The sequence below is a fragment of the Sphingobium phenoxybenzoativorans genome (genome assembly GCF_001757355.1).
Classification (GTDB): Bacteria; Pseudomonadota; Alphaproteobacteria; order Sphingomonadales; family Sphingomonadaceae; genus Sphingobium; species Sphingobium phenoxybenzoativorans.
In genome coordinates this window covers 1-108,657 of sequence record NZ_MINO01000009.1, presented here as the reverse complement: position 1 = coordinate 108,657, position 108,657 = coordinate 1, and the positions used below count along the sequence as shown (strand labels likewise).

126 protein-coding genes and 1 tRNA gene (1 of these 127 only partly in view) are annotated in these 108,657 nt (G+C 63.2%); 50 read left to right on the top strand and 77 right to left on the bottom strand.

Annotated features, from left to right (window positions below; genetic code table 11):
• Positions 1–907: the 5' portion of a PHA/PHB synthase family protein gene (locus tag BHQ40_RS07445; protein WP_070154423.1), read on the bottom strand. Its footprint begins 857 nt before the window's first position; only the first 907 of its 1,764 coding nucleotides appear in the window; it begins with the start codon at positions 905–907; the stop codon falls past the left edge of the window.
• Positions 908–1,030: 123 nt separating this feature from the next.
• On the opposite strand from BHQ40_RS07445, the gene BHQ40_RS07440 reads away from it, so the two are divergent.
• From BHQ40_RS07440 to BHQ40_RS07430, 3 genes are read left to right on the top strand one after another with little or no spacing between them, the layout of a single operon-like run.
• Positions 1,031–2,245, top strand: coding sequence for an LL-diaminopimelate aminotransferase (locus BHQ40_RS07440; RefSeq protein ID WP_070154421.1), 1,215 nt, complete (start codon positions 1,031–1,033; stop codon positions 2,243–2,245).
• 8 nt (positions 2,246–2,253) lie between these two features.
• Positions 2,254–2,733 carry a DUF2721 domain-containing protein gene (locus tag BHQ40_RS07435; protein ID WP_070154417.1) on the top strand — a complete coding sequence of 160 codons (480 nt, stop codon included), beginning with the start codon at positions 2,254–2,256 and terminating at the stop codon, positions 2,731–2,733.
• Positions 2,717–3,178 (top strand): DUF4345 domain-containing protein, encoded by a 462-nt coding sequence (locus BHQ40_RS07430; RefSeq protein WP_070154415.1) that lies wholly within the window; start codon positions 2,717–2,719, stop codon positions 3,176–3,178. The genes BHQ40_RS07435 and BHQ40_RS07430 overlap by 17 nt, the downstream gene beginning before the upstream one ends.
• Here the strand turns inward: BHQ40_RS07430 and BHQ40_RS07425 are convergent.
• The 8 genes from BHQ40_RS07425 to ptsP form a co-directional block, all read right to left on the bottom strand.
• Positions 3,114–4,712, bottom strand: a complete 1,599-nt coding sequence (locus BHQ40_RS07425) for an amidase (protein WP_070154413.1) — start codon at positions 4,710–4,712, stop codon at positions 3,114–3,116. The two genes, BHQ40_RS07430 and BHQ40_RS07425, sit on opposite strands and share 65 nt — an antisense overlap.
• 415 nt (positions 4,713–5,127) lie before the next feature.
• Positions 5,128–5,403, bottom strand: coding sequence for a DUF3175 domain-containing protein (locus tag BHQ40_RS07420; RefSeq protein WP_070154411.1), 276 nt, complete (start codon positions 5,401–5,403; stop codon positions 5,128–5,130).
• Between the two features lie 18 nt (positions 5,404–5,421).
• Positions 5,422–5,571, bottom strand: coding sequence for a hypothetical protein (locus BHQ40_RS25610; protein WP_139139218.1), 150 nt, complete (start codon positions 5,569–5,571; stop codon positions 5,422–5,424).
• Between the two features lie 47 nt (positions 5,572–5,618).
• Complete coding sequence (locus BHQ40_RS07415) at positions 5,619–6,149, bottom strand: hypothetical protein (RefSeq protein ID WP_070154409.1); 531 nt, start codon at positions 6,147–6,149, stop codon at positions 5,619–5,621.
• A gap of 38 nt (positions 6,150–6,187) precedes the next feature.
• Positions 6,188–7,162 carry a tRNA lysidine(34) synthetase TilS gene (gene tilS / locus BHQ40_RS07410; RefSeq protein WP_070154407.1) on the bottom strand — a complete coding sequence of 325 codons (975 nt, stop codon included), beginning with the start codon at positions 7,160–7,162 and terminating at the stop codon, positions 6,188–6,190.
• On the bottom strand, positions 7,143–8,033 hold the full coding sequence (locus BHQ40_RS07405; protein WP_070154405.1) for a tol-pal system YbgF family protein: 891 nt from the start codon (positions 8,031–8,033) through the stop codon (positions 7,143–7,145). The genes tilS and BHQ40_RS07405 overlap by 20 nt, the downstream gene beginning before the upstream one ends.
• 67 nt (positions 8,034–8,100) lie before the next feature.
• A complete protein-coding gene (locus BHQ40_RS07400; protein ID WP_070154403.1) occupies positions 8,101–8,910 on the bottom strand; it encodes a helix-turn-helix domain-containing protein in 810 nt (269 codons plus the stop codon).
• Positions 8,911–9,018: 108 nt separating this feature from the next.
• On the bottom strand, positions 9,019–11,292 hold the full coding sequence (gene ptsP, locus BHQ40_RS07395; RefSeq protein ID WP_070154400.1) for a phosphoenolpyruvate--protein phosphotransferase: 2,274 nt from the start codon (positions 11,290–11,292) through the stop codon (positions 9,019–9,021).
• 126 nt (positions 11,293–11,418) lie between these two features.
• Between ptsP and BHQ40_RS07390 the strand changes: the two genes are divergently transcribed.
• The gene (locus BHQ40_RS07390) at positions 11,419–12,594 is read left to right on the top strand and encodes a pyridoxal phosphate-dependent aminotransferase (protein ID WP_070154398.1); all 1,176 of its coding nucleotides are present in this window, start codon (positions 11,419–11,421) and stop codon (positions 12,592–12,594) included.
• A gap of 46 nt (positions 12,595–12,640) precedes the next feature.
• Here the strand turns inward: BHQ40_RS07390 and BHQ40_RS07385 are convergent, their stop codons facing one another.
• Genes BHQ40_RS07385 through BHQ40_RS07375 form a run of 3 tightly spaced genes read right to left on the bottom strand, consistent with a single transcriptional unit; the run spans position 12,641 to position 15,931 of the window.
• On the bottom strand, positions 12,641–13,648 hold the full coding sequence (locus BHQ40_RS07385; protein WP_070154396.1) for an NAD(P)H-dependent flavin oxidoreductase: 1,008 nt from the start codon (positions 13,646–13,648) through the stop codon (positions 12,641–12,643).
• A gap of 13 nt (positions 13,649–13,661) precedes the next feature.
• Positions 13,662–14,621, bottom strand: a complete 960-nt coding sequence (locus tag BHQ40_RS07380) for a hypothetical protein (RefSeq protein ID WP_070154394.1) — start codon at positions 14,619–14,621, stop codon at positions 13,662–13,664.
• Positions 14,622–14,677: 56 nt separating this feature from the next.
• The gene (locus tag BHQ40_RS07375; RefSeq protein ID WP_070154392.1) at positions 14,678–15,931 is read right to left on the bottom strand and encodes an aspartate kinase; all 1,254 of its coding nucleotides are present in this window, start codon (positions 15,929–15,931) and stop codon (positions 14,678–14,680) included.
• Between the two features lie 94 nt (positions 15,932–16,025).
• On the opposite strand from BHQ40_RS07375, the gene ubiG reads away from it, so the two are divergent.
• The gene (ubiG, locus tag BHQ40_RS07370; RefSeq protein ID WP_070154459.1) at positions 16,026–16,766 is read left to right on the top strand and encodes a bifunctional 2-polyprenyl-6-hydroxyphenol methylase/3-demethylubiquinol 3-O-methyltransferase UbiG; all 741 of its coding nucleotides are present in this window, start codon (positions 16,026–16,028) and stop codon (positions 16,764–16,766) included.
• A gap of 3 nt (positions 16,767–16,769) precedes the next feature.
• Positions 16,770–17,366 carry a YdeI/OmpD-associated family protein gene (locus BHQ40_RS07365; RefSeq protein WP_070154390.1) on the top strand — a complete coding sequence of 199 codons (597 nt, stop codon included), beginning with the start codon at positions 16,770–16,772 and terminating at the stop codon, positions 17,364–17,366.
• A gap of 210 nt (positions 17,367–17,576) precedes the next feature.
• On the opposite strand, the gene ggt is transcribed toward BHQ40_RS07365, so the two are convergent.
• Positions 17,577–19,280, bottom strand: a complete 1,704-nt coding sequence (ggt, locus tag BHQ40_RS07360) for a gamma-glutamyltransferase (protein WP_070154388.1) — start codon at positions 19,278–19,280, stop codon at positions 17,577–17,579.
• 51 nt (positions 19,281–19,331) lie between these two features.
• The gene (locus BHQ40_RS07355) at positions 19,332–20,366 is read right to left on the bottom strand and encodes a quinone-dependent dihydroorotate dehydrogenase (protein WP_070154386.1); all 1,035 of its coding nucleotides are present in this window, start codon (positions 20,364–20,366) and stop codon (positions 19,332–19,334) included.
• A 440-nt stretch (positions 20,367–20,806) separates the two neighbouring features.
• Between BHQ40_RS07355 and BHQ40_RS07350 the strand changes: the two genes are divergently transcribed.
• From BHQ40_RS07350 to sufB, 3 genes are all read left to right on the top strand, one after another.
• Positions 20,807–21,685, top strand: coding sequence for a helix-turn-helix domain-containing protein (locus BHQ40_RS07350; protein WP_070154384.1), 879 nt, complete (start codon positions 20,807–20,809; stop codon positions 21,683–21,685).
• A gap of 112 nt (positions 21,686–21,797) precedes the next feature.
• Complete coding sequence (locus BHQ40_RS07345) at positions 21,798–22,274, top strand: RrF2 family transcriptional regulator (RefSeq protein ID WP_070154382.1); 477 nt, start codon at positions 21,798–21,800, stop codon at positions 22,272–22,274.
• Complete coding sequence (sufB, locus tag BHQ40_RS07340; protein WP_070154380.1) at positions 22,271–23,755, top strand: Fe-S cluster assembly protein SufB; 1,485 nt, start codon at positions 22,271–22,273, stop codon at positions 23,753–23,755. Before BHQ40_RS07345 ends, sufB begins: the two co-directional genes overlap by 4 nt.
• 26 nt (positions 23,756–23,781) lie before the next feature.
• Here sufB and BHQ40_RS07335 read toward each other — a convergent pair whose 3' ends face one another.
• A complete protein-coding gene (locus tag BHQ40_RS07335; protein WP_070154374.1) occupies positions 23,782–24,114 on the bottom strand; it encodes an SMR family transporter in 333 nt (110 codons plus the stop codon).
• 209 nt (positions 24,115–24,323) lie between these two features.
• Here BHQ40_RS07335 and BHQ40_RS07330 point away from each other — a divergent pair, with 209 nt between their 5' ends.
• From BHQ40_RS07330 to BHQ40_RS07305, 6 genes are all read left to right on the top strand, one after another.
• Complete coding sequence (locus BHQ40_RS07330; RefSeq protein ID WP_354320951.1) at positions 24,324–24,710, top strand: endonuclease domain-containing protein; 387 nt, start codon at positions 24,324–24,326, stop codon at positions 24,708–24,710.
• 5 nt (positions 24,711–24,715) lie between these two features.
• The gene (sufC, locus tag BHQ40_RS07325) at positions 24,716–25,462 is read left to right on the top strand and encodes a Fe-S cluster assembly ATPase SufC (protein ID WP_070154455.1); all 747 of its coding nucleotides are present in this window, start codon (positions 24,716–24,718) and stop codon (positions 25,460–25,462) included.
• A 133-nt stretch (positions 25,463–25,595) separates the two neighbouring features.
• Positions 25,596–26,348 carry a SufD family Fe-S cluster assembly protein gene (locus BHQ40_RS07320; protein ID WP_070154372.1) on the top strand — a complete coding sequence of 251 codons (753 nt, stop codon included), beginning with the start codon at positions 25,596–25,598 and terminating at the stop codon, positions 26,346–26,348.
• Positions 26,349–26,478: 130 nt separating this feature from the next.
• Entirely contained in the window at positions 26,479–27,765 is a 1,287-nt protein-coding gene (locus BHQ40_RS07315) for a cysteine desulfurase (protein ID WP_083276755.1), read from the top strand.
• Positions 27,762–28,247 (top strand): SUF system Fe-S cluster assembly protein, encoded by a 486-nt coding sequence (locus tag BHQ40_RS07310; protein WP_070154370.1) that lies wholly within the window; start codon positions 27,762–27,764, stop codon positions 28,245–28,247. The genes BHQ40_RS07315 and BHQ40_RS07310 overlap by 4 nt, the downstream gene beginning before the upstream one ends.
• Positions 28,248–28,374: 127 nt before the next feature.
• Complete coding sequence (locus BHQ40_RS07305) at positions 28,375–28,737, top strand: HesB/IscA family protein (protein ID WP_070154367.1); 363 nt, start codon at positions 28,375–28,377, stop codon at positions 28,735–28,737.
• A gap of 64 nt (positions 28,738–28,801) precedes the next feature.
• Here the strand turns inward: BHQ40_RS07305 and BHQ40_RS07300 are convergent, their stop codons facing one another.
• On the bottom strand, positions 28,802–31,093 hold the full coding sequence (locus tag BHQ40_RS07300) for a S8 family peptidase (protein WP_171905793.1): 2,292 nt from the start codon (positions 31,091–31,093) through the stop codon (positions 28,802–28,804).
• Positions 31,094–31,201: 108 nt separating this feature from the next.
• On the opposite strand from BHQ40_RS07300, the gene BHQ40_RS07295 reads away from it, so the two are divergent.
• The 8 genes from BHQ40_RS07295 to BHQ40_RS07265 all read left to right on the top strand — a co-directional run bounded on the left by BHQ40_RS07295 (position 31,202) and on the right by BHQ40_RS07265 (position 40,891).
• Positions 31,202–31,867 (top strand): pyrimidine 5'-nucleotidase, encoded by a 666-nt coding sequence (locus tag BHQ40_RS07295; RefSeq protein WP_070154448.1) that lies wholly within the window; start codon positions 31,202–31,204, stop codon positions 31,865–31,867.
• 1 nt (position 31,868) lies between these two features.
• Positions 31,869–32,708 (top strand): 2,3,4,5-tetrahydropyridine-2,6-dicarboxylate N-succinyltransferase, encoded by an 840-nt coding sequence (dapD, locus tag BHQ40_RS07290; protein WP_070154365.1) that lies wholly within the window; start codon positions 31,869–31,871, stop codon positions 32,706–32,708.
• A 172-nt stretch (positions 32,709–32,880) separates the two neighbouring features.
• A complete protein-coding gene (locus tag BHQ40_RS07285; RefSeq protein ID WP_070154363.1) occupies positions 32,881–34,710 on the top strand; it encodes an ABCB family ABC transporter ATP-binding protein/permease in 1,830 nt (609 codons plus the stop codon).
• A 274-nt stretch (positions 34,711–34,984) separates the two neighbouring features.
• Positions 34,985–37,366: an HAD family hydrolase gene (locus BHQ40_RS07280; RefSeq protein WP_083276753.1), complete on the top strand. Its 2,382-nt coding sequence runs from the start codon at positions 34,985–34,987 to the stop codon at positions 37,364–37,366.
• A gap of 1 nt (position 37,367) precedes the next feature.
• Complete coding sequence (locus BHQ40_RS07275; protein WP_070154360.1) at positions 37,368–38,183, top strand: class I SAM-dependent methyltransferase; 816 nt, start codon at positions 37,368–37,370, stop codon at positions 38,181–38,183.
• Between the two features lie 44 nt (positions 38,184–38,227).
• Positions 38,228–38,398, top strand: a complete 171-nt coding sequence (locus BHQ40_RS26130) for a hypothetical protein (protein WP_171905792.1) — start codon at positions 38,228–38,230, stop codon at positions 38,396–38,398.
• A 10-nt stretch (positions 38,399–38,408) separates the two neighbouring features.
• Positions 38,409–40,175 (top strand): DNA helicase RecQ, encoded by a 1,767-nt coding sequence (gene recQ, locus BHQ40_RS07270; protein WP_070154358.1) that lies wholly within the window; start codon positions 38,409–38,411, stop codon positions 40,173–40,175.
• A 404-nt stretch (positions 40,176–40,579) separates the two neighbouring features.
• Positions 40,580–40,891, top strand: a complete 312-nt coding sequence (locus BHQ40_RS07265) for a YdeI/OmpD-associated family protein (RefSeq protein WP_070154356.1) — start codon at positions 40,580–40,582, stop codon at positions 40,889–40,891.
• Between the two features lie 168 nt (positions 40,892–41,059).
• Here the strand turns inward: BHQ40_RS07265 and BHQ40_RS07260 are convergent, their stop codons facing one another.
• From BHQ40_RS07260 to BHQ40_RS07250, 3 genes are all read right to left on the bottom strand, one after another.
• Positions 41,060–41,599 carry a hypothetical protein gene (locus BHQ40_RS07260; RefSeq protein WP_070154354.1) on the bottom strand — a complete coding sequence of 180 codons (540 nt, stop codon included), beginning with the start codon at positions 41,597–41,599 and terminating at the stop codon, positions 41,060–41,062.
• Between the two features lie 238 nt (positions 41,600–41,837).
• Positions 41,838–42,554 (bottom strand): hypothetical protein, encoded by a 717-nt coding sequence (locus BHQ40_RS07255; RefSeq protein ID WP_070154352.1) that lies wholly within the window; start codon positions 42,552–42,554, stop codon positions 41,838–41,840.
• Positions 42,551–44,155 (bottom strand): hypothetical protein, encoded by a 1,605-nt coding sequence (locus BHQ40_RS07250; RefSeq protein WP_070154350.1) that lies wholly within the window; start codon positions 44,153–44,155, stop codon positions 42,551–42,553. Before BHQ40_RS07250 ends, BHQ40_RS07255 begins: the two co-directional genes overlap by 4 nt.
• A 271-nt stretch (positions 44,156–44,426) precedes the next feature.
• On the opposite strand from BHQ40_RS07250, the gene BHQ40_RS07245 reads away from it, so the two are divergent.
• From BHQ40_RS07245 to BHQ40_RS07200, 10 genes are all read left to right on the top strand, one after another.
• Complete coding sequence (locus tag BHQ40_RS07245; RefSeq protein WP_070154346.1) at positions 44,427–44,654, top strand: zinc-finger domain-containing protein; 228 nt, start codon at positions 44,427–44,429, stop codon at positions 44,652–44,654.
• Positions 44,655–44,840: 186 nt separating this feature from the next.
• A complete protein-coding gene (gene tldD, locus BHQ40_RS07240; RefSeq protein WP_070154444.1) occupies positions 44,841–46,283 on the top strand; it encodes a metalloprotease TldD in 1,443 nt (480 codons plus the stop codon).
• A gap of 187 nt (positions 46,284–46,470) precedes the next feature.
• Positions 46,471–47,043, top strand: a complete 573-nt coding sequence (locus BHQ40_RS07235) for a DUF924 family protein (RefSeq protein ID WP_070154344.1) — start codon at positions 46,471–46,473, stop codon at positions 47,041–47,043.
• Positions 47,044–47,242: 199 nt separating this feature from the next.
• Entirely contained in the window at positions 47,243–47,581 is a 339-nt protein-coding gene (locus BHQ40_RS07230) for a P-II family nitrogen regulator (protein ID WP_070154342.1), read from the top strand.
• Between the two features lie 13 nt (positions 47,582–47,594).
• Complete coding sequence (locus BHQ40_RS07225; protein WP_070154442.1) at positions 47,595–48,944, top strand: ammonium transporter; 1,350 nt, start codon at positions 47,595–47,597, stop codon at positions 48,942–48,944.
• A 195-nt stretch (positions 48,945–49,139) separates the two neighbouring features.
• Positions 49,140–49,934, top strand: a complete 795-nt coding sequence (gene dapB, locus BHQ40_RS07220; RefSeq protein WP_070154340.1) for a 4-hydroxy-tetrahydrodipicolinate reductase — start codon at positions 49,140–49,142, stop codon at positions 49,932–49,934.
• Between the two features lie 4 nt (positions 49,935–49,938).
• Entirely contained in the window at positions 49,939–50,580 is a 642-nt protein-coding gene (gene nth, locus BHQ40_RS07215; protein ID WP_070154337.1) for an endonuclease III, read from the top strand.
• Positions 50,581–50,655: 75 nt separating this feature from the next.
• The gene (locus BHQ40_RS07210) at positions 50,656–51,069 is read left to right on the top strand and encodes a hypothetical protein (protein ID WP_253183285.1); all 414 of its coding nucleotides are present in this window, start codon (positions 50,656–50,658) and stop codon (positions 51,067–51,069) included.
• Between the two features lie 277 nt (positions 51,070–51,346).
• A tRNA-Arg gene (locus BHQ40_RS07205) sits at positions 51,347–51,423 on the top strand.
• Between the two features lie 226 nt (positions 51,424–51,649).
• Positions 51,650–52,222 (top strand): DUF3601 domain-containing protein, encoded by a 573-nt coding sequence (locus BHQ40_RS07200; RefSeq protein ID WP_161632267.1) that lies wholly within the window; start codon positions 51,650–51,652, stop codon positions 52,220–52,222.
• A gap of 144 nt (positions 52,223–52,366) precedes the next feature.
• On the opposite strand, the gene BHQ40_RS07195 is transcribed toward BHQ40_RS07200, so the two are convergent.
• The 16 genes from BHQ40_RS07195 to BHQ40_RS07125 all read right to left on the bottom strand — a co-directional run bounded on the left by BHQ40_RS07195 (position 52,367) and on the right by BHQ40_RS07125 (position 63,841).
• Positions 52,367–52,852 (bottom strand): peptide-methionine (S)-S-oxide reductase, encoded by a 486-nt coding sequence (locus BHQ40_RS07195; RefSeq protein WP_024350780.1) that lies wholly within the window; start codon positions 52,850–52,852, stop codon positions 52,367–52,369.
• 2 nt (positions 52,853–52,854) lie between these two features.
• Positions 52,855–53,709, bottom strand: a complete 855-nt coding sequence (locus BHQ40_RS07190) for an alpha/beta fold hydrolase (protein WP_024350781.1) — start codon at positions 53,707–53,709, stop codon at positions 52,855–52,857.
• A 29-nt stretch (positions 53,710–53,738) separates the two neighbouring features.
• Complete coding sequence (locus BHQ40_RS07185) at positions 53,739–54,233, bottom strand: Dps family protein (protein WP_024350782.1); 495 nt, start codon at positions 54,231–54,233, stop codon at positions 53,739–53,741.
• A gap of 192 nt (positions 54,234–54,425) precedes the next feature.
• Complete coding sequence (locus tag BHQ40_RS07180) at positions 54,426–54,692, bottom strand: hypothetical protein (RefSeq protein WP_024588016.1); 267 nt, start codon at positions 54,690–54,692, stop codon at positions 54,426–54,428.
• A gap of 62 nt (positions 54,693–54,754) precedes the next feature.
• On the bottom strand, positions 54,755–55,201 hold the full coding sequence (locus tag BHQ40_RS07175) for a nuclear transport factor 2 family protein (protein WP_201767728.1): 447 nt from the start codon (positions 55,199–55,201) through the stop codon (positions 54,755–54,757).
• Between the two features lie 160 nt (positions 55,202–55,361).
• Positions 55,362–56,117, bottom strand: a complete 756-nt coding sequence (locus tag BHQ40_RS07170; protein ID WP_024350784.1) for an SDR family NAD(P)-dependent oxidoreductase — start codon at positions 56,115–56,117, stop codon at positions 55,362–55,364.
• 38 nt (positions 56,118–56,155) lie between these two features.
• Positions 56,156–56,437 (bottom strand): DUF427 domain-containing protein, encoded by a 282-nt coding sequence (locus tag BHQ40_RS07165; RefSeq protein ID WP_024350785.1) that lies wholly within the window; start codon positions 56,435–56,437, stop codon positions 56,156–56,158.
• A 64-nt stretch (positions 56,438–56,501) separates the two neighbouring features.
• A complete protein-coding gene (gene grxC, locus BHQ40_RS07160; RefSeq protein ID WP_024350786.1) occupies positions 56,502–56,774 on the bottom strand; it encodes a glutaredoxin 3 in 273 nt (90 codons plus the stop codon).
• 50 nt (positions 56,775–56,824) lie between these two features.
• Complete coding sequence (locus tag BHQ40_RS26480) at positions 56,825–57,004, bottom strand: hypothetical protein (RefSeq protein WP_081651911.1); 180 nt, start codon at positions 57,002–57,004, stop codon at positions 56,825–56,827.
• The gene (locus BHQ40_RS07155; protein ID WP_035449975.1) at positions 56,937–57,296 is read right to left on the bottom strand and encodes a response regulator; all 360 of its coding nucleotides are present in this window, start codon (positions 57,294–57,296) and stop codon (positions 56,937–56,939) included. The genes BHQ40_RS26480 and BHQ40_RS07155 overlap by 68 nt, the downstream gene beginning before the upstream one ends.
• 16 nt (positions 57,297–57,312) lie before the next feature.
• The gene (locus tag BHQ40_RS07150) at positions 57,313–58,917 is read right to left on the bottom strand and encodes a sensor histidine kinase (protein WP_051375908.1); all 1,605 of its coding nucleotides are present in this window, start codon (positions 58,915–58,917) and stop codon (positions 57,313–57,315) included.
• Positions 58,918–58,983: 66 nt separating this feature from the next.
• Positions 58,984–60,054 carry an NADP-dependent oxidoreductase gene (locus BHQ40_RS07145; RefSeq protein ID WP_024350788.1) on the bottom strand — a complete coding sequence of 357 codons (1,071 nt, stop codon included), beginning with the start codon at positions 60,052–60,054 and terminating at the stop codon, positions 58,984–58,986.
• Between the two features lie 15 nt (positions 60,055–60,069).
• Entirely contained in the window at positions 60,070–61,335 is a 1,266-nt protein-coding gene (locus tag BHQ40_RS07140) for a thiolase family protein (RefSeq protein ID WP_024350789.1), read from the bottom strand.
• Between the two features lie 75 nt (positions 61,336–61,410).
• A complete protein-coding gene (locus tag BHQ40_RS07135; protein ID WP_024350790.1) occupies positions 61,411–62,424 on the bottom strand; it encodes an NADP-dependent oxidoreductase in 1,014 nt (337 codons plus the stop codon).
• A gap of 72 nt (positions 62,425–62,496) precedes the next feature.
• Positions 62,497–63,243, bottom strand: coding sequence for a ferredoxin reductase (locus BHQ40_RS07130; protein ID WP_024350791.1), 747 nt, complete (start codon positions 63,241–63,243; stop codon positions 62,497–62,499).
• Positions 63,236–63,841, bottom strand: a complete 606-nt coding sequence (locus BHQ40_RS07125; protein ID WP_024350792.1) for a sulfite oxidase-like oxidoreductase — start codon at positions 63,839–63,841, stop codon at positions 63,236–63,238. Before BHQ40_RS07125 ends, BHQ40_RS07130 begins: the two co-directional genes overlap by 8 nt.
• 302 nt (positions 63,842–64,143) lie before the next feature.
• On the opposite strand from BHQ40_RS07125, the gene nadE reads away from it, so the two are divergent.
• From nadE to BHQ40_RS07095, 6 genes are all read left to right on the top strand, one after another.
• Positions 64,144–65,025 carry an NAD(+) synthase gene (nadE, locus tag BHQ40_RS07120; RefSeq protein ID WP_051141593.1) on the top strand — a complete coding sequence of 294 codons (882 nt, stop codon included), beginning with the start codon at positions 64,144–64,146 and terminating at the stop codon, positions 65,023–65,025.
• A gap of 234 nt (positions 65,026–65,259) precedes the next feature.
• Positions 65,260–65,733, top strand: coding sequence for a peroxiredoxin family protein (locus BHQ40_RS07115; RefSeq protein ID WP_024350794.1), 474 nt, complete (start codon positions 65,260–65,262; stop codon positions 65,731–65,733).
• Positions 65,734–65,736: 3 nt separating this feature from the next.
• Positions 65,737–66,228, top strand: a complete 492-nt coding sequence (locus BHQ40_RS07110) for a DM13 domain-containing protein (protein ID WP_024350795.1) — start codon at positions 65,737–65,739, stop codon at positions 66,226–66,228.
• A gap of 8 nt (positions 66,229–66,236) precedes the next feature.
• Positions 66,237–67,496: an MFS transporter gene (locus tag BHQ40_RS07105; protein ID WP_024350796.1), complete on the top strand. Its 1,260-nt coding sequence runs from the start codon at positions 66,237–66,239 to the stop codon at positions 67,494–67,496.
• Between the two features lie 76 nt (positions 67,497–67,572).
• A complete protein-coding gene (locus tag BHQ40_RS07100; RefSeq protein WP_024350797.1) occupies positions 67,573–68,298 on the top strand; it encodes an AzlC family ABC transporter permease in 726 nt (241 codons plus the stop codon).
• Positions 68,295–68,591 carry an AzlD domain-containing protein gene (locus BHQ40_RS07095; protein ID WP_024350798.1) on the top strand — a complete coding sequence of 99 codons (297 nt, stop codon included), beginning with the start codon at positions 68,295–68,297 and terminating at the stop codon, positions 68,589–68,591. Before BHQ40_RS07100 ends, BHQ40_RS07095 begins: the two co-directional genes overlap by 4 nt.
• Positions 68,592–68,696: 105 nt before the next feature.
• Here the strand turns inward: BHQ40_RS07095 and BHQ40_RS07090 are convergent, their stop codons facing one another.
• The 7 genes from BHQ40_RS07090 to BHQ40_RS07060 all read right to left on the bottom strand — a co-directional run bounded on the left by BHQ40_RS07090 (position 68,697) and on the right by BHQ40_RS07060 (position 73,703).
• Positions 68,697–69,179, bottom strand: coding sequence for a hypothetical protein (locus BHQ40_RS07090; RefSeq protein ID WP_253183284.1), 483 nt, complete (start codon positions 69,177–69,179; stop codon positions 68,697–68,699).
• A gap of 44 nt (positions 69,180–69,223) precedes the next feature.
• Entirely contained in the window at positions 69,224–69,796 is a 573-nt protein-coding gene (locus tag BHQ40_RS07085) for a hypothetical protein (RefSeq protein ID WP_024350800.1), read from the bottom strand.
• Positions 69,797–69,890: 94 nt separating this feature from the next.
• Positions 69,891–70,859, bottom strand: a complete 969-nt coding sequence (locus BHQ40_RS07080) for a magnesium and cobalt transport protein CorA (RefSeq protein WP_024350801.1) — start codon at positions 70,857–70,859, stop codon at positions 69,891–69,893.
• Positions 70,856–71,560 (bottom strand): glutathione S-transferase N-terminal domain-containing protein, encoded by a 705-nt coding sequence (locus BHQ40_RS07075; RefSeq protein WP_024350802.1) that lies wholly within the window; start codon positions 71,558–71,560, stop codon positions 70,856–70,858. The genes BHQ40_RS07080 and BHQ40_RS07075 overlap by 4 nt, the downstream gene beginning before the upstream one ends.
• A 134-nt stretch (positions 71,561–71,694) precedes the next feature.
• Positions 71,695–72,234 carry a peptide-methionine (S)-S-oxide reductase MsrA gene (gene msrA, locus BHQ40_RS07070; RefSeq protein WP_024350803.1) on the bottom strand — a complete coding sequence of 180 codons (540 nt, stop codon included), beginning with the start codon at positions 72,232–72,234 and terminating at the stop codon, positions 71,695–71,697.
• A 1-nt stretch (position 72,235) separates the two neighbouring features.
• On the bottom strand, positions 72,236–72,679 hold the full coding sequence (msrB, locus tag BHQ40_RS07065) for a peptide-methionine (R)-S-oxide reductase MsrB (RefSeq protein ID WP_024350804.1): 444 nt from the start codon (positions 72,677–72,679) through the stop codon (positions 72,236–72,238).
• A 148-nt stretch (positions 72,680–72,827) separates the two neighbouring features.
• Positions 72,828–73,703 (bottom strand): LysR family transcriptional regulator, encoded by an 876-nt coding sequence (locus tag BHQ40_RS07060; RefSeq protein WP_171905791.1) that lies wholly within the window; start codon positions 73,701–73,703, stop codon positions 72,828–72,830.
• A 225-nt stretch (positions 73,704–73,928) separates the two neighbouring features.
• On the opposite strand from BHQ40_RS07060, the gene BHQ40_RS07055 reads away from it, so the two are divergent.
• The 3 genes from BHQ40_RS07055 to BHQ40_RS07045 all read left to right on the top strand — a co-directional run bounded on the left by BHQ40_RS07055 (position 73,929) and on the right by BHQ40_RS07045 (position 76,558).
• Positions 73,929–75,155 carry a bifunctional alpha/beta hydrolase/OsmC family protein gene (locus tag BHQ40_RS07055; protein WP_024350806.1) on the top strand — a complete coding sequence of 409 codons (1,227 nt, stop codon included), beginning with the start codon at positions 73,929–73,931 and terminating at the stop codon, positions 75,153–75,155.
• Positions 75,156–75,183: 28 nt separating this feature from the next.
• Positions 75,184–75,720 carry a peptide-methionine (S)-S-oxide reductase MsrA gene (gene msrA, locus BHQ40_RS07050; protein ID WP_029660570.1) on the top strand — a complete coding sequence of 179 codons (537 nt, stop codon included), beginning with the start codon at positions 75,184–75,186 and terminating at the stop codon, positions 75,718–75,720.
• A 76-nt stretch (positions 75,721–75,796) separates the two neighbouring features.
• Positions 75,797–76,558, top strand: coding sequence for a ZIP family metal transporter (locus BHQ40_RS07045; RefSeq protein ID WP_029660571.1), 762 nt, complete (start codon positions 75,797–75,799; stop codon positions 76,556–76,558).
• A 20-nt stretch (positions 76,559–76,578) separates the two neighbouring features.
• Here BHQ40_RS07045 and BHQ40_RS07040 read toward each other — a convergent pair whose 3' ends face one another.
• Complete coding sequence (locus BHQ40_RS07040) at positions 76,579–77,073, bottom strand: MarR family winged helix-turn-helix transcriptional regulator (protein WP_230450755.1); 495 nt, start codon at positions 77,071–77,073, stop codon at positions 76,579–76,581.
• A gap of 311 nt (positions 77,074–77,384) precedes the next feature.
• Positions 77,385–78,086 carry a ribose-5-phosphate isomerase RpiA gene (gene rpiA / locus BHQ40_RS07035; protein WP_024350810.1) on the bottom strand — a complete coding sequence of 234 codons (702 nt, stop codon included), beginning with the start codon at positions 78,084–78,086 and terminating at the stop codon, positions 77,385–77,387.
• Between the two features lie 257 nt (positions 78,087–78,343).
• Here rpiA and gap point away from each other — a divergent pair, with 257 nt between their 5' ends.
• The 5 genes from gap to BHQ40_RS26935 all read left to right on the top strand — a co-directional run bounded on the left by gap (position 78,344) and on the right by BHQ40_RS26935 (position 81,334).
• The gene (gene gap / locus BHQ40_RS07030) at positions 78,344–79,351 is read left to right on the top strand and encodes a type I glyceraldehyde-3-phosphate dehydrogenase (RefSeq protein WP_024350811.1); all 1,008 of its coding nucleotides are present in this window, start codon (positions 78,344–78,346) and stop codon (positions 79,349–79,351) included.
• Positions 79,352–79,492: 141 nt separating this feature from the next.
• Positions 79,493–79,714 (top strand): hypothetical protein, encoded by a 222-nt coding sequence (locus tag BHQ40_RS07025; RefSeq protein ID WP_024350812.1) that lies wholly within the window; start codon positions 79,493–79,495, stop codon positions 79,712–79,714.
• A gap of 92 nt (positions 79,715–79,806) precedes the next feature.
• Positions 79,807–80,316 carry a MarR family winged helix-turn-helix transcriptional regulator gene (locus BHQ40_RS07020; protein WP_024350813.1) on the top strand — a complete coding sequence of 170 codons (510 nt, stop codon included), beginning with the start codon at positions 79,807–79,809 and terminating at the stop codon, positions 80,314–80,316.
• Positions 80,317–80,351: 35 nt separating this feature from the next.
• A complete protein-coding gene (locus BHQ40_RS07015) occupies positions 80,352–80,858 on the top strand; it encodes a YkgB family protein (RefSeq protein WP_024350814.1) in 507 nt (168 codons plus the stop codon).
• An 11-nt stretch (positions 80,859–80,869) separates the two neighbouring features.
• On the top strand, positions 80,870–81,334 hold the full coding sequence (locus BHQ40_RS26935; RefSeq protein WP_070154329.1) for a DUF6314 family protein: 465 nt from the start codon (positions 80,870–80,872) through the stop codon (positions 81,332–81,334).
• Here BHQ40_RS26935 and BHQ40_RS07005 read toward each other — a convergent pair.
• Together BHQ40_RS07005 and BHQ40_RS07000 are read right to left on the bottom strand one after the other, a co-directional pair.
• Positions 81,314–82,282, bottom strand: a complete 969-nt coding sequence (locus tag BHQ40_RS07005) for a YeeE/YedE thiosulfate transporter family protein (RefSeq protein ID WP_024350815.1) — start codon at positions 82,280–82,282, stop codon at positions 81,314–81,316. The genes BHQ40_RS26935 and BHQ40_RS07005 overlap by 21 nt on opposite strands.
• Before the next feature lie 27 nt (positions 82,283–82,309).
• Positions 82,310–82,843 (bottom strand): MarR family winged helix-turn-helix transcriptional regulator, encoded by a 534-nt coding sequence (locus BHQ40_RS07000; protein WP_024588022.1) that lies wholly within the window; start codon positions 82,841–82,843, stop codon positions 82,310–82,312.
• A 213-nt stretch (positions 82,844–83,056) separates the two neighbouring features.
• On the opposite strand from BHQ40_RS07000, the gene BHQ40_RS06995 reads away from it, so the two are divergent.
• Positions 83,057–83,959 (top strand): LysR family transcriptional regulator, encoded by a 903-nt coding sequence (locus BHQ40_RS06995; protein WP_024350816.1) that lies wholly within the window; start codon positions 83,057–83,059, stop codon positions 83,957–83,959.
• Here the strand turns inward: BHQ40_RS06995 and BHQ40_RS06990 are convergent.
• From BHQ40_RS06990 to BHQ40_RS26120, 29 genes are all read right to left on the bottom strand, one after another.
• Positions 83,956–84,195: a DUF2274 domain-containing protein gene (locus tag BHQ40_RS06990; protein WP_081651912.1), complete on the bottom strand. Its 240-nt coding sequence runs from the start codon at positions 84,193–84,195 to the stop codon at positions 83,956–83,958. The genes BHQ40_RS06995 and BHQ40_RS06990 overlap by 4 nt on opposite strands.
• The gene (locus BHQ40_RS06985) at positions 84,195–85,331 is read right to left on the bottom strand and encodes a TraB/TrbI/VirB10 family type IV secretion system protein (protein ID WP_299173447.1); all 1,137 of its coding nucleotides are present in this window, start codon (positions 85,329–85,331) and stop codon (positions 84,195–84,197) included. Before BHQ40_RS06985 ends, BHQ40_RS06990 begins: the two co-directional genes overlap by 1 nt.
• A gap of 80 nt (positions 85,332–85,411) precedes the next feature.
• A complete protein-coding gene (gene trbG, locus BHQ40_RS06980; protein ID WP_024350820.1) occupies positions 85,412–86,461 on the bottom strand; it encodes a P-type conjugative transfer protein TrbG in 1,050 nt (349 codons plus the stop codon).
• Positions 86,458–87,141 (bottom strand): conjugal transfer protein TrbF, encoded by a 684-nt coding sequence (gene trbF, locus BHQ40_RS06975; RefSeq protein WP_024350821.1) that lies wholly within the window; start codon positions 87,139–87,141, stop codon positions 86,458–86,460. The genes trbG and trbF overlap by 4 nt, the downstream gene beginning before the upstream one ends.
• Positions 87,141–88,496 (bottom strand): P-type conjugative transfer protein TrbL, encoded by a 1,356-nt coding sequence (trbL, locus tag BHQ40_RS06970; protein WP_024350822.1) that lies wholly within the window; start codon positions 88,494–88,496, stop codon positions 87,141–87,143. Before trbL ends, trbF begins: the two co-directional genes overlap by 1 nt.
• 4 nt (positions 88,497–88,500) lie before the next feature.
• A complete protein-coding gene (gene trbK-alt, locus BHQ40_RS06965; protein WP_070154328.1) occupies positions 88,501–88,887 on the bottom strand; it encodes a putative entry exclusion protein TrbK-alt in 387 nt (128 codons plus the stop codon).
• An 11-nt stretch (positions 88,888–88,898) separates the two neighbouring features.
• A complete protein-coding gene (gene trbJ, locus BHQ40_RS06960; protein ID WP_029660577.1) occupies positions 88,899–89,669 on the bottom strand; it encodes a P-type conjugative transfer protein TrbJ in 771 nt (256 codons plus the stop codon).
• The gene (gene trbE / locus BHQ40_RS06955; protein ID WP_024350824.1) at positions 89,666–92,119 is read right to left on the bottom strand and encodes a conjugal transfer protein TrbE; all 2,454 of its coding nucleotides are present in this window, start codon (positions 92,117–92,119) and stop codon (positions 89,666–89,668) included. Before trbE ends, trbJ begins: the two co-directional genes overlap by 4 nt.
• A gap of 11 nt (positions 92,120–92,130) precedes the next feature.
• Complete coding sequence (locus tag BHQ40_RS06950) at positions 92,131–92,412, bottom strand: VirB3 family type IV secretion system protein (protein WP_024350825.1); 282 nt, start codon at positions 92,410–92,412, stop codon at positions 92,131–92,133.
• Complete coding sequence (locus BHQ40_RS06945; RefSeq protein ID WP_432215183.1) at positions 92,412–92,741, bottom strand: TrbC/VirB2 family type IV secretion system protein; 330 nt, start codon at positions 92,739–92,741, stop codon at positions 92,412–92,414. Before BHQ40_RS06945 ends, BHQ40_RS06950 begins: the two co-directional genes overlap by 1 nt.
• Before the next feature lie 2 nt (positions 92,742–92,743).
• Positions 92,744–93,724, bottom strand: coding sequence for a P-type conjugative transfer ATPase TrbB (gene trbB / locus BHQ40_RS06940; RefSeq protein WP_024350827.1), 981 nt, complete (start codon positions 93,722–93,724; stop codon positions 92,744–92,746).
• 169 nt (positions 93,725–93,893) lie between these two features.
• Complete coding sequence (locus tag BHQ40_RS06935) at positions 93,894–94,325, bottom strand: hypothetical protein (protein ID WP_024350828.1); 432 nt, start codon at positions 94,323–94,325, stop codon at positions 93,894–93,896.
• Between the two features lie 9 nt (positions 94,326–94,334).
• Positions 94,335–96,320 carry a conjugal transfer protein TraG gene (locus BHQ40_RS06930; RefSeq protein ID WP_024350829.1) on the bottom strand — a complete coding sequence of 662 codons (1,986 nt, stop codon included), beginning with the start codon at positions 96,318–96,320 and terminating at the stop codon, positions 94,335–94,337.
• Positions 96,321–96,345: 25 nt separating this feature from the next.
• On the bottom strand, positions 96,346–98,085 hold the full coding sequence (locus BHQ40_RS06925; protein ID WP_024350830.1) for a relaxase/mobilization nuclease domain-containing protein: 1,740 nt from the start codon (positions 98,083–98,085) through the stop codon (positions 96,346–96,348).
• Between the two features lie 244 nt (positions 98,086–98,329).
• Positions 98,330–99,091, bottom strand: coding sequence for a lytic transglycosylase domain-containing protein (locus BHQ40_RS06920; RefSeq protein WP_024350831.1), 762 nt, complete (start codon positions 99,089–99,091; stop codon positions 98,330–98,332).
• 3 nt (positions 99,092–99,094) lie between these two features.
• Complete coding sequence (locus tag BHQ40_RS06915) at positions 99,095–99,442, bottom strand: DUF736 domain-containing protein (RefSeq protein WP_024350832.1); 348 nt, start codon at positions 99,440–99,442, stop codon at positions 99,095–99,097.
• A 46-nt stretch (positions 99,443–99,488) separates the two neighbouring features.
• Entirely contained in the window at positions 99,489–100,034 is a 546-nt protein-coding gene (locus BHQ40_RS06910) for a S26 family signal peptidase (protein ID WP_024350833.1), read from the bottom strand.
• Entirely contained in the window at positions 100,031–100,552 is a 522-nt protein-coding gene (locus tag BHQ40_RS06905; protein ID WP_024350834.1) for a DUF2840 domain-containing protein, read from the bottom strand. The genes BHQ40_RS06910 and BHQ40_RS06905 overlap by 4 nt, the downstream gene beginning before the upstream one ends.
• The gene (locus tag BHQ40_RS06900; protein ID WP_024350835.1) at positions 100,549–100,803 is read right to left on the bottom strand and encodes a hypothetical protein; all 255 of its coding nucleotides are present in this window, start codon (positions 100,801–100,803) and stop codon (positions 100,549–100,551) included. Before BHQ40_RS06900 ends, BHQ40_RS06905 begins: the two co-directional genes overlap by 4 nt.
• Positions 100,800–101,438: a ParA family partition ATPase gene (gene parA / locus BHQ40_RS06895; protein ID WP_024350836.1), complete on the bottom strand. Its 639-nt coding sequence runs from the start codon at positions 101,436–101,438 to the stop codon at positions 100,800–100,802. The genes BHQ40_RS06900 and parA overlap by 4 nt, the downstream gene beginning before the upstream one ends.
• A gap of 208 nt (positions 101,439–101,646) precedes the next feature.
• Entirely contained in the window at positions 101,647–102,534 is an 888-nt protein-coding gene (locus tag BHQ40_RS06890) for a replication initiator protein A (protein WP_024350837.1), read from the bottom strand.
• A gap of 13 nt (positions 102,535–102,547) precedes the next feature.
• Entirely contained in the window at positions 102,548–102,832 is a 285-nt protein-coding gene (locus tag BHQ40_RS06885) for a helix-turn-helix transcriptional regulator (RefSeq protein ID WP_024350838.1), read from the bottom strand.
• A 126-nt stretch (positions 102,833–102,958) separates the two neighbouring features.
• The gene (locus BHQ40_RS24960; RefSeq protein ID WP_234905396.1) at positions 102,959–103,291 is read right to left on the bottom strand and encodes a DUF2285 domain-containing protein; all 333 of its coding nucleotides are present in this window, start codon (positions 103,289–103,291) and stop codon (positions 102,959–102,961) included.
• A gap of 115 nt (positions 103,292–103,406) precedes the next feature.
• Positions 103,407–103,715 (bottom strand): transcriptional regulator domain-containing protein, encoded by a 309-nt coding sequence (locus BHQ40_RS26930; protein WP_354320922.1) that lies wholly within the window; start codon positions 103,713–103,715, stop codon positions 103,407–103,409.
• 115 nt (positions 103,716–103,830) lie between these two features.
• Complete coding sequence (locus BHQ40_RS06875; protein ID WP_024350840.1) at positions 103,831–104,094, bottom strand: DNA -binding domain-containing protein; 264 nt, start codon at positions 104,092–104,094, stop codon at positions 103,831–103,833.
• A gap of 117 nt (positions 104,095–104,211) precedes the next feature.
• Positions 104,212–104,454, bottom strand: a complete 243-nt coding sequence (locus BHQ40_RS06870; RefSeq protein WP_024350841.1) for a helix-turn-helix domain-containing protein — start codon at positions 104,452–104,454, stop codon at positions 104,212–104,214.
• Between the two features lie 167 nt (positions 104,455–104,621).
• Entirely contained in the window at positions 104,622–104,948 is a 327-nt protein-coding gene (locus BHQ40_RS06865; protein ID WP_024350842.1) for a DUF736 domain-containing protein, read from the bottom strand.
• Positions 104,949–105,644: 696 nt separating this feature from the next.
• The gene (locus BHQ40_RS06860; protein ID WP_354320919.1) at positions 105,645–105,947 is read right to left on the bottom strand and encodes a hypothetical protein; all 303 of its coding nucleotides are present in this window, start codon (positions 105,945–105,947) and stop codon (positions 105,645–105,647) included.
• Positions 105,948–106,090: 143 nt separating this feature from the next.
• Positions 106,091–106,258 carry a hypothetical protein gene (locus BHQ40_RS26120; RefSeq protein WP_167522629.1) on the bottom strand — a complete coding sequence of 56 codons (168 nt, stop codon included), beginning with the start codon at positions 106,256–106,258 and terminating at the stop codon, positions 106,091–106,093.
• 315 nt (positions 106,259–106,573) lie between these two features.
• On the opposite strand from BHQ40_RS26120, the gene BHQ40_RS06855 reads away from it, so the two are divergent.
• Together BHQ40_RS06855 and BHQ40_RS06850 are read left to right on the top strand one after the other, a co-directional pair.
• Entirely contained in the window at positions 106,574–106,783 is a 210-nt protein-coding gene (locus tag BHQ40_RS06855; protein ID WP_024350844.1) for a hypothetical protein, read from the top strand.
• A 14-nt stretch (positions 106,784–106,797) separates the two neighbouring features.
• A complete protein-coding gene (locus BHQ40_RS06850) occupies positions 106,798–107,016 on the top strand; it encodes a toxin-antitoxin system YwqK family antitoxin (protein WP_024350845.1) in 219 nt (72 codons plus the stop codon).
• Positions 107,017–107,040: 24 nt separating this feature from the next.
• On the opposite strand, the gene BHQ40_RS06845 is transcribed toward BHQ40_RS06850, so the two are convergent.
• Positions 107,041–107,964, bottom strand: coding sequence for a DUF2493 domain-containing protein (locus BHQ40_RS06845; protein WP_024350846.1), 924 nt, complete (start codon positions 107,962–107,964; stop codon positions 107,041–107,043).
• Between the two features lie 297 nt (positions 107,965–108,261).
• Positions 108,262–108,657, bottom strand: a 396-nt coding sequence (locus BHQ40_RS06840; protein WP_083276752.1) for a toprim domain-containing protein, incomplete at its 5' end; no start/stop codon positions are given.

Sequence of the window (108,657 nt, the reverse complement as noted above, 5' to 3'; positions counted from 1 at the left end):
TGGCGTCGATCTGGCCCTTCAGGATGTAATCGTCCCAGATGACATCCTTCATCGTCGCGTCCGCCGACTTCCACGACACGATGAACACGCTGATCCCCTGCTCCACCGCCCAGCGGACGAAGCTTTTTTCCGGCGAGAGATCGAGGATGTAGAAGCGGTTGATCCAGGGGGGGAAGATGACCAGCGGCGTTTCAAGCACCTTGTCGGTCGTCGGCGCATAATGGATGAGCTGGTAGAGCGGCGTTTCCTTGATGACCTTGCCCGGCGTGGACGCGACATTGCGGCCAAGTTCGAACAGGGAGCCGTCAGTGTGGGTAAGCTGGCCCTTTTCCATGTCGGCCAGCATATGCTTCAGGCCCTTGAGCAGATTTTCGCCGCCCGTCTCCAGCGTCTTGTCCAGCACCTTGGGATTGGTCAGCGGAAAATTGCTGGGCGACATGGCGTCGACCAACCCCTGCGTCGCGAAGCGCAGTTGCGCCTTCTGCTTGGGATCGACGCCATCCACGGCGTCCGACAGGCGCAGCAGATAATCCGACGCCAGCAGGTAGCTTTGGCGGATGAGGTCGAACAGCGGATGCTTCGCCCAGGCGGGATCGGAAAACCGCCTGTCCTTGCGCGCGGCGATGCTGTCCGCCGGGGCGGGCGCCGGCTCCTTCGCCATCAGGCCGCCGCTGTCCAGAAAGCGCTGCCACAGGGCCATGCCCTCATTGGCGAATTCCGATTGTATGGCCGCAACCGTCTGCGGATCGAAGGGCATGGGATAGCCGGGCACATGCGCCGGGGCGTCCGAAACCGCCTGGCTGGCGCGTTCCAGCATCATCTGCTGCGCCCGGCCGATCACCCTGGTCCAATGCTGCATCTGGTCGAGAGAGGGGAGTTCCAGGGTTTCGCCGTCACCTTGCGCCATAATCGTCTCCCCTGTTCTCCCGTCCCTCTGGCAAGGAGTCCTCCCCCGGTATATAGGCCGTTTGCCGTCACATAAAGCGGCGTCGCAACTTCCGTTCCATTCATGGAGAGATCGAGAGAGACAATGTCCGAAGAATTTTACCGCATGAAGCGCCTGCCCCCCTACGTCATCGCCGAAGTCAACGGCATGCGGGCGGCTGCGCGAGCGGCGGGCGAGGACATTATCGACCTCGGCATGGGCAATCCCGACCTGCCGCCGCCCGACCATGTGATCGACAAGCTGGTGGAAGTCGCGCGCAAGCCCAACGCCCATGGCTATTCCCAGTCGAAGGGCATTCCGGGGCTGCGCAAGGCGCAGGCCAATTATTATGGCCGCCGTTTCGGCGTGGATGTCGACCCGGAGACGGAGGTCGTCGTGACCATGGGGTCGAAGGAGGGGCTGGCCAGCCTCGCCACCGCGATCACCGCGCCCGGCGACGTCGTGCTGGCGCCCAACCCCAGCTACCCGATCCACATGTTCGGCTTCATCATCGCGGGCGCGACCATCCGGTCGGTGCCGACGACGCCGGACGAGAATTATTTCCGCGCGCTCGACCGGGCGATGGCCTTCACCGTGCCGCGCCCGTCGATCCTGGTCGTCAACTATCCGTCCAACCCGACGGCGGAGACGGTGGACCTGGCCTTTTACGAGCGGCTGGTCGCCTGGGCGAAGGAGAACAAGGTCTGGGTCCTGTCCGACCTTGCCTATTCCGAGCTCTATTATGACGGCAACCCAACGCCCTCCATCCTGCAGGTGCCGGGCGCGAAGGACATTGCGATCGAGTTCACCTCGCTCAGCAAGACCTATTCGATGGCGGGCTGGCGCATCGGCTTCGCGGTCGGCAACAAGCAGTTGATCGCGGCCATGAGCCGGGTGAAATCCTATCTCGATTATGGCGCGTTCACGCCGATCCAGGCGGCGGCCTGCGCGGCGCTCAACGGCCCGCAGGACATCGTGCAGAAGAACCGCGAACTGTATCACAAGCGCCGCGACGTGCTGGTGGAGAGCTTCGCCCGCGCCGGGTGGGACATTCCCGCGCCCAAAGCGTCGATGTTCGCATGGGCGCCCCTGCCGCCCGCGCTGAAGGATATGGGCAGCCTGGAATTTTCCAAGCAGCTCCTGACCCATGCCAAGGTCGCGGTCGCGCCCGGCGTCGGTTATGGCGAGGATGGCGAGGGCTATGTCCGCATCGCCATGGTGGAGAATGAGCAGCGGCTTCGCCAGGCGGCGCGCAATGTGAAGCGCTATCTGCAATCGATGGGCGTCAACACTTCGGACGGAAAGGCGTTGGCGGGCTGATCATCCCCATGATCCCGATACCACAAGTGGCACAGGTGGCGCAGGTCATTCAGCTTGCGCTGGCGCCGGTGTTCCTGCTTGCCGGTATCGGGGCGTTCCTGAACGTGTGCACCGGGCGGCTGGCGCGCGTCATCGACCGCGCGCGGGTGATCGAGGACCGCATCCTGCATACGCGCGGGCGGGAGCATGACAGGATGGTGAGCGAGATCCGGGTGCTCGACCGCCGGATATCCGTGGTGAACGCCGCCATTTTCCTGACCGTGGCCAGCGCCTGCGCCGTGTGCCTGGTCGTCATCCTGCTGTTCGCATCGGAATTGATGGGCGCGCATCTGGGCACCGCGATCGCCCTGCTGTTCATCACGGCGATGTTGCTTCTGGCGACGGCTTTCGGCACCTTCATCATAGAGATCGCGCTGGCGTCGCGGACAATCCACATCCGCAACGAAGTGCTGTTCCACGAGGCGGAGGCCGATGAAACCACACACTGAAAAGCGGCTGCTTCAGAGCGTGGTTGCGATCGCCTGCGTCGTGCCGGTCGCGGCGGGCATGGCCGGGCTGATCCTGGGGGCCGAGTGGTTCAGGGGCATTGAAGCGCCGCCGATCGACCTCGACAGCCACCTGCGCTACCTGAGCGGGATATTGATCGCCATCGGGATCAGCTTTGCCCGCTGTATCCCGGATATCGAGATCAAGACGGAGCGCTTTCGCCTGCTCTGTTTCCTGGTGATTTGCGGCGGGCTGGCGCGGCTGGTGTCGATGGTGATCGATGGCCTGCCGTCGGAGGGCCATATATTCGGCCTGATCATGGAACTGGGCGTCGTTCCCCTTCTGATGGTCTGGCAAGGGCGGCTTGACCGGCGCTTCCAGACTATCGTGCACCCTCCAAGGGAGACCCCGCATCCACTGTTGGGGAAAAAGAAGGTCTCACCCTGATCTTCGCCGCCTGTTCATAGGCGTAACCGGCATTCAGCACCGTCTGATCGGCATAGGCCGTGCCGACGAAACTCAGGCCCACCGGCAATCCGCGCACCAGCCCCATCGGGACGGTGAGGTGCGGATAGCCCGCAATGGCGGCTGACCCTGTGGAACCGCTCGGCCCTTCATATTGATCGCCCCACACCGTATCGGACGGCCATGCGGGGCCGTAGCTGATCATCGCCAGCAGGGTTAGCCGGTTGGCCGTCAGCATCGCGTCAATGCCTTCCTTGCCCGCCAGCCGCAGCGACTTTTCCCGCGCGGCGCGATAGGCCGGATCATCCAGCCCGCCCTTCGCCTGCGCCATTTCGAAAATGTCCTGGCCGAACAGCGGCATTTCTTTTTCCGCCTCCGCCGTGTTGAAGGCGATCAGGTCGGCGAGTGTCCGCACCTTCACCTTGCCGGGCGAAGTCGTGGCGAGATAGTCGGCCAGGTCCGCCTTCAACTCATATTTCAGCACGTCATAACTGGCGTCGCCCATCCCCTCCGCCTTGGGCGGCGTGATCTCCACCAGTTCCGCGCCCGCGGCCTTCAAAACGTCCAGAGCGGATTGGAAGCGGGCAAGCAGTTCCGGCTGCGCGCCCCTGCGGATCACGCCAATCCGCATGCCGCGCAGGGCGCTGGCGTCGAGCGCGGCGGCATAGTCATGCGCGTGGGCCATGGCGTCTTTCGTTGCGGGATCGGCGGGATCTCTCGCGATCATGGCGGACAGGAGGATGGCGGCGTCCCGCACCGTTTTCGCCATGGGGCCGGGCGTGTCCTGGCTATGGCTGATCGGGACGATATGGGTGCGGGGAATGAGGCCAAGCGTGGGCTTCAACCCGACAAGGCCGGTCATGGAGCTGGGGCAGATGACAGAGCCGTTCGTCTCCGTGCCGACCGCACCGGGCGCGAAGCCCGCCGCCACGGCCGCGCCGGAGCCGCTCGACGATCCGCAGGTCGTCCGGTCCAGCGCATAGGGATTGCGGGTCAGGCCGCCGACCGCGCTCCAGCCGCTCATCGAGCGTTCCGACCGGATATTCGCCCATTCCGACAGGTTGGTCTTGCCCAGGATCAACGCGCCCCGCGCGCGCAACGCGGCCACGACAGGCGCGTCGCGGCCATTGTCATTGGCGATCAGGGCCAGCGACCCCGCCGTCGTCGGCATGCCGAGCGTTTCGATATTATCCTTGATCAAAATCGGCACACCGTGGAGCGGCCCGCGCAATTTTCCGGCCTTGCGCTCCGCATCCATTTCCCGCGCCTGCGCAAGCGCATCCGGGTTCAGGGCAATGATGCTGTTGAGCCGTGGCCCCTTGCGGTCAAGGGCGGCGATACGCTTCAGATAGGCGCGGACGGCCTTTTCGCTGCTTGTCCGGCCCGCCGCCATATCGGCGGACAGGTCCGAGATCGGTTCATCGGCAATATCGGGCGGAGCCGCCTGCGCAGCCGCCGGGATGGCAGCCGGAACAGCGGAGGCCAGCATCAGGAAGATCGGCAGCGAAAGGCGCATGGTCGCGGTCTCCAGACATGAGAGGGGCCGCCGGAACATATGTTCCGACGGCCCGTCAATTGCATGGTCAGCGGCCGGAAGTGCCGCCCAGGGGAAACGTGTATCGCGCTATCTTCCAACGGATGACGGCGGGATCTGAGCGATCCGGGCCTGTCTCGATTTTTGGAAGGTTCGACGCTTCGGCGTCGCTCAGCGGCGCGTTTCCCGAATGGACTTGACCGACCCCATTGCTGAACCATGAGACATCGGATCACCTCCTTTCGCGTTGTTGAAACTGCGCGGACCGGTTTTTGGCCGTGGCCTTATCCGTCCACAGCCAATGTGTGAATCAAATATGGGGATGGATCAAGGCTTGTAATATTCTTTTTTCGAATCATAATCATGCGCTCGCGCCGGTCGATCCGTGTCCCGCGCCTCACTGTTTCCCGAACTGGATGCGCAATTCATCCTTGGCCTTTTCCAAGGTTTTCCGCTGCTTTTCGGACAACTGCTTTCCCGCGCGATTGATGTAGAAGGTCAGCATCGACATGGTGGACCGGAACGGCGATCCCTTGCGCCGCTTCGAATGTTCGGCGGACCGTTTCAACGATGCGGCGATTTCCCTGGGGTCATCGCCGGCGAACACATCCTTTTCCAGATCCAGCGCATCGCTATGTTCCGTGACGTGTTGCGACCATTTTCTGGCGGTCATGGAAACCTCCCGTACCGCTCAATGATGTTTGAAATATTGCACTTCCCGTTCGTGCTTCTCCGCCGCGGAGCGCGTGTCGAACGTACCGAGATTGCGGCGCTTCCCGGTACTCTCATCCTTCTTGCGAGAATAAAGCCGGTACTGGCCGGATGCGAGCTTTCGGATCATGGCGTTTCTCCGTCCATAGGAACGGCAGGAGCCAGGGGAGAGTTCCGTCAGCCGCGGCAATCCTCGATCACACGCGCCACCTCCGGCCAGGAAGGCAGCACCAGCGTCGGCAGGCCGGACGTTTCTATGGCGAAGCGGCCGCGGCTGAAGGCGATCTGGTCAAGCGCGGCGTCCCCGGCGGACCGCGCCGCAATGACATGCGGCACCGAAGCGCCGTCGTTCGACGCAGGCCATTGCACAGCGCCAAAGGTGGTGCGCACGGTCATGCCGCCGCCCGATGCCGGAACGGTTCCGGGGCGGGAGAACAGAATCCGGCGGCCGCCCAGATCGCACCGCACCGTCAGCGCCGCCTCGTTCGCCGGGGGACCGAACAGCGCCACGGACCCGCCCTGCTCAACGCGATAGCTCCAGTCGCCCGGCGTCAGCGGCCGCTCCTGCCAGTCGCCGGTGGGTTCCGGCGCGGGCGGCGGCGCCGGGGGCGCAGCGGGCGGAGGCGGCGGCGCTTCCACCGGTTTGGAGGCTGGAACGCATGCGGCAAGCGCAAGCGTGATGAGCGAAGCGGTAATCGGGAAACGCATCAGACGTTTATGCCCAAGGGGACTCCGGGTCTCAACCGCTATTCGTCATCCATAGCGACGGAGCCGCCCCGGCGCGGCGGCGCAGGGCGGAGAGACCAGCGGGAGCCACCTGAAAGCAGCCAGTCGCCAAGGCTTGCCTTGCCCCCCTGTTCCAGACGCGCCAGCGCATCGTCCAGCGTGTCGCCGCGCGGCGGCTGCGCCATGCCGCCAGCCTCCGCGACCATGCGAAGGACCAGCCTGCGCTGCACCTCTCGCGGGAAATCGGTGGATTGCAGGATGATGGCGTCGCCATCCTTCACGATATGGCGGGCGGCAAGTTCGCTGACCATCCAGTTCAGCGCCTCCTCCGATTCCGCAAGCGCGGCGGCGCTTTTCGCCGCGGCGACGGGATCGAGCCAATCGGCGCCGGCCAGGTGGCGGCGCATATTGGCGCGGTCGAACCGGGCGTCGCTATTGCTTGGGTCCTCGACAAAGGGGAGGCCAGCGTCATGCGCCAGGGCGATCAGTTCCGCCTTCCGCCAGCCGAGCAAGGGGCGCAGGACCGCGCCATTGCGCCGCCGCACCCCCGCCAGACCAGCGACGCCCGCGCCGCGATTAAGCCGCATCAGGATGGTTTCAAGCTGATCATCGGCATGGTGGGCGGTCATCAGCCAGTCGATGCGCCTGTCCACCCTCCATCGGTCCAGCAGGGCATAGCGGGCCGCGCGGGCGCTGGCCTGCAGGCTGCCCGTGATCGGAACATCAGGCGTCAGGATGCTGTGCGGAATGCCCTGCGCCCCGCACCAGTCCGCCACCATGGATGCTTCTTCACGGGACGCGGCGCGCAAGCCGTGATCCACGGTCGCCGCCTCCACCCGGCCGGGAAATGCCCGCGCCGCCAGAAGGAGCAGCGCCATGCTGTCCGGCCCGCCGGATACGGCAATGCCGTATCGCGCATCGGCAGCAGTGCTGGAAAGCCCCTCTACCTCGTCCCTGAAACGTCCGGCAGCGGCGTCAGGCGCCGCATTTCGCACGGGTCCTGCCCTTTTCCATCATGCCGCGAAGCGTGGCGGACAGGGTCGATCCATAATCCTGTTCAAGCTGGCTATAGACCTTGCAGGCATCGGCGGGTTTCTTGAGCTGGATCAGCGCCTCGCCAAGCCAGGTGAGGCTGTCGGCGGCGCGGTCGCCCTTCGGGCGCTTCTGATAATTCTCATAGAAAGCGACCGAGGCGAGCGCGGGCTTTCCATCGTCCAGATAGGCGCGGCCGAGCAGGTTCGAGATACGGCTGGCGAACCCCGACGAAGCATATTTGTCCAGCGCGGATTTCAACTGGGCCTGCGCCTCCGGGTAGAATTTGGCGTCCCACAAGCGGAAGCCATAGGTATAGGCGTCACCAGCCGCATCGCCGGTTTCCGGCCGTTCCACCACCGCGACGGCATTTCTGCGCGCATCGCTGGCGGCAGGCGTGGGAGTCACCTTCGGAGGAGCCGACGCATTGGCGGGCGTGGCGGCAAGCGGCGGCGGCGAAACCGTGGATGCCGTGGCGGCCGCCATATCCGCCTTATATTTCGCGAAGGCGTCCTCAAGCTGCTTGATCTTGTAGGCGTTCTGTTCGGTCTGGCCGGTGAGGGACGCGAGCTGCCCCTCCAGCGCATCGACGCGGGCCATCAGGTCGGACAAGGGCGTGGACGCAGGCGTGCCGATCTGCGCCGGCGCGGCCGGTTGCCGGGTGATCTCCGGCTCTATCGGCGCCCCGCCGGGGAACACCTTACGCTGTACCGCCCGCACTTCCTTCTCAAGCCTGTCCACGCGCGTTTCGATAGGCACGGACTGCGCGGTCGCGGCGGATGCGATCGGCAGCATCAGCGACAGGGTAGAAACGGCGAGAACGGCGTGGCGCATGGAAATCCTTCTGCTCGAAGATCGGCCGCTAACCATAATGGCTTTCGTCATCACGTAAAGCGCGCCTTTACGGAGCGGGCGAGGAAACGGCCGGTTTTGGCGGAACGGGCGGGCGCGCCAGCAGCGCGGCGGCGCTGATCGGGAAATCCGAAATCGTCTTTACCGCCGTGCCCAGAGGCGGCACCGGACGGCCGCCCACGGTCACGGCCAGTGCGTCCGGCCTGCCCGTCAGGATCATCGGATTATTGGCGTTGGGCGGAACGGTGAAGCTCTCACCCTTTTCCATCTGCTTTTCCAGCAACCGCTCGCCGGCCTGATCGTAGATGCGCAGCCAGATGGTGTCGGTGGCCGTCAGAACGACCGGACCGTCCGCCGGGGCCTGCCGCGCCGCCGCCGGCCGGACAGCGCCCGATGCGGCGGGAGGCGGAGCCTCCGCCGCCGCCTGCACATCAGCCTGAGGCGTGTAAAGCTGCGTCCGCCACACGCCATATCCAACCATCAGCAGCAGGGCGATGAGGCCAGCGGTCCAGGCCAGGGCGCGTGAGGGCACCCGTGCGGGGTCGGCGGGCTGAAACGCCTCATAGCGCGCCGCCTGCATGTCCGATCCAAGTTCGGCGCGGACGTCGGACGCTATCGCGACCTCATCCATATCGACCGCGCGGGCATAGGCGCGCGCAAAGCCGACGGCATAGGGAATGCCCGGCAAGGATGTAAATTCGTTGCGTTCAAGCACCTCAAGCTGCCTGATCGGCACGCGGGTCCGGGTCGCCACCTCCTGCAGCGAAAGCCCAAGCGCCTCGCGGCCCCGGCGCAACTTGTCGCCCGGCCTGTCCATGTCCAGCGTACCCTGATCTTTTGTTTCTTTTTTTTCAGCCATGCCCCGTACCCCAGGGAGCCGCCCGTGCGACCGACCGCCTTGTTTCACTCACAAGCACATCCTGTCAACGCCCCTGCCGGTGAAATCATGAGCATCAACAGCCCATCGCTAACTAAGGTCTATCTGTCGCTCATTCGCCCAATTTTCCAGCGCCTGCCGCGCATTGGCGGTGCCATCGGTCAGCAATCGCTGCATTTCCTTCTGCAGCGGTTCGAGTTCGAGAGTGCGGATCATCGCCTTCACAGGTCCCACCGAGGCGGGCGTGATCGACAGGCGGCGAATGCCCAGGCCGATAAGCGCCATCGCCTCCAGCGTGCGCCCGCCCATCTCCCCGCAAATGCCGACGGGCACTTCATATTGGACGCACGCCTTCTGAATCCGCGACAGGAAGCGCAAGATCGCGATCGACAGCCAGTCATAGCGTTCGGCGAGTTTGGGATGCGCCCGGTCCGCCGCGAACAGGAATTGCGTCAGGTCGTTCGTGCCCACGGACAGGAAATCGAGCTTGGGCAGCAGGATGTCCAGCACCTCGGCAAGCGCGGGCACCTCCAGCATCGCGCCGTAGCGGATGGCGTTGGGCAGTTTCTTGCGCTGACCGGCGAGCCATTCGCGCTGCCGTTCGATCAGCGCTTTAGCATCGTCAAATTCCCAAGGCTCCGAAATCAGCGGGAACATGACATAGAGGGTCTTGCCCGCCGCAGCCTCCAGCAAGGCGCGGGCCTGCGCCTTCATCAGGCCATCGCGATCCAGCGCCAGCCGCAGCGCGCGCCAGCCCATCGCCGGATTATCCTCTATGGCGTCCTCATCCTGCCGCATATAGGGCAGCGCCTTGTCGCCGCCGATATCGACCGTGCGGAAGATGACCGGATGATCGCCCGCCGCGTCCAGCACCTCTTTATACAGGCGCTGCTGCCTTTCCCGCTGCGGCAGGGTGGCGGACACAAGGAACTGGAACTCCGTACGGAACAGGCCGATGCCGTCCGCACCCACCAGGTCGAGCGCCGAGGCGTCGTCGCGCAGCCCGGCATTCACCATCAGCTCGATCCGGGTGCCGTCCTTCGTCACGGACGGCAGGTCCCGCATCGCGGCGAAGGCAGCGCGGCGTTTCTGCGTCAGAGCCAGCTTATTCTCGAACGCCTCCTCCATATCCGGGGTCGGGCGCACGAACAGGCGGTTTTCGGTGACGTCCATGAGGATCGGCTCGCCCTCATTCACCAGACGCCGGATATCGCGGATGCGGCCAAGCACCGGCACGCCCATCGCCCGCGCAACGATGGTGACATGCGCGGTCAGCGATCCTTCCTCCAGGATCACGCCCTTCAGCCGCCGCCGGTCATATTCCAGCAATTCGGCAGGCCCCAGGTTGCGCGCGATCAGAATGGCGTCCTGCCGCAAACCGAGTTGCGCCGCCGTGCCAAGCTGGCCCGACACGATGCGCAGGAGGCGGTTCGCCAGATCCTCAAGATCGTGCATGCGGTCCTGAAGCAAGGGATCGTCAATCTGGCGCATGCGCATGCGGGTGCGCTGCTGCACACGCTCGATCGCCGCTTCGGCTGTCAGACCGCTGTCGATCGCTTCGTTGATCCGGCGCGCCCAACCCTCGTCATAGGCGAACATCTTGTAGGTTTCGAGCACCTCCTGATGCTCGCCGTCGCCGCCAAATTCGGACGCGCCCGCCATGCGCTCAATCTGCTCGCGCATCTTGGCGAAGGCGGAATAGACGCGCTGCCGCTCCGCCTCCACATCCTCCGCCACTGTATGCTCGATGGTGATGCGCGGCTGGTGAAACACGGCATGGCCGCGCGCCATGCCCATGACGATGGGCAGGCCGGACAGGATATTCGACCCGGTTTCCAATACGCGGCCGTCGAGCGGATTTTCATCGGCCAGGCCCGCATTGGCGATCAGCTCCGCCAGAACCATGGCGACCGTCTGCAGCGCCTCTATCTCGATTTCTTCGTACCGGCGCGGCTCCACATGCTGCACGCACAGCACCCCGACCGACTGCTGCCGCCGGACGATCGGCACGCCGGCGAAGCTGTGGAACAGTTCCTCGCCCGTCTCCGGAATATAGGCGAAGTCAGGATGCGTCGCCGCTTCATCCAGGTTCAGCGTCTCGACATTGGCGGCGATGGTGCCGACCAGCCCCTGCCCCATGGCGAGCTTCGCGACATGCACGGCCTCCTGCTTCAGACCGCGCGTCGCGAACAGTTCCAGCACGCCCTCGCGCAGCAGATAGATGGAGCAAACCTCGCTCGACAATTCCTCGCCGATGATCTCGACCACCTTGTTGAGCTTCTGTTGTGCAGCGAACCGCGACGCCATAAGCTCGTGCAGACGATTCAATATCTTGCGGGCTGCGATGGCGGGAGAGGTGGACATAGCGCATCGCTAACAGAAAGGCGCTGCGCTTTCCAATGGGGATAACAGCCATATTGGTGGCGGGATCCGCCGCCCCGCTCGTTAAGACTATTCAGCCATATTGGTTATGACCGAGGGGACGTGGATATGAGTATTGCCGTATTGACCGAAGAAGCCCGCGACGATCTGCTCGCCCGTGGTTATTCCCGCCGCCAGTTGGGACGGATCGGGGCCTTGCTGGGCGCGGGCGCCGTGCTGAGCCAGTTTTCCAACCCTGCGCAGGCGCAGAGCCAGGCCGCAAAGGCGCTGATCGGCGGAACGCGCATCGGCGCGAACGAATGCTGGACCGGGCCGCTGGCTCCGGGCGCGCAGGCCGGCGCAGCCATCGTCGCCGAGGGCAACCGCTACAATACCGCCGAAGCCTACACCGCCCTGATGGACGCGGTGTCGAAGGTGGAGAATGTTCCGGTGGACCGCATTCTGGCATGGGCGGGTTCCGGCCCGCCGCTGGCCCGCACGGTGCTCGCCTTCTGTTCGCCTGAGCGCGGCGTCGTAACCGGCGATCCCACGTTCGAAACCGTGTGGGGCATGGCCGCCGCCACCAAGACCAAGCTGAGCAAGGTGCCGCTGACCGCCGATTATCGCCATGACGTAAAGGCGATGCTGGCCGCCGATCCGACCGCCAGCTTCTTCTACATCTGCACGCCGAACAACCCGACGGGCACGGTCACGCCGCTGGCCGACGTGGAATGGCTGGTCGCCAACAAGCCCGCCGGTTCGGTCGTCGTCGTCGACGAAGCCTATCTGCACTTCTCCGAAGCGCCGTCGGCAGTGAAGCTCGCCGTGACGCGCGACGACGTGCTGATCCTGCGCACCTTCTCCAAGCTGTTCGGCATGGCCGGCATGCGCCTCGGCCTCACCATCGGCCACCCGGACCTGCAGAAGAAGCTGATGATGTACGACCGGGCGCCCGACCTTTCGGTGACGGCCGTGGCTTGCGGCACCGCCAGCATAACGCAGGCGGACCTGATCAAGGCGCGCCGCGCGGAAATGATTGCGGTGCGCGAGGAAACGCTCGCCCATCTCAAGAAGCGCAAGATCGCCTACATCCCCGGCTCTGAAGCGAACATGTTCATGATCGACTGGAAGAAGCTGTCGCCCGACGAAAAGCACACCAAGAAGATGCAGAACGCCTTCCTGGCCGAAAACGTCCAGATCGGCCGCGCATGGGATATCTATCCGTCGGTGTCGCGCGTCAGCGTAGGGTCGAAGGAAGACATGCAGAAATTCTGCGCCGCGCTGGACAAGATCCTGACGGCATAAGCGTTTCGGGCGTCCCGGTTCATGCCGGGACGCCAGAGCGGAAAGATCAGGCCGCGCGCCGCTCCAGGGCGGCCGCGGCCTCTTTCATGAGGGTCGCGATGATTTCCGTGACCGGTTCTTCCTTCGTGACCATGCCGACGGACTGACCGGCCATCAGCGAGCCGCCGTCCACATCGCCATCAATAACGGCGCGGCGGAGCGCGCCCGCCCAATAATGTTCGATCTGAAGCTGCGCCTCGGTCATGTCGACAGCGCCGCTGTCCAGAAGGTTGGCGACCTCCCGCTGCTTGGCGGTGAAATTCTCCGTGCCGGCATTTTTCAATGCGCGCACCGGGATGACCGGCAGGCGTGGGTCGATCTGGACGCTGGCGACAGCATCACGGGCCGATGCGCGCAGAAACGCCTTCTTGAAATTGGGGTGCGCAATGGATTCATTGGCGCATACGAAGCGCGTGCCAAGCTGCACGCCCGACGCCCCCATTTCCAGATAGGCGGCGATCGCTTCGCCCCGGCCAATGCCGCCAGCGACGAACACCGGAAGCTGCTCCGCCATTTCGGGCAGGATTTCCTGGGCCAGCACGCTGGTCGCGACCGGGCCGATATGGCCGCCCGCCTCCATGCCCTCCACCACCAGCGCGTCGACGCCCGACCGCGCAAGCTTCTTCGCCAGCGCCAGCGCGGGCGCGAAGCAGATCAGCTTCGCGCCGCTCTGCTTGATCGCCTCAATGCTGCCCTTGGGCGGCAATCCGCCGGCGAGAACCACATGGCCGACATCATGACGCGCGCACACCTCTATCAGATCGAACAGCAACGGGTGCATGGTGATCAGGTTCACGCCGAACGGCTTATCCGTCAGCGCCTTGGTCGCGATGATCTCCGCATCCAGCAGGTCGGGCGTCATCGCACCGCAGGCGATGACGCCGAAACCGCCCGCATTGGAGATGGCGGAGACCAGATTGCGTTCGCTGACCCAGCTCATCGCCCCGCAGAGGATCGCCGTCTCGCAGCCGAGAAATTCGACGCCTCTGGCCATGAGGGACGTAAGCTTGGTCATGCGATTTCCTATTTTATTGGCCGCGGACGGCGGCCAGATTGGCGACAATGGCGGCGTTGTAGGCGCGATAGGCGCTTTGCACCAGCGCAGTCCAGCGTGGCAGGTCGACAGCAATGGCGCCGCTTTCGGACGGGTTCCACGCGCCATAATCGCCAGCGGTCGACATGGAGGATACGCCGCCGGACGCCGTGAAGGGCGCATCAATGACCACATCCTTGGCCAGCATCATCGTGCTGGGCGCGGCGATCCCCGCCGCCTGGCCGACCTGAATATTGACGGGAGACGGCAGGCGGATCGCGAACTGGGTGTCGATATCGACGCTTGCGCGCTTCGCCCCCGCCAGCGTCCGGCTGGTCTTTGCGTCAGCGTCGGCAAAGTCGATGGTGAGCGAAGGTGAGACGAAGGCCGCGTCCATCGCCAGCGCCGGTTTGCTGAGCTTGTTGCCCTTGCCGAAATTGGCGAGCATGCCGAAGCCGCTGACCTTGCCCGCCGCCTGATACAAGTCAGTGAGCGGCGCGGCGTCGGCGCCCACGCTGACATAGGCTTTCTTGACGCCCGACCCGATGACCATACCACCGTCGCGATTTTCCTCAATATTGCCAGGGATGAGGACAACCCCCGCCGTCCGCGCAGTGTCCGTCACGGTCGCGTCGTCGATCAGGGGGATGTTCGCAGCGGCGAGCTGCGCCTTCAAATCCGCATGCGCCTCATTGGCCAGACGCCGCATCACCGCCTCATCCACACCGCCCAGGCTTGCGCCCGCGCGCGCCTTCGTGCCGATGCTGGCATTGGCGGACGCCCGCTGCGCCGTGACGAAGTTGATCGAATAGGACAAGACAGCGATCTTGACGCCTTTCAAGCCATAGGAATTGGGCTTGGACAGTTTGACCGGCGGAACCGCCACGTCCTGCGCCTGAGCAAGAACAGGCAAAGTCGCCAGAAATAATGCAGACACAATCGATAGATTACGCATGATGAATCCTCCCCTCCACAAGAGGATTTCGGCAGTCTAGCGAAATAGCGTGCAGGTCAAGCCGCTGGCGCGTCGAGTCCATAGGCAGTGTGCAATACTCGGACAGCCAATTCCGTCTCATCCTCGTCGATGAGAACGCTGACTTTGATTTCGCTGGTCGAGATCGCTTCGATGTTGATGCCGCGATCGGCCAGCGTCTTGAACATCGTGGCCGCGACGCCCGCATGGCTGCGCATGCCGACGCCCACGACGCTGATCTTGGCGACCTCCGCATCAGTGATGATCCGGCGGAAGCCGATCGTTTCCTTGAGCGCCTCCAATATGTCGACACTGCGCGCGAGGTCGGCGCGCGGCACGGTGAAGGTGACGTCCGTCTCCTCCGAATCCTTGCTGTCATTCTGGATGATCATGTCGACGTTGATCGCAGCGTCCGCGAGCGGGCCGAAGATGCTGGCCACCGCGCCCGGCTTGTCGGGCACGCGGGTCACGATGATCTTCGCCTCATTCTTGTCATGGGCGATGCCGGTGATGAGCTGACGTTCCATCTTGCTGTCCTCAATTTCTTCTTCGCTGACGATCAGCGTGCCGGGCAGGTCTTCCTGGGTGGGGTCGTCGAAGGAGGAGAGCACCTGAACGCGCACGCCTTCCTTCATGGCGAGGCCGACGGATCGGGTCTGGAGCACCTTGGCGCCGACCGAGGCCAGCTCCAGCATTTCCTCATAGGTAACGAGATCAAGCTTGCGGGCGCGGGCGACGATGCGGGGATCGGTCGTGTAGACGCCATCGACATCGGTGTAGATGTCGCAGCGGTCCGCCTTGATCGCCGCCGCCACCGCGACCGCCGAAGTGTCGGACCCCCCACGGCCGAGCGTCGAGACGCGGCCATCGTCCATCATGCCCTGAAAGCCGGGGATGACCGCTACCTGCCCGCTCGCCATCGCGGCCAGCAGGTCGTCGGTCTCGATGGTCGATACGCGCGCCTTGGCATGCGCCTCCACCGTGCGAATGGGAAGCTGCCAGCCGAGCCAGCTCCGCGCTTCAACGCCCATGGCCTTCAGCGTCATGGCGAGGAGGCCGCTCGTCACTTGTTCGCCCGAAGCGACGACGACATCATATTCGGCGGCGTCGTAAAGCGGCGAGGCTTCCTTGCAGAAGCCGACCAGCCGGTCGGTCTCACCCGCCATGGCGGAGACGACGACGGCCACTTCATTGCCCTGCGACACGACATGTTTCACGCGCGCCGCGACGTTGCGAATCCGCTCCATGCCCGCCATGGAGGTGCCGCCAAACTTCATCACGATGCGCGCCATAATTGCTGTAAGCCCTGAATTTTCGTAACACTATGTCGGGAAAAGGCCCCGCCCTGTTCAAAGAGCGGCGTCCCTATAGTCAGCAAGGACCATGATGGCAAGCAACGCAAATACCACTATCGATCCGCGTGAAGCTGCGCATTTCGGGACGCTGGCGGCGGAATGGTGGGACCCGAAGGGCAGCAGCGCGATGCTGCACAAGCTGAACCCCGTCCGCCTGCGCCATGTCCGCGCGGCCATCGATGCGCATTGGGGAACCGGCAACCGGACGATGCGGCCGCTGGAAGGCAAGCGGGCGCTGGACGTCGGCTGCGGCGCGGGATTGCTGACCGAACCGCTGGCCCGCATGGGTGCGCAGGCCATGGGCATCGACGCTGCGCCGGAGAATATCGCCGCGGCGCAGGCCCATGCCGGGCAGATGGGCCTGACGATCGACTATCGCGCCACCGGGATCGAATCTCTCGACGCCGGCGCGTTCGATCTGGTGACCAGCATGGAGGTGATCGAGCATGTCACCGATCCCGCGCTGTTCGTTCGCGGGCTTGCAAAGGCGCTGGCGCCCGGCGGCCTCATGATCCTTTCAACGCCCAACAGGACAAACCTGTCCCGCTTTGCGATGATCACCATCGGCGAGGGGCTGGGCCAGATTCCGAAGGGCACGCATGACTGGAGCCGTTTCCTGAAGCCGGAGGAGCTGGAGGCGCTGCTGGCCGAGGCCGGACTGGTCGTGACGGAGACGGCCGGCCTGTCCTTCAGCCCGGCCAAGGGGTTTATCCTGTCGGAGAATCAGGCGCTCAACTATCTGATGACGGTCGTCCACGCGCCGAAGGAGTAAGCCATGCCGACCGCCGATCCGCGCATCGACGCCTATATCGCGCGGCAGGCGGCCTTTGCCCGGCCCATGCTCAGCCATCTGCGCGCGCTGGTGCATGCCGTGTGCCCGGATACGGTCGAGGCCGTCAAATGGGGCATGCCCTTCTTCACCTACAAGGGGAAGAATCTCTGCCAGATGGCGGCGTTCAAAGAGCATATGTCCTTTGGCCTGTGGCATGGCGGCGACCTTATGGGACCGAAGGCGGAAGGGTCCGGCATGGGGCAGTTCGGCAGGATCGCCGCGCCGGAGGATTTGCCGGACGACGCCATGCTGACCGGCCTGATCCTCAAGGCGATGGCGCTGATCGATGCAGGCACGGTAGCCACGCGGATGCAGCGCAAGGCCCCCCGCCCCGCATTGCCGGTGCCGCCTGAATTGCAGGCGGCGATTGACGCCAATCCGGCGGCGGCGAAGGTCTGGGCGGAGTTTTCACCGGGGAAGATACGCGACTATGCCGAATGGATCGGGGACGCCAAGCGCGCGGAGACGCGGGGAAAACGCATCGCCGAGGCGGTAGGATGGATCGCCGAGGGCAAGGACCGGAACTGGAAATACCGGTGAGGGTGCGGGTTTAGGGCTGCAGCGCCGTTCGATTGGAGCGTGGCGGAAGGAGTTGAGAGTAGCTTGCCGGGGACGCTCTCTCGCGAAAGTGGCGTGCTCCTGTGGAAGTAGTGTGCTCCGGCGAAAGCAGGAGCCCAGATCGGACGGTGGAACTGGGCTCCTGCTTTCGCAGGAGCACGCTGTATCGATGCGGGTTGCTCCTGCCGAAGCTCACTCCTGCAGCGACACGCCGGGGCTGCGCGGATCGGCAGCGCCGATCCATTTGCCATCGGGCAGGCGTTCCGCGGCATTGGCCTTCAAGCCCATCTTCGCCACGCTGACCGTATGGCCCAGCTTTTCCAGCGCCGGTTTCATCGGCTCCAGATTGGTGCCCTGTTCAAGCACCAGCCCATCCTTGTTGAAGAAGATCAGCCCCATCGCGATCGAATCCTGCGCCGATATCCCCCAGTCGAAATGGGCGATCAGCGCCTTGGCGACCTGCATGATGATTGTCTTTCCGCCCGCCGCGCCAACCGTGAAGATCGGCTTGCCCGCCGCGTCATAGACAATGACCGGGGACATGGACGACAGCGGACGCTTGCCCGCCTCCACACGGTTGGCGACCGGCGCGCCGTCCTTTTCCGGCGCGAAGGTGAAATCGGTCAGTTCATTGTTCAGGCTGAAGCCGTTGGCGACAAGCTGGCTGCCGAAGAAGCTTTCGATCGTGGAGGTCATCGACACGATGTCGCCATCATGATCGATCGCGACGAAATGGCTGGTCCCCGCCACTTCGGACGAGATCGCGGCGGTGCGCGGCTCCGCCCCCGGAGGCGTGCCCGCCTCATAGGAAGGCAGCGTTTTGGTCAGCGAGATGAGCCGTGAGCGCCGCGCCAGATAGGCCGGGTCGATCATGCCCGCGATCGGCATCTTCACGAAATCGGGGTCGCCCAGATATTTTTCGCGGTCGGCATAGGCGAGCTGCATCGCCTCCCCAATCACATGCCAGGACAGCGGATTGTCCTTGCCCCATTTTTTGAGGTCGAAACGCTCGACCATGCCAAGCACTTCCAGCACCGTCACGGCGCCAGACGATGGAGGCCCCATGCCGCAGATCGTATAAGCGCGGTAATGGCCGCAGATGGCGGGCCGCTCCTTCGCCCGGTAGGCGGCAAGGTCAGCCTCCGTCAGCGGCACGGGGTTTTTGGGCGCGTTGGTCACCGCCGCGCTGATCGCCCTGGCGTTTTCACCCAGATAGAAGGCATCCGGCCCCTCGGCCGCGATGCGCCTGAACAACGCGGCCAGCGGCGGATTGCGCAGGATCGTCCCGATGGGAACCGGCGCGCCATCCTTCCAATACATCTTCTGGATTTCGGGGAAGTCCTTCCAGATTGGCTCGACCGCCTTCAACGCAGTGTAGAGCCGCTGCCTGACTTCAAAACCGTCCTCCGCCAGACGGATGGCCGGACCGAACAGGTCGGCCCAGGGAAGCTTGCCCCATTTTTCATGCGCCATGGCCGCGAGGCGCAGATTGCCCGGCACCCCGACCGAATATCCGCCCGGCCATGCCTGAATGAAAGGGAGCGGCTTTCCATCCGGTCCCATGAAGCGGTCGGGCGTCGCCGCCGCAGGCGCGGCTTCCCGCCCGTCGATCGTGTCGAGCACGCCCGTCTTGCCGCCATGGTGGAGCAGGAAGCCGCCGCCGCCAATGCCGCTATTATGCGGTTCCACCACCGTCAACGCGATCATCATGGCCAGGGCCGCGTCGGTGGCGTTGCCGCCCTTGCGCAATATCTCCTGCCCGGCGGCGGCTGCGCGCGGATCAGCGGACGATACGACCCCGGCGGACGCGACGTCCGGCTCCCGCGCGGACACCGCCGGAGGAAGGAAGGATGCGGACAGGGCAAAGGCGACGAAAGCGAGGGTGCGGGATATCATCCCGCAAGACTATCGACCGGGTTTCCTCCCGCAACCTTTTTGTTGCAGATGCTAAGCATCCGCGCCGACAGCCTGCGCCACATTGGCGAAGCCATCCCGCGCCAGAAGGCGTTTCAGCCCCGCATTGACCCTGCGCGCCAGCCAGGGGCCTTCATAGACCATCGCGCTGTAGAATTGGACCAGCGCCGCCCCGGCCCTGATGCGGGCATAGGCATCCTCTGCATTGGCGATACCGCCCGCCGCGATCAGGGGGATGGCGCCGCCCGTGGCCGAACGGAAATCGCGCAGCCGCTGCTGCGCCAGATCGCGAAGCGGATCGCCCGACAGGCCGCCTGTCTCGCCCGCATGGGCGGAGCGCAGTGCGGGGCGGGATATGGTGGTGTTCGATATGATCAGCGCATCCAGCCTGTGCGCGATGCCAAGGGCGGCGATATCGTCCACATCGGCAGGCTCGAGATCCGGCGCGACCTTCAGGAAGATGGGCGTGCGATCATCCCCGCGCGCAGTCATCACGGCGGAAAGCAGATCATCCAGCGCGCCCTTGTCCTGCAGAGCGCGCAGGCCCGGCGTATTGGGCGAGGAAATGTTGATCGTCAGATAATCGGCAAAGGGCGACATGCGGCGCACGCCAGCGGCATAGTCCGCGATCCTGTCGCTGGAATCCTTGTTCGCGCCGATATTGACGCCGATGACGCCGCCATGCCGGCCAAGGCCGGACAGCCTGCGCGCCGCGCTTTCCTGCCCGCCATTGTTAAAGCCCATGCGGTTGATGACCGCCCTGTCCTCCACCAGCCGGAACAGCCGGGGCTTGGGATTGCCCGCCTGCGGAAGCGGGGTCAGCGTGCCAAGTTCCGCGAAGCCGAAGCCCAGCGCATGCATCTTGTGCGCGACCTCGCCATCCTTGTCGAACCCGGCGGCCAGACCCACCGGATTGGGGAAATCGATGCCCGCCACATGGCTCGCCAGAACAGGGTCCGCAGGCCCCGGATTACCCGCCGGCATGGCCCTAAGCGCGGCAATCGTCAGCCGGTGCGCCCGCTCGGCATCCAGCAGAAACAGCAGAGGGCGGAAAAAAGGGTAAACCATGCTGTCCCTTCAGACGGCTTGATGGGAAAAATTAGAACCAAAACCGTTGGATTCTGTCACAAAAGCGCCAACTCATGTGCCGAAGTGACACGTAAAAGCAACTATCCTTCGCTGCACTGCACATTTTCGGTTCGCATTGGCCGCAAATGTCGAATCCATCCAATAAAAGTGAGAATCACCTGCAGTAGAGCGCTGCTGCGACCCGAAGGGCTCTTGGTCACCCGACTAAAGAGACCTTTTACTTGGCCCGGATGGCTCCATGCCCTCCGGGCCATTTTTTTTCATGTGTTTTCGGATAATTACGCGGCCGAACCCGGCAAAGTGGCAGAACACCTTGCGAATCCTCATTACGCCGCGCAATGTTCCGCTTGGGAAACATGGTTAATTTTCAAGTCTTCACAGAGCAGCAACACGCCATTTCCTTTCGGAAATATTAGGCGATGCAGCATTATTTCCCTGATCCCAACCCTGCTGGTCTTACCGACCTTACCTATTTCCCTCCGCCAGCGGCGCTGAAAAGCCGCTTTGGGCCGTCCTATCTGTTCACGGCGGACCAGCCGCTGGTGTCGGACGTCACCCGCGCCGATTTTCCGCAGTTCCGGTTCATGATGGCCGGGATGGGCGATTATCATTTTCAGGACGGGACGAAGGCGCAAACGCCGGAATGCTGCCTGCTGGGCACCACGCTGGGCGCGACCCGGATGATCGTGAACGGTCCGCTGCAGGCATTCGGCGTATCGATCCTGCCGCTGGGCTGGATCGCCCTGGGGCTGAAGGACGCCAATCTGCTGGCGGACCGGGTTGCGGACATGGCGGATCTCTTTGGCGAGGAGCCGCAGAATCTGCTGCACGCATTCCGCGAGATGGACGACCCGGCGCAGGCGGCGGAAATGCTCTGGACCTTTCTGGCGGCGCAATTGAAGCCTCCGCCACCGTCCCATGTCGCCTTCGTCACCCAATGCGACGCCTGGCTGGCCGGTGATGCGTCACCGCGCGTGGAGGCGCTGTTCGAGGCCACCGGGCTGTCGTCGCGTCAGGCCGCGCGCCTCGCCAACCGGCTTTATGGCGCGCCGCCCAAATATCTGGCGCGCAAATTCCGCGCGCTGCGGTGCGCGGCGGAGCTGGGGCTGGACCATCAGGACTGGATGGAGATGGTGGAGGGCGCTTTTTACGACCAGTCCCACTTCATTCGCGAGATCAAGCATTTCATCGGCTTTACCCCGCATCAGCTCAAGACGGACCCCTCGCCCGTCGCCCGGTTGACCCTGCAGCGGCGCGCGATGATCGGCGCGGTGGCGGAAATCAACCGCATAAGCTGATAGCTCCGCTTGGCCCCGCGCCACCGTAAACAGTCTTGATTTTCCGTGCCTTCGAGACCAGATGCGTAATCGGATTGATTCGATCCGATTTGAGAATGGTTTGCAGTAAGGCATGAAGCTTTCCAGTTTCGCAGATTATGCCGTGGTGCTGATGTCCGCTGCCGCGCGCCATTGCGGCGGCGCCCGGATGAACGCGACCACGCTGGCCGCAGAAACCGGCATCCCCTTGCCGACGGCGCAGAAGCTGGTGAGCCGGCTGTCGGCGGCGGGCCTGTTCGAATCGAGCCGGGGCACGGGCGGCGGCGTGCGGCTTTCCCGTCCACCGGCGGCCATCACGCTGGCCGATGTCGTTGAAGCGGTCGAAGGGCCGATCGCCATGACCGCCTGCAGCGACCATGGCGCGCATGACTGCAATATGGAACAGGACTGCCGCGTACGCCCGCATATGAGCGCCGCAAACCATGCAGTCCGCGCCGCGCTGGCGAGTGTGACGATCGCCAGCCTTTCGCGGGACGTGCCCGCCGCGCCGACGCCATCCTTTACCGGCGCGGGCGAAATCGAAACGCCAGCAGAACAGATAGCGCTATGACCGACGACAGCACCACATTCCGCAACCGCGAGGCGCAGGAAGCCGCCGACCGCGCGTCGGTCTACGAACATGGCTGGTCGTCCGCGATCGAGCAGGATTTCGCGCCCAAGGGCCTGACCGAGGATACCGTCCGCTTCATCTCCGCCAAGAAGAAGGAGCCGCAATGGCTGCTCGACTGGCGGCTGAAGGCGTTCGCCATGTGGCAGAAGATGGAAGCGCCGGACTGGGCGAAGCTCAACGTCCCGGCCATCGATTATCAGGACGCCTATTATTACGCCGAGCCGAAGAAGAAGGCCGAGCTGAATTCGCTGGACGAGGTCGACCCGGAAATATTGGCGACCTATCAGAAGCTGGGCATTCCCATCGCCGAGCAGGAAGTGCTGGCCGGGGTCAAGGGCAGCCGCAAGATCGCCGTGGACGCGGTGTTCGACAGCGTGAGCGTCGCCACCACATTCCGCAAGGAACTGGAGGAGGCGGGCGTCATCTTCCGTTCGATCAGCGAGGCGGTGCGCGAATATCCCGAACTGGTGAAGAAGTGGCTGGGCAAGGTCGTGCCGATGCACGACAATTATTTCGCCACATTGAATTGCGCGGTCTTTTCCGACGGTACCTTCGTCTACATTCCGGAAGGCGTGCGCTGCCCGATGGAGCTTTCCACCTATTTCCGCATCAATGCCGAGAATACGGGACAGTTTGAGCGGACGCTGATCGTCGCGGACAAGGGCAGCTATGTCTCCTATCTGGAGGGCTGCACCGCGCCGATGCGCGACGAGAACCAGTTGCACGCCGCCGTGGTCGAGTTGGTCGCGCTGGACGATGCGGAGATCAAATATTCGACCGTCCAGAACTGGTATCCGGGCGATGCCGAGGGCAAGGGCGGCATCTATAATTTCGTGACCAAGCGCGGGCTGTGCCAGGGGAAGAACAGCAAAATAAGCTGGACCCAGGTGGAGACCGGCAGCGCGATCACCTGGAAATATCCCTCCTGCGTGCTGGCGGGCGAGAACAGCGTCGGCGAATTTTATTCGGTCGCGCTCACCAACAATATGCAGCAGGCCGACACCGGCACGAAGATGATCCATCTGGGCAAGGGATCGCGGTCGACCATCGTGTCGAAGGGGATCAGCGCGGGCCGCAGCAACAACACCTATCGCGGCCTTGTCCGCGTGGCCGCATCAGCGGAGGGCGTGCGCAACTTCACCCAGTGCGACAGCCTGCTGCTGGGCGACCGGTGCGGCGCGCATACCGTGCCCTATATCGAGGTGAAGAACCCCAGCGCGCAGATCGAGCATGAAGCGACGACATCGAAGATCAGCGATGATCAGTTGTTCTACGCGATGCAGCGCGGGCTGGATCAGGAGAGCGCGGTCAGCCTGATCGTCAACGGCTTCGCCAAGGAAGTGCTGCAGCAACTGCCGATGGAATTTGCCGTCGAGGCGCAGAAGCTGCTCGGCATTTCGCTGGAGGGATCCGTCGGATGATCCCCCAGACAGCCCTAAATGCGGGCCTAAATGCGGGAGGCGAGCGCAAGCATGACGCCCGACCCGGCAAGCAACGCCAGCTTGGTCGGCGGCACATTCTCCTTATAGAGCAATATGCTGACGGCGATCGACCCGATGGTGAGGACCAGCGTGTTGAGCGGGATCAGCATGCTGAGCGACATGCCGGATGCGATCAACCGCGCCAGGATCGCAAACCCGATGCCAAAGCACAGGAACATGATCACCGAGGGCACCGGCACGGTCAGCCCGCGCGACGCCGGCAGCAGGGTCGTGCCGATCATCTGCAACACCGTCGCGCCCAAAAACAACAGCACCCCATTTACGGTAATTCCGCCCATCGCTCTCTCCATTGTGATTTTGGCAGCAAGGGTGTGACACGCGCCCGCCCCAGCAACAAAGTGCCGATGCGCGGCAAGCTGCTTTGCATTTCGCAGGAAGGATGCGTGGGGTGATCGATGGTGTGATCGACAAGGGGCAATCCTTGAACTCCCCTCCCCTTCAGGGGAGGGGCCGGGGGTGGGGCGTGTCAGTCCGACAGCTCGCGACCATGCATGATCGCGCCCATATAATGCGGCGTAACCCTACAGAACCCGAAAAGCGCTTATGGCGGGCCTTGTCCGGGTCGAACCTGGGCGGACATAAGTTTCGGCGCCAGTCGGTCATTGGCGGGGCCATCGTCGATTTCCTGTGCCCGCAAAAGGCGCTGATCGTCGAAATCGACGGCGATACGCATTTTGAGGACTCGGATGCCGACCGCGACAGCCGGCTGGTTGCGCTTGGCTATCGGATTGTGCGGTTCGGCAATGCTGATGTCATGAATAATATCGAAGGCGTGTGCGCACATTTGCTTGCCATGCTGAATGAAGTGCCTGACCGCTGGAACGGCCCCCACCCCAACCCCTCCCCTGAAGGGGAGGGGCTCGAAGAAGAATGAATCCGATGCTCAAAATCACCAACCTCACCAACGCCATTGACGGCAAGGCCATCCTCAAGGGCCTGACGCTCAGCATCAATGCGGGCGAAATCCATGCGATCATGGGGCCGAACGGCGCGGGCAAATCGACGCTGGCCTATACGCTGGGCGGGCGGCCCGGTTATGAGGTGACCGGCGGAGCGGCGACGTTCGACGGGCAGGATCTGTTCGAACTCGACCCGCATGAACGCGCCGCTGCCGGCCTGTTCCTGGGTTTTCAGTATCCGGTCGAGATTCCCGGCGTTTCCAACCTGCAATTCCTGCGCGAGAGCCTGAACAGCCAGCGCAAGGCGCGGGGCGAGGCGGCGCTGTCCGGCGGCGAGTTCATCAAGATCGCCAAGGAGAAGGCAGGCCTGCTCGGCCTAGACATGGACATGCTGAAGCGTCCGGTGAATGTCGGCTTTTCGGGCGGCGAGAAGAAGCGGAACGAGATGGTGCAGATGGGCATCCTCGACCCGAAGCTCGCGATCCTCGACGAGACGGACAGCGGCCTCGACATCGACGCGCTCAAGACCGTGGGCGCGGGCATCAACGCGATCATGCGCAAGCCCGACAAGGCCGTGCTGCTGATCACCCATTATCAGCGCCTGCTCGATTATGTGCAGCCGGATTTCGTGCATGTGCTTGCCGGCGGGCGGATCGTGAAGTCCGGCGGGCCGGAACTGGCGCTGGAGCTGGAACGCGAAGGCTATGCCGAGGTGCTGGCGGCGTGAGCATTACCTCGCCCACAATCCACATCTTCATCCCGGACTTGATCCGGGATCTATTGGCTCGACGCTCTTCGAGCGGGCGACGCTTGCGCTCATGGATCCCGGATCAAGTCCGGGATGACGGGAGTAACGGGCAGTGAATAGCCTCGCCCTCCCTACCCGCCGCGACGAGGCGTGGCGCTATAGCGACCTGGACGCCGTAAAGAGCGTGTGGCCCATTGCGCCCGCGACGCAGATCGCCGTGGCGCCGGGTGAGACCGCGTATCATCACCTGCTGCAGGATGCGGCCGATACGGACGTCGCCATCCACGACTATGTGATTACGGTCGCCGATGGCGCATCGTGCCATTTCCATATCCTCAACAGCGGCGGACGGCTTGGCCGGGTCACGCTGGACGTCACGCTGGGCGACGGCGCGCATTTCGAGCTGGGCGGCGCGATCATCGGCGGGGGCAGCCAGACGCTGGAGATCGTCACCACCGTCACCCATGCCAAGCCCAATGCGACCAGCGTGCAGACCATCCGGTCGATCCTGGGCCAGACCGCCACGGGAAGCTATCTGGGCAAGATCGCCGTCGCGCGCGACGCGCAAAAGACCGACGCGGCGCAGTCCGTGAAGGCGATGCTGCTCGACCGCACGGCCACCGCCAATGCGAAGCCGGAACTGGAAATCTACGCCGACGATGTGAAATGCGCGCATGGCGCGACGGTCGGCGAACTGGACAAGGCCGCCCTGTTCTACATGGCCTCGCGCGGGATGGAGCCGGCCGTGGCGCAGACGTTGCTGCTGCGGTCGTTCATCGCGGGCGTGTTCGACACGGTGGCGGATGAGAGCGTGCGCGAGACGCTGGAAACGGCGGCGCTGGCGCGGCTGGAGAAGTTGGCGTGAAGAGACCCTTTTTTACAGCCGTCATCCCGGACTTGATTCGGGATCTATTGGCTCTGATCCGCATGGACATGAAATCTTTGCGCTCATGGATCACGGATCAAGTCCGGGATGACGGATTGGGGGCGGCGGCATGACCGTTCCGACAACATCCTCCGTTCGCTCTGAGCCTGTCGAAGGGCTGTCCTTTTCTTCAAAGGAAGGGCAGGGCTTCGACAAGCTCAGCCCGAACGGTATAAGCTACCGCGCCGACTTCCCTGGCATCGCCGACTGGCATTATCTCGACACCGCCGCCACCGCGCAGAAGCCGCAGGCCGTGATCGACGCGATCGCGCGGGCCTATGGCGCGGATTACGCCACCGTGCATCGGGGCGTCTATTCCCGGTCGGCGAACATGACACTGGCCTATGAGGCCGCGCGGCGGAAGGTTGCGCGCTTCATCAATGCGCAGTCGGATGGGGAGATCGTCTTTGTTCGCGGCGCGACCGAAGGCATCAACCTGGTCGCGCAGAGCTGGGGCGGCGCGAACCTGAAGGCCGGGGACCGCATCCTGCTCTCCGTGCTGGAGCATCACAGCAATATCGTGCCCTGGCAGTTGATCGCGGAAAAGACGGGCGCGCAGATCGATGTCGTGCCGCTGACCCAGGACGGCAAGATCGACCTAGACGCCATGTCGGCGATTATCACGCCAGCGCACAGACTGGTCGCACTGGCCCATGTGTCGAACGTGCTGGGGTCGCCGCTGGATGTCCGGCGCGCGGCGGAGATCGCGCAGGGCGTTGGCGCGAAAATCCTGATCGACGGGTGCCAGGCGGTTCCGCGCCTTGCCGTGGATGTGGCGGCGCTCGGCTGCGACTTTTACGTCTTTTCCGCGCACAAGCTTTATGGCCCCACCGGCATCGGCGTGCTGTGGGCGCGGCAGGACATCCTCGACGCCATGCCCCCCTATCAGGGCGGCGGGTCGATGATCGACAAGGTGACGTTCGAAAAGACGACCTACGCGCCGGCCCCGACCCGGTTCGAGGCAGGCACGCCGCATATCGTGGGCGTGGTCGGCCTTGCCGCCGCCATCGATTATGTCGAGGCGATCGGGCTGGATGCGATCCATGCCCATGAATGCGCGCTGGTCGGGCAAGCGCGCGATGCGTTGCACAAGCTCAACTCCGTGCGCGTGTTCGGGCCGGAGGATTCGTGCGGCATCCTGTCTTTCGAGATCGAGGGGGTGCATCCGCACGATGCAGGCACCATATTGGATGAGGAAGGCGTGGCGATCCGCGCCGGGCATCATTGCGCGCAACCGCTGATGCGGCATCTGGGCGTCGAGGCGACGGCGCGGGCGAGCTTTGGCATTTACAGTGATGAAAGCGATGTCGCGGCGCTGGTGCGCGGGATCGAGCGAGTGAGGAAGATCTTCGGATGAACGAAGAGAGCAAGATTATCGTCGAGGAAGTCGACGGCGTGGAAGCGCCGCCCAAGGCGCGCGTCGACGCCGTGGAAACGGCGCACGAAACACCAAGGGAAACGATGGAGCGCAAGCGCGATTATCTCGACGGCTTCCTGAACCAGAAGCCCGCGACCGCGGCCCAAGGCGAACCGGGCGGCGATGTGTATGAGGGCGTGATCGATGCGCTGAAGGAAATTTTCGACCCGGAAATCCCGGTGAACATATATGATCTGGGCCTGATCTACGGCGTGGACATCACCGAGGGCGGACATGCGGTCGTCACCATGACGCTGACGACGCCGCACTGCCCGGTGGCGGAATCCATGCCCGCCGAGGTGGAATTGCGCGTGGGCGCGGTCCCCGGCGTCGGCGATGTAGAGGTCAACCTCGTCTGGGACCCGCCATGGGATCCGGCGAAGATGAGCGACGAAGCCAAGCTTGAACTGGGGATGCTTTAGCATTTCGTTCAAAGTGGTACTTTGAACGAAGATTTGAACCGTTCGCCCTGAGCTTGTCGAAGGGCTGTACTTACTTCCGAAGAAGGGCAGGGCTTCGACAAGCTCAGCCTGAACGGTGGAGTTGAGAATGACCGAAGTGCAGACCAAGACCCGCGCCCGCCCTGCCGCCGTCATCCTGACGGCGAGCGCGGAGGAGCGCATCGCCAGCCTGATGGCGAAGGCCCCCGCCGATGCGATCGGCGTGAAGCTGTCCACGCCGCGCCGGGGCTGTTCCGGCCTTGCCTATTCGGTCGATTATGTGACCGAGGAAGCGAAGTTCGACGAGAAGATCGAGACGCCGGGCGGCACCTTCTACATTGACGGCGCGTCGGTGCTCTACTTGATCGGATCGACGATGGACTGGGTGGAGGATGATTTCACCGCCGGGTTCGTGTTCAACAATCCGAACGCCAAGGGAAGCTGCGGCTGCGGCGAGAGTTTTACGGTTTAGGCTTTACTCGTTTTATCGGGACTGGACTCCTGCTTTCGCAGGAGTGCGCAATTCCCAGACCCTCCTAAAAGTCCATCACGTACCGCACGGCGCCGCCAATCTCGTCCGGAAACCAGGCGAGGTTGCCGCTGTCCTTTCGCCAATAGGCGTTGGTGGTGATCCATCCCATGCCCAGCCGCCGGGCATAGACCGTCTCCGCATCGATCTGTCGCCCGCGCGGGGCGAGGCTGATCGTCTCCATCGTCCAGGTCGCGCTGTGCGTCGCATAATCATATGAGGTTGGCAGGCGCAGGCCGATGCCGCCCGATTCCACGCGCAGCGGCTGGGAGATGCGCACCGCCAGCCGGTCATCGCGGTCCAGAACCCCGCGCTTCTCGCCATCGATCGACCAGGCGTTGGTGCGCAGGTCAGCCCCGCCCCCGCTCGTGAAACCCTGCCGGAACATGGCGCCCAGCCGCCAGCCATTGCCGGGTTCCAGCGCGACGCCGCTGTCGAGGAACAGGCTTTTCCCGGCGGCGGCTCCGATCAGCGAGGAGAAGCGCGCGCCCAGCAGGGTGCCCTCCTCCCGCATATAGGTGGCTCCGAAGGACAGGCGCAGCGCCCCGGCGCGCTTTTCCGCGCTGGCCCCGAACGCGGCATAGCCGTCATTGCGGCGCTGGTCCCATGGCGTTTCGACGTCGCGATAGGCGGTGCGCCACGCATGCCCCTGCTCCGCCGTCATCGTCAGCGCCACGCCGCCGCCGACATCATGCCGGACCGCAAAGCCGCTGCCCGCGACACGGTCGAAACCCAATGATCCCCGCGTTCCGTTCGCCACCAGAAAGGCCGGAGCGCTGGCGCCGTCGACCCGCGCTGTCAGGCTACCCGCGCCTTCGGAGAATCCCAGGGATATGGTTGTCGCCTGCCCCATCCGCATCGTGATCGACCCGGACAGCGCCCGCGCCCTTTGCGTGTCCTCTGGCGAGAGCATCAGGCGGCTCATTTCCGCCATGCTGCCGCGGCCGGGGGCAATATTCATGGCGACGGACACGGGGCCGCTATCGGCGCTGAAGCTGCCCTGCCTGATCTGCAGCGCGGGGGCGAGGGTCAGGTCAGGCGTGTCGCTGCGGAGCGATGGCTTGAAATCGATCGTGTAAGCCCGGCCGAGACTGTCGAGCGCGACCGCATTCATGCTGCCGACCTCCGACGCATCGCCCATCGGCGCGGACAAGGATCCGTTGGCGCTGAGCGACACCGGCGTCGCCGATCCTGCAAGGCTGGTCGATCCGACGGGCGAAAAAGCTCTGGCGACATTCAATATGCCCGCGCCGAACACCGAGTCCGCGCCGGACGCGCCCGCATCGGTGGCGCTGGACATCAGGAGTTGCACGATCTGCGCGCCGGAGAGATTGGGAAATGCCTGCGCAAGCAGCGCCGCCGCGCCAGCGATCTGCGGCGCGGAGAAGGATGTGCCATCGAACAGATAGTTTACGCCATTCTGATCCTGCGACAGCACGCTCTTGCCAAGGGCCGACAGGGTTGCGGTCTCATATCCCTGTGCGCCGTTCGAAAAGCTGCTGTGCGCGCCATTGGCGTCCACCGACGCAGCGATAATCACCTGCCCGCGCGCGATGGCGGGGTTGACGAAGGACGCCGCAAAGGCGTCCGGCGCGGCGCGCCCGTCATTGCCCGCCGACACCACGATCACCATGCCCGCAGCCGTCGCGCGATCAATGGCTGCGGCCAGGGTCGGCGGCGCGCCGCTGTCGCCGCCCAGCGAAATATTGACGACCTTCGCGCCATTCACCCGCGCATGATCAAGCGCCTGCGCAATCGCCGTGGTGCTGTGGGAACAGCCCGAATCCTGCGAACCCGATCCGATGGAATTGCAGGTGTTTGGCGTATCGGTCCGCAGCGCCAGAACCGTTGCGCCCCATGCCATGCCCATGATCAACCGGTCGTTGCGCGCGCCCGCCAGGACCGTCGCGACGGCGGTGCCGTGGCCGCCCTGATCCTGGACCGTGCCGCTTCCCCCAAAGTCGCGGGAGGCGGAGCTGATCCTGCCGGTAAATTCCGCATTGGCCGTGGCGATGCCACTGTCGATGACGCCGACCGTGACGCCCGCCCCGCTCGCGCCAGCCTGATAGGCGGTGATGGCGCCATGTACGGAGGGGCCATCCGACCGCCGATATTCACTGGTGTCGTAGTTGGTGGCTGTCGGCGCCGGGGTTGGGGCGGGCGTGGGTGTGGGTGTCGGCGTTGGAGTGGGCGTCGAATTGACCGCCCCGCCCCCTCCACCACAGGCGGACAGCGCGCATGTCGCCAGCATCGCCGCGAGAACGGAATAACGCCTGGGGAAACGATGGCTGTTCGGCATGAATGTCAGTTCCGTTCGTGATGGATGGCGTTTCCCTAACGCCAAATGCTGAAGAATATTTTGCGCTTCTCGCTTGTCCTGCGCGGCATGCGCGGATACCGCGCCGCCATGCGCGCAGACCTCGCCCATATCGACGCCTGGGTCTTCGACCTGGACAACACGCTGTATCCGGCGAAGGCGGACCTGTTCGGCCTGATCGACGTGAAGATGGGCGAGTTCATCCAGGGCCTGCTCGGCTGCGACCCGGTTGAGGCGCGCGCCGTCCAGAAACGATATTTCATGGAGCATGGCACGACCCTGTCGGGGCTGATGGCGCATTACGGCACCGATCCGCGGGAATTCCTTGAATTCGTCCACGATATTTCGCTCGACCGGCTTGAAGTAGATCCCGCCCTGAATGCGGGTATCGCCGCCCTGCCCGGCCGCCGCCTGATCTTTACCAATGGCGATGAGCCTTATGCCCAGAGGGTGCTGGACAAGCTCGGTCTGTCCGGCGCGTTCGAGCTGATCCACGACATCCACGCCTGCCAATATATCCCCAAGCCCGATCCGTCCGGCTATGCCGCCCTCTGCGCGACCCACGGCCTTAACCCTTTCAGATCGGCGTTTTTCGAGGATATGGCCCGCAACCTGAAACCCGCCAAGGCGATCGGCATGACCACCATCTGGGTCAATAACGGGTCCGAGGCCGGCACCGTGGACGCGCATCCCGACTTCATCGATTTCGAAACCGACCATCTGACGCCGTTCATCGGCGATATCACCGGAGCATGACATGACCGATCCCCTTATCACCACCCTGGAAGCCGCTTGGGAAGACCGCGCCAATATCGGCCAGTCCACACAAGGCGCGGTACGTGAGGCCGTGGCGGAGGCGCTGAACCTGCTTGATGCAGGCAAGGCGCGCGTCGCCGAACAGATCGATGGCGGCTGGCAGGTAAACCAGTGGCTGAAGAAGGCCGTGCTGCTCTCCTTCCGGCTGAACGACAATGCGCTCATCCCCGGCGGACCCGGCGGCTCCTTCTGGTGGGACAAGGTCCCCTCCAAATTCTCCGGCTGGGGCGAGACCCAGTTCCGCGCCGCCGGTTTTCGTGCCGTGCCCGGCGCTTTCGCGCGTCACGGCGCCCATATCGCCCGCAATGTTATCCTGATGCCCAGCTTCGTCAACATCGGCGCCTTCGTCGATGAAGGCACGATGGTCGATACCTGGGTGACGGTGGGAAGCTGCGCACAGGTCGGCAAGAATGTCCATCTGTCGGGCGGCGTCGGCCTTGGCGGCGTGCTGGAGCCGCTGCAGGCGGACCCGGTGATCATCGAGGATGACTGCTTCATCGGCGCCCGGTCCGAAGTCGTGGAGGGCGTGCGCGTGGGCAAGGGATCAGTGCTCTCCATGGGCGTCTTTATCACCAGCACCACCAAGATCGTGGATCGCACCACCGGGGAAGTGTTTATCGGCGAAGTGCCCCCCTATTCGGTCGTTGTGCCGGGAAGCCTGCCCGGAAAGCCGCTGCCGGACGGCACGCCCGGCCCGAACCTCGCCTGCGCGGTCATCGTGAAGCGGGTGGATGCGCAAACGCGGTCCAAGACGGCGATCAACGATCTGCTGCGGGATTGAGAAAATCGCGCTCTTAAAATTGCCCCAATCTCGGCGTGCTCCTGCGAAAGCAGGAGCCTAGTCCCACGGTCCGAACTGGACTCCTGCTTTCGCAGGAGCACCTCAGTTAAACCTGTTGATAGGGCACATGACAGAGGTTGGATTTATTGCCCCGGTAACCTAAATCCCCCCAATGCCTCCCGATCAGCCAGATACCGATAAGGCCGCGCCGCCGGCATGGGCCACCCTGCGCCGGTTCATGGTCTATCTCTGGCCGAAGGACGCCCCGGCGCTGCGCCGCCGGGTGGTGTTTTCCATGCTGCTGGTGCTGGCGGCCAAGGCGACGAGCCTTGTCATGCCCTTCGCCTACAAGGCGGCGATCGACCGGATGGCGCCGGGCATGGAGCCGGGGGCGGCGCTGGCGATCGCGCTGGTCGCCGCCTATGCGGGCGCGCGCTTCGCCTCCGTCGCGTTCGACAATATCCGCAATGTGGTGTTCGAGCGGGTGGGGCAGGAAGCGACGCGCCGCCTGTCGGAACATGTGTTCGCCCACCTCCATCGCCTTTCCCTTCGCTTTCACCTCAATCGCAAGACCGGCGGCGTCACCAAGGTCGTGGAGCGCGGCACCAAAAGCATCGACACGATGCTCTATTTCCTGCTGTTCAACATCGCGCCGACGATTGTCGAACTTTTGGCGGTGTGCGCGATCTTTTTCGTGAAGTTCGGTCCAGGACTGGTCGTCGCGACGCTGGTCATGGTCGGCCTCTATATCTGGTTCACCCGCATGGTGACCGAATGGCGCAACCAGCTCCGCCGCGACATGGTGGACCTCGACACCGGCGCGGTGGCCCATGCCGTCGACAGCTTGCTCAATTTCGAGACCGTCAAATATTTCGGCGCGGAGGACAGGGAGGCGGCCCGTTACGGCAATTCCATGCGCCTCTACGCCAAGGCGGCGGTGAAGTCGGAGAACAGCCTGGCATGGCTGAATATCGGGCAGTCCCTGATCACCAACCTGATGATGGCGGGCGCGATGGGCTACACCGTCTGGGGCTGGAGCCGGGGCATGTTCAGCACTGGCGACGTGGTGCTGGTGAACACGCTGCTGTCGCAGCTTTTCCGGCCGTTGGACCTACTCGGCATGGTCTATCGCACGATCCGGCAGGGCCTGATCGACATGGAGGCGATGTTCAAGCTGGTCGATACGCCGCAGGAAGTGACCGACCGGCCCGGCGCGCCGCCGTTGCAGGTTGCGGCTGGGGAGGTGCGGTTCGACACTGTGCTGTTCGGCTATGATCCGGGGCGGACGATCCTGAAGGGCGTGGACCTCACCATAGCGGCCGGAAAGACGCTGGCGGTCGTCGGTCCTTCGGGCGCGGGCAAGTCCACCATCGCGCGGCTGCTGTTCCGTTTCTATGACGTAACCGGCGGCCGTATCCTGATCGACGGGCAGGATATAGCGGCGGTGACGCAGGACAGCGTGCGCGACGCCATCGGCATCGTGCCGCAGGATATGGTGCTGTTCAACGACACGATCGGCTATAATATCGGCTATGGCCGCGCGGGCGCAACACAGGCGGAGATTGAGGAGGCGGCGAAGGGCGCGTCGATCCACGATTTCATCCTGTCGCTGCCCGAAGGCTATGAAAGCCGGGTCGGCGAGCGCGGCCTGAAACTGTCCGGCGGCGAGAAACAGCGCGTCGCCATCGCCCGCACATTGCTGAAAGACCCGCCGATCCTGATCCTGGACGAAGCCACCAGCGCGCTGGACAGCCGCACCGAGGCGGCGATCCAGGAGGTGCTGGGCGAGATCAGCCGCCGCCGCACGACGATCGTCATTGCGCATCGGCTGTCCACCGTCGTCGAGGCGGACGAAATCGTCGTGCTGGACCAGGGCGTGGTGGTGGAGCGCGGCACGCATGCGCAGTTGCTGGCGGCGGACGGCCTGTATGCGACGATGTGGCGGCGGCAGGCGGCTGAGCGCAAGACCGAAGGTCTGGGCGTGGAGGATGTGCTGGCCTGAGTTATCAATTTCCATACACCGTTCGTCCTGAGTAGCCATTGAGCGAAGTCGAAATGGCATATCGAAGGACCGGAGCTTGGTGCTAGGGTGCTTCGATATGGTGCCTTCGACAAGCTTAGTCACCACTCAGCACGAACGGCCCTCAGTTTTTAACCCGCTTGAAGTCGCAAATCCGTTCCGCATTAACCATTTCATAACCCTGATCTTCAATACTCCCTGAACCATGCGCGATGCCGGGACGCCCGCATTTGCGCCTGCCAGGGGACTGAGATTGATGAAGACCGCCGTCCGTGCCGCCGCGCTGCCCACCCTGCTGGCTGACGCGCCGCAGAATATCCGTGTGCTGTCGCTCGACTGTTTCGACACGCTGATCTGGCGCAACGTCAACCTGCCCGTCGATGTGTTCGCCGACCTGCCCTTTCCCGGCGGCGGTATCGAGGCGCGCACCTGGGGCGAGATCAAGGCGCGCAAGAGCCTGCCCTTCATCAATGGCCGCGATGAAGTCACGATCGAGGAAATTTACGGCGCGCTGATGCCGGACGCCGACGACGCCGCGCGCACAGCCGCCATTGAGGCCGAACTGGCGGCCGAGGCACATCATTGCTTCGCCTTCGCGCCGACCCGCGACCTGATTGTCGACGCCAAGCGGCGCGGGCTTCAGGTCATCATCGTGTCCGACACCTATCTGTCCGAACCGCAGCTTCGCGCACTGATCGCGTCGGCGGCGGGCCAGGCTGTCGCAGACATGATCGATCGCATCTTCTGCTCCTGCGAATATGGCGTCAGCAAGGCCGGTGGGCTGTTCACTCATGTCCTCGCGGACCTTGGCATTTCCCCCTCCGCCATCCTGCATGTCGGCGACAACCATATGGCCGACCGCATTGCCCCGGCGAAGCTGGGCGTGAACACCGTCCATCTGGAACAGTTTGACGATGTGGCGGAACAGCGCCTGCGGCTTGAAGCCGTCGCGGCGACGATCCTGGACCCCGCCGTCCGGCACAAGCATCCCGCGCTGCAGCCGCATCGTGCGCAGATTTCCCTGCGTGAGGAATGCGACGCGGTGGAGACGCTGGGCCATGACGTACTCGGCCCGATCATGCACAGCTTCGCGCTGTGGCTGCGCGAGGAAGCCGACGCGATGGCGACCGCCACCGGCCGCCCGGTCAAGCTGCTGTTCCTGCTGCGCGATGGCCACCTGCCCGCACAAGCCTTCGCCGCCGCCTTCCCCGACTGGGCGGACCGCATCGCTTCCGTCGAACTCAGCCGCTTCACCGCCACCGCCGCAAGCTTCACCGACGCGGCGGCGATCGAGCGCTATCTGGCGCCGGAAATCGACACGGCGCAGTTCGCAACCTTCGCCAAGCAGATGCTGTTCAATCGCGACGAGTCCACCAAGCTGTGCCGCAACGCCAGCAAGCGCGGTTTCCTGAAAAGCGTGCTGGAGCCGTCCAACGTCCGCAAGATCGTCAACCGCTCCGGCGACTTCGCCAAGCGGCTGTTCGCGCACCTCGCCAGCCACGGCGTCGAGCGCGGCGATGCGGTCATGCTGGTCGACCTCGGCTATAACGGCTCGGTGCAGAATGCGGTCGAGGCCGTTCTGCGCAAAGGCATGGATCTGGAAGTGTCCGGCCGGTACCTGCTGCTGCGCGAGACCTTCCTGTCCGGCCTCGACAAGCGCGGCTACATGGACACCCGCAACCATGATTCCAAGGCGCTGCACGCCTTGTCCGAATCCATCGCCATCGTCGAGCAGCTCTGCACGCTCGCGCAGGGTTCGGTCGTCGATTACAAGCCGGACGGTTCGCCGATCCGCAGCGCTGCAGGCGTCAAGGGCGCGCAGAGCGAGAATCGCGACCGGGCGCAGCGCGCCTGCCTGGAGTTTGTGCGCGGCGTAGGGACCGGGCTGGTGAAAGCGCCGCTGTCCGATGACGCCGAATGCCGCCGCCGCATGGCCGGCGCGGCGCTCGCCCGCCTGCTGTTCCTGCCGATGGAGAGCGAAGTCGCGCTGCTGGAAACATTCCATCATGACGTGAATCTTGGCACCAAGGACATGGTGAGCTTCGTCGATACTGCCGCCGCCACCGAGGGTCTGCGCCGCCGCGGCATCTTCTATGTGAAGAATGCGATGCGCGCCTATCTGCCGGGCGAATTGCAGCGGCACGGCCTGCCGCTCAACCTCTCCATCTTCTCGACCCGCCGTTTCGGCCTCGACCTGCGCAAGGCGGATTTCGATGTCGGCGCGATGAAGCTGCCGGTGATCCTGATCGACCAGACCAGCCATGCGCAGATCGAGGTGGACGCCTATCCGACTAGCGAGGGCTATTATCAGGCGATGATCCCGGTCGGCGAAGGCCAATATAGCGCGGGCATCCAGCTCGGCCAGCATTTCGAATGGGTGCAGGTGGAGGAAGCGAGCTTCCATTATGTCGACGACTATATGAAGCCCAAAGCGGCCGAAGGGGCAATCGCCGCCCATCCGCTGTTCGACGCGATGGAGGAAGTGTCCGCCGGACTCTACCGCTGCCAGTCGGAAGCCGGGTTCATGCTGATCCAGCCGCCGATCAGCGCGCCGGGCCGCAACCTGCTGCTCAGCATTGTCTTCCGCCCGGTCGTCACGCGGCCGCAGGCTGTTCAGTCCGTACAAAAGGCCGCCTGAAATGCCCGATTTGCTGATCCATTCCATGTCGGAATTTTCCGACATCATCCTGGACGGTCTGGCCATCGCCAAGGCCGAACATGTGGTCGAGATCGGCGCGGAATATGGCGGCATGTCGACCATGCTGGCGAATTATGCGCTGGAACAGGGCGGGCGGCTGACCAGCATCGACCCCCTGCCCAAGCCGGAATTTCTCGATTGGGTCGGCGGCGCAGACCATGTGACCCATATCGGCAAGCCGAGCCTTGCCGCGTTCGACGAGATCGCGGATGCGGACGCCTGGCTGATCGACGGCGACCATAACTGGTTCACCGTCTATCATGAGTTGAAGGCTATCGATGCGCTCTGCGAACGGGATGGCAAGCCTTTGCTTGCCTTCCTGCATGACGTCGCCTGGCCGTCCGGCCGCCGCGACATGTATTATGCGCCGGACATGATCCCGGAAGCTGCGCGGCATCCGCATGATTTCGACGGCGGGGCGCTGCCGGGCCATGGCTCGCTGGTGCGCGGGCGCGGTTTCCGCGGCATGGGCCATTTCGCCTGGGCGCTGCATGAGGGCGGCCCGAAGAACGGCGTCAAGACGGCGGTGGAGGACTTCATCGCCGAGCGCAACGAAGCGGGGCGAGAACTCGCCTATGCGGAAGTGCCCGCGGTGTTCGGGCTGGGCGTATTGTTCGATCTCGACGCGCCGTGGAGCAATGCGCTCGCCGACCTGGTCATTCCCTATCACGAAAACCGGCTGATCGCTTCGCTGGAGGCCAACCGGCTCGCAAATTATCTGACCGTGCTGGATTTCCAGGACCGCAACGCCGCCTGAAGCTGCGGCGTCGGCATCCGCCGGATCTCCGGCCGGAGAGTCCTTTGCCGCGCATCGGCGCGCTTGGCCTGTCGCAGCAACAGCATGACGCCCATACCCGACATGCCGCCGATTACGTAACATGCAATGCAAATAAGGACAATCGCCAGATCGGTCATTGTCCTCGCCCTGTTTTGTTGATCGACCCCTTTCATCTTGCCGCCATCGCGGTCTAAAGCCCCGGCCATGAGCCCGGACATTGGAACAATACTCAAGGACAGCTTCGGGTTCCCCGGATTTCGCGGCGTTCAGGAACAGGTCGTCTCCCGCGTGATGGCGGGACAGCGGACGCTGGCGATCATGCCAACCGGTGCGGGCAAGTCGCTCTGCTATCAATTGCCCGCCATCGCGCTTCCCGGATGCTGCGTCGTCGTCTCGCCGCTGATCGCCCTGATGCACGACCAGTTGCGCGCGGCGAATGCGGTAGGCATCCGCGCCGCCAGCCTGACATCGGTGGATGCGGACTGGCGCGAGACGCAGGACCGGTTCCGCGCGGGCGACCTCGACCTGCTCTATGTCGCGCCGGAACGGGCGAGCGGAGAAGGCTTCCGCTCCTTCCTGCGCAGCGCGCCATTGTCCCTGTTCGCGATCGATGAGGCGCATTGCGTGTCCGAATGGGGCCATGACTTCCGGCCCGACTATCGCCTGCTCCGGCCCCTGCTGGACGAGTTTGCCGATGTGCCCCGGCTGGCGCTGACGGCGACGGCGGACGCGCACACGCGCGAGGATATTCTTGTCCAGCTCGGCATCCCGCATGAGGGGATGATCGTCGCCGGGTTCGACCGGCCCAATATCCGCTACACCGTCCAGCCGCGCGACAGCCTGTCCCGTCAGATCGCCGATCTGGTCGCGGCGCAGCCCGGTCCCGGCATCATCTACGCCCAGACGCGCGCGGCGACGGAGAAGATGGCGGCGTCCCTCGCCACCGGCCGCCGGGAAGCGCGCGCCTATCATGCCGGGCTGCCGCCGGAGACGCGCGCCGCCAACCAGGCCGCCTTCATCGCGTCGGAGGACATGATCATGGTCGCGACCGTGGCGTTCGGCATGGGGATCGACAAGCCGGACGTGCGGTTCGTGGCGCATGCGGGCCTGCCCAAATCCATCGAGGGCTATTATCAGGAGAGCGGCCGCGCCGGGCGCGACGGCGACCCGGCCGAAGCCTTCCTGTTCTGGGGCGCCGACGATTTCGCCCGCGCCCGCCAACGCATGTTCGAGGTGGAGGCGGCGCGCCAGCCGGGCGAGCGGGCGCGGATCACAGCGCTGGGCGCGCTGGTCGAAACCGGGACATGCCGCCGCGCGATATTGCTGCGGCATTTCGGCGAGAACCCGCCGCCAAACTGCGGCAATTGCGACAATTGCCTGAACCCGCCCGCCAGCATCGATGCAACGGAGACCGCGCGTAAATATCTGTCCGCTGTCTACCGCACCGGGCAGAGTTTTGGCACCGGTCATATCGAGGCGGTGCTGACCGGCGCGACCACCGACAAGGTGCGCCAGCGCGGGCATGACCGGATATCGGTGTTCGGCATTGTCGAGGGCGAGGAGACGGCGCTGCTGCGCCCCGTCTCCCGCGCGCTGCTCGTCCGCGATGCGCTGGTGCCGAACGAGCATGGCGGGCTGGAGCTTGGCCCCAATGCGCGCCCGATCCTGCGCGGGGAGGAGCAGGTCTCGCTCGTCCTGCCGCCCCGGCGCGAACGGCGGCGGCGCGGCGGCAAGGGCAGCGAGGCCAATCCGGTGGGCGATCCCCTGTTCGACGCGCTGCGCGCCTGCCGCCGGGAATTGGCGCAGGAGGCGGGCGTGCCGCCATATGTCATCTTCCACGACAGCACCCTGCGCGAGTTTGCGGAACGCAGACCGGCGACGCTGGGTGAGCTGGGAGAAATTACGGGCGTCGGCATGAAGAAACGGGACGCATTCGGGCAGGCGTTTCTGGACGTGATCCGCAACTACTGACTTCCCTCTTTTCCCGCAAAACACGACATTTTATTACGAAGGCGTGATCCTACCGGAATGCGCGCGACAATTGGGACAACGATGGGAAAGAGCCATCCACATCCTAAGACGACATCCGCCTGTAGGACAGGAGATGGGCTTGTTTCGACCATAAGCGGCCAGTCCGCAATCCGCACGTCCCGTCATCCCGCACGTGATGCGGGATCCATTGGCTCTCCGAAGCATGACTGCGCGAAAGCCTGCGCTCATGGATCCCGGATCAAGTCCGGGATGACGGCAGTGTATTGCGGTGAGCAATGGCAGCTAACCACCCGTCCTAGACATTTTCTCGCATTGCGATCACCTTGGCCATTGACGATCATTGCACATCAGATGCAGCGGGTACGGGACACGCAGGGCGCCTCATGACCGATTTTCTTCACGGGACTGTCCATGAAACGCCTGAGGATTTTCAGGCGGCGCTGCGTTCGGACCCGGCGGTCCTGACGCTATGGGAAAATCTGACGCCGCTCGGCCGGAACGAATTTATCTGCTGGGTCGAGGATGCGAAACAGCCTGCGACACGGCAGCGCCGCATCGCGCGGAGCCGCGAAGAAATGCTGGAGGGCAAAAAGCGGCCCTGCTGCTGGGCGGGCTGTATTCACCGGACGGACAAGGCCCCAAGCCGGTGGCAACAGGCGGTGCTGATCGACAAGAAGGCGAAGAAGGAAGCCTAGAAGCTGCCCTGAACGGATTGAGGGATAGCCGACCGTCCTTACACACCGCCTCCGTCATCCCGCACCTGATGCGGGATCTATTGGCTCTACGGCGATGCGACTGCATAAATGCTTGCGCTCATGGATCCCGGATCACGTCCGGGATGACGAAATAGGCCCCATCGAACCCTATCCCACCGGCGGCGCCGGGGGTGGAGCGAGGTCGCTCTGAAGGCTGGTGTCGGTGAGCTGGACAGGTTGATCGACATAGACGTCGACCTTCGTTCCGGCGGGGATTTTCGCCTCTTTGCCCTTCACGACGATGGCGAGCGGCAGGAACACGACGCCTGCACCGACCGCGCCGATCGTTCCCGCCTTGCCCTTGGCGTTCTGCTGGCCGCGCAGGGGAACGATGCGGCCATCGGCCGACACCTGCGTCACTTCTATCTCCAGCTTGCCCGACCGGCCGAGCAGGCCATTGTCCCGCGCGCGGGAAATTTCTCCAGTGGCGGGCGCGCCGGCCGGGATCACCGTCACGCCGTTCACGATGACCGGTTCCGCGACCGTCATTTCCACCTTGTCACCCTTGCGCGCGTTCTTCGACGACAGGTCGTCCCGCGTCTGCAGATGGACCGGCGTGCCTTCGGGCAGGGTCAGGCTTTGCGCGAATGCGGCCCCTGACATGGCGGCCATGGCCGCGGCGCTCATCATTCCGGTCAACAGCTTCATCGCGCTCTTCCTTCCCTATCCATGTGAAGGGAGAACGTGATCGCGCCATTTTGGTTTCAGTAAGGCAACGACAGACAGCGCTGTTTAGATAGGCCGGGCCGCTCAGATAGGCGGGGCCGTGCGGGTCATCGTGGGCGCACGGGCGAGCAATCCGATGCCCGGTCCTTCGGCCGGACAGGATTTGCAGCCGGATAGCGCAACCACACAGCACAGGGTGAGAATGGCGATACCGCGCAGGTCAGGGCGCATTGCAGCCCTGCCCCGCATAGGCGGCCGTCCAGACAATCTGCTGCCCATGATAATAGTCGATGACCTCCGCCTCCGGCGTGACGGTGCATGGGCCGCTGGTTACCGGGCCGAACTCGATTTCATGGCTGCCATCGCTCAGGGAAGCGGCGGTCGCGCCACTGTCGCGCCAGTTGCCCTCCCCTTTGACGCGCCACTTGCCGCCGCCGCTGACCGCGGCGGCCGGGGTGATGTTCACCGTCAGCCCCGGCGCGGAAAGCGCCTTGACGGCGGAGGCGTTCGCGGTCGCCGCGCCGTCGCATTTATAGGTCCCTACCCCCAGGATCGACAGGTTCGGCCGGACATAGATGCGCTGCGCGGCGGGGGGCTTGCAGGGCGATGCAGGCGCGGTCGCCTGCACGTCGAGAAATTCCACGACATGCAGCCCGTCCGGCACGGCATTCAGAGCCTCGGCGCTTTTATGCCATGCCTTTTCCACGACCGGATTGTCGATCTTGGTCAGATCGGGCGATCCAGGCGGCAGCACATCATCGGGCAGCGGCGGCGGGATCGGCAACCCGTCATTGATCCGCCAGCGCGCCTGGTCGAAATTCGCTTCCTCCGGTTCCAGCCGGAACCCAACCTTGCTGTTCTCATTCGCCTGCGCCTCCCTATGCGGGACGGGCAGCGGCAGCACGGTCAACAGAATGGCTAGGCGAAAAGCGGTCATAGCGCGGCTCCCAGCTTGGCGGTGGACGGTATGGTCACATCGGCCGTGACCTTGCAGGTCGAATCGTCGGTATCTGTCTTGAGCTGGAATTCGCCGCTGGGACCGCCCGTGACGGTGCGGTTGATTTCATTGGCTTCCAATATGTAGCTTTGCCCGCCCTCCGACACGATCACCCGGCTGTTATAGGTGCAGGACTTGATCGTCGCTTCGGCCGGGATGTTCGCGGCCTTATAATCGAAGCTATAGGATGTCTGCGGCACAGATGGCGCGTGCGTCACCGTGGGCAGCGGCGTGTCGATCCGGGTGCGGTAGCCTGTATAGAGGTCATACCCCAGGCAACCCCGTCCGCGGCAATTGCAGATGCCAAGGAAGCAATCCCGCCCCTTGCCGCCGATCATGGCCTCCACCAGCACACTGTAGGGGCCGGAGCCGACCGTGCGGATGATGTAGGAATTGCCGTTCTGATTATTGACCGAAACGCGCCAGTCGATCGCTTCCGCAGGCGGACCCAGGGAATAGATGCGGTCGGCGCGATAGCGGTCGTTACAACTGTCGCTGCCCTTCTCGTAGAAGGAAAAGACTTTCTCACCCGTGCTCGGCACTGATGCGATCGGCGTGATGCTGGTTGCGATCGCATAGGTCAGGGGCGGCAGCACCTCCACCTGCACCTCGCTCTGCGCGGTCAGCGCCTCCCCCTTCTTCACGGTGCAACGGGCAAGATCGGCGGTGATGAACAGCCGCGTCGGGCGGCTGATCGCCTGCAGTTCCTTCACCGTTGCCTCGGAAGGGATGACCGTAAATTCATTGTGGTTGAGGCCGCGGACCGTTGCCGGGCGGGAAACGCCGTCCCCGCCAACCCGCACCGTGACAGTGGGCATGCCGATCGCGAGGAAATTGCCGCGCACCGGCAGGAACAGGTCGCGGCTGCGGCCGCCCTGACCATTATCGGTTTCCGAGGAGGGGGCGCCTGGGTCCGCCCAGATGCGCATCTTGCGCGTGACCGGATACACCAGCCGCGCGGGCTTGTCGCGGCATGGAAGGGAGTAGCTGGTGTTCCAGGCGAGAATATCGGCTTCGTACAGGCTGCGCTGGGCGGAATCGAGCAGGCCGGCGTTGACGAGATCGGCCGAACTTTTGATCTGCGCGGTCAGCGCCTGCGTATCCTCAAAGATGCGGCGCTCCTGCTTGTCGAGCCTGTCGAACGTATATTGCAGCTTGTCCCCAAGCGCGTAGTTGGCTTCATTCAGAACCTGTGATGCGCTGGTCTGCAGATTCAGGATCGCCGTCCGGGTTTCGCCGCCCACCTGACCAACCATGTTGGAAAGCTGCGTCACCATATTGTTGAGTTCGCCCAGCACCGCCGCGACCGGAATGGCGGGCAGCGTCGCGACGTTCAGCTTCTCCGCACCCGGCGTCGTTCCGTCCTCCTTGCGGGGCACGGCATAGACGTCCTCCTTCGGCAGTCCGGCGGGCTTCTCCGCCTCCGGCACGGGTTTGTAGGGACTGTCGAGATCGCATGTCGTGCAGGTGCAGCCGGACAGCGCGAACAGGGCAAGGGCGGCGCTCCACAGGCGCAGCCGGTAAGGAACAGGCTTAAGCATCGGACCCCCAGACGACGCCCGCAACGGAGGGGCGCGTGGGGGCATGTCCTCATGGAATGGCCCGGGCGCTCAAACCCAAGCTTATCCGAATTGGAGCGTCCGGCGGGCGCGCATTGTTTTGATTGGGACGATCGAGAGCGAAATGAATGAAGTTTGTTAACCATGATATCGTTTCGCGCCGGATCAGCGGGCAAACGGCCATATTGCGGGGCGGCCTATATTGACGCGCGGCCATATTGCAGCGCGGTGGGGGCGCTGCTAGATCGGCGCAATGATTCAGCCGCCAGAAATCATCCGCACGCCCAAGTCCCGCGTTTCCTGCGACGGATCGGGCGACATTCCCGCCGCGCTCGGCCATCCGCGCGTGTTCCTGGAAATCGACGAGCATGGCTATGTCGATTGCGGCTATTGCGACCGACGCTTCGTGCTGGTCGGCGGGCCTGCGGACGCAGCGGGTCATGACGGTGGGCCGGATATAGCGTCGGGCGCGAGTATTTAGGTTTCGTCAATCAACCGTTCCGCCCTTCGACATGCTCAGGAGAGCGAAGTCGAAGCCTTCGTCTGAGCGTAGGCGAAGACACCTCGCGATGCTCGGCGGACCCTTCGACTTCGCTCAGGGCGAAACGGGGGAGGATAATCGCAGCAGGGGTTGGTTTATCGCCGGCCTAGCGCCTATATCGGCTCCATGACCGACATCAGCTCCCATTTCACCGACGCCCGCGGCCTGCTCTATCGCGATGGCCTGCTCACCCCTGACGCTGCCAAGCGGCTGACCGCGCAGGCGCTCGCCAGTTGCGACGATGGCGAACTCTATCTGCAATATCGTGCGTCGGAGGCGTTCGGCTTCGATGACGGGCGGCTCAAGACCGCAGACTATTCGACCGACGCCGGTTTCGGCCTGCGCGGCGTCAGCGGAGAGATGACCGGTTTCTCCCACGCCAACGACATCAGCGAAGCGGCGATCCGGCGGGCGGCGGAGACTCTCTCTCTGCTCGATCCCGCCAAGGCTCCGCCCGCGCCGCCGCCGCAGCGGACCAACCGGCACCTCTACACCGACGCCAATCCGCTGGAGATCGTGCCCTTCGCCGAGAAGGTGGCGCTGTGCGCGCAGATCGACGCCGCCGCCCGCGCCCGCGACCCGCGCGTCGCGCAGGTGTCGGTGGGCCTGAACGGTAGCTGGTCCGTGGTGGAAATCGTCCGCGCGGACGGCTTTGTCGCCAACGACATCCGGCCGCTGGTGCGCCTGAACGTCTCCATCATCCTGGAGGATGGCGGGCGGCGCGAGTCCGGCAGCTTCGGCATTGGCGGACGCTACCTCTACGATCAGGTGATGGCGCCGGAGATATGGAACCGCGCCATCGACGAGGCGCTGGCGCAGGCGGACGTCAATATGCGCTCCGTCGCCGCGCCTGCGGGCGAGATGACCGTGCTGCTTGGTCCCGGCTGGCCCGGCGTGCTGCTGCATGAAGCGATCGGGCATGGGCTGGAGGGCGACTTCAACCGCAAGGGCACCTCCGCCTTCTCCGGCCGCATCGGGCAGCGGGTCGCTGCGCCGGGCGTGACCGTGGTGGACGATGGCAGCATCATGAACCGGCGCGGATCGCTCAGCATCGACGACGAAGGCACGCCGACGCGCGAAAATGTGCTGATCGAGGACGGCATATTGAAATGCTATATGCAGGACCGGCTGAACGCGCGGCTGATGGGCGTTGAGGCAACCGGCAATGGCCGCCGGGAAAGCTATGCCCATGCGCCAATGCCGCGCATGACCAACACCTTCATGCGCGGCGGCAATGACGATCCGGCCGAGCTTCTCTCGCGCGTCAAGAAGGGCATTTTCGCCAAGAGCTTCGGCGGCGGTCAGGTCGACATCGTGTCGGGCAAGTTCGTCTTTTCCTGCACCGAGGCGTACAAGGTGGAGAATGGCAAGCTGGGCGACCCGATCAAGGGCGCGACGCTGATCGGCGACGGCCCGACGGCGCTGACCCGCGTCATCGGCATCGGCAATGACATGGCGCTGGACGAAGGCGTGGGCATGTGCGGCAAGGGCGGGCAAAGCGTGCCCGCAGGCGTCGGCCAGCCGACATTGTTGATGGATGGCCTAACGGTGGGCGGCACGGCGGCTTAGATTTTGCGGGATTAGCTGGAGACAATGTGCTCCTGCGAAAGCAGGAGTCCACTCCAGAGGTCGGAACTGGGCTCCTGCTTTCGCAGGAGCACATGTTTGATGCTGTTCTCTACAAGCTCAGCCTGAACGGAATCAGAGTATAAGCGCAATTTCGGAACCCCTCTCCCATCCCACGGGTATTGCCATCATGACCGACACCTGCGATCCGCATGCCGCCGTCACCGCGCCCTGGGCCAGGGACATATTGGATTTCTGGTTCAAGGAAATTGGCGAGGAGGGCTGGTGGGGCCAGTCCGAGCGGACGGACGCGGCATGCCTGCGCTTCGAACCGCTGTGGCGGGACATGCGCAACGCGCAGGCGGAGGCGTTTCTCGACCGGGCGGACGAAGCCCTGGCGGCGATCATCCTGTTCGACCAGATTCCCCGCAACCTGTTCCGGGGAACGGCGGACGCCTTCGCCACCGACTCCCTCGCCCGCGACATTGCGCGCAGGGCCGTGGCCAAGGGGTATGACGTGCAGATCGGCGGCGCGGGACGCATGTTCTTCTACATGCCGTTCCAGCACAGCGAGGCGATGGCGGATCAGGACATCTCGCTCGTTTTCTTCCAAGCCTATGGTGACGACAATGCCCTGGAGTTTGCAAAGAAGCATCATGACATGATTGCGCGATATGGCCGCTTTCCCCATCGCAACGCTGCGCTGGGCCGCGCGGATCGCCCGGAAGAAGCCGAGGCCATCGAAGCCGGGAACCACTGGTAACGCGCGACAGAATGATTCACGCGCGGAATCGCTTTTGAAATTAAATGTCGCGCCTATTTTTTAGGCAGAATCCATAACGTGCCCATTTTTTCGGCGCTGCGCGGGTGGTCATGCCCGCAAAACCCCGCGTTAACGCTTGATTAGGATTCTGGCACGCTCTTTGCTGTAATAGCCCCGCACACCATTAACAGGGGGCGACATGAAACTAGTCATGGCTATCATCAAGCCGTTCAAGCTGGACGATGTCCGCGAGGCCCTGTCCTCGCTCGGCATCGCTGGCATGACGGTCAGCGAAGTGAAGGGCTTCGGACGCCAGAAGGGGCAGACCGAAATCTATCGCGGTGCCGAATACAGCACCAACATGGTTCCGAAGATCAAGATCGAGGTGGTCTGCGATGACGATCTCGCCCCCCGCGTGGTGGAGGCTGCTCAGCAAGCCGCCAACAGCGGCGCCATCGGCGATGGCAAGATTTTCGTCCTCGATGTCGGTCAGGCCGTGCGCATCCGCACCGGCGAGACCGGCGAAACCGCACTGTAAGAAGGGGGGAATGATGACGCTTTCCAAGAAACTCTCCGGCGTGTGCGGGGCCGTCGGCCTTTCGCTCTTCGCCGCTATGCCCGCCTGGGCGCAGGAGGCGGCGGCCGCCGCTGCTCCCGTGCCCGACAAGGGCGACACCGCATGGATGATGGTATCCACCGTTCTGGTCCTGGCGATGATCCTGCCGGGCCTCGCCCTGTTCTACGGCGGCCTGGTCCGCACGAAGAACATGCTGTCCGTGATGACGCAGATCGGCGCCGTCGCCGCTCTCTCGATGATCATCTGGGTAATCTATGGCTACAGCCTGGCTTTCGGGCCGGACGCCTCTGACGGCCTGAAGCCCTTCATCTCCAGCTTCGGCAAGATGTTCCTCGCCGGAATTACCCCGGACACGACCGCCGCCACCTTCACCGATGGCGTGGTCATCCCGGAATATGTGTTCATCTGCTTCCAGATGACCTTCGCAGCGATCACCGTTGCGCTGGTGCTGGGTTCGGTTGTCGAGCGCATCAAATTCTCGGCGGTCATGGTGTTCGCCATCGTCTGGCTGACCATCGTTTACTTCCCGATCGCGCACATGGTGTGGGCGGCCGGCGGCCTGTTCTTCGAAATGGGCGCGCTGGACTTCGCGGGCGGTACCGTGGTGCACATCAACGCCGGCGTCTCCGCGCTGGTGGCCTGCATCATCCTGGGCAAGCGTATCGGCTATCCCAAGGAGCCGATGCCGCCGCACTCGCTGGTCCTGACCGGCGTCGGCACCGGCCTGCTGTGGGTTGGCTGGTTCGGCTTCAACGCCGGTTCGGCCCTGGAAGCCAATGGTTCGGCCGCTCTTGCGATGCTCAACACCTTCGTCGCCACCGCTTCGGCAGGCCTGTTCTGGATGCTGGCTGAGAAGTTCAGCGGCCACAAGGGTTCCGCCCTCGGCTTCTGCTCGGGCATCATCGCCGGCCTCGTCGCCGTCACCCCGGCCGCTGGCAACTCCGGTCCGTTCGGCGCCATCGTCCTCGGCGCGGTCGCCTCGATCATCTGCTTCTTCGCCGTTGCGAAGCTGAAGCCGATGCTCGGTTATGACGACTCGCTCGACGCCTTCGGCATCCACGGCATCGGCGGCATGATCGGCGCCATCGGCACCGGCATCGTCTACGCTCCGTCGCTCGGCGGACCCGGCGGCGACGACTATGCCATCGGCGGTCAGCTCGTGACCCAGGTTCTGGCGGTTCTCGCCACGATCGTCTGGGCCAGCATCGGTACGGCCATCGCGATCTTCATCGCAAAGGCGATCACCGGTCTGCGCGTCAGCCCCGAAGTCGAGCAGGAAGGCCTCGACCTCGGTGAGCATGGCGAGCGCGCCTACAACTACTAAGTTTCGGCAGGGCGGGCCGGAAAGAACGGCCCGCCCGCCACACGATGTTCCTCCTGCGAACACACCTGGGGCCGGTGCGAAAGCATCGGCCCGATTTTTTTGGTGAAGAATCCTCCGCTCTGATCCATCCATCAACGGGATGACAAGTGCGCGGCCGTCTGGCATCGGCGGATAGAGCAGGGAGCGCGTGAGGACATGGCTGGCATCGGTTTGGGCATCGGCATATTCGGGGCGGCGGGCCGCATGGGCCGGGCGATTGCGACGGTCGCCGGCGAAGCGGGCATGACGCTGGCCGGAGGTACGGAGCGGAATATGGACGGCGTTTTGCCGGACACCGGATTTCCGGACATTGGGCTGCCGCTGTTTCCCGACCCGCTGGCGCTAGCTCAGGCGAGCGACGTGCTTATCGATTTTTCCAGCCCCGGCGCGCTGGTCGGGCATCTCGACGCCTGCATCGCTGCGGGCAAGCCGATCGTCATCGGGACGACAGGGCTTGAGCCGGAGCATCATACGCTGATCGACCGGGCCGCCGGACAGATAGCGATATTGCAGACCGGGAATACCTCGCTTGGCGTCAACCTGCTGGCGGCGCTTGTCGAGGAGGCCGCACGGCGGCTGGGCGATGACTGGGACATAGAGATTGTCGAAATGCATCACCGGCACAAGGTCGACGCGCCATCGGGCACGGCGCTGCTGCTGGGCGAGGCGGCGGCGCGGGGACGCGGCATAACGCTGGCCGGGCATAGCGAGCGCGGGCGGGACGGCATCACCGGCGCGCGCGGCGCGGGGACGATTGGCTTTGCCTCCCTGCGCGGCGGGTCCGTGGCGGGCGACCATCAAGTGATCCTGGCGACGGAGGGCGAGCGCATCGAGATCGCGCATCGCGCGGAAAACCGCATGATCTTCGCACGCGGGGCGATCAAGGCGGCGGCATGGCTGAAGGATCAGAACCCCGGCCGGTATGACATGAAGGCCGTGCTGGGCCTGTGACACGGTGAAAAAGGCTGACATCTTCGAATTTTACAGCCGCCTGGCGGAGCATAATCCCGCGCCCCGGACGGAACTGGAATATGGCAACGACTATCAGTTGCTGGTCGCTGTGGTCCTGTCCGCCCAGGCGACCGACGTCGGCGTGAACAAGGCGACGCGCGCGCTCTTTCGCGAGGTGACGACGCCTGCGCACATGATGGAACTGGGCGAAGAGCGGCTGAAGGGTCATATCAAGACGATCGGCCTGTTCAACGCCAAGGCGAAGAATGTCATCGCGCTGTCGGAGATATTGGTGCGCGATTTCGGCGGGCAGGTGCCGCAGGATCGCGACATACTCACCACCCTGCCCGGCGTTGGCCGCAAGACCGCCAATGTGGTGATGAACACGGCGTTCGGCGCCGAGACCTTCGCCGTCGACACGCACATCTTCCGCGTCGGCAACCGGACGGGACTTGCGCCGGGCAAGACGCCGCTGGCGGTCGAACTGAAGCTGGACAAGGACACGCCCGCGCCGTTCCGCCGCGACGCGCATCACTGGCTGATCCTGCATGGCCGCTATGTCTGCAAGGCGCGCAAGCCGGAATGCTGGCGCTGCATCGTTGCGGACCTGTGCCGGTACAAGCCCAAGACGCCCGCCCCCGCATGATGATAGCGCCGGAAGGCTGGACGACGGGTACGGCGCGGGGCCTGTGACTCCGTCAATGGGATGACGGAGGATGTTATGAGAACAGCATATACGAAGCGCGCATGCGCCGCCCTGATCGCACTGACTGCCATGGCCGCCGCCGGGTTGATCGCGGACAGCGCATCCGCACGAAAGCCCGCCAAGGATGACGGCCGGGTCGCGGTAGGCGAACCGGTGGACTGCATCATGCCCAACCGCCTGCGTAGCACCGAAGTCCGCGACGACAGCACCATCGATTTCGTGATGAACAATGGCGATGTCTACCGCAACACGCTCCCCAACAGTTGCCCCAGCCTGGGGTTCGAGCAGCGCTTTTCCTACCGCCTGAGCACGTCGCAGCTCTGCTCGGTCGATATCATCACCGTGCTGCAGACCGCCGGCGGCAATTATATGCAGGGGGCCAGTTGCGGCCTTGGCAAATTCCAGAAGATGTCGAAGCCCGCCAAATAAGCGCCCCGGCGCCAGAGCGATAAAGCCGGGCGGGAAATCCGCACAAGAAATCCGCGCAAGAAATCCTCTGGCGCCTGCCCCCCGCCTTTGCTAAGCGCGCTGTCTCTCCCGGCACCCGTAGCTCAGCTGGATAGAGCGCTGCCCTCCGAAGGCTGAAGTCAAGGGCTGCTGGTTTGTGAGAGACGTAGAAAAGGAGTTTGTTTACAAAGGTTTGCGGGAGTTACCGTTGAGGCTTCCACCCTACAGGTTTTCCGCGTAAGCACTGCGTAAGCAACAGGCACCCATAGCTCAGCTGGATAGAGCGCTACCCTCCGAAGGTAGAGGTCTCAGGTTCGAATCCTGATGGGTGCGCCACCCCTCTCTTTGGGGATGGCGCTACAAGCGCTCGCCGAGCACTCAATAAGATGACACTGTTGCGGTATGTGAGCGTGCCGGCGATTGGCGCCCAGTCGAGTTGCGCGGCACTGACCGTGCCCTCTTAAACCGACCGTAACGAGATCGCCTCGGCGTTAGGCCCATCGGAGTGGCGGTGATCGTAAGATGGTTCAGTAGGAACACTCTCGGGAAGGCGTATGGGCATTTGCATCCCGGACGTCATTATCGCGTCGAACGCGACTTCCGTGATCATGACGGACGCCTCCATCGCCAGGGGCAACAATGGCGCTACCGCACATACACATTTCTTCCCTATGAAGATGGCCTGTCGCTTTTCTTTCTCACCAAGGACGGCGACGATCTGGAGATTCGCCTTCAGGATCGAACCGGTGCCGAAGCAGCGATTATTGCAGCCCTGAGTGATGTCCTCCCGCAATGCGAGCCGTTTTATCGAAGCGTGTTTGCTGGCCTGCTAGCCGTCGATGGCGACAAGCTGGTTTCCTTCGACGGCGTCGATCGAGTGGCCTTCGGTTGGCAGGACGTTACTACGGTCGCCGCTTTCTATGGGCAGCAGCACTACGACGAGACGCGTTGCCTCACGATCAGCCATCGCCGTGGAACCGCAATCTTCCTGGCAGAGACTCATAGCGTGTGGCACCCCTTCCTCGACGGCTTGGAAACGAGGTTAGAGCGGGTCGTGCCTCGCCAGAGATGGCTGAAAACCTTGGACGAGGATCGATCCCGATCCATCCCAGTGTTCAAGCGTTCACGTCTTTAGATGCGTCCGTGAATCCTGCTGGCCATCGTTTTAAAAAAAATAGGAAGCAGCGCGGACGGCGGCTTCTCAGAAAAGGTACCATCGATCTTTCGCTCGAAGTTGTTGGCAGTTCGGTCGTTCTGACAGATGCCGATACAGCCGTGGCTACTCGGGAAGCGCGTTCTCCGAAAAATGCTTGCGGATGAAGTCGAGCTTGGGATCGATGTATCGACGACAAAAGGGTCTGTTTGGGTCGGTGCGATAATAGTTCTGGTATCTCTCGTCCGAAGCCTTGAAGCCCACGAACGGCAGGATGAGGGTGTGGACCGGCTTGCCGGCCTCCTCAGCGAGTCCGCGTATCGCCTCTTCGGCTTCGACCCGCTGACTCTCGTCGAAGATATAGATCGCGCTTCGGTATTTGTTTTCAACCGAGCGGGCACGTGTAGCGGAGTGTGTGCGCAGGTGCACCTCGGACAGTGTCCCCAGCCCGATAACGGAGGGTTCGAACGTCACGACCACCCCCTCAGCCCAGGTGTTCGCCGGGGCGGCCGATTGTAGGAAACCCTGCTCGACCTGCGTGACGCCACGCAACGCTTGGAAAACGCCCTCGGTGCACCAGTGGCAACCTCCTCCAAAGCCAACCTTTGCCATACTTAACTCCTGCGCAAAGGCACAACGGCCGGGCCAGACTTATCGAGCTGGCGGACGAACGCGATGATCCGCTGTCCGACATCGTTCGCCATTTCGACATGAGGGTAGTGTCCAGCGCCCTCGACAATCATGGTTTCGGCATGGAGCCTCGAAGCCAAGCTCCGGGCTTCTTCGACAGGGTCCGTGAAGTCGGGATCCTTTGTGCCCATGACGATGAGGCTCGGCACAGAGATCTCGTCCAAGATCGCTGCGGTGTCGGACTTCGACAATGAGAGCATCGTCAAGAGAGCCTGCATGCGCTTTGGCTCCCTGAGGTTTGCAGCAATCGCCGCTTTTACCTCAGCATGATCCGGCGCCGGTTTCGTCGGGAATAGGCTGCTCCAGTAAGTGGTCCAGAACCAGGTTCGCCATGGCCCCGCGAATCCGAGCCCAAGGACAAGTTTCTGGATCGTCGTGAGGGGAAGATCGCGAACGATCGGACCGAGCAGCACCACCCCGTTGACGTGACTAGGAGCTTCCTTGGCAGCCCAAAGCGCGGAGCCGGCTGCGAACGAGTTGCCCATGATCACGGCTGGCCCGTCAGCCAACTGTCGGAGGATGGCGACGGCGTCACGGCCGACCGCTCGCGCGGAGTAATCCGACCACTCCGGCGACGATTGGCCGAATCCGCGGACGTCCATCGTCACCACTCGGCATCCCGCATGCTGCAGCATGGGCTTGATGAGCCGATACTCGGAGCGCAGGTCTCCCATTCCTGGGATGCCTACGACGAGAGGTCCGGTTCCACCCGTATCGTCGAAGGCTATCCTACCGCCCTCTGTCTGAAGGAACTGGGTCTGCACATCGTTAGGCGCCATGAAACGATCCGATCCGTTGAGCAGCAGACCTATCGGCTGACTTCGAAAAGGAACCACGCTCGGCGTTCCGCTTCGTCGGTCCAGGTATCGATCAGGCCGGAGGTCGCGTTGTCCTTCGCCTCGTCGGCGACTTCCTTTGCGCGGCGCAGCGACTCGACCATGTGAAGATTATCGGCGCGCAGCTCCGCCAGCATGTCCTGCGGCGTGACGAACTCAGCGTCGTTGTCCTTGATCGTCTGGTGGCGGGCGATATCGCCGATCGATCGTATGGTCGTATTTCCGGTCTTCCGGGCGCGCTCCGCCATCGCATCGGTCGCTGCGAGGATTTCCGCAGCTTGCTCATCGAGAAGGAGATGGTAGTCCCTGAAGTACGGGCCCGAGACATGCCAGTGAAAGTTCTTTGTCTTGAGGTAGACCGCATAGCTGTTCGCCAATATTATCTTCAGCGCGTCGGCAACCGTCATGGTCGCGTTCTCGTCGAGGTCAGATGGTGAAGGCACGGTTGCAGCACTGGAGTTTGTCATCGCGTGAACTTCCTCGATGATGGCTTGCGCAAAAGATCAGCGCCGATTCTCTGGCACGCTGAGGTATAGAGGATGAATTTACCTCAGATCGAAGTCCAATGGCTTGTGTCTATAGTTTCGATAGTTCTGGCGACCAGAAGGGCGCTTGGAGCGGCACGGGAACATGGGAAGGCAGCGAACCCCACATGCTCATCAGGCATTCGGCTGATAGCCCAATACGAAAGCGATAACCTTCTCCGAGGACATCTCGCACGGCTTCAGCGACGCACTGCCCGAAGCAACGCGATACAGATTGAAGCTGACGATGTCGTTCCCGGCTAGTTCTCGAGCAAAAAGGCTGTTCCTCCGTCCATCCTCCGACCGACGAACCGTCACGCCGAAACGCCTGCCTTCGTAAGCGCCTTCGCTATACCCCTCAGGCAGACGCTCGAAAGCCGTATCGAATTCTGGATGGTCCATTCTGCATCACCGCCAATCGGCCTTCGCCCTGCGAACGTGAGTGCCGCGCCATGCGATTGGAGTCATCGCGTCAGTCTGACGTTGCGGCCCCAAAGAAACCCCGCGTCATTAGCGCTAGCGAAGTCCGGGTCTACGTAGATGAAAACACGCTTGATAAGCGCGCCGTCGAACTCGAATACGTTGGCGAAACGGCCTTCGGATCGGCCTTCAACCGGCCACGCCGTGCCGTCAGCCATAACGCCACCTTCAAAGCCTTCCACGATCACGTGGTCGCGGGCTACGTGGAAGGTCATGCGATCGAAATCGTGCTCGATCCGCTGAAGCGACCCCAACAGACCCTTGGCGACTTCCATGAATTCGGCTTTGCCATATCCAACTCCGAACTTCGGGAAGTACGTCACGACATCGTCAGTCAGAATGTCGAGAATGGTGGGATCGCCACTGTCGATTTTCCGGAAATAGTCGGTGGCGACGGCGATGCGCTCTTGGGTCAGCTCTGCATTCGGCACTCTATGAACTCCTGAAATGCGGAAGCATTATCCGCTGTGGCTTCGAGAATAATGGGCCCTGCAGGATCAGCCGATCTGCTGCCCGGAATTCAACGGAGCGCTGAGGCGCGGAAGCGATCGTCCTTCAGTTATCCGCGTGACACGCCCGTCGCGCATCGATTCAGACCAGGACGCCCCCTGACACATCTATCACCGCGCCAGCTGTGTAGCTTGCAGCGGGACTAACGAGGTAACTGACGGCGCCCGCCACTTCTTCAATCGTGGCGATCCGACGGATGGGATGCATATCGATGACGGCCTGCGGAAAATTCTCAGCGACTTCCCCGGTCATGTCGGTCGGCATGATGCCAGGTTGGACGACGTTGACGGTAATGTTGCGTGGGCCAAGATCACGTTGCACCCCGCGGGCATATCCTGCGATTGCTGCCTTGGTTCCTGCGTAGTCGGCAATTCCCGGCACGATCGCTCGGGTGCCCAGGCCGGAACCGATGAAGACAATGCGGCCACCGTCAGAGATTTTCTGCGCCGCCGCACGCGTGATCGCCACGGTCCCAAGCACATTTACCATCCACTGCCTGTCGAACGCAGCGGAATCGAGCGTCGGATCGTCGACCAATTTTCCTTGGACGGCGATTGCGGCGTTGTTGATCAAGATGTCGAGCTTGCCGAGTTCAGCTACGACCTGCTCGACCATGGGCTGGGCGGCGGACGTATCCGCTTGATCGCATCGGATCGCGAGAGCGCGAACGCCTTTGGCCCTCACCACCTCGGCGACGGACTCGGCTTTATCGGCCGAAGCAGCGTAGGTGATAGCAATATCGGCTCCCTGATCGGCGAGCGTCGCCGCCAGCACGGCGCCAAGGCCCCGAGAGCCACCCGTGATGATAGCGACTTTGCCGTCCAAAACTTTCGACATCGGCGGTTCCTTTCTGAAGTCTAATGGCGGGCTGACGGCTAAGCGACGTTGACGCCTTTCCAGAAGGCGATGTGATCCTTGATGGAGTGCGCCGCCGGAGAAGGGTCGGCGTAGGTCCAGGCGGCGTTTGCATTGCGCCGGTCGCCGACCTGGAGATGAAAGTATTGCGCCGTCCCCTTCACGGGACAGACAGACGTGTGCTCGCTCGGTGCCAGATACTGCCGGTCAACCGATTGAGGCGGGAAATAATGGTTTCCATCCACGACCATAGTCTCGTCGCTGACCGCGAGGGTGGCATCGTTCCAAACTGCTGAGACCAAACCGGACTCCTCTTTTAATTTTCAGCCACTTGCATCGACCAGTGGCCCTATCTGGCGGGACAAATCAGTTTGCCGGAGTTTGTCCGGCAAGCAGCTTGTCGAGCGAGCCATCTGCATCGAGCGCAGCGAGATCGTCGGAGCCGCCGACATGCGTCTCGTTGATGAAGATCTGCGGCACGGTGCTTCGCCCCGACGACTCGATCATCGCCTTCCGGTGTGCAGGATCGGCTTCGATATCAAGCTCGGTGAATGCCACGCCCTTCTCTTGAAGGAGCGCCTTCGCGCGGCGGCAGAACGGGCACCAACTCGTGGTGTAGATGAGAACCTCAGGCTTCATGTTGTGTCTCCAATCGTTGAGGGATGACGGGCCGGCCGGATTCGCGGGGGTCATCCGAAGGTGAAGGCAAAGGCTTGCGCCCCCGGGTAGAGAAGCTCGATTTCGAAGGTGCACTCGTGGACCTCACCGCTCTGGCGTCCGAGTTGTTTGAGGCGCTGGCCATCACGCCGCCATCTTCCGGACCGTGTCCAAAACCCGGTCTTGCCGGTATGGCTTGGCGAAGAACACAACGTCCGCTGGAACGACGGCCTCGACCGGCCAAGGCCTCCCGGACGTGATGATGATCTGGATGGTCGGCCACCGCCGGCGGATGCAAATGGCGAGCATGATGCCATCGATCCCGCCGGGCATGTTCACGTCCGTGAACACGACGCGCACATCCAGTCGTTCCTCCAAGGTCATAAGCGCGGCGGATGCATTCGGCGCCTGCAAGACTTCGAAACCTGCCTCCTCGATCATGTCCGTCGCAAACAGACGGAGAAGTGGTTCGTCTTCGACGACGAGCACCACGGGTTTCACCATTCCACCCATACTCCCATCAACCTTGAACCAGGTGACGCATGGAGGCGTGCAGATCGGCCGTTAACCCGGCGGGCTCGTAGCGAACATCGACGCCCCCGGTGCCGACCAGGCCGATGTTGATCAGCTTCGATCCAAAGCCTCGGCGAGTTGGCGGCACAACCGGAGGCCCACCCCGTTCTCGCCATTTCACGCGGAGAAGGTCGTCGTCCAGGCCGACCTCGACTTCCCACGACAGCGAGACGTGGCCATCGTCACTGGTCAGCGCGCCGTATTTGCAGGCGTTGGTCAGTAACTCGTGGACGATGAGGGAGAACGAGAGCGCCGCTCGTGGCCCCAGCGCCACCGCCGGCCCACTCATGTCGACCCGATCTGAGAACCCGATCGCGTCGATCACTGTCGCTGCGACAGCTTGTAGATCAGCTTGTGTCCAACTCTTTTGAAGCAAGGCGTCGTGCGCCGCGCTCAGAGCCATCAGCCGACGCTCGAAGGCGTAGACCGCTTCGCGATCGGTGACGCTTCGCAGCGTTTGGCTGGCGATGGCCTGAACCATGGTGAGCATGTTCTTCAGGCGGTGAGCAATTTCGCCGTTCACTATGAGTTGCTGCTGCTCGGTACGATGCCTCGCGACGCCTGCCTCAAGCCGGTCCGCCGCACTTCGCAGGAACGAGATTTCCTCTGCGGGCCAAGGTCGGGGATGCGCCGAATGAACGAAGAAGACGGCGATGGTTTTGCCACGATCTCGAACCGGCATATCGACCAACGACCGAACGCCGACCCGCATTGCGCTCTCGAGATTGTGCAGAGTGCGATCGTCGGTCAGGGCGTCCCAAACGACGAGCGGGTCGCCAACGACGAGCGGCTCGCGCAAGCTCCCATACTCGTCGAGACGGTGGCGCCCGGCAATGCTCACGGCCCCCGGCGCCGTCCAATCGGTTTCGACGTCAATCGTATCGACGTCCTCGTTGACGGATCCGAACCCGGCTCGGTCTGCGGAGAGCGCTCGGCCGACGATGGCGGCGGTCGCCGAAGCCATCCCTGCGGTATCGTGGCTGCTCCGAATGGTTTCGCCGATTTCGACCAGGGCGGTCTGCAAGGCTGTGAGGCGCTCGCTCGCCGTTGCGATCCGGCGGAGTTCGAGATTTTCGCTGGCGAGACGGGCGAGCGCCTGCAGCATCGCCTTTTCCATCTCGCTGAGCCCTTCAGGCCGCGGAACGGTATCGATGACGCACAGGCGACCTACGATCGCTCCGGATCGCAGGACGAGCGGTGCGCCAGCGTAGGCGCGAAAGTGCCGGGCGCCTGTGACGAGCGGATTGCGCTTGGTCCGCGCATCATTTGTGAGATCGACGATCTCGAGAAGATCGCCCTGATCGATCTCGATCCGACAGACCGAGTGTTCGATCTCCGTCTCGCATACCTCAAGCCCGTACTTGGCTTTGAACCATTGCCGGTCAGTATCCAGCAGGGTGATGAGCGCGATGGGAACGTCACAGGCCTTTGCGGCGACAAAAACGAGATCGTCGAAGGCTTGCTCATCCGGTGTGTCGAGCACCATGAGGTCTGCAAGCGCCCGCACCCGCTGTGCCGCCCCGAAATCGGTTCTGTCAGCGCTCAGGCTCACCGCAGTTCTCCTGGATGATGCCTCGAAGGTCGAGCGTGGCCGATCATCGGCGTTTCCCGCGTCATGTCAGTGCCCCCTCATGCGGGGCGGCCACTGCGATGACGGCACGCCCGCTTGGCCGCTCTGATCGGCGATGGGGTTACCGACGGCGAGGACGATCTTGCCCTGGATATGGCCTGCCTCTGCGCGTTCGTGAGCGGCGGCCGCTTCGGAAAGGGGGTATGTGCTGTCGACGGCGACGCGAACCGCGCCGCTGTCGAGCAAGCGAGCTAGCTGGGCCAACTGGTCGCCACTGGAACGCACCTGCGTCGCCGAAACGGTCACTCCCCGGTCGGCAGCTTCATCATGTCCGGCAAAGCCAAGGGGAAAAATCGGGAACAGCGCTCCGCCCCGACGTATGGTCCGAAGGAAGCGGCCGGAGGTCGGACCGCCGACGGCATCGACGACAAGATCGATGTCTCGCACATCGTCTTCGGGTTTGGTCTTCGTGTAGTCGATGAACTCGTCGGCACCCAGTTCGCGGAGGAACGCTTCGTGCCGGGTTGAAGCGACAGCGATGACACGCGCGCCTTCGTGCTTTGCCAACTGCAATGCCAGATGACCGACACCCCCTGCAGCGCCGTTGATCATAACGCTCTTCCCAGCCAACGGGACCGGGCTGTGGCGCTCGGACTGCAGCGGGTTCTGCTCGTTATGGCCTAGCTCGATCAGGAACTGCCAAGCGGTCAGCCCCGACATGGGAACGGCGGCTGCATGAATGTGGTCCAGGTGTCGGGGCTTGGCCGCAAGGTCGGAAGCAGGCGCGGAAACATACTCGGCGTATCCCAGGCTCTCGCCGAAGCTGGGAAAGCGGATCATTCCGAAAACTTCATCGCCCGGCGAGAACGCGGTCACATCGTCGGCGACCTTCTCGACGATCCCGGACACATCCGAGCCCGGTATGGCGGGGAATGTCACCGACGGCCGCCACTCGGGCGGCAGAGCCTTGTATCCCTCGCGGAGATACCAGTCGGGCGGGTTGAGGCCTGCCGCTTGTACACGGACGAGCACCTCTCCCGGCTTTATCACAGGTGTCAGCGCGTCCTCATAGCGAAGAACATCGGGAGCGCCGAACTCATGGAAGCGGATCGCCTTCATTTTTTTGTCCTCCGATCAGATGCGTTCGAGGAGGGCGACAGTGCCTTGACCACCATCGGCGCAGATGCTGACGATCCCTCGAGATCCGACCGGCATGGCCCACAGCTCTTTCACAGCTTGGCTGAGATCACGCGCGCCGGTCGCGCCGAAGGGATGTCCGATGGCTACCGAGCCGCCGTTCGGATTGACGCGATCCCAATCGAAGTTGCCCATCTCAGCCGAAACACGGGCCTTCTCTCGGACCCAGTTCGGATCGGTGATGGCCGCGACGTTGGCCAGCACCTGTGCCGCGAAGGCCTCGTGGATTTCCCAAAGTGCGATGTCGGCGAAGCCAAGGTGATGGCGCGCGAGAAGTCGTGGAACGGCATATGACGGCGCCATCAGCAGCCCCTCCGTGCGCAGGTCGACCGCCGAGACTTCGTAGTCGATTATCCGCGCATAGGGCGTGCCATCGGGCAGCCTCTTCAGACCCTCCTCGTTGGACACCCAACAGCCGGCCGCCCCATCCGTGATGGGGGAGCTGTTGCCGGCTGTCAGGCTACCCATTCCGCTCTCACGATCGAAGGCGGGCTTCAAACCGGATAGACGTTCGGCGGATGTGTCCGCGCGCGGGTTCGCATCGCGGGAAAGCTCCGGCAACGAGATCACGAGGTCATCGAAGAAGCCGCCGTTCCAGCCGGCGACGGCGCGCTGGTGGCTTTTTAGAGCCCAGTCATCCTGAGCCTCACGCGAGATGCGCCACGCCTTGGCGGTCTCCTCCATGTGATCGCCCATCGTCCTGCCCGTAAGGCGGTTGGCCCAGCCCTTCGTGGGGAGCACATAGTCTTGAGGGGTCAACGCCCCCAGGGCGGCAAGTGCTGCGGCCGGATCCTGCGCGAAGAGATCGGTGAGTCGTTTAGATGCCTCAGCGGTGAGAGCGAGCGATGGTCGGCTCATGACCTCAGACCCGCCGACCAGTATCAGGTTGAGCCCGCCGCCGAGCATCCCGGCTGCGGCGAAGCTCGCGGTCATGCTGGTCGAGCACGCTAGGACTACGGAGAATGCTGGAACGTTGGGGTTGAGCTTCGCGTCCAGCCAGATTTCGCGAGCGATATTGCTCCAGCCCAGGTTCGGGATGACGGTTCCCCAGATCGTCAGATCGGGCTCCGCAAGCTTCGCCATTTCTTGGACGACTGGCACTGACAATGAGGCCGCGTCATAATTTGCCAGCGCTCCTCCGCCACGGCCGAATGGTGTCCGCAAGCCTGCGGCTATGAAAACTGGTTCAGCGAAGCGGCTCACGGTGATCTCCCAAAGCAAAAGATTCTAATTAGACGAGGTGGCGTGGTGCGGTCCGCTGACGGCAGGCGCCGCCCGTCAGGGCGTCTCCCCATCCCTGAGGTCGATAACCATCTTTCCGATGTTTTTTCCGGCGAAGAGATCGAGGAACGCCGACGGGGTTCTCTCGAGGCCGTGAACAACCGTCTCCTGCCATTTGACCTTCCCATCGGCGATCCACCGGGTGACGTCGCGCTGGAAATCCTCCCAAACCGACATGTTGTGGATGGTGACGAAGCCTTGCAGCAGGAGGCTCTTCTCAATAACCGCATAGATATTGCGGGGACCGACCGGCTCGCTGTTGTATTGCTCGATCATTCCGCACAGAGCGAAGCGTGCGAAGTCATTGGCCGCCTCAAGCGCCGCTTCCAGGTGCGTGCCACCGACGTTGTCGAAATAGATGTCGACACCCTTAGGCGCAGCTTCGCGAAGTGCTGCGACCATGTCGTCCGTATTCTTGTAGTTTATCGTGGCATCAGCGCCTGCTTCCTCGCGCAGCCAACGCAATTTGTCCTCGCCGCCCGCGGACGCAACGACTCGGCATTCCTTGATCTTTGCGATTTGGACAGCGAGCGATCCGACAGAACCCGCTGCTGCTGACACGAACACAGTTTCGCCAGCTCGCGGCTTTCCGATCTGGAGCATGCCGATGTAGGCGGCGAAGCCTGGGAAACCGAGCGGGCCCAGATACGCCTGCTCTGGAATCGTCGTATCGATCCTAGTAGCGGATGCGGCGTCGATGATCGCGCGGTCGCGCCAGCCGGCAAAGTGGCTCACGACCTCGCCAGGGCTGAACCGTTCATCCTTGCTTTCGACTATGACGCCGATCGCGGCGCCATCCAGAGGCTCGCCAACTTGGAAGGGCGGCATATAGCTTTCTCGACCGGTCATGCGGCCGCGCATGTAAGGGTCAACGGAGAGCCACCGGTTGGCGACGAGCAGTTGTCCTCGCTCTGGCGCGGGGAGATCCTGCTCGACGAGTTCGAAGTTGTTGGCCTGCGGTAGCCCTTCGGGACGACTTTTAAGGTGAAATTGACGGGCCATGATGGTCATGGGCGAAGCCTTTCCCGGACAGAGCTTGAGCTGGGCGCTCCCGCGTGATGGGATGCGATCATCTGGCCGCCCCTACCCACCGTAGCGCTCGGTCTTGATGATCGAGACGCCCAGCCCTGCCGACAATGCGCCGTCCGTCGCGATGTTGACGAAACCGTTCGACCCGCAAACGAACACGTGGCCCGGGTCGCGACCGAGACGTGCGATTGTCGCCTGGACCATCCCATCGTCGATCCGTCGGCCATAGTCCGAGGCGCGCTTTGGCGCTTCTCGCGTAATCGCGAGCGTCAAGATGAACGTGGGATCGCTCATCTCGATTGAGTGGAGTTCGCTGGAGAAGAGCACGTCCTCAGCGGTTCGCGCCGACAAGAGCAGAGCGACTGGAACGGCCTGTGCCGATGCCCGACGCTGCCGGATCATCGCCATCAGCGGCACCACGCCTGAACCTGCGCCGATCAGCAGCACCGGCTTGTCGGTAGGCTCGGGCCAAAGAAAGTGGCCTCCAAGCGGTCCCCTGAGTTCGATCTCGTCGCCGGCTGCGGCGACGTCGTGGAAGAATGGCGAAACTTCGCCATTCGGCAGGCGCTCGATGGCGAGTTCCAGGATCGGTGAAGAGCCCGCCGACGATGCGATCGAATAACTGCGCATCGCCTGATAGCCGTCTGGGGCGGTCAGCCGGACGTCGACGTGCTGGCCTGCTGTATGGACGAATGGTTCCTGCAATCGCAGGAAAAAGCTCTTGATACTCGGTGTCTGTTGGACGATTTCGTCGATCACGCCTGACTGCCACGACGCGGGTTGCGCATCGAACTCAGTCATGGGTGTACCGTTGCTCGCGCCACGGATCACCGTAGATGTGATAACCGCGCAACTCCCAGAACCCGGCCTCGTCGCGAGTGGTGAACTGCAGCGCATTCACCCACTTGGCGGACTTCCAGAAGTAGAGATGCGGAACAAGAAGGCGCGCCGGTCCGCCATGGTCGCGGGGAAGCGGCTGGCCCGCGTAGCTCAGCGCGACCATAGCTTTGCCGGACAACATGTCCGCGAGCGGAACATTCGTCGAATAGCCATCGTAGCAGTGCGCGAGAACGAAGTCTGTTGGCTGTTTAACTTCAGCGTCAGCGAGGATGTCCTCGATCAGCACGCCTTCCCACTTCGTGTCGAGCTTGGACCAGGACGTGACGCAGTGAATGTCTTTGGTCACTTTGGTCTTTGGAAGGGCGTTGAATTCACTCCAACTCCAGACCTTCACGGGTCTCGGACCGATCTTGACCGTGAACTTCCAGTCGGACGTCTCGATACGAGGCGTTGGCCCAGCGGTAAGAACGGGAAAGTTCTCCACGAGATGTTGACCTGGCGGAATACGGCCCTCGTGGTCGCCGCCTGAACCGCGGCCGGTGAAACCTCTGGTGACCATGCCGAACCCCCTTGCTCGTCACGACAGACCGACCGACTTCATCTCAGGCTAATGCGTAGATGACCCTCGCAAAGGAAAGATATCGAGCGGATCGCAAAGCTGATGTTCAGACAACCGGGTGTTAAATCAGTAGAGACACGCAATTCATCACTATGACTCGCGATAATCCCGCCTCGACTATAGCTTTATATCAGACTGCTTTCCCAATGCCCTGTCGCTATAGTTTCGATAGCTTTGAATCGGTGTTGCGTGAGCGTTATGGCTCGTGGGACAGAGAAGCTTCGCGAGGTGAGGTCGCCAGCATGCGACTGCGGCGTGCCCAGGAGGTCGTCATTCCCATCCAAGACGAGATTATCGCAGCGCTCGGCGTTTCGGCGTCGTTCGATGCCCGACGCGAGGCGGCAGAACGCGCCGCCTTCCTCCGCGACTATCTGAGGTCGTCGGGGCAGCGAGCGTATGTGCTTGGAATCAGCGGCGGCGTCGATTCCCTGACGGCGGGCCTAATCGCGCAATCGGCCGTGAAGGATCTGCGTCAGATCGGGTACGAATGCGAGTTTGTAGCGGTGCGGCTGCCCTATGGCGAACAGATGGACGAGCGCGATGCTCAGCTTGCCTTGTCAGCCATCAGGCCCGACCGCGTTGCGGTGATCAATATAAAGCCCGCGACCGACGCGCTGTGGAGCGAGATGACAGGCTCCAATTACGAGTCCGCCGACCCCGGCCTGCGCAGTACGGTGCTCGGGAACATCAAGGCACGCCAACGGATGGTCGCCCAGTTTGCTCTCGCGGGGACCCTGGGCGGCCTTGTGATTGGCACGGACCATGCAGCCGAAGCGGTGATGGGTTTCTTCACAAAGTTCGGCGATGGCGCGGCCGATGTTCTCCCTCTCGCCGGTCTCAATAAGCGGCGCGTTCGCGCGATCGCGTCTCATCTGGGCGCCCCGGCGGAACTGATCAGTAAGGTTCCCACGGCAGATTTGGATGACGCGATGCCGTTACACCCCGACGAAGACGCCTACGGCGTGACCTATGATGAGATAGACGATTACCTCGAAGGAAGGGGTGTGGCCCAGGCGGCGGTCGAGACGATCCAAAGAGCGTACCGAGCCACCGCGCATAAGCGCGCGCTGCCTGTGGCCTCCAACGTGCAGCTTCTGGCGCCGCAAGGGTCGAACGGACGCTAAATTTGCTCCCGCCTAGGACATAGAAACTATGTCACGCCGCTATTGGAAAAGACCGGCGTTGGAATTCATAGTCATCCACGTAAACTCGTGGCCTCGTCGGGTATAGGCGAGACAAGATTTTGGTCTTATCGACTATTTGACGCTCGGGCCGTGGGGCGGTGAAGTATAGCAGTTCCCCTGCGCTCGCGAGTTTTCGCTGCACGTCGGGCACATGCTTCGTGTTCGGAGAGAGGGATGAGCGCGGCCGATCGTCAAGCGCCAGAGCTTCGCATTCATCGGTGGATCGCCGTGGATGGAAGCGACCTCCAGACGCCGATCAAGCTATCGGATCTTGGCGTAGGGCCGAAGATCCTTTTCGCGTTTCAGCACTGGTGCAGGGGCTGCCATCTGCATGGGTTTCCCACACTGCAGAAATTGCATGGTGCGCTGGAGTCCAGAGGCGTCGGATTCGCAGTGATCCAGACGGTCTTCGAAGGAGCGCACGAAAATACATTCGACAAGTTGCGCATCAATCAGGTGGAGTACCGTCTCCCCGTCGCCTTCGGGCACGACGAACCGCCGCCTGGTGCTGCGTTTCCAACGTTCATGGAGGATTACCGGACACGGGGAACGCCGTGGTTCACGGTCATCAATGCCGACGGTCGCATCGTCTTTTCGGATTTCCACCTGGACGCGGATCGTTTGGTGGCAAATTTGGAGAGCTCGTGAAACATGCCACGGTGGCTTATTCTAGCCTGCACCCACTTCGTCGTTGGCATCACAGGCTTTGCTGCCGGCATCTACACGCTGCCTATCCTCACCGCGCCGGCGTCGCCCACTGAAGCTGCGTTGAGGAGTTCGACGCCTGAGGCGCTCTATTCGGGAAAGCTTTCTCGTGATCTAGCCGGCAGCGACCTGCTGCACTGGGGTGAAGGCGAAGTGCAGATCCTGCCTCACCGGATCGCACACATCGGCCGTCTCTCTCCCGGGCCGGACTACAAGCTTTATCTCGCCCCGCACTTCGTCGAGACCGAGGAAGCGTTCCTCGCGATCAAGGACGCGTCGGCCCGGGTCGGCGATGTGAGGACGTTCAACGGCTTCATTATGGAGGTGCCCGCCGACATCGACGTTCGCGACTACAGCGCCGTTGTCATCTGGTGCGAAGCCTTTGATCAGTTCATCAGTTCTGCGGCGTATCAGCCTCCGCGCCAGGCTCGGAAATGAGTCAGGCGATGAACAGCGTGAAGGCGGCCTGCGCGCGGGGGCTCGTTTTGGCGCCGGTCGCAGCGCTATTGTTGAGCGTCGCCACGTTGCTCTTGGGCAATGGTCTACTGGGTACGCTCCTGATCGTGAGGGCTGGGGAGGAAGGCTTTTCAGCTCAAACGATCAGCGCGATGATGTCCCTATACTTTGCGGGCTTCACCATTGGCGCTCTCACGCTGCCCAAGATGATCGTGTCCGTGGGCCATGTGAGGACTTTCGCTGGCTTCGCCGCGATGGCTTCAATGACGGCTCTTCTTCATGTCGCATTCGTGGAGGCAAACGTATGGATGCCGCTTCGCCTTGTGACCGGCTTCGCCTATGCAGGCATGATCCTAGCGACTGAGAGTTGGCTCAACGCGCACGCGATTCAATCCACGCGCGGTCAGCTTTTGTCGATCTTCGGCGTTGTTTCGATGGGTTCATGGGCCCTTGGTCAAGCGCTGCTCAACATCGCGCCGCCTACAGACGTGACGCTATTCCTGTTCGTCTCGCTGCTGATATCTGCGGCCGTCGTCCCCGTCACGCTACTGCCCAGTCATCCCCCGGCCGAGGTTCAACAGGAGCCCGTCGCCTTTCGCGATCTCGTTGCAATTTCGCCCCTTCCGTCGGTCGGCGTTTTCCTAGCCGGCCTGGCCATCGGCGGCTTCTGGGGACTAGGCCCCAATTTTGCGCAGAGGATTGGCCTCGATGTGGGCGGCATTTCTGCGTTCATGGCTGCGGTCCTTGGTGGAACGCTCGTGCTGCAGTGGCCATTGGGATGGCTATCGGACCGCGTGTCGCGGACACTCGTCATTGCCGGCGCCGCCCTGGCTTCCGCGGCGGCTGCGATCGGCGTAGCGCTGGCTGCGGAGGCGCCTCTGCCTGTGCTACTTGCGGCGGGCGCGCTGTTCGGCGGCTTCGGTATTCCCATCTATTCGCTATGCCTTGCCGTTGCGAATGACGACCTTCCTGCGGGTCGGCTGCTGGGGACCGCTCGCGGACTTCTCCTACTCAACGGGATCGGAACCGCCGCCGGGCCGCTCATCGGAGGCCTGGTGATGGACCTCCTCGGCCCTGGCGGCCTGTTCCTCTACGCAGCGGCACTGCTGACTGCCCTGGCGGTCTTGGCCGGTGTCCGCAGGCACTCAGACCGCTCGGTCAAGACGAGAGCAACACGCTGCCCGAGCACGGCGATGATCACCGGGTCGCTCGACGCGATGATACGAACCCCGGCGGATCAGCGCCGCTGAGACGCCTATGCCGACGACCGAAGGATTGCCAGTCGGCTGTTAGAGGAGCCTGGCTGAGAACAAGGCGGAACGTGTCATGGATGAGAGCGTGAACGCTCTAGCCGCGAGAAACGCATACGAGGCTAAACGGGGGGCGATCGCCATCCTCCCGTTGGCCTTGGGGGCCAGCGTGTACGGCTTGGCCTTTGGTTTCCTGGCCGTACAGGTAGGTTTCCCGTGGTGGGGCGTCGCGATCATGAGCGCCTCTACCCATGCGGGCTCTTCGCAAATCATCGCGGTTGAGCAGTTCGCTTCCACAGGTGTCGTGTTGGGCGCGGTTCTGGCCGGTGCGTCGCTCAACCTGCGCTATGTCGGCATCATCGCCTCTTTATCCGAGGTGTTGGCCGGCTTGTCGCTGAGGAAGAAGCTCTTCGCCATCCACATTACTGGCGACGAGAACTGGGCTTTGACGATGTCCGAGCGGGCGAAGTCCCCCGATGTCGGAGCACCATTCCTCATAGGCTCAGGGCTGGTGAACATCTCCATGTGGACAGCCTCCACGACGCTCGGGGCCTTGCTTGGCGCCGCGCTGCCCGATCTCGGACGCTTTGGCCTGAGCTTCGCGTTCACGGCGGCCTTCATTGCGATGGCGCGAGGTCTGTGGCGGGGACGTTCCCAAGTTCTGCCATGGACCATGGCCGCGGCAGCGACCATGGCCGTCATCTCGCTCGGCATGCCCAAAGCTTACGGGATCATCGTCGGCGCATTCTTCGGCTTGGTGGTGACCTTCTTGAAGCGCAGGATCGAGGCGGCAGCCCGATGAGCGCTTCGCACTGGGTTGTTGTCAGTTTGCTCGTTGTGGCTGCGTTTGCGATCCGGGTCGCCGGATTGATTGCCGGTGAACGAATTAGGGTTTCCAGGCAGGCTTGGGTTCTGGACGAGTTGCCTGGGCTGATCGTGGTCAGCTTGGTCGCGTCGTCGTTGATCGGTCAGCCACCTCCAACCTGGATCGCGGCCGGTGTCGCGCTGGGTGCAGCGATCGCCACGAACCAGGTCATCGTGGCGATGGTATTGGGAATGCTCGCCTACGCAGGTCTGGGGTGGCTTAGCTCGTAAGTGCCGATCATCTGAGAGAAGCGGCAATGGGGAGGCCGGAGGTCGTCCAGTAAGGCTGCGAACGTCGATGGCCCGCACTCACGATCCGAGGACCGCGGGTCCCGCCTACGCAACAGCCTCCACGGTCAAATCGCGGCCATTGAACTGCACCGTTTCCCCGGCTCGCGCGCCTTCGATCGCCTCGTAGATCGGGGCCATCGTCGAGATGCCCATCAGTTCCTGCCCATGACAAATGAACCTGCCAGTCGAGACCGAAATGACGAAGTGCTTACCGGACAGCTTGACGACGGCGCCTTCCGAGACTTCTGACTTTGGTCCAAAATCGATTGTCCGGAGTTTGTCGAGCTTATCAACATAGTCATCGAGAGTGTCATCGAGCGCCTCAGCAAAGTCGCTCGCCACCTCGGCTTGCGCCTGCTCGTCGTTCTCGATCGGCTCGCTGCGATCGAGGCGCGCGGTGGAGACGTAATCCAGATACTTCTTGCGAGCGCTTTGCAGCGCCGCGGTTTCAAGCGACAGCATTGTCTCGCGAATATGGTCCTTGTTCCAGTCCATCTCTGCCTCGTTATTTTTGACCTTAAGGGGCATCCCATCCATCGTTGGGGTCTGGGTTTTCCCGCGCTCCGCCGACATCATTCGTCGGTAATAACGTCTTCGCCCTGGTAGGGAATCCTGATCAGCCGGGGATCCCGAATAATGCTCGTCACGAGCCAGACGTATGATTGTTCTGCTGTATCGAAGCCGAGGATGCTGAAGGCTCCCCCGAACGGGCATGCCGGAAAGTCAGGGAAGCCTTCCCGCAAAACGTAACGCTCAGGGTCGCGATCAAACTCGCTTTTGTAGACTTTGCGCAGCCCATGCTTGCTCGGCACGTCGGCGTCACCGGCCGGAGCTGTTTCACGATGCTCAAGAAGCCGTTCGGACAGGTCACGGTGACATATCTCGTCGAACACATCGAAGGCATCGATAAGCAGACCTTTATGCTCGGTCGCCGGATCTGTGATGGCGTAGATGTTCGAAGCGTCTTCGGCTCCATCGCCGCTCTCAAGGCGTAATGCGGCATCGACACGAATGCTGCACGCGTCGAGGGTCGATCCGAGTTCGAGATCGACAAGAGCGCCGTCCTTCACACGGTACTCTCGGTCATAGCCCTTAGCCACGAAGGACTGTACGGCGTCCAGAACGTCTCTCACTTGAGTTGTCATCAATGCACCTCGAGTTCGGATTGTAGGGGTTGCGCGCCGACCGAAGGCGCGCTTTGGCTCCGCGACCGACCAGCACTGAAGATGCGGAGCACCATCATAGCCACTTGGCTCGCTTGAAGCGGACGAACAGGAAAAGACAGAACGTCAGCATTAGGCCGAGCACGACGAAATAGCCGTAAGCTGTGTCCAGCTCCGGCATGTTCCTGAAGTTCATTCCATATATGCCCGCGATGGCCGTAGGGACCGCGAGGATCGCCGCCCAGGCAGCGAGCTGGCGCGTGATGACGCCTGTCCTCTGCGCCTCAAGAAGGCTGCTGAATTCGAAGACCGTGGACAGCACCTGGAGGAGGCCATCGACCATGGACTGGACCCGATCGACATGGTCGGCGACATCGTTGAAGTACGGCCGCACCTCAGCGCTGATGCACGGGAAATGTCCGCGAACGAGCTTGCGCACCAGTTCCGCCATAGCGCCAAGGGTTCGCTGGAAACGCGTCAATTCGCATCGCAAGCCGAAGATGCGCGCGACCTCCGCCCGCCCCAGGAAGTCGTCGAGCGATCGCCTCTCCATCGCGAGCACGTCGTCCTCGATCATTTCGAAGATCGGCAGATACTGATCGACGATGCGGTGAAGGATGGCATGCAGGACGTAGTCGACACCCTTACCAAACTGAGCAGGCGAACCCTCAAGCTGCTCGCGAAGATTGCCAAGCGCTCCGGCGTTGCCGTGACGCACGGTGATCAGATGGTTGTGACCAGTGAAGATCGCGGTCTTGCCGTAGCGTATGCGGTCCCCAACCAGCTCGGCCGTCTGAGCGACGACGTAAAGCTCGCCGTTATAGACTTCGAGCTTCGGCGGGCACATCGGATGCATCGCGTTATCAATCGCCAATGGATGCAGATTGTAGGTCGACTGAAGCGCCCTGAGTTCGCTTTCCGAAGGCTCGCTGAGCCCAATCCAGCAGAAGCCAGATCGGTTCTTGTCGAGCTCAACCCGCTCGTCGATAGCGACTTCGCGGATGCGGCGACCCTCGTTGTAATAGTAAGCGGCGATGACGCTCATGCGGGCCTCGCAGGGATGACCAGGCCCCGCTGCACGGCTGGTCGAGCGAGGCCGCGATCCAACCAACCCCGGACGTTCCGGTGTTCGGCGATGCGCAACAGGTCGCCGGCGTCATAGGTGCTGACCAGGGCATTGACCCAGCCGAGCGTCGCGATGTCGGCGATGGAATAGTCGTCGACGATCCACTCGCGCCCATCCAGCTGGCGATCCAAGATCCCCAGCAGGCGCTTGGACTCGTCGGCGAACCGTTGCTGAGGCCGCTTGTCCTCGTAGTCCTTTCCGCCCCAACGCAGAAAGAAGCCCAGCTGACCGAACATCGGGCCGATCGCCGACATCTGGAAGAATACCCAACTCAGCACCTCATAACGCCTGGCTTGTCCCGGTGGAATCAATCGGCCCGTCTTCTCGGCGAGGTAAACGAGGATCGCACCGGACTCCCAAACGCCGAGCGGCTCACCATCGGGGCCTGACGGATCGATGATCGCAGGGATCCGCCCGTTTGGGTTCAGCGACACGAAAGCGGGGTCTTTGGCCTCGTTTGTGCTGATGTCGATAAAGTGGGGCTCGTATGGCAGGCCGGTCTCCTCGAGCATGATGGAGACCTTGACGCCGTTGGGCGTGGGCGCTGCATAGAACTGCAGGAGATCGGGATTGGAGGCAGGCCAGCGCTTGGTGATCGGATATGACGAAAGGTCTGGCATGCTGGGGCAATCCTACCAAATCGATGGCCGGCAAGCGGCATGACCGCTTGAGGGGCCGTACGAGGACCGCATCGTTCGCCGATGCGGTCCCATTGCTTGCGATGCAGAGCGCTATGTCGCGATAGGCGCTGCAGCTATTCTGCTGCCGCTCCGGTGGTAGGCTGGGTAGCATCAGCGTCTTGACGCTTGGGGAGCACCCAATTCGCGCGCGGGAAATGGCACGTGTAACCGCCCGGGCGCTTCTCGAGATAGTCTTGGTGCTCCGGCTCCGCTTCCCAGAAATCGCCGACAGGCTCGACTTCGGTGACGACTTTGCCGTCCCACAGTCCGGAGGCGTCGACGTCGGCGATCGTCTCCTCGGCGACCCGTTTCTGCTCATCGTCCACATAGTAGATGCCGGATCGATAGGAGAGGCCGCGATCGTTGCCTTGCCGATCTTTCGTCGTCGGGTCGTGGATCTGGAAGAAGTATTCCAGGATGTTACGGTAACTTGTCGCTGCCGGGTCGAAAATGATCTCGATCCCTTCAGCGTGAGTACCGTGATTGCGATAGGTGGCGTTCGGGACGTCGCCACCGGTGTATCCGACGCGGGTCGACACGATGCCGGGCTGCTTGCGGATCAGATCCTGCATGCCCCAAAAACATCCGCCTGCGAGAACAGCGCGCTGATGCATGTTACGCCTCCTCCACCTGATCGAGATATTCGCCGTAGCCCTCGGCTTCCATCTCATCGCGCGGGATGAAGCGAAGGGCGGCCGAGTTAATGCAATAGCGTAGTCCGCCACGGTCGGCCGGACCGTCGGGGAACACGTGGCCGAGATGGCTGTCGCCATGGACCGATCGAACTTCCGTCCGGACCATGCCGTGCGAACTGTCCCGCACCTCGTTCACGTGCGCGGGGACGATGGGCTTGGTGAAGCTGGGCCAGCCGGATTTCGACTCGAACTTGTCCGTCGATGCGAAAAGCGGCTCTCCGGACACGACATCGACGTAGATGCCCGGTTCTTTGTTATCGTTGTATTCACCGGTGAAGGCTCGCTCCGTGCCGTCTTCCTGGGTGATCCGGCGTTGCTCGGGGGTCAGGCGGTCGATCGCTGCCTGAGACTTTTCAAACTTCATGATCGTCTCCAATACTTGGTTTCAGGGCCAAGGCACATTACGGACATCTTATCTTGCTTGACGGTCACCTCGACTATCGCAGTGCCAATTATATTTATCCAATACGCTGTGCGTATAGTTTCGATAGCTCCGCTGTGATCAGCGGCGTTCAGTTCCACGCGTATCTGGCCGCCATCTGCGCGATCTTCCTGATCTCAACCGGCGCCGTGGAGCCAGAGGCCGTCGCGATCACGACCTCTCGCTCGAGGACAAACCCATCGATCGGACGCGTAACCAAACCTTGGGCTGTAGCCGACCGCTCCGGAAGGATGCATATGGCCTCGCCGTCTGCGACGACCCGTTGCACCCAATCGTCACGATCGGACCGGAAGCGCGGCCGCATCAGTACCTCCCGTCGTGCGAAATGGTCTAGGATCTGCTCGCGAAACTCACACTTCAGACGATCAACGAACGGGAACTCCAACAAGTCCTCGCCTCGCACGATATCGCTCGCCGCGAGCGGGTGTTTCGCGGAACAGCCGAGTACGAAGCGCTCACGGAACAGAGGTCGCACATCAAGCTTGCGGTCCGGCCGCGTCTCGCGCGGCAGGATGCATGCGTGATACTTGCCCGACAGCACCTCCGATGTGTCTTCACTCGCCCCGAGCGAATGCATCTTGATCTCGATCGATGGCACTTCTGCCAACGCGCTTTCGAAGAAGGCTGTAAAAAGCTTCGGCCCGACGGTCGGGGCGACGGCGACGTCCAGCACCCGGTGCCTCCCCATGGCCCAGTTTTCAGAATGATGCCGAACACTTTTCATCGCGACTAACATGCGCCGAAACTCAGCCTCCACGTCCTGGCCAAGGCCGGTGAGACGGCTGTTCTTCCCATCGCGATAAATGAGCGGACCGCCGAGCTCTTCCTCCAAGCGGCGGATCGCGCGTGTCAGGCTTGGCTGGGACACACCGCTCAACCGCGCCGCTGCTGTAAAATTCAGCGTCTCGGCCAAGTTGATGAAATAGCTGACCTGATTGAGTTCCATAGCCCTTCGGCCTGCACGCCGTGAATGATGCCGCTTCAGGACCGGTCTTTTCGACCGCCACCAGAAGTATGCGCGACGCATATAATCACGCTTTAGGGGCTTGTCTATATGCGCCACGCATATAAAAAGAATGTCTTGGACGGCTAGTCCGGGCCTGATGGCGCTTCCGCCAGGGCCCAAGGGTTCCGGTGCACCCACTAAGTCGCCGTGGGAGGCTCGACGCTTATGACAGGAAGACCGTTCACGTTTCCCGGTGGTGGAGGCTCTGATCTAGCCGGGTATTTGGAGGCGCCCGAAGGTACGCCTCGCGGCTGGGCTATTTTCGCCCATTGCTTCACTTGCGGGAAAGACAGCCGCGCCGCCGTGTACATCGCACGCGCCCTCTCGCGGGCTGGCATCGGCGTCTTGCGGTTCGACTTCGCCGGCACCGGGATCGAGAGTTCTGCGGATGAAGCGATAAGCTTCGCTTCCGACGTCGATGATCTTAAGGCCGCCGCGGAGGCCATGGCTGTCGCCGGTAAGGCCCCCTCCCTCCTTGTCGGACACAGCCTGGGCGGCACGGCTGCGATCGTAGCCGCCGCCGACTTGCCGGATATCGCAGCGGTAGTGACGATCGGCGCCCCGGCTGATCTTCAGCATATATTGCGCGTCTTTCAACCTGCCGACCTAGACGCGATAGCGAGCGAGGGCGAGGCATCGGTGGAGATTGCTGGCAGGCCCTTCCTGATCCGCCGCAGTTTCCTTGAAACGGTCGACGAAGTGGACATCGAGAGGTCTATCGCTGCCCTTCGACGTCCGGTGCTTGTGATGCATTCACCGGTGGATCAAGTCGTGGGTATCGAGCACGCCTCGCGCATCTTCGTCGCGTCGCGCCATCCCAAGAGCTTTGTTTCGCTCGACACGGCCGATCACCTTCTCACCGATGTCGAAGATGCGAACTACGCCTCAGCTATGGTCGCAGCGTGGGCAAGCCGCTTCCTGCCGCCGCTCGCGGCGGACCTTCCGCAAGTCGAGTTAGCGAATGGAGTCGTGGCGTCGGAAACGTTGGCGGGGAAGTTCCAACTCACGGTCCGTAGTGGCGAGCACACGCTGTTCGCCGATGAACCAGAATCGGTCGGAGGTCTCGGCAGCGGCCTGTCTCCTTACGAACTGGTGTCGGCCGGACTGGCCGCCTGCACGGTGATGACAATGCGTCTTTACGCGAACCGCAAAGGCTTCCCGCTGGAGCGAGCGACGACGACCGTGCGACACGAGAAAGTGGCGGACATGATGCCTCCCGACCGCTTCACGCGCACCGTCTCTCTCGATGGGCCGCTCAGCGATGAACAGCGGGCGCGCATTCTGGAAATCGCGGATCGGTGTCCGGTCGACCTGACACTCGTCCGAGGCTCGGATGTGCAGACCGAACTTTCGAGCGATGCGCAGCCTGCAGGTGCGGCGCCGGCGAACTGATGTGGTGCACAGAGCGGAGGTTGATCGAATGCAGAGTCTGCCCACTACTGACCAGACGCCGACGCGAACCGAGCGAGCGATACTTGCGGGTGGGTGTTTCTGGGGCCTCGAAGATTTACTTCGCCGCGCGAAGGGCGTCGTGACGACGCGTGTCGGCTACATCGGCGGCGAAATGCCGGACCCGACTTACACGAGACACCATGGTCATGCGGAAGCGGTGGAGGTCACGTTTGATCCTTCGATACTGACATATCGTGCTCTCCTGGAACTCTTCTTCCAAATCCACGATCCGACGACATACGAGCAACAAGGTAACGACGTCGGACCAAGCTATCGGTCCGCGATTTTCTACACGTCTGAGAAGCAGATGGACGTTGCTCTGGAGACAATCGCCGAGATCGAAGCGTCGGGGCGCTGGCCGGGACCTGTCGTATCCGAGATCAACCCGGAAGAGCCGTTCTGGGAGGCCGAGCCAGAGCATCAGAAGTACCTCCAGCGTCGACCCGGCGGCTATAGCTGCCACTTCGAGCGACCGGCCTGGCGATTGGACCGAGCGAAACGATGAGCACGCAGGGACGGTCATCAACGATACGGACGCTAAGGCGCTCGCCCCGCGTCGCTAGGTCAGCCGGGTTCTTGCGATGATACCCGAATACGTAATCGCCGGCTTGTGGGGGCTTTTGTCAGGAAGCGGACTTCTGGTGGGGGCGGTTCTTGCGGACGTGCTGTACGGGCGACTCACTCACCGCATGATCTCAGCGGTGATGGGCTTCGGTGGTGGTGTGTTGATTGCCGTGGTCGCTACCGAACTCATCGGTGATCGCGTGTCGGCTGGCCTGGGACCCTTAGCGATCTTTGCGCTGCTCGCAGGGGCCGCAATCTTCAGCGGCACAAACTGGTTTCTCTCTCGCAGGGGCGCGAAGCATCGAAAGCGATGCGGTGAATGCACCGAGCAGGCCACTGAACAGGAGCACCGCGGTAGCGGTGCTGCGATTGCGCTTGGCAGCGTCCTCGACGGCATTCCAGAGGCCCTCGTGATTGGGATGTCCGTGGCTGGTGGAGGCAGGATCAGCCTTGCAGTAGTGGCAGGCTTCTTTTTGGCTAATGTGCCACAGGGTCTATCGAGCACTTCCGGAATGAAGGTCGCGGGCCGATCGCGAAGCTATATCTACGCGGTCTGGATCGGTATTCCGCTACTTGTCTGCATCGCCGCCGGTACGGGAAACCTTCTGCTCGGCTCGGCGTCCACTCAAGCCCCTGCCATTCTGTCGTTCGCAGCCGGCGCGGTCATCGCGATGCTGGCGGAGGCTATGATTCCCGAAGCTTTCGAGAAGGCGCCGCCGTTCATAGGCCTGATCACGGTCGTGGGGTTTCTGGCGGCGTATCTCATCGCTCAACACTGAAACCTGCGACTTCCGGAGCTCTAAGCCTCGCCGCCGTTCTCGCGGTCTACGCCGCGCTCGTGCAACTCGGCATCGATCGGGCAATTCGTGCAGCCCTCGTAACAGCACAAGCGGCAGATGCGGTAGGAATGCTCGAGGTTTTCCAGGCGATCGCGCAGCACGCGTTCAGCAATGCTATAAAGAGCGTCCAACTCGGTAGGGGTGAGGATCGATAGTCCCTCAGCGATCACCTTGTCTCGCGAGGCCAGGACCGCATCGCTCGCGACCTTGCCAGCCTCTGTAAGATGGAGGGACCGCGTGCGCCCGTCAGTCGAATGCTCACGCCGCTCGACCAATCCCTCCGTCGACAAACGGTCCACCAAGCGGACGGTCGCGGCATGGGAAAGTCCCACCCCAACTGACAGCATGCGGATCGATAGCCCTGGCTTATGGGCAATCAACGCAAGCGCCGAGGCGGCGGGTCCAGCTTCTGGCGCCCGCGATGAACTAGCGCGAACGATGTCGTCGCTGATCATGAGTGCGAACGCCCCGAAGATATTTCGATCTCGAGGTCCATCCATTGCCCCATCTATATGTGCGCGAAGCATAGACAGCAAGCCATACCCCTGCGGCGCCGGGGGATTCTGGCAAGCCGAAAGGTGCGCCTTTACAGTGGCTTAGGATATGCTGCGGATGGCGCGGACGATTGGAATACAGGACTTCGATCGTCGGGACACACAAAATGGCGATACCTGGCGGCTATAGATCGGGGTGGGCTGTCGTGATTTTGGCTGCCCGACGGCCGAATCACATCACGCCTGCGCCAGGTGCCACCCCTCGTCGGCACCTAACGGAGGGATCCGGGGGCTTGCTCTCTGAGATGCACCTCGACCGTCTCACCGCGTCCGACCACCACAGTGTCAATCTCGCTGAGAAACAAGCCGTGCTCCATTACGCCGGGGATGGCATCGATCGCTCCGGCGATCTCGATCGGCCTAAGGGCCTTGCCGAAGGCTGCATCCAAGATGTGATTGCTCTGGTCTGTGATGAATGGTTCTCCGCCGACCGAGCGAAGCGTCACACTGGCTCCGAGGTTGGCAAGATGCGTTCGAACGAACTCGCTCGCGAAGGGCACGACTTCGACCGCCAAAGGAAACCCGCCGAGTCGTTGAACGACTTTGCTAGCGTCTACGATCACGATCATCCGGCTAGAAGCGGCGGCCACGACCTTCTCTCGGAGCAAGGCGCCGCCGCCGCCTTTGATCGCCTGAAAGTGGCAGTCGATCTCGTCAGCGCCGTCGATCGTGAGGTCTATCGAACTGAACTGCTCAAAAGGAACGAGCGGCACCGCGAGACGACGAGCCAACATTTCGGTCGCTCGGGAGGTGGCGACAGCGGTGATGCGAAGGCCCTGCCGAATGCGGTCGCTCAGGCTCTTAATGGCATAGGCTGTTGTGCTTCCGGTCCCAAGGCCAACGAACATGCCGTCTTCGATCTCGTCGACTGCTCTAGCCGCAGCCAGCCTCCTCTCTTCTTCTTGGGTAAACATCAACGCCACTTCATCTCGCCGGTATGCGTGCCTTCACCAGGTCGATTGTGAAACCGGGCGGCGCAAACCTAATCCTCCATGCCGACATTGCCTCGTTGACCTGCAGCCAACAGACGGATAGGTCTATGCGTGGCGCATACATAATGAGGATGGTCTGATCGGCAAGCTTTCGCTGCTGGAGACGACCACCGCGTGCCAGGCGGCACTGAGCGAAGTGCGTATGCCGTAGCCAGTTCGGCGAACCAGGGGACACAGGCATGACGGTCAAGGTCGCAATCAACGGTTTCGGTCGGATCGGACGACTGGCCTTACGGTCGATCGTCGAACTACGGCGTGATGACATCGAGGTGGTTGCGATCAACGACCTCGGGCCGGTTGCTACGTTGGCGCACCTCCTGAAGTACGATTCAGTTCACGGCCCCTTTCAAGGATCGATAGCCACCGGCGAAGACTGGATCGACATCGGGTCCGGTAAAATCAAAGTGTTTTCGGAGCGCGATCCATCAAAGCTTCCGCATAACGAGCTTGGAGTCGACGTGGCGCTCGAATGCACGGGTTTGTTCACCTCCAAGGAGAAGGCTGAATCGCACATCCGTGCAGGAGCAAAGCGCGTGCTCGTCTCCGCGCCCAGCGAGGGCGCAGACAAGACGATCGTCTTCAAGGTCAATCACGAAACGCTGACAACCGAAGATGTCGTCGTATCGAATGGCTCATGCACCACGAATGTCCTCGCGCCCGTCGCGAAGATACTGAACGATCTATGTGGCATTGAGCGGGGCTACATGACCACGGTTCACGCCTATACCGGTGACCAACCGACGCTGGATACGGTGCATAAGGATCTCTACCGCGCACGGGCAGCCGCGCTGTCGATGATCCCAACCTCGACCGGAGCCGCGAACGCAATCGGACGCGTGCTGCCAGAACTGAAAGGCAAGCTCCATGGCTCGTCAATCCGCGTGCCAACGCCGAACGTATCGGTCGTCGATCTCGCTATTTCCGCATCCCGGGAGGTGACGATCGACGAAGTGAACGACGCCATTCGTCAGGCTGCGAGTGGTCCGATGAGTGGGGTGCTCGCATTCACGACAGAGCCTCTGGTGTCTGTGGATCTGACCCACCGGACCGAATCCTCGATCGTCGCGCTCCCCCAGACCGATGTCGTCGATGGCCGGATGGTTCGCGTGCTTGCTTGGTACGACAACGAGTGGAGCTTCGCGACACGCATGGCGGATGTCGCCGTGGTGATGGCGAAGCTCATCTAGCGGATCGGTTGCGGGAAAGGTCGTATCTTGGCGACAGGATGCGTTCGCGAAACGGAGGCATTAAACATGAATGGGCCACTAGCACGTGCAGCGAGAGCGCTCATTCAGTGGCCGCGATCACATGTCGCCAGGATCGCAGGCTTGGAGGAAGAGGCGCTAGCTCAATTCGAAGCCGGCGCCAGCGTGTTTGCAGCCTCGGATTTGACGCGGCTGCGGGACGCGCTCGAACGCGGCGGCGCGGTTTTCATCAGCGAGGACAATAGCGGAGGGCTCGGCGTAAGGCTCAAGTTCAACGCCAAGGATGTGCGTGCGATCAATCGGATGGAGGGCGAAGGTGGGCCGGTAGGCACCGACGACGTCTAAGCCTTCCAGCGAACGCTTGTACTCCGGCACGAGGCTCGACACCGGCCCACAGATATTGTATGCGCGACGCATATATTGCGTGAGTCGCGGCGATGGATGACCCCTCGGATCGCTTGATCAACATCTTTGGCGCGCTGTCTCAAGCGGTGTCTGACCGCGTGCGCTTGGCGATCGCTGAAGCATTCAATGCGGGGGGCGAGACGGCCGCGGCTTTGATCGCGATCGGTCACGCGCCAGGAATGTCGATCGGCCAGGTACGGCAAACTCTCCGGCTTTCGCATGCAGGTGCAGTTCGCGTCGTCGAGAGGCTAGGCGAGCAAGGCCTGGTGGCGAAATCGCCGTCGCCCTCTGACCGCCGGGTAGTTCATGTCTCGCTGACCTCGCGTGGTCAGGTGGAGCGGACCAAGCTGCTAGGTCTGCGGAACGCGGCGGTGTCCGAGCTGCTGAGCAAAGTGTCGGCTGACGATCGCGTCGTGCTGGAGCGGGCCGCGGACAACATCCTGTCGTCGCTGTTCTCGGACCTCCACGGCGGCTTGGCAATCTGTCGTCTGTGCGATCAGGCCCGGTGTGCCGATTGCCCAGTCGGCCACCATCGTCCGTGACGCCCTGACGATCATCCCCTTTTGAGGAGTTCGATATGAGTATTTTCGATCGGTATGAATTGCTTGTGCCCGAGCGCAGTCGGAAGGAACTGGCGCTGTTGAGATGGGCGCTCGTGATCGTTTTCTCTTGGTTCGGCGCGATGAAATTCACGGCTTACGAGGCCGATGGCATCGCCCCTTTCATCGGCCATAGTCCGATCATGAGTTGGCTGGGTATGTTCGGGGTACAGGGCCAAAGTTACTTTGTCGGCGTCATCGAGCTGTCGACCGCAGTCGTGCTGGCCTTAGGGGCTTTCCGCCCATCCTTCTCAGCGCTTGGCGCGCTTATGTCGGCGGCGACCTACTTCATCACCCTGACCTTCTTTTTTACGACGCCTGGGGTCGGGGAGCCGACTGCCGGAGGCTTTCCTGCGATATCCGCCGCTCCTGGCCAGTTTTTGCTGAAGGACGCAGTTTTGCTTGCGGCATCACTTGTGCTGCTGTTTGCGTCGGTCCAACCCAAAAATGAGCGCCTTGGGCCGATGACCATCGATCGGTCGTGAACATAGGCACGATGGTCTTGGACACGCTCCGTGGAGAGTGGGCGCTTCGTCGCAACGTCGATCCGACGGGCGAACAACTGATTGGCGACGCGGATTTCGCTTCGACAGGTGAATCCGCGCTCACCTATCGAGAAAGCGGGATACTTCGGCTTCGGGATGGCCGCGAACTCTCAGCGTCTCGGCAATATCGGTACTGCGCGGTCGGCCACCGAGTAGACGTTCAGTTCGCAGACGGACCGAACACCGGGAAGCTGTTTCTCAACCTTGCATTCTCGCGCAAGAATTGGGGGTACGAGGCAACAGACACCCACTTCTGCGGTGACGACGCCTATCACGCTTTTTACCGAATTCTCGACGCAGGATCTTTCGAGACAGTTATCAGGGTCATTGGTCCACGAAAGGCGTACGACCTGCGGAGCCGGTACTCAAAGGTGTCACGAACGACGCCGGACCGTCTACTTTTTCCCCTGGCCTGACGCGCCGTTCCTGGCCAGTCTGTCACGCGCTTCGAATCCGAAAACGATCGTGGTCGTCATCACGAGGTAGGCGACTATGCCGCCCGGAGAAAGCGTAGGCATTGCGGCAAGGATTAAAGCGTCGTTGCCACCGGGTATCAGGCCGATGCCTATTCCCATCAACGCGCCGCCGGCGATCGACCGCAGGATGCCGGCGGCCGTCGGCCGCTGGAAACGCAAGCGACCCTGGCGCACGGATGCCGTGATGGCTCCCGCAACTGAGGCAATGACCGCAACCAGTGCGACCTCGCCTGTTGGCGACATTCGAAGAGGAAGGCCGCGTTGGATAAGGTCAGCGAATGTCCATGCTGGCGAAAGCGCGTAGAGAAGCCCACCAGTGATACCGAGGCCGATCATTGAAGCGCCAAATGCCCAGCTCTGCCTTCTTCGCGGTGGGGTCTTCCGCGATACGAAGATCACCGCCAGCGCGAGCACGACGGCTAAGGCAAGAAGCGTCGCGGCCCCAGGGACACTCGGCCTAGCGATGAAACTTGGCCATGTCGCGACGGCGCCAAACCGGCCGAAATCAGCGGCCAAGATGCCGATTGCCAGTCCGGCAGGAAGGGCAAGCAACCGCATCTCTCCATCCCCTAACCGTGCCAGTGAACCTAGCAGGCAGGTGTCATTTATGAGCGCGCCGAGGCCGAAGGCGATGGCGCCGATGATGAGGAGGCCGTTGACGCTCGTCGAGAGTGGGAGGGTCGCGTTCAGCGTCCCCGACCAAGCGAGCGGTATCGCAATAAGGCCAGCAGCCGCAGACGCCGCAACAAATCCGACGAACATTCTTGGTCGGCGCCGTTGCTGCAACTCATGAGCCGCTACGACCAAGCACGTGCCGCCTCGGTTCGCAGAATACCCGAACCAGAAGGCCAGTATGCATATGAGAAAGTCGAACGCGATCGATGCCAAAGATATCAAGCCTGCCTCGGTTTCTCGTCAGCCCTTGTGCGAAGGGCGCCGGCGCAGCTGGCGGGCGGGCTGAGATGCATTTTCAGCCGGTGTCTGTCCCCGGTAGCCAACCACGGGCCACATAGTTTCGACACCAGATTTCTCGTAACCGTTTGCGATAAGGAGCCGCTCGGACAATCGGCCTAGTTTGTTCAGGTCAGCCGGCGACAGCGGCGAGACACACGCTGCAATCACTTGTTCGCGCGCTCTGAGCAGAGCGCCGGTCATTTTCACACCTGCATTGGTCAAGTGGATAAAGCGCGCCCTCTTGTCCGCCGTGTGTCGCCGCCTTTCCACCAGGTGATCGGATTCGAGCCTATCGATCAATCGGACCGTTCCCGCATGCGAAAGCCGGATCCGGCTCGCAAGGACACTGATAGGTAATCCCGGCTCGAAGCTAAGGAAGACCATCAATGCAGCCGCGGGGCCGCTCGGCGAAAGCGAGGCTGATGCGCTCGCGATGCTGTCAGCTACCGCGAGCGCAAGTGCACCAAAATGATATTTGGCGGCCTCGGGCTCCATCCGGAAAGAATATATGCGTCACGCATAGACATCAAGCGCTCGAATATGTATGACCGGCGCATACATCTATCACGGATTCGGAGATGGTCATGCTCACTGATGGGCTCGGCTTGGATTCCCCATCTGAGATCGAAAAGCGGGGCCTCCAGCAAAGGCTTTGGAGCATCGCGCGCTGCTCGTGCGAACGGAAGCCGGGAACCGGGAATGCGCGTCATGCCTGATCTGACGCTCGATCTTCGATACCTTAAGTATGCTATCCATGTCGCCGAAGCGGGTAGTTTCCGCAGGGCGGCGGATCGCCTTTCGATATCGCAATCAACGGTCAGCCGCCGCGTTCAGATGCTCGAACGGCAGCTTGGCGTTTCCCTGTTCAAGCGCACGCGATCGGGCGCTGGATTGACGCCGGAAGGAGAGCGATTTCTGCAGCAAGCTGCGGTCGGGGCGAGGTATCTTCGCGAGGCCGCCACTGAGATGCGATCGGTCCGTAAACTTACGACTGGACTAGTCAGGTTCGGGATGCTCGAGGCGTTTCCGGCATGTCCCATAATCGACCTCTTGGCGACCTTTAGACAGCGACACCCGACGATCGAGGTGAAGCTCGAAGAAGGCACGTCAGAGCAGAACACCCTCGGCGTGGAGCGCGGGCTGCTAGACGCGGCGATCAGCCTGGCCGCAACGAAGGGCCCTCCGTTTCAGATTCGACGGTTGTGCGAACCCGACCTCTTCGTTGCCCTATCACCCATACACCAACTCGCGTCGCGACCGCGGCTCGCCTGGGAGGACGTTTGCGACGAAGTCTTTCTTGTCCGCTCCGATGGTGCCGGGCGCGAACTCGCAGCTATTCTCCGGCGGATGCTGGGCGCTGCCGAAGAGGCGATCCAACTGTCTATCCAGCAGGTCAGCAGGGAAACACTTCTGACCATGGTCGAGCAAGGCTTCGGGCTGACGATAACGAGCGTCGTGCATCGGCCTGATATTGCATTGGTTCCGCTCACACCCGCGCGGGCGCCGACGGCGGCTATGATTTCGTCGAGCGATAACGACAATCCGGCTCTGCCGCTGCTGCTGAAGTGCTTCGATGTCCTGCCAGCCTTCACGCGGAGCAGCGCCAGCTAATCGGAGGCGTTCTGGGTCTTCGTACGCCTAGCCTTCGAGAACCCTCGATCGGTTGCGATGAACCGCTGCAACATCGGTACGATCAACCGCGCGGGCTCGACAGCAGGCATACCTTGTTCGCGCCCTAACAAATCCGCGTAGTCGGAAAGGTCTTGGTGGAGAGCCGCCGGCAGCTCCACCTGAACCTTGATCGGCTTCTCGTCGGCGATGGGACCTAGCTTGAGCTTCGACATCATCAGCCCCCATAAGGTTCGAGAACGAGATCACGGGTCACGACGACACGGACAGGAAATCCCGGCCGGATCGTCAATGTTGGAGCCACGTTGAGCTGCCGTCTGACGATCTGCTGACCGGCATCGTTGATCGTGTCTTGACCGCCATTCCGGATCGCCTGGATGAGACGGTCGTCATTGTCGGCGGCGAGCTCGGCGCCGACTCCGAGAAGAGTCGACAGACCGGCGGCCTTGGCAAGATCCCACCAGTGGTAATCGACGCCATCCTGCAGGCCGGCATAGCCTTCGACGTCTGCGCCGGGCTGGCGCTCGAGCACTATCGAACGGCCATTTGGGAAGATCAGTCGATTCCAGACTAGCAGGACGCGGCTTTGACCGAATTGCACATTGTTATCGTACTGGCCGATAATGCGCGTGCCTTGTGGCACGAGCAGAATGCGCCCTGTCGGGCTGTCGTAGATGTTTTCGGTCACCTGAGCGGTGATCTGGCCCGGGAGGTCGGATCGGATGCCGGTTATAAGAGCTGCCGCGATAACTGCGCCGGCCTGAAGTACATTTGGCGACGCTGGAGCAACGACGCGATCGGGCGACACCGTCCGTCGATCGGTCGCTGCGTTCAGGAAAGCGTTCTGACGCTCCTGCGCGGAGGGTGTGGCCGGCGGAGGTGCGAGGCCGAGGCTCGCCAAATCCGGAGCGTGCGGGAGTGCTGGGGCAGCTCCCGCTGCAGCGGGAGCGCCCCGGCTGTCCGATCCGGAGAAGAGGCGGCTGGTCCGCGCGGTCTCGATCTCCTGAAGGCGGCGCTGCTCTTCCGCGCTGATACCGGGGTTGGGTGTGGCGATAACGGGAGCGGGCACCGGCTGTCCGCGATCCTGGGTGCTGAGGATCGGTCGGCCGAGGTCACCGGGAAGGGGCGGACCGAGTTGGGGCACGCCACTGTAATCTCGCGGCAGGCCGGCCAAGCCCTCAGCCGTCGAGCGATTCTCGGTCGAATAGAGTTCGTCGTTGGGCCGACCGGCGTCGCGCGTCTGGAGCGCGTAGAGCAGTGCACCACCAAGGCCGACGCTGGCGACAAGACCAAGGCCGGCGAGGACCTTGCGCGATAGTCGAGTGACGCGGGGCGGTTCGGCGCGCAGACGCATCGGCGCTGGCCCGACCGGCTCGCCGGTCAGGGGCTGTGCATCATCGTCTGGCACTTCCTCATTTGTGGGCGAGTTCGCGCTCACGAGGTGGGCCTCCCGTCTGTTCGGACGATCCTGACGCGCTTCTGCTCGCGACCGGAACCGAACCGCAGTTCCGCCGCCGCGAAGAGTCGATCGACGATCATGTGGTGGCCGCGAACGCGGTAGTTCACCAGTTCTGAGGTGTTGCCCTCGGGCCCGACGACGAAGAGCGGCGGCATCTCGCCCTGACCAATGCCTCGCGGAAACTCGATGAAGACCTGGCGACCGTCGTCGAAGGCGCGCAGTGGGCGCCAAGGAGCGCGGTCACCCTCGATGGCATAGCGGAAATTGACGTTCGCGAGATCGACACCGCTCGCAACCGGTTGAGCGGCCTGCGCGTCGGCATTCTGCCGGCGCAGCGCGATGAGTTGATCCTGCGGATACTGCCAGGACACTGAAGCCATGTAGGTTCGCTCTGTCGACCGCAACTCCATGTGATAGGTGCGCATGTTGGTGTTGATGACCAGGTTCGTCATCAGGTCGGCCCGTGTGGGCTTCACGAGGATGTGGATCTGGCGCGTCGCGCCCGATCCGCTCTCGGTGTCGCCGATGATCCAGCGCACCGTGTCCCCGGCCGCAACAGGGCCTGCGCCGACGAGCTGTTCGCCGGGCTGAAGCGCGATGTCGGTGATCTGACCGACAGCGGTATATACCTGATAGAGCGCGCCTTGCGTCCAGGGATAGACCTGCATGGAGTTGATGAAGCCGTCGCGCACCGGCTGGACGCGGGCCGCCTCATTAGCCTGGTTGACGCGCGCCGTTGGGTTGGCGGGCTCGGGCGCGCGTCGCGTCTCCGGCACACGCTGCAACTGGCCGGGTAGCGGCAGCGGCCGCGGCAGTTCGACCACGGTGACGGGCGCTGGCGGATCGACGGTCTGCACGGCGGGAGCCGCGTTGTCGTAGGAGATCTCGGGCGGTGGGTTCGTGGTGGCGCAGCCCGCGAGCGCAGTTGTCGCCAGCAGGACCATCGGGATTGCGGCTCGGCGGAGAGCCGGGATTACAAGTGCGTGTGAAGCCGGGTTTCCGGCTTTACGGAAAGACGGCTTCATTGCCCAAGCTCCCGTGACCAATTGATGGCGTTGACATAGATGCCGAGCGGATTTGCCCTCAGCCGATCGGCGTTGCGGGGGACCTGCACGACGATCGTCAGGATCGCGGTCCAGCGCGTGGTCTCGGCGAGCTGGCCGTTCTCATAGCGGCGCTCGACCCAGGCGACGCGGAAGCTGTCGGGCGAGGCGCGGATGACGCTTGAGACATCGACAGCAACCTGCTGTCGGCCGACCCGCGTGAACGGGTCGTTCGAGCGAGCATAGTCGTTGAGCGCCATGGCGCCGCGATCAGTTGTGAAGTCGTACGCCCGTAGCCAGTTCTGACGCACGATGATCGCGTCCGCCGGGATGCTGCGAACCTGTTCGATGAAGCGCGCGAGATGAAAGGCGATTTGTGGATCGGTGGGCCGGAAGTCGGCCTCGGCGGGTGCGACCGCCTGGGACTGACCCAGTCGATCGACCTGCACGACCCACGGCACGACGGTCCCGCGAGCTGATTGCACGACGAGGGCGGTGGCGAACCCCGCCGTAAGGATCAGCGAGCCGAAAGCCATCAGCCGCCAGTTTTTCGCCTGGATCCTGGAGGCCCCGATCCGATCGTCCCAGACTTGGGCAGCACGTTGATACGGCGTCTCCGGCTCGGGTGCCTTGCCGTAGTGAGTGGATGGTCGTTTGAACATTAGCGGTCGCCTTGAGTCAGATTTACCGAGGAACCGCCGCCATGGGCGTCGCCAGAGCGGACGGCATGAGCCGTGGCCTGGGCGGCGTGAGTCATTTGCTGGGACCGGCGCATTCTCTGCGCCCAAGCCGGCGGCCCGCCAGCGCTCGCAGGCGCCGCGCCATCGCTGGCGGCATCACCCCCTATTGAGCCCATGGTGGATGTTCCGCCTGTCGCTTCGAACGCCGCTTTGCCGCCTGCGTTGAAGCTTGACCTCATTGTGTCGGCAGCGCGCGATGCGGCACGGCGCAGAGGTGAGACAGCCGCGCTGCCGCCTGCACGCGCAACGCCTCCGAGGCCGGAGGCCACCCCGGCCGCGCCGGACTGTCCGGCTGCGCCAAGGCTGTAGGCTGTGGACGCTCCACCCGCGATGGCGGCGCCACCACGAGCTGCGGCTGCCGCACCGCCTGCCAAGGCCGCGCCGCCGGAGGCTGCTGCACCGACGGCGCCGGCGCCAAGAGCGACCACGCCGCCCGCTGCGAGGCCGGTTCCTATCGCCGCGCCTGCACTGAGCTGCGGGCCGCCAGAAACGAGCCCGGTGGCGATTCCGGGACCAAAAATGCCGAGGCCGAGAAGTGACAACGCGGCCAGCACGATCGCCATGGCTTCGTCGATCGACGGATTCTGCCCGCCAAAACCGGAAGTGAACTCTGAGAAGAGCGTTGACCCGATGCCGATGATGACAGCGAGGACCAGAACCTTGATGCCGGAGGAGATGACGTTGCCGAGCACGCGCTCGGCCATAAACGCGGATTTGCCGAACAGGCCGAACGGGATCAGGACGAAGCCGGCGAGCGTCGTCAGCTTGAATTCAATGAGGGTGACGAACAGCTGGATGGCGAGAATGAAGAAGGCGAGCAGGACCAGCGCCCAGGCAAGAAACATGCAGGCAATCTGGATGAAGTTCTCGAAGAACGACCAGTAGCCCATCAGGCTGGAGATGGAGTCGAGCAATGGTCGACCGGCGTCTAGGCCGGTCTGCGCGACTCTTCCCGGGCGCATGAGGTCCGCAGTTGAAAATCCGGTGCCACTCGCCTTCAGCCCGAGACCGGCGAAGCTCTCGAAGACGATACGTGCGAGGTTGTTCCAGTTGCCGATGATGTAGGCGAAGACGCCGACGAAGAGCGTTTTCTTCACCAGCCGCGCCATGATGTCGTCGTCGGCGCCCCAGCTCCAGAACAGTGCCGCGAGCGTCACGTCGATGACGATCAGGGTCGTGGCGATGAAGGCGACCTCTCCGCTAAGCAGGCCGAACCCGCTGTCGATGTAGCGAGTGAAGACCTCGAGGAAGTGGTCGATGACGCCGGTGTTGCCCATGATGCTATCGCGCTTCGTTGATCTGTGGCGTGCTCGGCGCGGTCGGCGCGTGATCTTGCGCGTCTGTCCCTCGTGGTTGAGGGCTGAAGACGTCACCGATGGGTGATGCTACGTCCGGCAAGCGCTCGACGGGACGAGAACCGGGCGCGAGAAAGCGGTGTCGGTTCTCGGCCCAGGCCCGGCGGCAGGCGGGGTCTCGCGGACCTTCTTCACCGAGTGCCTGGCAGCGGATGAGCGCGTCGCGCAGGGGATCCGCAGTTTCTTGAGGCGTTCGTCCGGACGACCAAGCCTCAGGCACTTCCTCTTTCCGGGACATCTCGATCGCGGTCGCGGTGACCGCAACCGCGACGAAAATCACGGCGCCCATCCGAGCGACCAATTTGCCGTCCACGGTCGGTCCTCTCAATTGCCGTTCGGGAACATGCGCGCATTGCCCGGCTGGTAGCCGCTGCCGGGCGTGAGAAAGCGACGGCGCTGCTCACGACCCTGTTCCGCCGCTGCGGCGCGCTCGGCTTCGGATAGGCTCTGAGCGCGCCCGTTAGCGGCGACGACGGCGGTGAGGTCGGCGAGCTGTTGGGCCTGCAGTGCGAGCAGTTGATTGCCGGCCTGCGTCGCCTGCAACGCCCCCGTCGCGCCCTGGCTTTGGCCGATAAGCGCTGACATCTCCGTACGGTTGGTGTCGATGTTGCCGACAACACCCGCCTGGACTCGCATAGCGTCCTGCAGACCACCGACAGTGTTCTGCCAGCGCTCCCGCGCCTGTGTGACGAGCGCCTGATCCGAGGCGGACATCGAGGCATTGCCATAGGTGGTCTGGAATGCTCGGTCGATCTGTTGGACGTTAAGGGCTATCCCCTGCGCCTCGCTCAGAAGCTGTTGCGTCCGCTGAACCGACTGTTGAAGCTGCTGAAGCGAAGAGTGCGGGAGGCTGGCAAGATTGCGCGCCTGATTGATCAGCATCTGAGCTTCGTTCTGAAGCTGAGTGATCTGCTGATTCACCTGCTGGAGGGTCCGCGCCGCAGTGAGGACGTTCTGGGCATAGTTCGTTGGGTCGTAGACGATCCACTGAGCGGCAGCCGGGGTGCTGAGGACCGGTGAAAGTGCGAGCGGGACCGCGAGGAGTGCGGCCGTCACGCGCAGTGCGCGACTGTGGGTTTGAATCAGACGTGTCATGGACGTGCCTCCGGGTCTTGTTGATTGACGTTGGTGAGGTCGGTGATCAGGTCGGCAGCCCAGTCGAGTCGGTTGGCCGCCAGCCACTCGGCGAGGAATCCCCCGGTGCCGCTTCGGGCGTGGACGTCGGCGATCATCGCTTGATGCTGTTTGGATGAGGCTGCGCACAGCGCCAGGGCCACATCCGACAGGCCCAGCTCGAACAGGCGATTGCCCCGTCGCGACTGGCAGTAATAGTCTCGCTTGGGCGTTGCCCGCGCGAGGATTTCGATCTGCCGGTCGTTGAGACCGAAGCGGCGGTAAATAGCGGTGATCTGCGGCTCGACCGCGCGCTCGTTCGGCAGGAGGATGCGCGTTTGGCAGCTCTCGATAATCGCCGGCGCTATCGCAGAGCCGTCGATGTCGGAGAGCGACTGGGTGGCGAAGATGACGCTGGCGTTTTTCTTGCGCAGCGTCTTCAGCCATTCGCGGAGTTGTCCGGCGAAGCCGTCGTCGTCGAGGGCGAGCCAACCTTCATCCACGATCAGGAGTGTCGGCCGGCCGTCGAGGCGGTCCTCGATGCGATGGAAGAGATAGGCGAGCACCGCTGCCGCTGCACCGGTGCCGATCAGACCTTCGGTCTCGAAAGCCTGGACATGCGCCTCGCCGAGATGCTCGGCCTCAGCGTCCAACAGCCGGCCATAGGGGCCGCCGACGCAGTAGGGTCGCAGCGCCTGTTTCAGGTCATTGGACTGGAGAAGGACCGACAGCCCGGTCAACGTGCGCTCGGCGACCGGCGCTGACGCCAACGACGAAAGCGCCGACCACAGATGCTCCTTGACCTCGGGCGTGACCGGCACGCTCTCTCGGGAGAGGATCGCGATCAGCCAGTCGGAGGCCCAGGCGCGCTCGGCGACGTCGTCGATGCGGGCGAGCGGCTGGAGCGACACACTCTCCTCGGAACCCTCAGTCAAACCGCCGCCGAGATCATGCCAGTCGCCCTGCATGGCGAGCGCCGCGGCGCGGATCGATCCGCCGAAGTCGAAGGCGAAGACCTGAGATTGTTGATAGCGGCGGAACTGGAGCGCCATGAGTGCGAGAAGCACCGATTTACCGGCGCCGGTCGGCCCGACGATCAGCGTATGACCGACATCGCCGACGTGGATGGAAAGCCGGAACGGGGTCGAGCCCTCCGTTCTGCCGTAAAGCAGTGGGGGTGCATCGAAGTGCTCGTCCCGTTCCGGTCCCGCCCACACCGCTGACAGCGGGATCATGTGAGCGAGATTCAATGTGCTGATGGGCGGCTGGCGGACGTTGGCGTAGACATGCCCGGGGAGTGAGCCCAGCCAGGCGTCGACAGCATTGATGGTCTCAGTCATCGCCGTGAAGTCGCGGCCCTGAATGACCTTCTCCACCAGCCGGAGCTTCTCGGCCGCGACGCGGGGATCATCGTCCCAGACGGTGATGGTCGCGGTCACGTAGGCTTGGCCGGCATAGTCGGCGCCCAGTTCCTGTAGCGCCATATCAGCGTCAGCGGCCTTGTTGGCTGCGTCAGTGTCAACGAGCGCCGATGCCTCGTTGGTCATCACCTCCTTGAGAATGGCGGCGATCGACTTGCGCTTTGCGAACCACTGCCGCCGGATCTTTGTCAGCAGCTTGGTCGCGTCGGTCTTGTCGAGCAGGATCGCTCGGGTCGACCAGCGATAGGGAAAGGCAAGTCGGTTCAGCTCGTCGAGGATGCCGGGCGTCGTCGCGGTCGGGAAGCCGACGATAGTGAGGATGCGTACGTGCGCATCTCCAAGCCGGGGCTCCAGCCCGCCGGTGAGCGGCTGATCGGCGAGCAAAGCGTCGAGGTACATCGGCGTTTCGGGCACGCGGACGCGATGGCGCTTCGTCGAGATCGTCGAATGCAGGTAGGTGAGCGTTTCGGCGTCATCGAGCCATACGCACTCCGGCATGAAGGCGTCTATCAGGTTGAGGATACGGTCGGTGCGATCGACAAAACTTCGGAGCACTTCGCGCGCATCGACGCCGGCATGGTCCCGACCCTCGTAAAGCCAGGTCTCGGCACGGGCGGCATCCTCGGCCGGCGGTAGATAAAGGAATGTGAGAAAGTAGCTGGATTCGAAATGGGCGCCGGCTTCTTCAAAGTCTGCCTTGCGCTCGGCATCGACAAGCGCCGAAGCGCTGTCGGCAAATGTGCTTGCCGGATATGACACCGCGCCATGGCGCTGCGCTTCGACGAATATGGCCCAGCCGGAACCAAGGCGACGGAAGGCGTTGTTCAGCCGGCCAGCGACGGCGACGAGCTCGGCTGGCACTGCGCTGTCGAGGTCAGGACCGCGAAAGCGGGCCGAGCGCTGCAGGCTGCCGTCTTTGTTGAGGACGACGCCGTCGCCGGCGAGCGCCGCCCAGGGTAGGAAGTCGGCGAGCCGGGTATTCCGATTGCGGTATTCGGCTAGGTTCATCATTGCCCGGCTCCTCACGTTGCCAAGTGGCCGGGGATGCGCAGATGCTTGCGCACGACGTCGACAAATTGCGGATCACGTTTGGCCGCCCAGACGGCGGCGAAGTGGCCGACCGCCCATAGCGCCAGCCCGACCAGCCAAAGGCGAAGGCCCAAGCCAAGCGCGGCGGCCAGGGTGCCATTGAGGATCGCGAGCGAGCGCGGCGCACCGCCGAGCAGGATGTGCTCGGTCAGCGCACGATGAACCGGCACGGAAAAGCCCGGTACGTCCGCGCTATGATCCGCTCCAACGGCCATCAGACAAGCGCCCCGCCGCCGAACGAGAAGAACGAGAGGAAGAAGCTCGACGCGGCGAAGGCGATCGACAGGCCGAACACGATCTGGATCAGGCGGCGCGCTCCGCCCGACGTGTCGCCGAAGGCGAGAGTCAGGCCGGTGATGATGATGATCATCACCGCGATGATCTTTGCGACCGGGCCCTCGATCGATTCGAGGATCGACTGCAGAGGAGCTTCCCATGGCATCGACGAACCGGACGCATGAGCGGCAGGTGCGAGGGCTATGGAAATGAAAGTGACGGAAGCCGCCGTGGCGATGTGACGGCGGATGCGCAGGGCATGCTTGATCATTACCTGTCTCCTGAGATGGACGGAATTGTTGGAGTGACGCAGTAGTCGCCGTCGGGGCCCAGGCCTTCGACGCGGGCAAGCTCGGCAAGGCGGCGCGAGGAGCCGCGGCCGGAGAGCACCGCAACCAGATCAATGGTCTCGGCGATCAGCGCGCGCGGAACCGTGACGACGGCTTCCTGGATGAGTTGCTCCATCCGGCGAAGAGCGCCGATGGCGGTGCCGGCGTGGATCGTGCCGACGCCGCCGGGATGGCCGGTGCCCCAGGCCTTCAGCAGATCGAGCGCCTCTGCACCGCGCACTTCGCCGATCGGGATGCGGTCGGGACGAAGACGCAACGAGGAACGGACAAGATCGGAGAGAGAAGCGACGCCGTCCTTCGTGCGCATTGCGACCAGGTTTGGCGCGGCGCATTGCAGTTCACGGGTGTCCTCGATCAACACGACGCGATCGGATGTCTTCGATACCTCCGCTAACAGGGCGTTCGTGAGCGTGGTCTTACCGGTGGAGGTGCCGCCGGCGACGAGAATGTTCCGCCTATGAAGAACGGCCTGACGCAGTGTTTCGGCTTGGTCGGACAGCATGATGCCAGCCGCGACATAGTCATCGAGCGTGAACACGGCGACGGCTGGCTTCCGGATCGCGAAAGCCGGCGCGGACACCACCGGCGGCAGAAGGCCCTCAAACCGCTCCTCTGTTTCAGGCAGTTCGGCGGAGACGCGGGGCGCCCCGGCATGAACCTCGGCCCCGACGTGATGTGCGACAAGTCGAACTATGCGTTCGCCGTCGGCTGGAGATAGCCGTTCACCGGTGTCGGAGAGACCTTCCGACAACCGGTCGACCCAGAGCCGCCCGTCGGGGTTGAGCATCACCTCGACGATTGCGGGGTCTTCCAGAAACGTGGCGATCGCCGGGCCGAGCGCAGTGCGCAGCATCCGAGCCCCGCGAAGGATCGCCTCCGATTTCTGGTGAGCTGCCGTCACGCTGTCCCCGTTCTTTTGCGGGACCGCCGCGGGCGGCCCTGGATCGGGGATGAGTAGAAGAGGCAGAAATCATGGCGTGACAACAACCATCATGTGGCCGTCGTACTGTGGCGTACAAAGACAGGGAAACGGCGGAACGGTCGAATACTTGTGATACGTCAACCAGTGATTATTCCGCGTCGCGCGCGGGGATGTCTTCCGCGATTTCCTGCCTGAGCTTCGGACCTTGCGCGAGTCGTCTGCCGAGCGCGGTCACGAAGGCTTCGTAGCGCTCCGACGCTTTGGCGCGAGCCGCAACTTGCGCCGGCTCCGGCAACGGCGGGTTGGAGGTCAGCCAGAAGCGGATGAACACGGCGAGCGTCTCGACCGATATTCCCAGATCGCGCTCCATGCGCGCCATGCGTCGGTCGAGCTGGTCAAGCCGCTTCGTCGTCGCGGCCTCCTGACGCTCGGCAGCGTCCGGCGAGAGGAATGAAGCGATACCGGCCTCGGCTACCAGTGACAGGGACAGATCGCGCCGGGCAGCATGGGCTGCGAGCGCCTTCATGACGTCCGGGTCGAGATAGACCGACAGCCGCTGCTTCTTCAAAGGTTTGGTCACCCCCGCCTCCTATAGCTCGATGCCATCGCCAGGATCGAGCGATGCCTGCCGAGCGACTTGGCGCATGGTCTGCGTCATGCGGCTGAGGCGCGCAGCATCCTCATCGACGTCGTCGCGAGGATCGATCTCGAATTCGTTGTCGACGATCGCCTTGCGTTCGACTGTTTTGATGCGGCTCAGTTCAGGCTGATGCCGCTGCTCGGAGTCCGTCGGGTCGTCGTCGGCTAGGTTATCTGCCGGAGCTGGCGCACTCAGTACGGGAGGTTCCGGTATGGCGAGCGCGCTCCAATCGTCGGCTCGAGCGCTTGCGGGCTTCGTGAGTGCGGGGGGCGTAAGGATGCGCTCCTGAAGCCGACGATCCTCGTAATAGCGTGCCTTCTTTGCGCGGATAGGCGGGATGCCGGCGACCATGACGATCTCGTCTGACGGCGGGAGCTGCATGATCTCGCCCGGCGTGAGCAATTGCCGTGCAGTCTCCGAGCGCGACACCATCAGGTGGCCGAGCCAGGGCGATAGCCGGTGGCCGGCATAGTTCTTCATGGCCTTCATTTCGGTCGCGGTGCCAAGCGCATCCGAAACGCGCTTCGCAGTTCGCTCGTCGTTGGTGGCGAAGCTGACGCGCACATGGCAGTTATCGAGGATCGAGTTGTTCGGACCGTAAGCTTTCTCGATTTGGTTCAGCGATTGCGCGATGAGGAACGCCTTCAGACCGTAGCCTGCCATGAAGGCGAGCGCGCTCTCGAAAAAGTCCAGGCGCCCAAGGGCGGGAAATTCGTCGAGCATGAGCAGCAGCCGGTGTCGATTGCTCTTCGCCTGCAGGTCCTCGGTGAGGCGACGGCCGACCTGATTGAGGATCAGGCGGATCAGCGGCTTGGTCCGGTTGATGTCCGATGGCGGCACCACGAGGTAGAGCGTGGTCGGATACTTGCCTCCAACCATGTCGGCGATACGCCAGTCGCAGCGACGGGTGACCTCGGCCACGACGGGATCGCGATACAGGCCGAGGAACGACATCGCTGTCGACAGCACCCCGGAGCGCTCGTTATCGGACTTGTTGAGCAGTTCGCGGGCGGCGCTGGCGATCACCGGATGTGGACCGGCCTCGCCGAGATGGGCGGTCTTCATCATCGCCGCGAGGGTCGACTCGATCGGGCGCTTCGGATCGGAGAGAAAGGCGGCGACGCCGGCCAATGTCTTGTCGGCCTCTGCGTACAGGACATGCAGGATCGCGCCGACCAGAAGCGCGTGCGATGTCTTCTCCCAGTGGTTTCGCTTTTCGAGCGAGCCTTCCGGGTCGACGAGAATGTCGGCGATGTTCTGCACGTCGCGGACTTCCCATTCGCCGCGGCGCACTTCGAGCAGCGGGTTGTAGGCCGCCGACTTCGCGTTCGTCGGATCGAAGAGCAGCACGCGGCCATGCCGTGCGCGATAGCCGGCGGTGAGCGTCCAGTTCTCGCCCTTGATGTCGTGGACGATCGCCGACCCCGGCCACGTCAAGAGCGAAGGCACCACCAGGCCAACGCCCTTGCCGGAACGGGTCGGCGCGAAGCACAGCACATGCTCCGGACCGTCATGGCGGAGATACTCGCGCTCATGCCTGCCGAGTACGACTCCGTCGGGGCCGAGCAGTCCTGCCGCCTTCACCTCTTCCGGTCGTGCCCAGCGGGCCGAGCCATAGGTCTCGACGTTCTTGGCTTCACGCGCCCGCCATACCGACATGCCGATCGCGACGGCGATGGAGATGAAGCCACCCGACGCGGCGATATAGGCGCCCTCGACAAAGATCGGCGGCGCATAGGCGTCGTAGAAATACCACCACCAGAAGAAGGCCGGGGGATAATAGATCGGCCATCCGGCCAGTTCGAACCAAGGCTGACCGAGCTGGGGCTGGAAGCCGAGACGGTAGGCTGTCCATTGCGTGGCGCCCCAGGTCGTCATCAACACGATCAGGAAAACGGTGAGGATCTGCCCCCAGAGGATTTTCGTCGCCGACATGGCAGGTACTCCTTTCTTGGTGGGGCTACATGCCGAGGCCGCGATTGCGGCCGAAGCTCCAGTCGACGCCGCCGCCCCCGCGCGAGACCCCGGAGACGTGCTGGCCGAGTTGACGTTCGAGGGACGGCGACCAGGGCACGAGCTGGAAGCCGAGCCCGTCGTCGATCATGGCGAAGCGGCCGGAGGCGAGCGCGAAGCGCTGGCGATAGGTGCCCGCCACATACTCGCCCGTTCCGGCCTTCGAGAATGGCCGGCCGGTCTCGGCCGCGAGCTTCTCCCCGAGCGCTTCGACCTCGCGCTGGCGCAAAGTTTCGATCAGCCCCGGCGAGAAGCTGACGCCGCGGGTCTGACGCTCGGCGAGCCCTTGGTGGATAAGATGCTCGGCGCGTCGGTCCATTGCCTGCCGCACCTCCGCGCCAAAGCCGCCTCCACCGAGAGCCACCGGTTCGCGGGCGATAGCCTGCCGGTCGAGCCAGGTGGCGCCGGTCGCATGGACCTGCTGTTCGATATCGAGATCGGATCGAACAGCGAGTGCGACACGGCGGCGGCCCTGCACGTCGTCGAACTTGCGCAGCTCGACGATCGAACCCGGCGCGCTGTCGGCAGCCGCGTCGAGATCGGGGAGCTTAATATGATGGGTTCGCCCGTCGGTGCCGTCGACGACGGCGTAGGCCGTGCCCTTCAGTTCGTCGTCGAGACCGCGATCGACCAGACGCCCGATGACAGGGTCATCGATGCTTTCGCCCGCGAGCACATAGCTCGCGGCGCCACGCTCGATGCCGCGCTCGGTCAGGCCACGATGGATGCGCTTGATGATGTCGCCGCGTTCACCGAGGGCGCGTAGAGTCTTCTCCGCAGTCTCCGACACAACCCATTGACCGGGACCGACCTGATCGGCGAGACCAAGCGTCTCCAGCTTGCGCAGCCTGCCGACCTTCAACGCGTGGAACTCGTCAGGCTTCTGATCGGGACGTGGCGCGAGGTCGACGATGCCGCTGCGATAGCTGTCGCGGGAGATCTGCCGATCGAGATCGGTCCAGCGTTCCGCCTCGACCTGACGTCCGAGGTTACGACGGATCTCCTGCTCGGTGCGGGGCCCCAGTTCCTGGGTGACGAGGTCCTGCGCGCGGGCGCGCATGCCCTCCTTGATGTAGTCGCGGGAGATTACGAGGTCCTGGCTGTCGTCGGTACGTCCCCGCAGGATGATGTGGACATGGGGATTGTCGGTGTTCCAATGATCGACGCCGACCCAGTCGAGCTTGGTGCCGAGGTCCTTTTCCATCTGCCCCATCAGGTCGCGGGCGTATGTCCTGAGGTCGGACATCTCCGTTGCGTCCTCCGGTGAGACGATGAAGCGGAAATGATGGCGGTCGTCCTGGGTTCGCTCAGCGAAGGCCTTGGGATCGGCGTCTCCGGTCTCGGGACCGAACAGCTGGGCCTTCTCCCCGTCCCGGGTAACACCCTCGCGCCTGAGGTAGCTGAGGTGGGCGCTAAGCGGCGCGGCCTTGGCGGTGTGCCGCACGACGCGCGTCTTGAAAACCACGTTGCGCGACCGGCTGGTCAGGAGCCGGTTGGCCTGCACTGTCGCGCGCTGCCCGCGACCGAACCGCGAGCGATTGCTCTTGGTGATCTGGCCGGATCGCGAGACGCGGCCGCCAGCCCGCTGTGCGGCCGCAAGTGCCTGAGCGATGAAGGGCCGTGCCTGTTGCGCGCGGGTCGAGCGGATGCGGCCAGGCCGGATGCGGAAATCGTCCTCGCCGCTCATCGCCAAAGCTCCGCACATCGCGCAAAGCGAAGGAAACACTTGGAAAAATGGCGAATGCGCAGGCTGCGCCGGCAAGGTGCACCTCGCGCAAATGCGCCATAAGCCCCTGAAAACACACGACCGCACCAAGCCGCACATCGCCGGCTTTTATCTCGCCATCTTTCGGTTGTGCTGACTGCTCCCCCTCCGCAGACTGCCCATCTTCCGCCAAGGCACGCCACGGTACGAACGGGTGCGAACGCGGTCATCGCGGTCCCCCGGAAACGCTGCGCGCAACGAAAAGGCCATCGGTGGGCGCAGCGACGGGGCCCTGATCGCGCACCGGTTCCGCCGCCGTGGCGGTGTCCGGCTTGCCGTCAGACTGTAACGGCACGGCAGACTCTCTGCCGGCCGACTGTACGACGAAGAGCGGCGCTCTCGTCCAGGTCAGTGGATCGGCGGCCGCCACCATGACAGGACCGGTCAGTTCACCGCCCCCGACGATGGGGGCGAGCGTCGCGACATAGGCGCGCGTTTCGGCCGGCAATGGGCGGCCGGCGAGATACTCTTCGTAGCGGCCCGGACCCGCGTTGTAGGCCGCCAAAAACCCCGGCGATCCGTAACGGTCGTGCATCTCGCGCAGATATGCAGCACCCGCCAGAATGTTGTCCCGGGGGTCGTAGGGGTTGCCGCCGAGCCGATGCCGGACGCGCAACTCCTCCCACGTGGCGGGCATGATTTGCATCAGGCTCATTGCGCCGGCCGACGAGATCGCGCGCACATCGCCCGCGCTCTCGACGCGCATGACGGCACGTATCCACGTTTCTGGAACGCCAAACCGCTGAGACGCCTCTGCAATGTACGCGCCATAGGGATCGCTGCGTGATGGATGCTCGACCTGCGCCTGCTGGGCGTAGGCAGTGCTCGCGGCGGATCCGGCGAGGACCAGGCCGGAAAGGAGAAGGAGAGCTGCACGTCGGAGGGCGATCCTCCCTCCGACGACAGGTTTGATGCGTGTGGCGGGCATCGTTCAGTCCCGCTCGCCGCGCTTTGGCGGGCGGTTCCAGTGTAGGGCCCAGGCGGACTTGTCGTCGGCCGACTGGAACAGGTTGGCGCGGATCGGATGTTCGAAGGTCGGATCGTCAAGCTGCAGCGAGACGTATTCGCCGGCCTTCTCGCCGGTGCGCTTCCAGCCTGCGCCGATCTCCGCGCCGGTCTCGTTGCTCATGGTGTCGAGCACATGAACGCGATAGTCCGGCGCGTTCTCGGCATCGGACGGCTCGGCCGCGACGACGATGATGTCCTGGTGCAGGGAAAGTGTCGTCAGATGGCCGATGAAGCCATCATTCTCGCGCATGAATTGACCGATCACGGGCATTGGTCGTCTCCTTCAGGTTGCGGTGGACAGGGTCATGGGCTCGCCGTCACCGCGTCGGCGCGCGCCAGACGAAGCGGCCATCGCCGTCCTCGTCGGTGTAGAGAGGGGTGGCCCGGCCGATCACGGCGGTGGCCGGAAGCGGGCCGAAGTAGCGGCCGTCGAGGCTGTCGCGGACCTGCCAGTTCATCAGGAACAACTCGCCAGCTGCGACCAAGCGGCAGCCCTGCCAAACGGGGAGCGGGCGACCGCGACGATCGCGATCGAGGGCGTCGCCGATCGGCACGCCGTCGACCGTGATGGCGAGCCCGGTCCGGCAAACCCGTTGACCCGGGAGCGCGGCGACGCGCTTCAAGAGCGGCACGCCGCGTGGCAGGTAGTCGCCATCGGACAGGAATGTCGCGAGCGGCTCGGGCGCGTCGACCGCCACCAGATCGGTCACGTCGAGGGCGCGCACATCGCCGATCGTGTAGAAGCCGACCGGCGTGCTGGCTGAAGCGTTCCAGATGAGGCGCGGCGCGAATGAGGCGATCGAGGCGAGGCCTAGAAGCGACACCGCCGCCGTTGTGGCGATGGCGTAGGAGAGCCGCGTCATGCGCCGATCTCCTGGCGCAGGAGAAAGGCGCGATGCTGCCGAAGACCATAAGCGCGTGGCGTTTCGCCGACGGTCATTCGGTTGTGGACGTGGCGCCAATGGTCCGGCGAGACCTCGATCGGCTCGATGCCGCGCGCCTCAATGGCGTCGATGAGCTGGAGCATGCGCTCCACCTTCGGCCAGCCGTCGACGCGCAAGAGGATGTCCGCTCCGGGCGTGACGGTCGGCATCGTCTGGCATGGCGCAGCAGGCTCAACAGCGCGCAGGATGTCGAGGCGCGAGAGCACGGTCCCGTGCTCATTCGCGGCCCATCGGACCAGCGCAAAGATGCTTCCCGGAGGGAAGAAGAGGATGCGTCGGCGCCGGTCGAGGATCTGTTCGCGTAGCTCGTGACCGAACCGTATCCAGTGCTCCGTTCGCTTCTCGACCCAAGTAAGTTCGACCTGGGTGAAAGCTTCTGGCGGCGGCTCGGCGGCAGCGCGGCCGACGCGCATTGGCGCGGCGACATGGCCGGTCATGATCCTTCTCCTGACGGGGGTGGGAATTGGCGCTCGAACAGCGCGCGCAGCATTTCGGCGACGGTCTGCCCGCGCTGGAAGGCGGCGATCTTGATGCGGCCGCGCATATCCGCAGTCACGTCGATCGTCAGTCGCGCCGAGAAGTCCTCGCCGGCTTGTGCGCGCGGGGTGTGGCGCTCGGGCGCCTTGATCCAGCTCTCCGGATCGGCCGGACGCGCCGCGAAGCTGCGTTTTGGGGACCGCGCGCTCATGCGCCGATCCTCGCGACTTCCGCCGCGAGCGCGGCGATCTCGCGCGCGCCAGGGCAATCCTCGTCCTGCTCGGCGGCGAGCCGGCCGGTCTGCACGACATCGGCGAAGACGATGCGCTGGCCGATCGTGGTCGAGAGCAAGGGCGGGTCGTGATCCGCGAGCGTTTCGGCGGTCTCGCGCGCCAACACGGTGCGAGCCGCGCACCGGTTCAGCACGAAGCGGGCGGCGAGTTGCGGGCGGTAGATGCGTGCCTCGCCGAGCAGCGAGAGCATTTCGGCGGAGGCCCAGCCATCGAGCGGCGACGGCTGCACCGGAATCATCACGAGATCGGCCGCGAGCAGCGCCGAGCGCATCAGCCCAGCGACGCGCGGCGGGCCGTCGATGACGACATGGTCAACGTCGCGGGCCAACTCCGGCGCTTCGCGGTGGAGCGTGTCGCGGGCCAGGCCGACGACACCGAACAGCCGCTCCAACCCCTCTCGGTTGCGCTGCTGCGACCAGTCGAGCGCCGAACCCTGGGGGTCGGCGTCGATCAGCGTCACGCGCTGTCCACGGCGAGCCCATTCGCCGGCGAGGTGCAGGGCGAGCGTCGTTTTCCCGACGCCGCCCTTCTGGTTGAGCAGTGCGACGATCATGACGGTCTCCCGGCGATCGGGGACTCGTCCACAGCGGCCGAAAAGCACGGTCGCGTTAGAAAGATTCCGTAGGAATCTAGGTTAGATAAGTTACAGGGCTTGCAAGTCGCTGATTCAGCGCGAGGATTCGTCGAATCCGGTCCCCGATAGCACGAGACTTCGGTCCTCGATGGCACGATAGTGCCGGTCCCCGATAGCACGAGACGATTCACAGCTTATCCCCAGGGCGAGTTTTCGAGCGGCGACGGCGGCGCGGAATGCCAAGCGCGTCGGGATCGGTGGGTGCGAAGGACAGGATGTCGGGACCGCCGACGCACCGCTCGATGGTGAGCTGATACCCAGGGAGCGGCTGCCGGCGGACGATCTCGCGGAGGTCGTAGGCAAAGTGCTTGAGCGGCGAGAGGCTACCCGACTTTGCATGGAGGTGCGGAAAGTCGAAGCTCCAGCCGAACTCCTGCTTGCCGCCGTGCTTGCGCACCAAGCGGTACAGCCAGCGCTCCAGCCCTCCGGTCAGGCCGAAGTAGTTGCGGTCAATGGTGAGCACCAGCGCGTCGTCGAGCACCGAGCTGTAAAACCAGTCGGGAACGATGAGTTCGAGGCCGAGCGGCCTGCCGCGTTGGTCGGCTCGTTCCTTCCACTCGTTGATCCAGGAGAACCGGTGCATCCGCCGCTCTGTCGGCTGGCGGATCGAGGTCGCGACGGTAGTCGACTGCAGTCGGTCGAGTGCGGCCTTGAGCCGATCGTAATCCCGCAGCGATACGCCGCGGCCGATGAAGTTCAGGATTTCATACGGGGTCGTGGCCATCAGCCGCGATGGCTGGAGCCCCACGTCGCGAGCCTCGACGATCTGTGAGGCGGCCCAGATGAGGATGTCGGCGTCCCAGATCGTCGCCATGCCATGCTCGGGCACTGCCTCGACACGGATCTTGACCGAGCCGGCCTTGAAGTCGATCGGCGCAAGCCGCTTCGACTTGGCGAGGGAGAAGAACGGATAGGCCATCAGGTCCTGCGCATCGCGAGGCGCCAGGTCACCGGGCAGCGCCCGGAAGAGGTCGAGTTGCGCTCGCTCGTCGCTGCGTTGATGGCGGGACGACATCACGGAGACCGGATCAGCGAAGGCCGGAAGTGCCGGCGTTGCGGCCTTGGGAGGCCGCAGCTTTCGCAGGAGCGACGATGCCGCCACGCGGATCCGAGGTGGAGGTCACCAAGCCGCGATCGGCCCACGCCTGCAGGTCGGTCAGCGAATAGACCACCCGTCCACCGAGCTTCCGGTAGGTCGGTCCGGTGCCATATGTTCGGTGCTTTTCGAGCGTGCGCTCCGACAGCCCGAGAAAGCGCGCGGCTTCCTCTGTCCTGAGGTAGCGTGGCGGCATGGGGGCGGCCGTTTCGTCCATGATCGAACCTCCGTGGTTTCGCGGCGCCTGCCTCGGACAGGCGGCGGATTGCGGTCACGGTGGCGCGATTGCGGCGGTCGGCACGATGTCGAAGTAAAGGAGATAAGTTCGACACCCCTTGGGGCGTCAGCGGTCTCGGCGTGGCCGGCGCAAGATCGAACGATAGCCGCCCTGGACGAGCTTCGCGCCGTCTCTAGCCAGGCGAATGGTCGTCTCGCGGATTGCGCTGCCTACCCACGAGGCTGCGTCGTGATCATGTTTGGGAAAGACGGCGTCGGCGATTGCACGATACGTCGCTCCGGATGCCCGACCGTCGAGGACGCGCAGCATTTCGCGCGCCCGCTTTTGTCGGGATCGGGTGATACGCGGATCCGGCGGGACGGTTTTTCCAGCGAGAGCCGCCCAAAAACGAGCCAGCGTGCTCAGGCGGTCGGGCGTAAGCTCATCAAGAAGGACCATGGCCGCGAGACTTCCGGCACCGTCGCGCAGAGAAGCGTCGAAAATTTCGCCCCGGATCTGAAGGCGCAGCATCTCGCCATCGATGCCATTTATGGCCTGCGCCCTGATGAAATCGTCAAGTGAGGGAGGCGTGTGAGCCGTCGGGATTTTGCCGAGGACGACGATCGATGGATCGAAGTGGGCGTCCCAATAGACTGGAGAGACGATTGCAGATGCAGAAGGATCTGCCGGGAAATCGCAACCCCCATCGGGATGTAAACTCCCGGGTCAGTTCTTCGGTGTTGTCGCCTGCCTGGAGGAATTCGTCGTATGATCGCCGGTACTCGGTGTTTCTCCGCAAAAACTCCCAGGCGAGATCTCCGGGAGACAGAGCATCGACATAGTCGTAAGCGGCCTCTGACCGCCAAGAATCTTCTTCAGACATCCTCCACAGCCTCCGCAGTTTTAGCGCGCGAATTGAGCTGCGGACACGATTCCAAGTTGTGTGGGGGCTGGGAATAACGAAGGCGGAGCAACGTGATGCGAAACCTGCATCACGTTCAGTTCACGCGGCCGGCCAGCAAACCGCTATAGCCGTTCTTCGTCATCCACTTTGCGCGCGCGAGATGCGAGCGGTGAACGCGCTCGGCACGCTCGGGCTCGGCGTTGACCGAAATCCCGAAAATCGTCTCGACGACGTCCGCCCAGGAAGCGCCTTGCGCTTCGGCATCCAGCAAACGCAGGTAAAGCTTCACATTGGCCGCGTCATAGGCGGTCGGCGTCGCGCTGCTTGGCGGTTCATCAAGAAATAAGTTTGTAGTCACGGCGTTCCCCGGCGCGGATATCCATCCATACTGGAGCATTTTGTTAACGATGTTACGAGCGAGCTTCTAGCGCAACCCGATGAGAGGGGCGTTTGCGAGTTCGCTCCTCGCGTGCCGTTAGCCTTGCCCTTTGCGATCAACCACCATCACTCCCACACCACGGTCGGAGCTCAGGAACACGACGCCACTCTGTTCGAAAGCGCGCCTAACCTCATCCCGCGTGCTCTCGTACACCTCGAGGCCACTGGCCGACTCGAGGCGCTTGAGGGCGGTCAGAGATACGCGAGCCTTGTCAGCGAGCGTCTCCTGTGTCCAACCCAGCAACGCGCGCGCGGCCCGTGATTGTCGGGCGGTGATCATGCATGATCACCTCCCACTCGGACCTACGCGCACGCCAGAACTACGACTATAATAGTCGCCCTATGCCAGTTTGGCCACCGCAAAGCCGATCGGGGAAACGTCAGCTGATTCGGTTGCCAGAAAGCTGAAAGGCCCCGACCTTCCGGCCGGGGCCTTGCGCGGAGGCCTCAGTCGCCGCGCCGCCCGCTCGGGCGGGACCAGATCAGCGAGAAGGTGTCGCCGTCCTCGTCGTCGAAGAGGTTGGCGTAGATCGGGGCGTTGAAGCTCGGATCGTCGAGCTTGAGGCCGAGATAGTCGCGGCCCTCGTTGGAGCGCTTCGACCAGGCGGCGCCGATCTCGGCGCGGCCCACCAGGACGCGGTGGCTGGGAGCGTTCTCGCCGGTGGCGCGGGTATCGGGGACGATGCGCACGCCCTTGGCCTGGACGCTGAGGGTGACGATTTCGCCGGTGAACTCGTTCGAGTCGGTCTTCTTGAAGGTGCCGATGGTCGCCATTGTAATTCTCCGTTTTCCGTTTCCGAGCCCGCACCATTGCGGCCTCGATGGCGATCGGCAGGCCGGAGGCGGTCGACGGCGCACCCCGAAGGGGCCTGACAGCTTAGGAGGGCTTTCTTGTCTCGCGAGGAATGACGGCGCAGCCGGCAGGGGAAGAAAGTTCGACGCGGCTGTTGTGTCATAGGCGATCGAGGCGAAGCCGTACTTCGGCCAGATCAGGCCATTAAAGAGGCCGTTTGGAGCGGTCTAGGCACGGTCAGATAACGGAGAAGATGGCGACTCTCCCGCATCGGCAAGTTGGCGCAGGGCGTGCGTAGCAGCTTCGTTCCCCATCTACAGGCATCGCTCCAGCATCTCCGTCGACTGCCACCGGGAGCGTCTCAGCCTTCGGTGCACGAACGGATGCGCTGCCGGTGTTGCCCAAAGCGCTCCCCCGCGGGCTGCTTTTCGGGGCGATGAACAATCAGCACCCACCGCTTCATCTGCAACCTCGGAGGCTACGAGGATATGCTTTGTCTTGTGCTGTTCCGATCCGCCGGAACGACTTCGACAAAGATTATGCCCGAGTAAGGCCCGGGCTGGATGGGCTGGGAGTCGCCACTAGTCCAGCGACCCGGAGGAAGGCGGTGATCCCGACCGCGACGGCCCCGAAGATCGAAAACGCCATCTGCCACGCTTCCGACGGCATCAGGTGCTTCACGATGCCATGGTGGCATGAAAACCCGCGATCGCCGCCGGGGCGACGAAGGCGATCGCCACGACGAGTTTCAGCCACATCGGGCGGACGAAGGCGATCAGGAGGTGCCCGATGGCGAGCGTCATCGCCGCCGCGAGCGCGCCCACGACGACAGCGCCGGCAATGCCGGCGCCGCCTTCGTTGGCCCAGGCGCCCGTCGTCACGCCGACGAAGGCGGGCAGAGTGAAAACGGCCAAGGTGAACACCAGCCAGCAGAGCAGGCCGACGGCGAAGAGGGATGCGAGTATGGCAAGGATGATCATGGCAGTGGTTTCCAATCGTTCATGGCTGACGATCGCGCCTCCACCACCACCACAGCGCGCCTGAAGTATAGCGAATGACAAGCCGGGACGGGAGCGGAAATCCTGCCGGACTTCCGCTTGCGGCCGTGAAGCCTTGCCCGCGATCAGCGGGCGAAGGGATCAACCTCATGGACGATCGCGGCGAGTTCGCCGTCATATTCGCCCGCGGGCATGACACCCATGCTGCCGTCGCCCGCCTGGAAGATGACAATCGAGACCATCAGGGTGGTGGCGAGGCTGAAGGCGAAGGCGTGAGCTTGATTGAGGGACATCTGCTGGGCTCCTGCTGGAGCGGGGGACCATCCCCCGCCGACAGGCGCCCGAAGTGTTCGGCCGTGGACTGCAATCACCGCGCAGGCGCAGCCGCAGCGGCGGCATGCTCGCATAGCCGACCCTTCATGGGTTGATGGCGACAAGTCCGCGGCTGGACCAAGGATCAGCGCTGATAGGCGGAGGTGGTCTTCGCGTCGGGAGACCCGTTTTACAGTCTCGACGCTGCTTTCGACTCAGCCTCGCGTCGTGTCCTCAGATGGCTTCATTTGCGCTATGCTCTTGGCGGCAAGTGTAGAGTCGCGAAGGGCTGGACGATGGCGGAGTTCACAGGACGTAATCTGCACCTCGTGAAAAAGGCTTTGACGATCGCTGTGCTGGCGATTGAGCGGCAGCCGGGCCCCTTCCAGTCGTCTTCGGACCAAGCGGATATGAAAGCGCTCCTCGACGCGTTGATCGAAAACGACACCGAGCTTGCCTTCTACGCGCGATCCGCCCGTATCGCAGTGACAGGCGAGCCAGACTGAACGTGGGGTTGCCGATGACGGAGACGCTCGCTTTCCAGAAGCGACACAAGGACGGAAGCTTGTGGGTCGTCGGCCAGACGATGGAGGGACAACCTACCGGATACTGGGAGTGGTTTCGCCGCGACGGTTCGAAGCTGCGGTCCGGCTACTTTGAAGACGGTCAGCAAGTCGGTGATTGGACCACGTATGATCGCTCCGGGTGCGTCTACAAAGTCACGAAGATGAAGCGCTAGGCAGCGGCCCATGCGTGGCGGCGCTCACGCGCCGCCGTGCTTCCAAACCGGAATGCCGAGCTTCTTGGCCTTGTCGGCGAGGTTGTCATTTATGCCCGTGCCCGGGAAGTGCAGCACGCCCTTCGGCACGATATCGAGCATCTGGTCATTCCGCTTGAACGGTGCCGATCGTCCGTGCTTGGTCCAATCGGGTGCAAAGCCGATTTGCGGAACGTTGCGGTTCGATGCCCAGAGCGAGGCGATCCTCTCGGCACCCTTTGGCGACTTTCCATGGACCAGAACCATGCCGGCGTGCTTGGCGTGAACCTGATCGAGCTTTGCCCAGATAAGCTGGTGATCATTGAAGTCGAGGCCGCCGGTGACGATGATCTTGGGACCGGGCGGAAGTAGTACTTCCTGATCGGCGCGCTTCTTCGCCATGAGAAAGTCGCGGCTGTCGATCATCGCCGAAGTCAGATTGCGATGGTTGACCTTCGATCCGCTGCGCGGGAGCCAAGGCTTGCCGACGTGGCGTTCGTAGTGTTCGGCGGCCTGGTCGCGCATCAGCTCGAAGGCGTTCTGGCGCTCTATCAGCGTGATCCCCTCTGCGATCAGGCGCTCCAGTTCGACCGATTTCACCTCGCTGCCGTCCTGTTCGCGCTGCGCCCGCTTCTGGGACTGCTCATTGTCATCCAGTTCGCGGCCGATCCGGTCGGTGGCGCGGTGGAAGACGTTCACGGTCGACCAGAGGAGATCGTCGAGGTCAGGTTCGAGACGCGTGTCTGCCAGGGTGCCGATCAGAGCGTCGAAGATGTCGGCGACGGCGCCCGCGGCCTGATTGCCGTCCGGCAGAAGCCGCTGGTCGGGCTCGTCGGTGAAGGGGCGGTACCCGTGGAGTTGCAGTTCGTTGAGGACATGGTCGGTGGGTGACGATTCGTGATGCGGTTCGTAGTCGTCGTGCTCGCGCATGGGATGCTCCGTCGGTTGGACCGCGACCGTCGCGGCCTTCATGGCGACGAAGCCCGCAGGCCGGACGACCGGGCACCCGGAGCGAAAGCGTAGGGCTCGATGGCTAAGGCCGGCTATTTTGCCTCGCGATGGAAAGCGGCCTCTCGGCCGCGCCGGAAAATAGTCGGCCGCCGCCATTGCCCGGTTGGCCGGCCTGTGGGCCGATCGCCCTCTCGAAGGCCGAGGCGCGGGCCCCCTCCGATGGAATGATGCATCCGCCGAGCACGGCGGCGAACCTCACGCCCGTTCTCCTGCCGGCTATGCCGCCAACGCCATGAAGCGCGCGACGTCCTGCGGCGCGACCTGCAACCGGGCTTCCACGCTCAATGCGTCCAGGCCGAGGTTGCGCAGATCCTCGTTGAAGTCGCCCAGCTGCGGCGAGATGACAATCGCCTCGATCCCGGCCGCGTCGGCCCGTTCGATGAGGGTGTCGCGCGCAGCGTCACCGGCCGGATCGTTGTCGCGGACGATGTAGAGCCGCCGCAGTGTGTCGGGGAACAGGATTGCAGCGAGATGGGCCGCGGAGAGCGCCGCCAGCATAGGCATGTCGGGAAGGACCTGACGAAGCGACAGGACGGTCTCGATGCCTTCGCCCGCCGCTATCACATCGCTGCCTATGCCGAAGCGGACCGCGTTGCCGAGAAGATCGCCCAT

What these genes read in the sequence shown, in the direction of transcription:
- parA (WP_024350836.1), bottom strand. Translation starts at nt 101,438, where the DNA reads ATGATCGTCGCACTGCTCAACCAGAAGGGCGGCGTCGGGAAAACGACG.
- BHQ40_RS07420 (WP_070154411.1), bottom strand. Translation starts at nt 5,403, where the DNA reads ATGACCGCCAGAAAATGGTCGCAACACGTCACGGAACATAGCGATGCG.
- BHQ40_RS07055 (WP_024350806.1), top strand. Translation starts at nt 73,929, where the DNA reads ATGACAGGAAGACCGTTCACGTTTCCCGGTGGTGGAGGCTCTGATCTA.
- BHQ40_RS07100 (WP_024350797.1), top strand. Translation starts at nt 67,573, where the DNA reads ATGGATGAGAGCGTGAACGCTCTAGCCGCGAGAAACGCATACGAGGCT.
- BHQ40_RS07300 (WP_171905793.1), bottom strand. Translation starts at nt 31,093, where the DNA reads ATGCCGAACAGCCATCGTTTCCCCAGGCGTTATTCCGTTCTCGCGGCG.
- BHQ40_RS06925 (WP_024350830.1), bottom strand. Translation starts at nt 98,085, where the DNA reads ATGAGCGGCGAGGACGATTTCCGCATCCGGCCTGGCCGCATCCGCTCG.
- grxC (WP_024350786.1), bottom strand. Translation starts at nt 56,774, where the DNA reads ATGAAGCCTGAGGTTCTCATCTACACCACGAGTTGGTGCCCGTTCTGC.
- BHQ40_RS07135 (WP_024350790.1), bottom strand. Translation starts at nt 62,424, where the DNA reads ATGACCATCATGGCCCGTCAATTTCACCTTAAAAGTCGTCCCGAAGGG.
- BHQ40_RS06865 (WP_024350842.1), bottom strand. Translation starts at nt 104,948, where the DNA reads ATGGCGACCATCGGCACCTTCAAGAAGACCGACTCGAACGAGTTCACC.
- BHQ40_RS07180 (WP_024588016.1), bottom strand. Translation starts at nt 54,692, where the DNA reads ATGGACCATCCAGAATTCGATACGGCTTTCGAGCGTCTGCCTGAGGGG.
- BHQ40_RS06915 (WP_024350832.1), bottom strand. Translation starts at nt 99,442, where the DNA reads ATGCCCGTGATCGGTCAATTCATGCGCGAGAATGATGGCTTCATCGGC.
- BHQ40_RS07125 (WP_024350792.1), bottom strand. Translation starts at nt 63,841, where the DNA reads ATGGTCACCAGAGGTTTCACCGGCCGCGGTTCAGGCGGCGACCACGAG.
- BHQ40_RS07295 (WP_070154448.1), top strand. Translation starts at nt 31,202, where the DNA reads ATGCGCGCAGACCTCGCCCATATCGACGCCTGGGTCTTCGACCTGGAC.
- BHQ40_RS07015 (WP_024350814.1), top strand. Translation starts at nt 80,352, where the DNA reads ATGAGTATTTTCGATCGGTATGAATTGCTTGTGCCCGAGCGCAGTCGG.
- BHQ40_RS07105 (WP_024350796.1), top strand. Translation starts at nt 66,237, where the DNA reads ATGAACAGCGTGAAGGCGGCCTGCGCGCGGGGGCTCGTTTTGGCGCCG.
- BHQ40_RS07330 (WP_354320951.1), top strand. Translation starts at nt 24,324, where the DNA reads ATGCATGATCGCGCCCATATAATGCGGCGTAACCCTACAGAACCCGAA.
- trbF (WP_024350821.1), bottom strand. Translation starts at nt 87,141, where the DNA reads ATGTTCAAACGACCATCCACTCACTACGGCAAGGCACCCGAGCCGGAG.
- BHQ40_RS06845 (WP_024350846.1), bottom strand. Translation starts at nt 107,964, where the DNA reads ATGCGCGAGCACGACGACTACGAACCGCATCACGAATCGTCACCCACC.
- BHQ40_RS07230 (WP_070154342.1), top strand. Translation starts at nt 47,243, where the DNA reads ATGAAACTAGTCATGGCTATCATCAAGCCGTTCAAGCTGGACGATGTC.
- BHQ40_RS07170 (WP_024350784.1), bottom strand. Translation starts at nt 56,117, where the DNA reads ATGTCGAAAGTTTTGGACGGCAAAGTCGCTATCATCACGGGTGGCTCT.
- BHQ40_RS06920 (WP_024350831.1), bottom strand. Translation starts at nt 99,091, where the DNA reads ATGCCCGCCACACGCATCAAACCTGTCGTCGGAGGGAGGATCGCCCTC.
- recQ (WP_070154358.1), top strand. Translation starts at nt 38,409, where the DNA reads ATGAGCCCGGACATTGGAACAATACTCAAGGACAGCTTCGGGTTCCCC.
- BHQ40_RS07185 (WP_024350782.1), bottom strand. Translation starts at nt 54,233, where the DNA reads ATGACAAACTCCAGTGCTGCAACCGTGCCTTCACCATCTGACCTCGAC.
- sufC (WP_070154455.1), top strand. Translation starts at nt 24,716, where the DNA reads ATGCTCAAAATCACCAACCTCACCAACGCCATTGACGGCAAGGCCATC.
- BHQ40_RS07400 (WP_070154403.1), bottom strand. Translation starts at nt 8,910, where the DNA reads ATGGCTGAAAAAAAAGAAACAAAAGATCAGGGTACGCTGGACATGGAC.
- BHQ40_RS07305 (WP_070154367.1), top strand. Translation starts at nt 28,375, where the DNA reads ATGACCGAAGTGCAGACCAAGACCCGCGCCCGCCCTGCCGCCGTCATC.
- BHQ40_RS07440 (WP_070154421.1), top strand. Translation starts at nt 1,031, where the DNA reads ATGTCCGAAGAATTTTACCGCATGAAGCGCCTGCCCCCCTACGTCATC.
- msrA (WP_024350803.1), bottom strand. Translation starts at nt 72,234, where the DNA reads ATGCATCAGCGCGCTGTTCTCGCAGGCGGATGTTTTTGGGGCATGCAG.
- BHQ40_RS07310 (WP_070154370.1), top strand. Translation starts at nt 27,762, where the DNA reads ATGAACGAAGAGAGCAAGATTATCGTCGAGGAAGTCGACGGCGTGGAA.
- BHQ40_RS07415 (WP_070154409.1), bottom strand. Translation starts at nt 6,149, where the DNA reads ATGCGTTTCCCGATTACCGCTTCGCTCATCACGCTTGCGCTTGCCGCA.
- trbG (WP_024350820.1), bottom strand. Translation starts at nt 86,461, where the DNA reads ATGAAGCCGTCTTTCCGTAAAGCCGGAAACCCGGCTTCACACGCACTT.
- msrB (WP_024350804.1), bottom strand. Translation starts at nt 72,679, where the DNA reads ATGAAGTTTGAAAAGTCTCAGGCAGCGATCGACCGCCTGACCCCCGAG.
- BHQ40_RS06870 (WP_024350841.1), bottom strand. Translation starts at nt 104,454, where the DNA reads ATGATCACCGCCCGACAATCACGGGCCGCGCGCGCGTTGCTGGGTTGG.
- BHQ40_RS07210 (WP_253183285.1), top strand. Translation starts at nt 50,656, where the DNA reads ATGAGAACAGCATATACGAAGCGCGCATGCGCCGCCCTGATCGCACTG.
- BHQ40_RS07285 (WP_070154363.1), top strand. Translation starts at nt 32,881, where the DNA reads ATGCCTCCCGATCAGCCAGATACCGATAAGGCCGCGCCGCCGGCATGG.
- BHQ40_RS07315 (WP_083276755.1), top strand. Translation starts at nt 26,479, where the DNA reads ATGACCGTTCCGACAACATCCTCCGTTCGCTCTGAGCCTGTCGAAGGG.
- BHQ40_RS07375 (WP_070154392.1), bottom strand. Translation starts at nt 15,931, where the DNA reads ATGGCGCGCATCGTGATGAAGTTTGGCGGCACCTCCATGGCGGGCATG.
- BHQ40_RS06985 (WP_299173447.1), bottom strand. Translation starts at nt 85,331, where the DNA reads ATGCGTCTGCGCGCCGAACCGCCCCGCGTCACTCGACTATCGCGCAAG.
- BHQ40_RS07060 (WP_171905791.1), bottom strand. Translation starts at nt 73,703, where the DNA reads ATGGAACTCAATCAGGTCAGCTATTTCATCAACTTGGCCGAGACGCTG.
- BHQ40_RS07040 (WP_230450755.1), bottom strand. Translation starts at nt 77,073, where the DNA reads ATGATCAGCGACGACATCGTTCGCGCTAGTTCATCGCGGGCGCCAGAA.
- trbJ (WP_029660577.1), bottom strand. Translation starts at nt 89,669, where the DNA reads ATGACACGTCTGATTCAAACCCACAGTCGCGCACTGCGCGTGACGGCC.
- BHQ40_RS07380 (WP_070154394.1), bottom strand. Translation starts at nt 14,621, where the DNA reads ATGCGTAATCTATCGATTGTGTCTGCATTATTTCTGGCGACTTTGCCT.
- BHQ40_RS07280 (WP_083276753.1), top strand. Translation starts at nt 34,985, where the DNA reads ATGAAGACCGCCGTCCGTGCCGCCGCGCTGCCCACCCTGCTGGCTGAC.
- BHQ40_RS07355 (WP_070154386.1), bottom strand. Translation starts at nt 20,366, where the DNA reads ATGGTTTACCCTTTTTTCCGCCCTCTGCTGTTTCTGCTGGATGCCGAG.
- BHQ40_RS25610 (WP_139139218.1), bottom strand. Translation starts at nt 5,571, where the DNA reads ATGATCCGAAAGCTCGCATCCGGCCAGTACCGGCTTTATTCTCGCAAG.
- BHQ40_RS24960 (WP_234905396.1), bottom strand. Translation starts at nt 103,291, where the DNA reads ATGGTCCTTCTTGATGAGCTTACGCCCGACCGCCTGAGCACGCTGGCT.
- BHQ40_RS07020 (WP_024350813.1), top strand. Translation starts at nt 79,807, where the DNA reads ATGGATGACCCCTCGGATCGCTTGATCAACATCTTTGGCGCGCTGTCT.
- BHQ40_RS07365 (WP_070154390.1), top strand. Translation starts at nt 16,770, where the DNA reads ATGCCGACCGCCGATCCGCGCATCGACGCCTATATCGCGCGGCAGGCG.
- BHQ40_RS06910 (WP_024350833.1), bottom strand. Translation starts at nt 100,034, where the DNA reads ATGACGCGGCTCTCCTACGCCATCGCCACAACGGCGGCGGTGTCGCTT.
- gap (WP_024350811.1), top strand. Translation starts at nt 78,344, where the DNA reads ATGACGGTCAAGGTCGCAATCAACGGTTTCGGTCGGATCGGACGACTG.
- msrA (WP_029660570.1), top strand. Translation starts at nt 75,184, where the DNA reads ATGCAGAGTCTGCCCACTACTGACCAGACGCCGACGCGAACCGAGCGA.
- BHQ40_RS26120 (WP_167522629.1), bottom strand. Translation starts at nt 106,258, where the DNA reads ATGTCCCTCAATCAAGCTCACGCCTTCGCCTTCAGCCTCGCCACCACC.
- ggt (WP_070154388.1), bottom strand. Translation starts at nt 19,280, where the DNA reads ATGATATCCCGCACCCTCGCTTTCGTCGCCTTTGCCCTGTCCGCATCC.
- BHQ40_RS07145 (WP_024350788.1), bottom strand. Translation starts at nt 60,054, where the DNA reads ATGAAGGCGATCCGCTTCCATGAGTTCGGCGCTCCCGATGTTCTTCGC.
- BHQ40_RS07350 (WP_070154384.1), top strand. Translation starts at nt 20,807, where the DNA reads ATGCAGCATTATTTCCCTGATCCCAACCCTGCTGGTCTTACCGACCTT.
- trbE (WP_024350824.1), bottom strand. Translation starts at nt 92,119, where the DNA reads ATGATGAACCTAGCCGAATACCGCAATCGGAATACCCGGCTCGCCGAC.
- tldD (WP_070154444.1), top strand. Translation starts at nt 44,841, where the DNA reads ATGACCGACATCAGCTCCCATTTCACCGACGCCCGCGGCCTGCTCTAT.
- BHQ40_RS06850 (WP_024350845.1), top strand. Translation starts at nt 106,798, where the DNA reads ATGACGGAGACGCTCGCTTTCCAGAAGCGACACAAGGACGGAAGCTTG.
- BHQ40_RS07235 (WP_070154344.1), top strand. Translation starts at nt 46,471, where the DNA reads ATGACCGACACCTGCGATCCGCATGCCGCCGTCACCGCGCCCTGGGCC.
- BHQ40_RS07435 (WP_070154417.1), top strand. Translation starts at nt 2,254, where the DNA reads ATGATCCCGATACCACAAGTGGCACAGGTGGCGCAGGTCATTCAGCTT.
- BHQ40_RS06860 (WP_354320919.1), bottom strand. Translation starts at nt 105,947, where the DNA reads ATGATCATCCTTGCCATACTCGCATCCCTCTTCGCCGTCGGCCTGCTC.
- BHQ40_RS06885 (WP_024350838.1), bottom strand. Translation starts at nt 102,832, where the DNA reads ATGGACGAAACGGCCGCCCCCATGCCGCCACGCTACCTCAGGACAGAG.
- BHQ40_RS07335 (WP_070154374.1), bottom strand. Translation starts at nt 24,114, where the DNA reads ATGGGCGGAATTACCGTAAATGGGGTGCTGTTGTTTTTGGGCGCGACG.
- BHQ40_RS07345 (WP_070154382.1), top strand. Translation starts at nt 21,798, where the DNA reads ATGAAGCTTTCCAGTTTCGCAGATTATGCCGTGGTGCTGATGTCCGCT.
- BHQ40_RS07195 (WP_024350780.1), bottom strand. Translation starts at nt 52,852, where the DNA reads ATGGCAAAGGTTGGCTTTGGAGGAGGTTGCCACTGGTGCACCGAGGGC.
- BHQ40_RS07095 (WP_024350798.1), top strand. Translation starts at nt 68,295, where the DNA reads ATGAGCGCTTCGCACTGGGTTGTTGTCAGTTTGCTCGTTGTGGCTGCG.
- BHQ40_RS06995 (WP_024350816.1), top strand. Translation starts at nt 83,057, where the DNA reads ATGCCTGATCTGACGCTCGATCTTCGATACCTTAAGTATGCTATCCAT.
- BHQ40_RS07090 (WP_253183284.1), bottom strand. Translation starts at nt 69,179, where the DNA reads ATGCCCCTTAAGGTCAAAAATAACGAGGCAGAGATGGACTGGAACAAG.
- BHQ40_RS06900 (WP_024350835.1), bottom strand. Translation starts at nt 100,803, where the DNA reads ATGAGCGCGCGGTCCCCAAAACGCAGCTTCGCGGCGCGTCCGGCCGAT.
- BHQ40_RS07130 (WP_024350791.1), bottom strand. Translation starts at nt 63,243, where the DNA reads ATGACTGAGTTCGATGCGCAACCCGCGTCGTGGCAGTCAGGCGTGATC.
- BHQ40_RS26930 (WP_354320922.1), bottom strand. Translation starts at nt 103,715, where the DNA reads ATGTCTGAAGAAGATTCTTGGCGGTCAGAGGCCGCTTACGACTATGTC.
- ptsP (WP_070154400.1), bottom strand. Translation starts at nt 11,292, where the DNA reads ATGTCCACCTCTCCCGCCATCGCAGCCCGCAAGATATTGAATCGTCTG.
- BHQ40_RS07075 (WP_024350802.1), bottom strand. Translation starts at nt 71,560, where the DNA reads ATGCCAGACCTTTCGTCATATCCGATCACCAAGCGCTGGCCTGCCTCC.
- BHQ40_RS07430 (WP_070154415.1), top strand. Translation starts at nt 2,717, where the DNA reads ATGAAACCACACACTGAAAAGCGGCTGCTTCAGAGCGTGGTTGCGATC.
- nadE (WP_051141593.1), top strand. Translation starts at nt 64,144, where the DNA reads ATGCGACTGCGGCGTGCCCAGGAGGTCGTCATTCCCATCCAAGACGAG.
- BHQ40_RS07190 (WP_024350781.1), bottom strand. Translation starts at nt 53,709, where the DNA reads ATGGCGCCTAACGATGTGCAGACCCAGTTCCTTCAGACAGAGGGCGGT.
- BHQ40_RS06950 (WP_024350825.1), bottom strand. Translation starts at nt 92,412, where the DNA reads ATGGCCGTTGGAGCGGATCATAGCGCGGACGTACCGGGCTTTTCCGTG.
- dapB (WP_070154340.1), top strand. Translation starts at nt 49,140, where the DNA reads ATGGCTGGCATCGGTTTGGGCATCGGCATATTCGGGGCGGCGGGCCGC.
- sufB (WP_070154380.1), top strand. Translation starts at nt 22,271, where the DNA reads ATGACCGACGACAGCACCACATTCCGCAACCGCGAGGCGCAGGAAGCC.
- BHQ40_RS07250 (WP_070154350.1), bottom strand. Translation starts at nt 44,155, where the DNA reads ATGCTTAAGCCTGTTCCTTACCGGCTGCGCCTGTGGAGCGCCGCCCTT.
- BHQ40_RS07265 (WP_070154356.1), top strand. Translation starts at nt 40,580, where the DNA reads ATGACCGATTTTCTTCACGGGACTGTCCATGAAACGCCTGAGGATTTT.
- BHQ40_RS06905 (WP_024350834.1), bottom strand. Translation starts at nt 100,552, where the DNA reads ATGACCGGCCATGTCGCCGCGCCAATGCGCGTCGGCCGCGCTGCCGCC.
- BHQ40_RS07385 (WP_070154396.1), bottom strand. Translation starts at nt 13,648, where the DNA reads ATGACCAAGCTTACGTCCCTCATGGCCAGAGGCGTCGAATTTCTCGGC.
- BHQ40_RS07260 (WP_070154354.1), bottom strand. Translation starts at nt 41,599, where the DNA reads ATGAAGCTGTTGACCGGAATGATGAGCGCCGCGGCCATGGCCGCCATG.
- BHQ40_RS07085 (WP_024350800.1), bottom strand. Translation starts at nt 69,796, where the DNA reads ATGACAACTCAAGTGAGAGACGTTCTGGACGCCGTACAGTCCTTCGTG.
- BHQ40_RS07080 (WP_024350801.1), bottom strand. Translation starts at nt 70,859, where the DNA reads ATGAGCGTCATCGCCGCTTACTATTACAACGAGGGTCGCCGCATCCGC.
- BHQ40_RS06990 (WP_081651912.1), bottom strand. Translation starts at nt 84,195, where the DNA reads ATGATGTCGAAGCTCAAGCTAGGTCCCATCGCCGACGAGAAGCCGATC.
- BHQ40_RS07245 (WP_070154346.1), top strand. Translation starts at nt 44,427, where the DNA reads ATGATTCAGCCGCCAGAAATCATCCGCACGCCCAAGTCCCGCGTTTCC.
- BHQ40_RS06890 (WP_024350837.1), bottom strand. Translation starts at nt 102,534, where the DNA reads ATGTCGTCCCGCCATCAACGCAGCGACGAGCGAGCGCAACTCGACCTC.
- rpiA (WP_024350810.1), bottom strand. Translation starts at nt 78,086, where the DNA reads ATGTTTACCCAAGAAGAAGAGAGGAGGCTGGCTGCGGCTAGAGCAGTC.
- BHQ40_RS07155 (WP_035449975.1), bottom strand. Translation starts at nt 57,296, where the DNA reads ATGGTGAAACCCGTGGTGCTCGTCGTCGAAGACGAACCACTTCTCCGT.
- ubiG (WP_070154459.1), top strand. Translation starts at nt 16,026, where the DNA reads ATGGCAAGCAACGCAAATACCACTATCGATCCGCGTGAAGCTGCGCAT.
- BHQ40_RS07390 (WP_070154398.1), top strand. Translation starts at nt 11,419, where the DNA reads ATGAGTATTGCCGTATTGACCGAAGAAGCCCGCGACGATCTGCTCGCC.
- BHQ40_RS07000 (WP_024588022.1), bottom strand. Translation starts at nt 82,843, where the DNA reads ATGGAGCCCGAGGCCGCCAAATATCATTTTGGTGCACTTGCGCTCGCG.
- BHQ40_RS07045 (WP_029660571.1), top strand. Translation starts at nt 75,797, where the DNA reads ATGATACCCGAATACGTAATCGCCGGCTTGTGGGGGCTTTTGTCAGGA.
- BHQ40_RS26935 (WP_070154329.1), top strand. Translation starts at nt 80,870, where the DNA reads ATGGTCTTGGACACGCTCCGTGGAGAGTGGGCGCTTCGTCGCAACGTC.
- BHQ40_RS07115 (WP_024350794.1), top strand. Translation starts at nt 65,260, where the DNA reads ATGAGCGCGGCCGATCGTCAAGCGCCAGAGCTTCGCATTCATCGGTGG.
- dapD (WP_070154365.1), top strand. Translation starts at nt 31,869, where the DNA reads ATGACCGATCCCCTTATCACCACCCTGGAAGCCGCTTGGGAAGACCGC.
- BHQ40_RS07275 (WP_070154360.1), top strand. Translation starts at nt 37,368, where the DNA reads ATGCCCGATTTGCTGATCCATTCCATGTCGGAATTTTCCGACATCATC.
- trbL (WP_024350822.1), bottom strand. Translation starts at nt 88,496, where the DNA reads ATGGGCAACACCGGCGTCATCGACCACTTCCTCGAGGTCTTCACTCGC.
- BHQ40_RS06855 (WP_024350844.1), top strand. Translation starts at nt 106,574, where the DNA reads ATGGCGGAGTTCACAGGACGTAATCTGCACCTCGTGAAAAAGGCTTTG.
- BHQ40_RS06930 (WP_024350829.1), bottom strand. Translation starts at nt 96,320, where the DNA reads ATGTCGGCGACGAAAATCCTCTGGGGGCAGATCCTCACCGTTTTCCTG.
- BHQ40_RS07255 (WP_070154352.1), bottom strand. Translation starts at nt 42,554, where the DNA reads ATGACCGCTTTTCGCCTAGCCATTCTGTTGACCGTGCTGCCGCTGCCC.
- BHQ40_RS07225 (WP_070154442.1), top strand. Translation starts at nt 47,595, where the DNA reads ATGACGCTTTCCAAGAAACTCTCCGGCGTGTGCGGGGCCGTCGGCCTT.
- BHQ40_RS07405 (WP_070154405.1), bottom strand. Translation starts at nt 8,033, where the DNA reads ATGCGCCACGCCGTTCTCGCCGTTTCTACCCTGTCGCTGATGCTGCCG.
- BHQ40_RS07110 (WP_024350795.1), top strand. Translation starts at nt 65,737, where the DNA reads ATGCCACGGTGGCTTATTCTAGCCTGCACCCACTTCGTCGTTGGCATC.
- BHQ40_RS07425 (WP_070154413.1), bottom strand. Translation starts at nt 4,712, where the DNA reads ATGCGCCTTTCGCTGCCGATCTTCCTGATGCTGGCCTCCGCTGTTCCG.